Origin of the sequence: Bradyrhizobium diazoefficiens, from assembly GCF_016616235.1 — a bacterium.
GTDB classification, from domain to species: domain Bacteria; phylum Pseudomonadota; class Alphaproteobacteria; order Rhizobiales; family Xanthobacteraceae; genus Bradyrhizobium; species Bradyrhizobium diazoefficiens_H.
Genome location: NZ_CP067100.1, coordinates 5696345 through 5811687, shown reverse-complemented (window position 1 = coordinate 5811687; position 115343 = coordinate 5696345). Strand labels below are relative to the sequence as shown.

Annotated in this window: 98 protein-coding genes and 3 pseudogenes (1 of these 101 cut by a window edge); 63 read left to right on the top strand and 38 right to left on the bottom strand. The window is 64.7% G+C overall.

The window, feature by feature from the left end; translation table 11 throughout:
• On the bottom strand, positions 1–501 hold the beginning of the coding sequence (locus JJB99_RS27580) for a urate hydroxylase PuuD (protein WP_200495407.1). 714 nt of this gene lie to the left of the window's left edge; 501 of the gene's 1215 nt are visible here — the first part of the coding sequence; its start codon is at positions 499–501; the stop codon falls past the left edge of the window.
• Positions 502–730: 229 nt separating this feature from the next.
• Between JJB99_RS27580 and JJB99_RS27575 the strand changes: the two genes are divergently transcribed.
• On the top strand, positions 731–2071 hold the full coding sequence (locus JJB99_RS27575; protein ID WP_200495406.1) for a PQQ-dependent sugar dehydrogenase: 1341 nt from the start codon (positions 731–733) through the stop codon (positions 2069–2071).
• A 56-nt stretch (positions 2072–2127) separates the two neighbouring features.
• On the opposite strand, the gene JJB99_RS27570 is transcribed toward JJB99_RS27575, so the two are convergent.
• The gene (locus JJB99_RS27570) at positions 2128–2928 is read right to left on the bottom strand and encodes an SDR family NAD(P)-dependent oxidoreductase (RefSeq protein ID WP_200495405.1); all 801 of its coding nucleotides are present in this window, start codon (positions 2926–2928) and stop codon (positions 2128–2130) included.
• A gap of 250 nt (positions 2929–3178) precedes the next feature.
• Between JJB99_RS27570 and JJB99_RS27565 the strand changes: the two genes are divergently transcribed.
• Genes JJB99_RS27565 through cyoD form a run of 4 tightly spaced genes read left to right on the top strand, consistent with a single transcriptional unit; the run spans position 3179 to position 7026 of the window.
• Positions 3179–4012 carry a cytochrome ubiquinol oxidase subunit II gene (locus JJB99_RS27565; RefSeq protein WP_200495404.1) on the top strand — a complete coding sequence of 278 codons (834 nt, stop codon included), beginning with the start codon at positions 3179–3181 and terminating at the stop codon, positions 4010–4012.
• A complete protein-coding gene (gene cyoB / locus JJB99_RS27560; protein WP_200500323.1) occupies positions 4002–6002 on the top strand; it encodes a cytochrome o ubiquinol oxidase subunit I in 2001 nt (666 codons plus the stop codon). The genes JJB99_RS27565 and cyoB overlap by 11 nt, the downstream gene beginning before the upstream one ends.
• Positions 6002–6643 carry a cytochrome (ubi)quinol oxidase subunit III gene (locus JJB99_RS27555; protein WP_200495403.1) on the top strand — a complete coding sequence of 214 codons (642 nt, stop codon included), beginning with the start codon at positions 6002–6004 and terminating at the stop codon, positions 6641–6643. Before cyoB ends, JJB99_RS27555 begins: the two co-directional genes overlap by 1 nt.
• Positions 6640–7026 carry a cytochrome o ubiquinol oxidase subunit IV gene (cyoD, locus tag JJB99_RS27550; protein ID WP_200495402.1) on the top strand — a complete coding sequence of 129 codons (387 nt, stop codon included), beginning with the start codon at positions 6640–6642 and terminating at the stop codon, positions 7024–7026. The genes JJB99_RS27555 and cyoD overlap by 4 nt, the downstream gene beginning before the upstream one ends.
• 255 nt (positions 7027–7281) lie before the next feature.
• Here the strand turns inward: cyoD and JJB99_RS27545 are convergent, their stop codons facing one another.
• Positions 7282–8070 (bottom strand): thermonuclease family protein, encoded by a 789-nt coding sequence (locus JJB99_RS27545; RefSeq protein ID WP_200495401.1) that lies wholly within the window; start codon positions 8068–8070, stop codon positions 7282–7284.
• Positions 8071–8270: 200 nt separating this feature from the next.
• On the opposite strand from JJB99_RS27545, the pseudogene JJB99_RS27540 reads away from it, so the two are divergent.
• The 4 genes and pseudogenes from JJB99_RS27540 to JJB99_RS27525 all read left to right on the top strand — a co-directional run bounded on the left by JJB99_RS27540 (position 8271) and on the right by JJB99_RS27525 (position 13405).
• Positions 8271–9868: pseudogene (locus JJB99_RS27540) on the top strand (GMC family oxidoreductase).
• Between the two features lie 198 nt (positions 9869–10066).
• Entirely contained in the window at positions 10067–10516 is a 450-nt protein-coding gene (locus tag JJB99_RS27535) for a hypothetical protein (RefSeq protein ID WP_200495400.1), read from the top strand.
• Positions 10517–10607: 91 nt separating this feature from the next.
• Positions 10608–11627: a S1C family serine protease gene (locus JJB99_RS27530; RefSeq protein ID WP_200495399.1), complete on the top strand. Its 1020-nt coding sequence runs from the start codon at positions 10608–10610 to the stop codon at positions 11625–11627.
• 55 nt (positions 11628–11682) lie between these two features.
• Positions 11683–13405, top strand: a pseudogene (locus JJB99_RS27525) (FAD-dependent oxidoreductase).
• Between the two features lie 139 nt (positions 13406–13544).
• Here the strand turns inward: JJB99_RS27525 and JJB99_RS27520 are convergent.
• Positions 13545–17021 (bottom strand): indolepyruvate ferredoxin oxidoreductase family protein, encoded by a 3477-nt coding sequence (locus JJB99_RS27520; RefSeq protein WP_200495398.1) that lies wholly within the window; start codon positions 17019–17021, stop codon positions 13545–13547.
• A gap of 164 nt (positions 17022–17185) precedes the next feature.
• Between JJB99_RS27520 and JJB99_RS27515 the strand changes: the two genes are divergently transcribed.
• Both JJB99_RS27515 and JJB99_RS27510 read left to right on the top strand, forming a co-directional pair.
• On the top strand, positions 17186–18139 hold the full coding sequence (locus JJB99_RS27515) for a hypothetical protein (protein WP_200495397.1): 954 nt from the start codon (positions 17186–17188) through the stop codon (positions 18137–18139).
• 319 nt (positions 18140–18458) lie between these two features.
• A complete protein-coding gene (locus JJB99_RS27510; RefSeq protein WP_200495396.1) occupies positions 18459–19157 on the top strand; it encodes a cysteine hydrolase family protein in 699 nt (232 codons plus the stop codon).
• Positions 19158–19188: 31 nt separating this feature from the next.
• On the opposite strand, the gene soxA is transcribed toward JJB99_RS27510, so the two are convergent.
• The 7 genes from soxA to JJB99_RS27475 all read right to left on the bottom strand — a co-directional run bounded on the left by soxA (position 19189) and on the right by JJB99_RS27475 (position 25367).
• The gene (soxA, locus tag JJB99_RS27505) at positions 19189–19968 is read right to left on the bottom strand and encodes a sulfur oxidation c-type cytochrome SoxA (RefSeq protein WP_200495395.1); all 780 of its coding nucleotides are present in this window, start codon (positions 19966–19968) and stop codon (positions 19189–19191) included.
• Positions 19965–20282, bottom strand: a complete 318-nt coding sequence (soxZ, locus tag JJB99_RS27500) for a thiosulfate oxidation carrier complex protein SoxZ (protein ID WP_200495394.1) — start codon at positions 20280–20282, stop codon at positions 19965–19967. The genes soxA and soxZ overlap by 4 nt, the downstream gene beginning before the upstream one ends.
• Positions 20282–20749, bottom strand: a complete 468-nt coding sequence (locus tag JJB99_RS27495) for a SoxY-related AACIE arm protein (protein WP_200495393.1) — start codon at positions 20747–20749, stop codon at positions 20282–20284. The genes soxZ and JJB99_RS27495 overlap by 1 nt, the downstream gene beginning before the upstream one ends.
• A 4-nt stretch (positions 20750–20753) precedes the next feature.
• Positions 20754–21170 (bottom strand): sulfur oxidation c-type cytochrome SoxX, encoded by a 417-nt coding sequence (soxX, locus tag JJB99_RS27490; protein WP_246775002.1) that lies wholly within the window; start codon positions 21168–21170, stop codon positions 20754–20756.
• A 220-nt stretch (positions 21171–21390) separates the two neighbouring features.
• Positions 21391–22662, bottom strand: coding sequence for an FCSD flavin-binding domain-containing protein (locus JJB99_RS27485; RefSeq protein ID WP_200495392.1), 1272 nt, complete (start codon positions 22660–22662; stop codon positions 21391–21393).
• A 57-nt stretch (positions 22663–22719) separates the two neighbouring features.
• Positions 22720–24906, bottom strand: a complete 2187-nt coding sequence (locus JJB99_RS27480) for a xanthine dehydrogenase family protein molybdopterin-binding subunit (protein WP_200495391.1) — start codon at positions 24904–24906, stop codon at positions 22720–22722.
• A gap of 11 nt (positions 24907–24917) precedes the next feature.
• The gene (locus tag JJB99_RS27475; RefSeq protein WP_200495390.1) at positions 24918–25367 is read right to left on the bottom strand and encodes a (2Fe-2S)-binding protein; all 450 of its coding nucleotides are present in this window, start codon (positions 25365–25367) and stop codon (positions 24918–24920) included.
• 302 nt (positions 25368–25669) lie between these two features.
• Here JJB99_RS27475 and JJB99_RS27470 point away from each other — a divergent pair, with 302 nt between their 5' ends.
• Complete coding sequence (locus tag JJB99_RS27470; RefSeq protein ID WP_200495389.1) at positions 25670–27289, top strand: B12-binding domain-containing radical SAM protein; 1620 nt, start codon at positions 25670–25672, stop codon at positions 27287–27289.
• Positions 27290–27294: 5 nt separating this feature from the next.
• On the opposite strand, the gene JJB99_RS27465 is transcribed toward JJB99_RS27470, so the two are convergent.
• Positions 27295–28683, bottom strand: a complete 1389-nt coding sequence (locus JJB99_RS27465; protein WP_200495388.1) for an MFS transporter — start codon at positions 28681–28683, stop codon at positions 27295–27297.
• 170 nt (positions 28684–28853) lie between these two features.
• Here JJB99_RS27465 and JJB99_RS27460 point away from each other — a divergent pair, with 170 nt between their 5' ends.
• The 4 genes from JJB99_RS27460 (at position 28854) to JJB99_RS27445 (ending at position 31446) form a co-directional block, all read left to right on the top strand.
• The gene (locus JJB99_RS27460; RefSeq protein ID WP_200495387.1) at positions 28854–29915 is read left to right on the top strand and encodes an isocitrate/isopropylmalate dehydrogenase family protein; all 1062 of its coding nucleotides are present in this window, start codon (positions 28854–28856) and stop codon (positions 29913–29915) included.
• Between the two features lie 414 nt (positions 29916–30329).
• Positions 30330–30488 carry a hypothetical protein gene (locus JJB99_RS27455; protein ID WP_200495386.1) on the top strand — a complete coding sequence of 53 codons (159 nt, stop codon included), beginning with the start codon at positions 30330–30332 and terminating at the stop codon, positions 30486–30488.
• 426 nt (positions 30489–30914) lie between these two features.
• Positions 30915–31085, top strand: a complete 171-nt coding sequence (locus JJB99_RS27450; protein WP_200495385.1) for a hypothetical protein — start codon at positions 30915–30917, stop codon at positions 31083–31085.
• Between the two features lie 163 nt (positions 31086–31248).
• On the top strand, positions 31249–31446 hold the full coding sequence (locus JJB99_RS27445; RefSeq protein WP_200495384.1) for a hypothetical protein: 198 nt from the start codon (positions 31249–31251) through the stop codon (positions 31444–31446).
• Between the two features lie 821 nt (positions 31447–32267).
• On the opposite strand, the gene JJB99_RS27440 is transcribed toward JJB99_RS27445, so the two are convergent.
• Positions 32268–33011: an SDR family NAD(P)-dependent oxidoreductase gene (locus JJB99_RS27440; protein ID WP_200500321.1), complete on the bottom strand. Its 744-nt coding sequence runs from the start codon at positions 33009–33011 to the stop codon at positions 32268–32270.
• Between the two features lie 156 nt (positions 33012–33167).
• Between JJB99_RS27440 and JJB99_RS27435 the strand changes: the two genes are divergently transcribed.
• The 4 genes and pseudogenes from JJB99_RS27435 to JJB99_RS36805 all read left to right on the top strand — a co-directional run bounded on the left by JJB99_RS27435 (position 33168) and on the right by JJB99_RS36805 (position 37281).
• Positions 33168–33938: a methyltransferase domain-containing protein gene (locus JJB99_RS27435; RefSeq protein ID WP_200495383.1), complete on the top strand. Its 771-nt coding sequence runs from the start codon at positions 33168–33170 to the stop codon at positions 33936–33938.
• Positions 33939–34152: 214 nt separating this feature from the next.
• Positions 34153–35154, top strand: coding sequence for a DctP family TRAP transporter solute-binding subunit (locus JJB99_RS27430; protein WP_200495382.1), 1002 nt, complete (start codon positions 34153–34155; stop codon positions 35152–35154).
• A 234-nt stretch (positions 35155–35388) separates the two neighbouring features.
• Positions 35389–35715, top strand: a pseudogene (locus JJB99_RS36810) (TRAP transporter small permease); the annotation flags it as partial.
• Positions 35716–35997: 282 nt separating this feature from the next.
• A complete protein-coding gene (locus JJB99_RS36805) occupies positions 35998–37281 on the top strand; it encodes a TRAP transporter large permease (RefSeq protein ID WP_349629028.1) in 1284 nt (427 codons plus the stop codon).
• Between the two features lie 174 nt (positions 37282–37455).
• Here JJB99_RS36805 and JJB99_RS27420 read toward each other — a convergent pair whose 3' ends face one another.
• Entirely contained in the window at positions 37456–38526 is a 1071-nt protein-coding gene (locus JJB99_RS27420; RefSeq protein WP_200495380.1) for a glycosyltransferase family 4 protein, read from the bottom strand.
• Positions 38527–38804: 278 nt separating this feature from the next.
• Between JJB99_RS27420 and JJB99_RS27415 the strand changes: the two genes are divergently transcribed.
• The 5 genes from JJB99_RS27415 (at position 38805) to JJB99_RS27395 (ending at position 45843) form a co-directional block, all read left to right on the top strand.
• A complete protein-coding gene (locus JJB99_RS27415; protein ID WP_200495379.1) occupies positions 38805–40568 on the top strand; it encodes an ABC transporter ATP-binding protein in 1764 nt (587 codons plus the stop codon).
• A 58-nt stretch (positions 40569–40626) separates the two neighbouring features.
• Positions 40627–42831 (top strand): amylo-alpha-1,6-glucosidase, encoded by a 2205-nt coding sequence (locus JJB99_RS27410; RefSeq protein WP_200495378.1) that lies wholly within the window; start codon positions 40627–40629, stop codon positions 42829–42831.
• Positions 42832–42848: 17 nt separating this feature from the next.
• Positions 42849–43385, top strand: coding sequence for a PRC-barrel domain-containing protein (locus tag JJB99_RS27405; RefSeq protein WP_200495377.1), 537 nt, complete (start codon positions 42849–42851; stop codon positions 43383–43385).
• A 23-nt stretch (positions 43386–43408) separates the two neighbouring features.
• Positions 43409–44719 (top strand): MFS transporter, encoded by a 1311-nt coding sequence (locus JJB99_RS27400; protein WP_200495376.1) that lies wholly within the window; start codon positions 43409–43411, stop codon positions 44717–44719.
• Between the two features lie 173 nt (positions 44720–44892).
• Entirely contained in the window at positions 44893–45843 is a 951-nt protein-coding gene (locus JJB99_RS27395; protein WP_200495375.1) for an oxygenase MpaB family protein, read from the top strand.
• 273 nt (positions 45844–46116) lie between these two features.
• On the opposite strand, the gene glgA is transcribed toward JJB99_RS27395, so the two are convergent.
• Positions 46117–47505, bottom strand: coding sequence for a glycogen synthase GlgA (gene glgA / locus JJB99_RS27390; protein ID WP_246775001.1), 1389 nt, complete (start codon positions 47503–47505; stop codon positions 46117–46119).
• A 229-nt stretch (positions 47506–47734) separates the two neighbouring features.
• Between glgA and JJB99_RS27385 the strand changes: the two genes are divergently transcribed.
• From JJB99_RS27385 to JJB99_RS27375, 3 genes are all read left to right on the top strand, one after another.
• On the top strand, positions 47735–48931 hold the full coding sequence (locus JJB99_RS27385) for a CaiB/BaiF CoA transferase family protein (RefSeq protein WP_200495373.1): 1197 nt from the start codon (positions 47735–47737) through the stop codon (positions 48929–48931).
• A gap of 150 nt (positions 48932–49081) precedes the next feature.
• Entirely contained in the window at positions 49082–50149 is a 1068-nt protein-coding gene (locus JJB99_RS27380) for an alcohol dehydrogenase (protein WP_200495372.1), read from the top strand.
• Positions 50150–50285: 136 nt separating this feature from the next.
• Positions 50286–51365 (top strand): isocitrate/isopropylmalate dehydrogenase family protein, encoded by a 1080-nt coding sequence (locus JJB99_RS27375; RefSeq protein WP_200495371.1) that lies wholly within the window; start codon positions 50286–50288, stop codon positions 51363–51365.
• A 111-nt stretch (positions 51366–51476) separates the two neighbouring features.
• Here the strand turns inward: JJB99_RS27375 and JJB99_RS27370 are convergent, their stop codons facing one another.
• Complete coding sequence (locus tag JJB99_RS27370; RefSeq protein WP_200500460.1) at positions 51477–51806, bottom strand: hypothetical protein; 330 nt, start codon at positions 51804–51806, stop codon at positions 51477–51479.
• Positions 51807–52263: 457 nt separating this feature from the next.
• On the opposite strand from JJB99_RS27370, the gene JJB99_RS27365 reads away from it, so the two are divergent.
• Positions 52264–52560 (top strand): hypothetical protein, encoded by a 297-nt coding sequence (locus tag JJB99_RS27365; RefSeq protein WP_200495370.1) that lies wholly within the window; start codon positions 52264–52266, stop codon positions 52558–52560.
• Between the two features lie 113 nt (positions 52561–52673).
• Positions 52674–52952: a DUF1488 domain-containing protein gene (locus JJB99_RS27360; protein ID WP_200495369.1), complete on the top strand. Its 279-nt coding sequence runs from the start codon at positions 52674–52676 to the stop codon at positions 52950–52952.
• 71 nt (positions 52953–53023) lie between these two features.
• On the opposite strand, the gene rpsU is transcribed toward JJB99_RS27360, so the two are convergent.
• The 6 genes from rpsU to JJB99_RS27330 form a co-directional block, all read right to left on the bottom strand.
• Positions 53024–53302, bottom strand: a complete 279-nt coding sequence (gene rpsU / locus JJB99_RS27355) for a 30S ribosomal protein S21 (RefSeq protein ID WP_200495368.1) — start codon at positions 53300–53302, stop codon at positions 53024–53026.
• A gap of 313 nt (positions 53303–53615) precedes the next feature.
• Positions 53616–53894 (bottom strand): hypothetical protein, encoded by a 279-nt coding sequence (locus JJB99_RS27350; protein WP_200495367.1) that lies wholly within the window; start codon positions 53892–53894, stop codon positions 53616–53618.
• Positions 53895–53999: 105 nt separating this feature from the next.
• Complete coding sequence (locus JJB99_RS27345; RefSeq protein ID WP_200495366.1) at positions 54000–54815, bottom strand: enoyl-CoA hydratase; 816 nt, start codon at positions 54813–54815, stop codon at positions 54000–54002.
• Between the two features lie 108 nt (positions 54816–54923).
• Positions 54924–56270, bottom strand: a complete 1347-nt coding sequence (locus JJB99_RS27340) for a L,D-transpeptidase family protein (protein WP_200495365.1) — start codon at positions 56268–56270, stop codon at positions 54924–54926.
• 378 nt (positions 56271–56648) lie between these two features.
• The gene (locus JJB99_RS27335; protein WP_020608151.1) at positions 56649–57020 is read right to left on the bottom strand and encodes a helix-turn-helix domain-containing protein; all 372 of its coding nucleotides are present in this window, start codon (positions 57018–57020) and stop codon (positions 56649–56651) included.
• Positions 57021–57049: 29 nt separating this feature from the next.
• A complete protein-coding gene (locus JJB99_RS27330) occupies positions 57050–58099 on the bottom strand; it encodes a LysR family transcriptional regulator (RefSeq protein WP_200495364.1) in 1050 nt (349 codons plus the stop codon).
• A gap of 483 nt (positions 58100–58582) precedes the next feature.
• Between JJB99_RS27330 and JJB99_RS27325 the strand changes: the two genes are divergently transcribed.
• Together JJB99_RS27325 and JJB99_RS27320 are read left to right on the top strand one after the other, a co-directional pair.
• Positions 58583–58849 (top strand): hypothetical protein, encoded by a 267-nt coding sequence (locus tag JJB99_RS27325; RefSeq protein WP_200500320.1) that lies wholly within the window; start codon positions 58583–58585, stop codon positions 58847–58849.
• 204 nt (positions 58850–59053) lie between these two features.
• Complete coding sequence (locus JJB99_RS27320; protein ID WP_200495363.1) at positions 59054–59785, top strand: cytochrome c biogenesis CcdA family protein; 732 nt, start codon at positions 59054–59056, stop codon at positions 59783–59785.
• A gap of 155 nt (positions 59786–59940) precedes the next feature.
• Here the strand turns inward: JJB99_RS27320 and JJB99_RS27315 are convergent, their stop codons facing one another.
• From JJB99_RS27315 to JJB99_RS27300, 4 genes are all read right to left on the bottom strand, one after another.
• On the bottom strand, positions 59941–60381 hold the full coding sequence (locus tag JJB99_RS27315) for a bleomycin resistance protein (RefSeq protein ID WP_349628979.1): 441 nt from the start codon (positions 60379–60381) through the stop codon (positions 59941–59943).
• Positions 60382–60613: 232 nt separating this feature from the next.
• Positions 60614–61747, bottom strand: a complete 1134-nt coding sequence (locus JJB99_RS27310; protein WP_200495362.1) for a mandelate racemase/muconate lactonizing enzyme family protein — start codon at positions 61745–61747, stop codon at positions 60614–60616.
• Positions 61748–61762: 15 nt separating this feature from the next.
• Positions 61763–63217 (bottom strand): sensor histidine kinase, encoded by a 1455-nt coding sequence (locus tag JJB99_RS27305; RefSeq protein ID WP_200495361.1) that lies wholly within the window; start codon positions 63215–63217, stop codon positions 61763–61765.
• Positions 63218–63564: 347 nt separating this feature from the next.
• Complete coding sequence (locus JJB99_RS27300; RefSeq protein WP_200495360.1) at positions 63565–63909, bottom strand: DUF1236 domain-containing protein; 345 nt, start codon at positions 63907–63909, stop codon at positions 63565–63567.
• 137 nt (positions 63910–64046) lie between these two features.
• Between JJB99_RS27300 and JJB99_RS27295 the strand changes: the two genes are divergently transcribed.
• A complete protein-coding gene (locus tag JJB99_RS27295; protein WP_200495359.1) occupies positions 64047–64280 on the top strand; it encodes a hypothetical protein in 234 nt (77 codons plus the stop codon).
• 156 nt (positions 64281–64436) lie between these two features.
• Here JJB99_RS27295 and JJB99_RS27290 read toward each other — a convergent pair whose 3' ends face one another.
• Positions 64437–65711: a serine hydrolase domain-containing protein gene (locus JJB99_RS27290; protein ID WP_200495358.1), complete on the bottom strand. Its 1275-nt coding sequence runs from the start codon at positions 65709–65711 to the stop codon at positions 64437–64439.
• A 162-nt stretch (positions 65712–65873) separates the two neighbouring features.
• On the opposite strand from JJB99_RS27290, the gene JJB99_RS27285 reads away from it, so the two are divergent.
• Positions 65874–66791, top strand: coding sequence for an intradiol ring-cleavage dioxygenase (locus tag JJB99_RS27285; RefSeq protein ID WP_200495357.1), 918 nt, complete (start codon positions 65874–65876; stop codon positions 66789–66791).
• A 28-nt stretch (positions 66792–66819) separates the two neighbouring features.
• On the opposite strand, the gene JJB99_RS27280 is transcribed toward JJB99_RS27285, so the two are convergent.
• Complete coding sequence (locus tag JJB99_RS27280; RefSeq protein WP_200495356.1) at positions 66820–67713, bottom strand: LysR family transcriptional regulator; 894 nt, start codon at positions 67711–67713, stop codon at positions 66820–66822.
• Positions 67714–67816: 103 nt separating this feature from the next.
• Between JJB99_RS27280 and JJB99_RS27275 the strand changes: the two genes are divergently transcribed.
• Together JJB99_RS27275 and JJB99_RS27270 are read left to right on the top strand one after the other, a co-directional pair.
• Complete coding sequence (locus JJB99_RS27275) at positions 67817–68686, top strand: SDR family oxidoreductase (protein WP_200495355.1); 870 nt, start codon at positions 67817–67819, stop codon at positions 68684–68686.
• Positions 68687–68721: 35 nt separating this feature from the next.
• Positions 68722–69378, top strand: coding sequence for an NAD(P)-dependent oxidoreductase (locus JJB99_RS27270; RefSeq protein ID WP_200495354.1), 657 nt, complete (start codon positions 68722–68724; stop codon positions 69376–69378).
• A gap of 27 nt (positions 69379–69405) precedes the next feature.
• On the opposite strand, the gene JJB99_RS27265 is transcribed toward JJB99_RS27270, so the two are convergent.
• Both JJB99_RS27265 and JJB99_RS27260 read right to left on the bottom strand, forming a co-directional pair.
• Complete coding sequence (locus tag JJB99_RS27265; protein ID WP_200495353.1) at positions 69406–71142, bottom strand: bifunctional protein-serine/threonine kinase/phosphatase; 1737 nt, start codon at positions 71140–71142, stop codon at positions 69406–69408.
• A gap of 61 nt (positions 71143–71203) precedes the next feature.
• Positions 71204–72043: a formate/nitrite transporter family protein gene (locus JJB99_RS27260; protein ID WP_200495352.1), complete on the bottom strand. Its 840-nt coding sequence runs from the start codon at positions 72041–72043 to the stop codon at positions 71204–71206.
• A gap of 680 nt (positions 72044–72723) precedes the next feature.
• Here JJB99_RS27260 and JJB99_RS27255 point away from each other — a divergent pair.
• From JJB99_RS27255 to JJB99_RS27220, 8 genes are all read left to right on the top strand, one after another.
• Positions 72724–74106, top strand: coding sequence for an MFS transporter (locus JJB99_RS27255; protein ID WP_200495351.1), 1383 nt, complete (start codon positions 72724–72726; stop codon positions 74104–74106).
• Between the two features lie 73 nt (positions 74107–74179).
• Positions 74180–75397: an NAD(P)/FAD-dependent oxidoreductase gene (locus JJB99_RS27250; protein WP_200495350.1), complete on the top strand. Its 1218-nt coding sequence runs from the start codon at positions 74180–74182 to the stop codon at positions 75395–75397.
• A gap of 1 nt (position 75398) precedes the next feature.
• A complete protein-coding gene (locus JJB99_RS27245) occupies positions 75399–78101 on the top strand; it encodes a nitrate reductase (RefSeq protein ID WP_200495349.1) in 2703 nt (900 codons plus the stop codon).
• 176 nt (positions 78102–78277) lie between these two features.
• Positions 78278–80185, top strand: a complete 1908-nt coding sequence (locus JJB99_RS27240; protein WP_200495348.1) for a methyl-accepting chemotaxis protein — start codon at positions 78278–78280, stop codon at positions 80183–80185.
• Between the two features lie 270 nt (positions 80186–80455).
• Positions 80456–81352 carry an SMP-30/gluconolactonase/LRE family protein gene (locus tag JJB99_RS27235; RefSeq protein WP_200500318.1) on the top strand — a complete coding sequence of 299 codons (897 nt, stop codon included), beginning with the start codon at positions 80456–80458 and terminating at the stop codon, positions 81350–81352.
• A 188-nt stretch (positions 81353–81540) separates the two neighbouring features.
• Positions 81541–82380: an aldo/keto reductase gene (locus JJB99_RS27230; protein ID WP_200495347.1), complete on the top strand. Its 840-nt coding sequence runs from the start codon at positions 81541–81543 to the stop codon at positions 82378–82380.
• Positions 82381–82567: 187 nt separating this feature from the next.
• Positions 82568–83512 (top strand): DMT family transporter, encoded by a 945-nt coding sequence (locus tag JJB99_RS27225; RefSeq protein ID WP_200500317.1) that lies wholly within the window; start codon positions 82568–82570, stop codon positions 83510–83512.
• Positions 83513–83572: 60 nt separating this feature from the next.
• Entirely contained in the window at positions 83573–84652 is a 1080-nt protein-coding gene (locus JJB99_RS27220; RefSeq protein WP_200495346.1) for a zinc-binding dehydrogenase, read from the top strand.
• A gap of 3 nt (positions 84653–84655) precedes the next feature.
• Here JJB99_RS27220 and JJB99_RS27215 read toward each other — a convergent pair whose 3' ends face one another.
• Positions 84656–85117: an Lrp/AsnC family transcriptional regulator gene (locus tag JJB99_RS27215; protein ID WP_027528875.1), complete on the bottom strand. Its 462-nt coding sequence runs from the start codon at positions 85115–85117 to the stop codon at positions 84656–84658.
• 134 nt (positions 85118–85251) lie between these two features.
• On the opposite strand from JJB99_RS27215, the gene JJB99_RS27210 reads away from it, so the two are divergent.
• The gene (locus JJB99_RS27210; protein ID WP_200495345.1) at positions 85252–87615 is read left to right on the top strand and encodes a transketolase; all 2364 of its coding nucleotides are present in this window, start codon (positions 85252–85254) and stop codon (positions 87613–87615) included.
• 342 nt (positions 87616–87957) lie between these two features.
• Complete coding sequence (locus JJB99_RS27205; RefSeq protein ID WP_200495344.1) at positions 87958–89388, top strand: aldehyde dehydrogenase family protein; 1431 nt, start codon at positions 87958–87960, stop codon at positions 89386–89388.
• 177 nt (positions 89389–89565) lie between these two features.
• On the opposite strand, the gene JJB99_RS27200 is transcribed toward JJB99_RS27205, so the two are convergent.
• The gene (locus JJB99_RS27200) at positions 89566–90543 is read right to left on the bottom strand and encodes an SMP-30/gluconolactonase/LRE family protein (RefSeq protein ID WP_200495343.1); all 978 of its coding nucleotides are present in this window, start codon (positions 90541–90543) and stop codon (positions 89566–89568) included.
• A gap of 90 nt (positions 90544–90633) precedes the next feature.
• Here JJB99_RS27200 and JJB99_RS27195 point away from each other — a divergent pair, with 90 nt between their 5' ends.
• The gene (locus tag JJB99_RS27195; RefSeq protein ID WP_246775000.1) at positions 90634–91455 is read left to right on the top strand and encodes an NAD-dependent epimerase/dehydratase family protein; all 822 of its coding nucleotides are present in this window, start codon (positions 90634–90636) and stop codon (positions 91453–91455) included.
• Positions 91456–91933: 478 nt separating this feature from the next.
• Here the strand turns inward: JJB99_RS27195 and JJB99_RS27190 are convergent, their stop codons facing one another.
• Together JJB99_RS27190 and JJB99_RS27185 are read right to left on the bottom strand one after the other, a co-directional pair.
• Positions 91934–93265, bottom strand: coding sequence for a M48 family metalloprotease (locus JJB99_RS27190; RefSeq protein WP_200495342.1), 1332 nt, complete (start codon positions 93263–93265; stop codon positions 91934–91936).
• A gap of 116 nt (positions 93266–93381) precedes the next feature.
• On the bottom strand, positions 93382–94026 hold the full coding sequence (locus JJB99_RS27185; RefSeq protein WP_246774999.1) for a LemA family protein: 645 nt from the start codon (positions 94024–94026) through the stop codon (positions 93382–93384).
• An 86-nt stretch (positions 94027–94112) separates the two neighbouring features.
• Between JJB99_RS27185 and JJB99_RS27180 the strand changes: the two genes are divergently transcribed.
• Together JJB99_RS27180 and JJB99_RS27175 are read left to right on the top strand one after the other, a co-directional pair.
• Positions 94113–94784, top strand: coding sequence for a PspA/IM30 family protein (locus tag JJB99_RS27180; RefSeq protein ID WP_200495341.1), 672 nt, complete (start codon positions 94113–94115; stop codon positions 94782–94784).
• Positions 94784–95068, top strand: a complete 285-nt coding sequence (locus JJB99_RS27175) for a hypothetical protein (protein ID WP_200495340.1) — start codon at positions 94784–94786, stop codon at positions 95066–95068. The genes JJB99_RS27180 and JJB99_RS27175 overlap by 1 nt, the downstream gene beginning before the upstream one ends.
• Positions 95069–95082: 14 nt before the next feature.
• Here JJB99_RS27175 and JJB99_RS27170 read toward each other — a convergent pair whose 3' ends face one another.
• Positions 95083–95769 carry a GntR family transcriptional regulator gene (locus JJB99_RS27170; protein WP_200495339.1) on the bottom strand — a complete coding sequence of 229 codons (687 nt, stop codon included), beginning with the start codon at positions 95767–95769 and terminating at the stop codon, positions 95083–95085.
• A gap of 165 nt (positions 95770–95934) precedes the next feature.
• Between JJB99_RS27170 and JJB99_RS27165 the strand changes: the two genes are divergently transcribed.
• From JJB99_RS27165 to JJB99_RS27150, 4 genes are all read left to right on the top strand, one after another.
• Positions 95935–97647 carry an IlvD/Edd family dehydratase gene (locus JJB99_RS27165; RefSeq protein ID WP_200495338.1) on the top strand — a complete coding sequence of 571 codons (1713 nt, stop codon included), beginning with the start codon at positions 95935–95937 and terminating at the stop codon, positions 97645–97647.
• A 57-nt stretch (positions 97648–97704) separates the two neighbouring features.
• The gene (locus tag JJB99_RS27160; RefSeq protein WP_200495337.1) at positions 97705–98700 is read left to right on the top strand and encodes a TRAP transporter substrate-binding protein; all 996 of its coding nucleotides are present in this window, start codon (positions 97705–97707) and stop codon (positions 98698–98700) included.
• 286 nt (positions 98701–98986) lie between these two features.
• Positions 98987–99565, top strand: coding sequence for a TRAP transporter small permease (locus tag JJB99_RS27155; protein WP_200495336.1), 579 nt, complete (start codon positions 98987–98989; stop codon positions 99563–99565).
• Complete coding sequence (locus JJB99_RS27150; RefSeq protein WP_200495335.1) at positions 99562–100902, top strand: TRAP transporter large permease; 1341 nt, start codon at positions 99562–99564, stop codon at positions 100900–100902. The genes JJB99_RS27155 and JJB99_RS27150 overlap by 4 nt, the downstream gene beginning before the upstream one ends.
• A 15-nt stretch (positions 100903–100917) precedes the next feature.
• Here JJB99_RS27150 and JJB99_RS27145 read toward each other — a convergent pair whose 3' ends face one another.
• Complete coding sequence (locus tag JJB99_RS27145) at positions 100918–101712, bottom strand: enoyl-CoA hydratase/isomerase family protein (RefSeq protein ID WP_200495334.1); 795 nt, start codon at positions 101710–101712, stop codon at positions 100918–100920.
• A 241-nt stretch (positions 101713–101953) separates the two neighbouring features.
• Between JJB99_RS27145 and JJB99_RS27140 the strand changes: the two genes are divergently transcribed.
• Positions 101954–103171, top strand: a complete 1218-nt coding sequence (locus JJB99_RS27140; RefSeq protein ID WP_200495333.1) for an NAD(P)/FAD-dependent oxidoreductase — start codon at positions 101954–101956, stop codon at positions 103169–103171.
• Positions 103172–103179: 8 nt separating this feature from the next.
• Here JJB99_RS27140 and JJB99_RS27135 read toward each other — a convergent pair whose 3' ends face one another.
• Both JJB99_RS27135 and JJB99_RS27130 read right to left on the bottom strand, forming a co-directional pair.
• Positions 103180–104088 (bottom strand): ribokinase, encoded by a 909-nt coding sequence (locus tag JJB99_RS27135; RefSeq protein WP_200495332.1) that lies wholly within the window; start codon positions 104086–104088, stop codon positions 103180–103182.
• A 6-nt stretch (positions 104089–104094) separates the two neighbouring features.
• Positions 104095–104988 (bottom strand): sugar kinase, encoded by an 894-nt coding sequence (locus tag JJB99_RS27130; RefSeq protein ID WP_200495331.1) that lies wholly within the window; start codon positions 104986–104988, stop codon positions 104095–104097.
• Positions 104989–105195: 207 nt separating this feature from the next.
• Here JJB99_RS27130 and JJB99_RS27125 point away from each other — a divergent pair, with 207 nt between their 5' ends.
• From JJB99_RS27125 to JJB99_RS27085, 9 genes are all read left to right on the top strand, one after another.
• Positions 105196–106044 carry a VOC family protein gene (locus tag JJB99_RS27125; protein ID WP_200495330.1) on the top strand — a complete coding sequence of 283 codons (849 nt, stop codon included), beginning with the start codon at positions 105196–105198 and terminating at the stop codon, positions 106042–106044.
• Positions 106045–106283: 239 nt separating this feature from the next.
• Positions 106284–106991, top strand: a complete 708-nt coding sequence (locus JJB99_RS27120; protein WP_200495329.1) for a TetR/AcrR family transcriptional regulator — start codon at positions 106284–106286, stop codon at positions 106989–106991.
• A 274-nt stretch (positions 106992–107265) separates the two neighbouring features.
• The gene (locus JJB99_RS27115; RefSeq protein ID WP_200495328.1) at positions 107266–108075 is read left to right on the top strand and encodes an ABC transporter permease; all 810 of its coding nucleotides are present in this window, start codon (positions 107266–107268) and stop codon (positions 108073–108075) included.
• Between the two features lie 56 nt (positions 108076–108131).
• Positions 108132–109124 carry an ABC transporter substrate-binding protein gene (locus JJB99_RS27110; RefSeq protein ID WP_200495327.1) on the top strand — a complete coding sequence of 331 codons (993 nt, stop codon included), beginning with the start codon at positions 108132–108134 and terminating at the stop codon, positions 109122–109124.
• A 149-nt stretch (positions 109125–109273) separates the two neighbouring features.
• Positions 109274–110119, top strand: coding sequence for an ABC transporter ATP-binding protein (locus JJB99_RS27105; RefSeq protein ID WP_200495326.1), 846 nt, complete (start codon positions 109274–109276; stop codon positions 110117–110119).
• 241 nt (positions 110120–110360) lie between these two features.
• On the top strand, positions 110361–111758 hold the full coding sequence (locus tag JJB99_RS27100; protein ID WP_200495325.1) for a hypothetical protein: 1398 nt from the start codon (positions 110361–110363) through the stop codon (positions 111756–111758).
• A complete protein-coding gene (locus tag JJB99_RS27095; protein ID WP_200495323.1) occupies positions 111755–112906 on the top strand; it encodes a Gfo/Idh/MocA family protein in 1152 nt (383 codons plus the stop codon). Before JJB99_RS27100 ends, JJB99_RS27095 begins: the two co-directional genes overlap by 4 nt.
• A 136-nt stretch (positions 112907–113042) precedes the next feature.
• Positions 113043–114233, top strand: coding sequence for a dihydrodipicolinate synthase family protein (locus tag JJB99_RS27090; RefSeq protein ID WP_200495321.1), 1191 nt, complete (start codon positions 113043–113045; stop codon positions 114231–114233).
• Positions 114233–115096, top strand: coding sequence for a sugar phosphate isomerase/epimerase family protein (locus tag JJB99_RS27085; protein WP_200495319.1), 864 nt, complete (start codon positions 114233–114235; stop codon positions 115094–115096). The genes JJB99_RS27090 and JJB99_RS27085 overlap by 1 nt, the downstream gene beginning before the upstream one ends.
• Positions 115097–115343 lie beyond the last annotated feature (247 nt).

The following is a 115343-nucleotide window of genomic DNA, read 5'->3' as shown; positions in this document are numbered from 1 at the left end:
CAGGAACAGATAGCCGCCGATGGCGAAGGGCAGCTCGCGCTGCGCCAGCCCGGTGCGGCACGCGGCTTCGTAAAGCAGCCACGCCAGGGCAAGGCTACAGAAGCTGAACAGACCGGCCTGGAATGGCGTCAGGTCGAGGATCGACTTGTCGACCAGGAACAGGTCGGCTTCGAGATAATACACCACCACCATGAGCGCGAAGCCGGACAGCCAGGTGGTGTAGGCCTCCCATTTGAACCAGGTCAGCTCGTCCGGCATCTGGTGAGGGGCCACCAGATATTTCATGATCCGGTAGAAGCCGCCGCCGTGGACTTGCCAGGCCTCGCCCTGCACGCCGTCAGGCAGGTCGCCCGTCAGGTTGCTCGTCAGGTTGCTCTTGGGCCTGAGGCTGAGGTCGAGCGCGATGAAATAGAAGGAGCTGCCGATCCAGGCGATCGCTGCCACCACATGCAGCCAGCGGAGCAGCAGGCTCGCCCATTCCGATATGATGGATCCCCACATGATCATCCCATCAATTGCAACACCGGTGCCGCAGCTTTGATGACCGCACCAGCGGCCCCGCCCCTACAATGTGTCGCACCGATCACTTGCATTTTCCAGTATGATGGATCCGGCCTGATGCACATCGTGCGGGCATGAGCTGACGTCGGATGCGGCAGGCGTTTTTCCCGAACGTATGCGGGTCCATCAGCGTTGACGTTTGAGACGCGCAGGCCGGGAGGAAGGCGACGTGAACAGCAGGATATGGTCCGCGGCGGTGGCTGCGGGGGTGATGGTTGCGGCAACGACCGGCGCGCTGGGCGAGCCGGTGCTCCAGGGCAAGGACGCCTACGGCGATTGGCAGGCTGACAAGCCCGGCACGGTCAGGTTGATCCGGCCGCAGGGTCTGGTTCGGCCCGGCGCGACGCGGTCGGTGGCGAGCTCCGCGCGCGTGGTCCCGCGCCCGCAGGAGGCCGCGCTCCAGGTGCCGCCGGGCTTCAAGATCGAGCTGTTCGCGGAAGGTCTGCGCGCACCGCGCATCGTCAGGGTTGCACCGAACGGCGACGTCTTCGTCGCGGAGACGCGGGCCGGCACCATCCGCGTGCTGCGCGCCGGCGACGATGGCAAGGTTGCGACCAACGAGGTGTTTGCGAGCGGCCTCCGGCAGCCGTTCGGTATCGCCTTCTTTCCGAACGGCGACAATCCGCAATGGGTCTACGTCGCCAACACCGACAGTGTGGTCCGCTTTCCCTATCAATCCGGTGATCTCAAGGCGCGCGGCAAAGCGGAGACGATCGTGGCGAGCCTGCCGCATGACGGCGGCCATTCCACCCGCGATATCGTCTTTACGCCCGACAACAAGCGCATGCTGGTCTCGGTCGGCTCGCTCAGCAACGTCGCTGAAGGCATGGGCACGCCGCCTGGCGGATTGGAGGTGTGGGCGAAGACGCAGCCGCTTGGCGCGGCGTGGGCCAGCGAGCTCGAGCGCGCCGCCGTGCTCGCCTTCAACCCTGATGGCAAGGATCGGAAGATCTACGCCACCGGCATCCGCAACTGCGTCGGCCTTGCGATCCAGCCGCAGACTGGCTTGCCCTGGTGCTCGACCAACGAGCGCGATGGTCTCGGCGATGATCTCGCGCCGGACTACGTGACCAGCGTGAAGGAGGGCGCGTTCTATGGCTGGCCCTGGTTCTATATCGGCGGCAACGAGGATCCGCGCCACGCCGGCGCGCGGCCGGACCTCAAGGACAAGGTGACCGTGCCCGATGTGCTGATCCAGCCGCACTCGGCCTCGCTCGGCATGACCTTCTACCAGGGAACGCAGTTTCCGCCGGAGTATCAGGGCAACGCCTTCGCCGCCGAGCACGGCTCCTGGAATCGGTCGAAGCGCACCGGCTATAAGGTGATCCGTATCCGGATCAAGGACGGCAGGCCGACGGGCGAGTACGAGGATTTCATCACGGGGTTCGTGGTGAGCGACAGGGAGGTGTGGGGACGGCCGGTTGGCGTTGCGGTGGCCAAGGATGGATCGCTGCTGGTGTCGGAGGATGGCAACGGCACGATCTGGCGGGTGACAAGCGCGCCGCGGTGACGCTTCACCCTCCCCCTCCAGGCCCCCTCCAGGGGAGGGTAAGCACCGCGCTCGCCTCACCCCCGTCTCACGCTCGCCCCGCCATCCACCGGCAGCGTCACGCCGGTGATGAAATTCGCTTCATCCGACGCCAGGAACAGCGCAGCGTTCGCGACGTCCCATCCCGTTCCCATCTTCCTGCGCAGCGGCACCTTGCTGTCGCGCTCGGCTTCGACCTCGGCGCGGGTCTTGTGCCATTCGCGGGCGCGGGTGTCGACGGCCATCGGCGTGTTCATCAGGCCGGGCAGGATGACGTTGGCGCGGATGCCGTATTCGGCGTTCTGATAGGCGAGCTGTTCGGTGAAGGCGATCATCGCCGACTTCGTCGCTTTATAGGCGACGTAAGGATAGGTCGTGATCGCAGCCATCGAGGAGATATTGATGATGGCGCCGCTGTTCTGCGCGCGCATGATCGGGATCACTTCCTTCGCGGCCAGAATGCAACTCTTGAGATTGATGGCGACGACGCGGTCGAACGCCTCCTCGGTGATTTGAAGCAACTCGGCATCGCCGCCGGAGAGACTGACGCCGACATTGTTGTGCAGCACGTCGATGCGGCCCCAGCGCGATTGTGTGTCCGCAACCATCGCCTTGATGTCGGCAGCTTTGGTCACGTCGGCCTTGAAGGAAGCGGCGGTGCCGTGCGCCGCGGCGATCAGGTCCACGGTCTCCTGCGCCGATTCCAGATGATGGTCGACGCACAACACCTTCGCGCCCTCACGCGCGAAGGTCAGCGCGGTGGCGCGGCCATTGCCCATGCCTTCGCCGGGACTCTGGCCGGCGCCGACGACGATCGCAACCTTGTCCTTCAAGCGCATCTCGGCTCACTCCCTGGATCGGACCATCTCGTCATTTTCGTGCAGATTAGCAATCGCCTCTCTCGGAGAGAAGAGCATGCTCCTGCGTTCATGTCATTGACATCACACGGAATTGCATGTTGAGCCCGATCCGTTGTGCATGGCTGGCCCTTGCGGTTCAGGAACCGTTTTCGGGCGACCGCGTTTGCTGCCGGAGCCTTTCCCGCGCTAGGCTCTGTCTTGGGGCTTCCCAACCGCCAGTGGCTTGCCGATGAATCTGCTCGATCCACAAGGGCCCGTGGCTGCGGCCAACAGCACCATTTTGGTCGATTCGGTCTTCATCATGCTCGCCATCGTGGTGCCGACCATTATCGCGATCCTGGCGTTCGCCTTCTGGTTTCGCGCATCGAATCCGCGCGCCCGTTACCAGCCTGGCTTCGTCTATTCCGGCCGCGTCGAAATGGTGGTGTGGTCGATCCCGGCGCTTACCGTCATCCTGCTCGGCGGCGTTGCCTGGATCGGCTCGCATCAGCTGGATCCCGCCGCGCCCGTGCCGGGGACCGGAAGTCCTGTGAGAATCCAGGCCGTCTCGCTCGACTGGAAATGGCTGTTCATCTATCCGGACCAGCGCATCGCCACGGTCAACACGCTGACGGTGCCGGCCGGCGCGGAGCTGAATTTCCAGCTGACATCGTCGAGCGTGATGAACGTGTTCTTCATCCCGCAGCTCGGCAGCATGATCTACACCATGAACGGCATGGTGACGAAGCTGAACCTGCGCGCCGACAATGAGGGCAAGTTGCAAGGCCTGTCGGCCCATTTCTCCGGCGACGGCTTTCCCGACATGATGTTCGACGTCAACGTGATCTCGCCGCTCGCCTTTCCGGAGTGGGTCGCGAACACCGCGAAGACGGATGCCGTGCTGAACGAGGAGAGCTACAAGAAGCTGATGCAGCAAGGCATCGAGACGGGCAGGCCGGTCTACCGGCTCGACGATCCCCGCCTGTTCGACCTGATCGCGACCCAGCACATCCCGCCGGGGCCGGGACCGGAGCTCGCATCCGAGGCCGGCCGGTCGCACAGTGGAGGCCATGATGCTCGGTAAGCTCGACTGGTCGGCGATCCCGTTCGACCAGCCCATTCCGCTCATCGCCGGAGGGGTGGTGCTGGTCGGCATCCTCGCCGTGCTGGGCTGGGTCGTGGTCAAGGGACACCTGCCCTATCTCTGGAGCGAATGGATCACCAGCGTCGACCACAAGCGCATCGGCGTGATGTACATCCTGCTGGCGTCGGTGATGCTGCTGCGCGGCGGCAGCGACGCCATCATGATGCGGATTCAGCAGGCGATCGCCTATCAGTCGCAGGGCTACCTTCCGCCCGAGCACTACAACCAGATTTTTTCGGCTCACGGCACCATCATGATCTTCTTCGTGGCGATGCCGTTCGTGATCGGGCTGATGAACCTGGTCGTGCCGCTCCAGCTCGGCGTGCGCGATGTCGCGTTCCCGACGCTCAATTCGGTCGGCTTCTGGCTGACGGCGACCGGCGCGCTGCTGGTCAACCTCTCGCTCGTGATCGGCGAGTTCGCGCGCACCGGCTGGCTCGCCTTTCCGCCGCTGTCGGGACTGTCCTATTCGCCGGGCGTCGGCGTCGACTACTATGCCTGGTCGCTCCAGATCTCCGGCGTCGGCACGCTGGTGGCCGGCATCAATCTCGTCACGACGGTGCTGAAGCTGCGCACGAAGGGTATGAACTATTTGCGCATGCCGATGTTTTGCTGGACTACGCTCGCCTCGAACCTCCTGATCGTCGCGGCGTTCCCGATCCTCACCGCCACGCTCGCGATGCTGCTGCTCGACCGCTATCTCGGCTTCCACTTTTTCACCAACGAGGCCGGCGGCAATGTCATGATGTTCATGAATCTGATCTGGGCCTGGGGGCATCCGGAGGTCTACATCCTGGTACTGCCGGCGTTCGGCATCTTCTCCGAAGTGGTGTCGACCTTCTCGGGCAAGGCGCTGTTCGGCTATCGCTCCATGGTGCTCGCCACCATGGCGATCTGCGTCGTCTCCTTCATGGTCTGGCTGCACCATTTCTTCACGATGGGCGCTGGCCCCGACGTCAACGCCATTTTCGGCATCGCCAGCATGATCATCGCGATACCGACAGGCGTGAAGATCTACAATTGGCTGTTCACGATGTATGGCGGCCGCATCCGTTTCGCGACGCCGATGCTGTGGGCGGTCGGCTTCATGGTCACCTTCATCATCGGCGGCCTCACCGGCGTTCTGGTCGCGGTGCCGCCGGCGGATTTCATGCTCCACAACAGCATGTTCCTGGTGGCGCATTTCCACAACGTCATCATCGGCGGCGTGCTGTTCGGCGCCTTCGCCGGTTTCGAATACTGGTTTCCGAAGGCGTTCGGCTTTCGTCTCGACGAGCGCTGGGGCAAGCTGGCGTTCTGGTTCACCTTCGTCGGATTTTACGTCACCTTCATGCCGCTCTATATCGCGGGCATGCTCGGCATGACGCGGCGCCTGCAGCACTATGATGTCGCGGCGTGGCGGCCGTGGATGCTCGTGGCAGCTCTCGGAATGGCCGTTCTGTCGGTTGGCGTGATCTGTCAGATCGTGCAACTCGTCGTCAGCATCCGCAACCGGGATGCGTTGCGTGACCGCACCGGCGATCCCTGGGACGGACGCTCGCTGGAATGGGCGACCTCGTCGCCGCCGCCCGTGTTCAATTTCGCGTTCAATCCGGACGTGCGCGGGGAGGATGCCTATTGGGACATGAAAGCCCGCGCCCAGCAGCAATCGCTCGAACATGACGTGCCCGAGTATCAGGATATCGAGATGCCCCGGAACTCGCCGACCGGCTTCGTCTGCGCCTTCTTCGCCACCATCATGGGCTTTGCGCTAATCTGGCACATCTGGTGGATGGTGATCCTTGGCGGCATCGGGGCATTCGCGACCTTCGTCGTGTTCGCCTGGCGCGACCACGACGAATACGTCATTCCGGCCGCCGAGGTCGCCCGCATCGACCGCATCAATCTCGAGGAGCGGCGCAGCCTCGTCAGCATGGCGGGAACAGTCTGATGTCGATGACCGCAACCGTAGGCCGCGCGCATGCCGATCCTCATCACATCGGCGTCGTCATCGAGCATTCGGGCCCGGCGCCGAAGCGCATCGTGACCGCCTACGGCTTCTGGATCTTCCTGCTCTCCGACATCGTGATGTTCTCCTGCTTCTTTGCCGCCTACGCGGTGCTGGTCGACCAGACCGCCGGAGGGCCGAAGGGCTCGGAGATCTTCGAGCAGCGAAACGTCGCGATCGAGACGGTCTGCCTGCTGCTGTCGAGCTTCACCTGCGGTATGGCGAGCATTGCCGCGGACGTACGCAACCGGTTCTGGTTCTATCTCGGCATGGCCGTAACCTGCGTGCTCGGGCTGATCTTCCTCGCCATCGAATTCCGCGAATTCGCCGATCTCGTCGCGCGCGGTTATGGTCCGTCGCGTAGCGCGTTCCTGACCGCGTTCTTCTCGCTGGTCGGTTGCCACGGCCTGCATGTCTCCGCCGGCATCTTGTGGCTGCTCACCATGATGGCCCAAGTCTTCGCAAAGGGCTTTCGCGCCGACATATTGCGGCGGATGATGTGCTTTGCGCTGTTCTGGCACGCGCTCGACATCATCTGGGTCGCGGTGTTCTCCGTCGTCTACTTGCTTGGGAGTGGCGTATGAGCGATCAGACGCATGTCCATGCCGAACATGACCTCGCCCCGGGCGAGGAGGAGCAACACAGTGTCGGCGAACGGATCCTCGGCTATGTCGTCGGTCTCGGCCTCGCCCTGCTGCTCACGGCAACCTCGTTCTTCATTGCCGGGACGGATCTGGTCTGGCAGCCCTCGATCCCCGTCGCACTGATCGTGCTCGCGATCGCACAGATGGGCGTGCATCTGGTGTTCTTCCTGCACATCACCACGGGACCTGACAACACCAACAACGTGCTGGCGCTCGCCTTCGGATTGCTGGTCGTGTTCCTGGTGGTCGGCGGAACCGTCTGGATCATGGGGCATCTCAACCAGAACATGCCGCCGATGGATCAGATCATGATGCGCCAGTAGCGCGGGCGATGGTTTCCACGCCTCCGCCAATTTGCCTTCAGCGCTGCACAAAAAAGAAGAGCCGCTTGTTGTGACAAGCGGCCCAAGTCTAGGGAGGAAACGCCCGAGCAAAGACAATCCGGTGAGGATCATCTGCCAAGGAAGCGCTCGCGCAAGGCGCGTGCGCACGTTTATAAGTGCCGCAACTCTCGATAGAGTTCAATTCCGGATCAATACTGTCTCGGTCTACCACTCACGGCTGCGTGAACCACTTGTTCACTTTGGCCGGCGGCAATTATAGGCCTTGCGGAAGCCGGCCGCTTGGGCGTCGTCCTCTGAGCAGAACCAGCGGTCGGGCTTGGTTGTCGCCGGGTAGCTCGGGCAGCCCCGCAGATGATAGATGCCGATATTGCCAGTGACGCGTGCGCGCACGGCAAGCTTGCCCTTGATGCTGCAGCTCGGCGGCATCGTCAAATCCTCGGGAAACAGCGCGGCGCGGATTTCCTTGTCGCGGTCCGGGCGACAGGCGGCGCCCAGCAGCGCACCGTCCTTTTTCCCGGTGCGGAATTCTTGCGGTGCAACAAAGCAGCCTTTCCAGATCCCGGCCGAGGCGGCCCTGGCCTCGGCTGCCGCCGGCTTGACGTTCGCCTTGATCGGTTCTTGCGCAATGGCAAAGCCGAGCTTGAGCAGTTGCTCGTTCAGGCTGGTCTTGTCGCCCTCCGCGGTGCAGATCGCACGGTGGCGCTTGCCAAAGCGCTTTTCGGGCCCGACGTCGTCACAGCGCACGGGGCGCTTATTGATCAGCTTGGTTAGCTGCTCGCGGGCCTCGACGCCGCAGGTCCAGGGATCAGCGTGGTCGTCGATGCAGACCTGGTCCAGTTCGGGCGCGTCGACGCCGTCGAGCCGATAGGTCACGTCGCCGAGCTGGATGGAATTGCCGTCCCGGACCGTCGCGGCCGCAGTCAGCGCGCCGGCCGGTCCGGCAGTGACCAGAAATCCGGACAGCGCGAAAAACGAAACGAGCGCAAAAGTGCGGGCAACGGCAAAGAAATTTCGGAAGGACATACGGTCTCGCTATCGATTGCTCTGGCGCCTCGTTCCTAGCATCCGGACGGTGCGATACCAATGGTCTGCGCTCGGCGAAGTGCGACATTCCGGCCGCACGCCTTTACTCGGCCGTCGCTCTGATCCTATCGTTTGCGCAGCCTTCCGGACTGCGAAGGCCGAATCGCCCGGGAAGCGGCGAAGGGGAGGAAAGGGTTGCGATGAAAGACCCCGTGGACGTCCTGATCATCGGTGCCGGCGCATCGGGCGCAGCGGTGGCGTGGTCGCTGGCCGAGACCAAGATGCACATCCTCTGCCTGGAGCAGGGCGGCTGGATGAACCCGGCGGAATATCCCAGCACGGGCCGCGACTGGGAGGCCAAGTTCTACGGCGAGTGGTCGTCGAGCCCCAACGTCCGCGGCCGGCCCGAGGACTATCCGATCAACGACGACAATTCGCCCATCAAGGTCGTCAACTACAACGCAGTCGGCGGCTCGACGGTGATGTACACCGCGCACTGGCCGCGGCTGCATCCCTCCGATTTCAAGGTGAAGACGCTCGATGGCGTCGCCGACGACTGGCCGATCGATTACAACGCCCTGACGCCGTTCTTTGAGGAGAACGACCGCATGATGGGGACGTCAGGCCTGTCAGGCGATCCACGCTCGCCGCTGACGCATCCGCCGATGCCGCAGCAGCCGCTCGGCCTGTCCGGCGCGATCATCGGCAAGGCCATGAACAAGCTCGGCTGGCACTGGTGGCCGTCGGACACGACGGTCGCGACCATGGACTATGAGGGCCGGGCGCGCTGCATCAATCTCGGCCATTGCACCCCGGCCTGCGCGCAAGGCGCAAAATCCTCGACCGACATCACCTATTGGCCGCATGCGATCCGCGCCGGCGTCGAGCTGCGTACTCATTGCCGGGTGCGCGAGATCACCACCGACGAGAGCGGCATGGCCTCGGGCGTGGTCTATTACGACAAGGATGGCGTCGAGCAGTTCCAGCCCGCGCATGTCGTCATCATCGCCTGCAACGGGGTCGGCACGCCGCGGCTGCTGCTGAACTCGGCATCGGGCCGCTTCCCGAACGGCCTCGCCAATTCGTCCGGCCTCGTCGGCAAGAATCTGATGTTCCATCCCTATGCGCAGATCTACGGTTATGTGAAGGAGCCGACCGACTCTAACCGTGCGCCGCCGACCTGTCTGTGGAGCAAGGAGTGGTACGACACCGACCTCTCGCGCGGCTTCGTGCGCGCTATGGCGTCCAGTTCGTGCGCGGCGCCGGGCCGGTGTTCGAGGCCGTCGTCAGCGAGCAGAAGGGCATTCTGCCGTGGGGCGAGGATCATCACCGCGTCTTCCGCAAGCTCAACGGCCATCGCCTGGGCTTCTCCGCGATCTGCGAGGACCTGCCGGAGGAGCACAACCAGGTCACGCTCGATCCTGTCATGAAGGACAGCCACGGCATCCCCGCGCCGAAGATCGACTACACCATCAGCGAGAACAGCCGGAAGATGATGGACCATGCGCTCGCGCGCGGCCGCGAGTTTCTCGAGACGGCGGGAGCGACCGACATCTGCGTCAACTCGCCGATCCCCTGGGGCGGCTGGCATCTGCTCGGCACCGCGCGGATGGGCACCGACCCTGAACGCTCCGTGGTCAATGAATGGGGGCGCACACATGACGTGAAGAACCTGTTCATCGTCGACGGCAGCATCTTCGTCACGTCGGGCGGCGTGAACCCGACCTCCACCATCCAGGCCCTCGCGCTCTACATCGCCGACCAGATGAAGCAGCGCCTCGCGAATCTGTTCGACTGAGAATGATGCAGAGCAAAAGGACCTCTGCGTTCGGTGCACCTCTCCCGCTTGCGGGAGAGGTCGGCGCAACGCGCAAGGTGAGGGCTCTCTCCTCTGGGGAAATCCCTTTGTGGAAGGACCCTCTCCCCAATCCTCCCCCGCGAGCGGGGGAGCGAGGGCACCGTCACCTTGGCCGCAATGTTTCGACAAGAGGAAGTCATGCCTGATCAATTCTCCCTCTCGCCACGGCAGCGCGACGACCTCCGCACAATTGCTGCGATGATCATTCCCGCCAGCGATGAATACAACATGCCCGGCGCCGACGATCCCGCGATCCAGGCCGATATGCTGGCGACGCTGGGACGTGACACCAAATTGGTCGCGGCGGCGCTGGACCATCTGGCACGGCTGGCCGGCACGCCGCTGGCGGACCTCGAGCCCGCTGCGCGCGATGCGGTAGCGCAGGAGTTTCGAAGCTCCGGCGGCCCGCCGGCCGCCACGCTCGTTCGCGTCGTCCTGCAATGCTACTACCGCGACGACCGCGTGCTGCGCTCGCTCGGGCTCGAGCTGCGCGCGCCGTTCCCCAAGGGCCATGTCCTCCCGGACGGCGATTGGTCGCTGCTCGATCCGGTCAAGGCGAGAGGCGGGACGCTGCGGCGTGCGCCCTAGCCATCTGGGCAGTCCAGCCCTGCATCCCAGACGGATCCCTTGCGCCGGCAGGAGCAGACCACCATCTGTGTGAGCCTCAAGGACTCTTGCCATGCTGGATTTCACTTCAGATATCGTCGATGACGTCGCGTCATCGCGAACGCAGCCGGCTGTCCCGGTCGATGACCGGGCGCTGCTCGACGCTTATTCCAATGCCGTGATCGACGTCACCGGCCGCGTCGGACCTGCGGTCGTGCGCGTCGAGACCGGGCCGAAGCTGCCGAACGGCCGCGAGCGCGGCGGCCTCGGCTCCGGCATCGTGATCTCGCCGGATGGGCTCGTGCTCACCAACAGCCATGTGGTCGGCGCGGCCAGGGAGATCCGGCTGCGCGATGTCGAAGGCCATGTCGGCGACGCCCGGGTGCTCGGCGTCGATCCCGACACGGATCTGGCGCTGCTGCGCGCCAATGGCGCGCGCGATCTGCCTTATGCGGCGCTCGGCAATTCCAAAACCTTGCGGCGCGGCCAGCTCGTGATCGCGATCGGCAATCCGCTAGGCTTCGAATCGACCGTCACGGCCGGCGTGGTCTCGGCGCTCGGACGCTCGATCCGCTCGGTCAGCGGCCGGACCATCGAGGACGTGATCCAGACCGATGCCGCGCTCAACCCCGGCAATTCCGGCGGGCCGCTGGTGTCGTCGAATGCCGAGGTGATCGGCATCAACACCGCCATCATCAATGGTGCGCAAGGCATCTGCTTTGCTGTCGCCAGCAACACCGCGCAATTCGTGCTGTCAGAGATCATCCGTCACGGCTATGTCCGCCGCGCCTATATCGGCGTTGCCGGGCAGACCGCGCCGGTGCCGCGGCGGCACGCGGTGCTGGCCGGCGTCGAGAACAACATGGGCGCGCTGCTGATGCAGATCGAGCCGGATGGACCTGCGGCGAAGGCGGGCCTGTTGCCCGGCGACGTCGTGATCAGGCTCGACGGCGTCGATATCAACGGCGTCGATGATCTGATCCGGGTGCTCGACCGCGACCGGATCGGCCGGCGCCTCGCCATGGACGTGCTGCGGCTCGGCCGCCTGCGGGCGATCGATATCGACCCGATCGAGCGCAAGCCCACCCGCTAGCTGCGGGACGGCGGGCGGGGTATGACGGTGTCATGCCTCATCAGGACCTTGCCGCATGATGCCGGCGCACGAGACCTACGACGTCATTGTCATCGGCGCCGGTGCCGGTGGCATGACAGCAGCAGCCGTCGCCGCAGCCGAAGGCCTGCGCGTGCTGGTGATCGAGAAGACCGGCTTCGTCGGCGGCACCACGGCGTGGTCCGGCGGCATGGTCTGGATTCCCGCCAATGCCAAGATGAAAGAGGCCGGGCTCTCCGACACCATCACGGATGCCGCCCGCTATCTGTCGAGCACGGTGCCCGAGCCTGCCAATGCCGGTCTGCGCGCCGCCTTCCTTGCCCGAGGGCCGGAGGCGATCGCCTGGCTCGAAGCCAACACTGAACTGCGGCTCCAGCCGGTGAAGGTCTATCCGGACTATTATCCGGAGCGGCTGGGCGCGACATCAGGCGGGCGTGTGCTGGAGCCGGTCGCGTTCGATGCCACGCGGCTGGGCAGAAGCTTTGCGCGATTGCGGCCGCCGCTACCGGAGTTCACGCTGTTCGGCGGGATGATGGTCAATCGCCTCGACATCCCGCATCTGCGACGGGTCGGAAAGTCGCTGCGTTCGACCCTGCGCGCGGCCCGCCTGGTTTCCCAATACGCCTTGCAGCGGCTGCGCAGCCCGCGCGGCACGACGCTGCATCTCGGCAATGCGCTCGCGGCGCGGCTCTATGCCTCGCTGCTGGCGCGGCAGGCCGAAATCCTGTTCAGCGCTCACGTCGAGGATTTATCGATGCAAGGCGAACGGGTCGCGGGCGTCGTCCTCCGCCACGGCGCCCGCAACCGCGAGATCTCCGCGCGCCGTGGCGTGGTGCTGGCAACGGGCGGCTTCTCGCATGACGCGGCTTTGCGCAAACGCTTCTTTCCACCGGCCGCAGGATTTGTCTCGGCGACCAATGCATCGAGCACGGGCGACGGGCTTCGGCTCGCCGCCACGGCCGGTGCCGCACTCAACACGGAGGCGACGAGCCCGGCCTATTGGGTGCCGGCCTCGCTGTTCCGCCGCGCCGACGGTAGCCGCGGTATCTTCCCGCATACGGTGACCGACCGCGCCAAGCCCGGCGTGATCGCAGTCAACGCCGCCGGCCGTCGCTTCGTCAACGAGGCGCTGTCCTACCACGAGTTCGTGCTTGCGATGCTGCGATGCCCATGGCGAGCCGGACCGGCCATTCTACTTGATCTGCGATCGCGCGTTCTTATGGGCTTACGGCCTCGGCCGCATCAAGCCGTTCACGCGCAGTGTCCGGCGCTATGTGGCGAGCGGCGAGTTGATCGAGGCTCCCGATATCGCGCAGTTGGCGGCAAAGCTCGGCATCAAACCTTCGGTGCTTTCGGCGACGATTGCGAGCTACAACGAAGGCGCGAAGGAGGGCCGCGATCCCGAATTCGGCCGCGGCAGCACCATCTACCAGCGGCACCTCGGCGACGCCGCCCACAAGCCCAACCCGTGCGTTGCGCCAATCCTCCACGCGCCGTTCCTTGCGATGCGCATCTATCCGGCAGATCTCGGCACCGCGATCGGCCTGAAGGTCGATGCCCAGGCCCGCGTGCTGCGCGACGACGGCACGCCGATCGCGGGCCTCTATGCCTGCGGCAACGACATGGGCTCGATCATGAACGGCAATTATCCGGGGCCGGGGATCACACTGGGGCCGGCGCTGACATTCGGCTACATCGCAGGACGGCATCTGGCGGAGGGGACGGTGGCAGGGGCGAGCGCCGCGACTACGTCAGTCTAGCCATCGCCATCGCCGTCATGCCCCCGGCTTGACCGGGGCACCCAGACTCCGCGGCTTCTCGGCTCAATCACACCCGTCTCGGCGTACTGGATCGCCCGGTCAAGCCGGGCGATGACACCGAGTGTGGTGGCGGATTGCCTTACTCCGCCGCCGCCGCAAAGCGGCTGTTCTCGAGCTCGGCCTCCAGCCGCGCCTTCTCGGCGGCCGCCAGCTTGACGTTGGCCCCCTTGACGTGGCCGAAGCCTCGGATCGTTTCCGGCACGCGCGCAAGCCTCACCAGCAGCGGAATCTGCTCCGCCGTCAGCCCGGTCATCCGCTGATCGATCATGTCAAGGTAATCCGCGACCAGCTTCCGCTCGGTCCGGCGCTCCTCGGTGCGGCCGAACGGATCGAACGCGCCGCCGCGCAGGAACTTCAGCTTGGCGAGCACGCGGAAGGCGTGGATCATCCAGCCGCCGAACTCCTGCTTCTGAAGCCGTCCCGTCGTCTTGTCTCGCTTCGCGAAGATCGGCGGTGCCAGGTGATACTTCAGCGTGAAGTCGCCGTCGAACTTCTCGGACACTTTCTTTGCAAAGCTGCCGTCGGTGTAGAGCCGCGCGACCTCGTATTCGTCCTTGTAGGACATCAGCTTGAACAGATTTTTCGCCGCCGCCTCGGTCAGCTCAGTGGATGCAGGTGAGGCGGCGGCTTCCGCCTTGCGCACCTTGGCAACGGCCGCGAGATAGCGGTCCGCATAGGCCTGGTCTTGATAACTGGTCAGAAACTCCGCCCGGGTCGCGATGACGTCGTCGAGCGACTTTGTCGACGCCGACGCCCGGCTCTTGAACTGGAGCACGCTGCGCACCCGCGACATGTCGTGGGCGGCGAGGCGGCCCCAGGTGAAGGCGAGCTTGTTCATCTCGATTGCGGCGCCGTTGATCTCGATGGCGCGGAGCAGCGCCTCCAGCGATAGCGGGATCGCGCCTTTCTGGAACGCGAAGCCGAGCATGAAGGGATTGGTCGCGATGCTGTCGCCCATCAGCGCGGCGGCCATGCCGGTGGCGTCGATGATGTCGAGGTTCTTGTCGCCGACGGCGTCACGCAGCACGGTCTGCATCGTGCCCATCTCGAAATCGAGATCCGGATTCTGCACGAAGCTTGCGGTCGGCTGCAGGTCGGCGTTGACATAGGCCTTGGTCACGCCACGCTCGGCGCGGCTGAGCGCGGTGGGGCCGGCCGAGACGATCATGTCGCAGCCGAGGATGACGTCGGCGCCGCCGGTGGTGATGCGGACGGCAGAAATATCCTCCGGCTTCGGCGCGATGCGGACGTGGCTCATCACCGCGCCATTCTTCTGCGACAGGCCGGTGAAATCCAGCGCCGAGCAGCCGCGGCCGTCGACGTGGGCGGCCATGCCGAGCAGGGCGCCGATGGTGATCACGCCGGTGCCGCCGATACCGGTGACGAGAATGTTGTAGGGGCCATCCAGCTCACGCGCCGGCGGCAGCGGCAGGTCGGCGAACAATTGGCCGGAATCCACCGCCGAGGTCTTCATGCGCTTGAGGGTGCCGCCATGCACGGTGACGAAGCTCGGGCAAAACCCCTCGACGCAGGAAAAGTCCTTGTTGCAGTTCGACTGGTCGATCTGGCGCTTGCGGCCGAACTCGGTCTCCAGCGGCTGCACCGAGACGCAGTTGGAAGCCTGCGAGCAATCGCCGCAGCCTTCGCAGACCAGATCGTTGATGAAGGCGCGCTTGGCGGGATCGGGATAGAGCCCGCGCTTGCGGCGGCGGCGCTTTTCCGCGGCGCAGGTCTGGTCGTAGATCACGACGGTGAGGCCCGTGATGTCGCGCAGCTCGCGCTGCACGGCATCGAGCTCGCGGCGGTGATGGATAGTGGCGCCTTGCGGGAAGTAGTTGCTTTCAGGATATTTGCTGGGATCGTCGGAGACGATCGCAAGCCGCTTGACGCCCTCGGCCCAGACCTGATGCGCGATCTGCGCGACGTTGAAGGCGCCTTCAGCCGGCTGGCCGCCAGTCATCGCGACGGCGTCGTTGTAGAGGATCTTGTAGGTGATATTGATGCCCGCCGCCGAAGCGGCGCGCAACGCCAGCAAGCCTGAATGCGTGTAGGTGCCGTCGCCGAGATTCTGGAAGATGTGCTTCTCGGTGGTGAAGGGCGACTGGCCAATCCAGTTCACGCCCTCGGCACCCATATGCGAGATCAGATCGGTGCGGCGTGTCGGCATGCTCAGGGCCATGCCGTGGCAGCCGATGCCGGCCATGGCGCGGCTGCCTTCCGGCACGCGCGTCGAGGAATTGTGTGGGCAGCCCGAGCAGAAGAACGGCGTGCGCGCGAGCTTGATCGGCGCGCTGGTGGTGACGGGATTGTCGAAAGCCTCGAGCCGGGCGAGGCGCTGCTCCAGCACCGGGCTGTGGTGCCCGAGCTTGCGCAAGCGCGCCACCAGCGCGCCCGCGACGATGGTCGGCGTCAGCTCGCCCTCGCTCGGCAGCAGCGGCGCGCCGCGCTCGTCGCGCTTGCCCGTGACGGTCGGGCGCCTCGACGCATCGATGTTGTAGAGGATGCGCATCAGCTGGTCTTCGATGAAGCCGCGCTTCTCCTCGACCACCAGCACGTCCTGAAGGCCTTCGGCGAAACGCCTGGCGCCGCTTTCCTCCAGCGGCCAGGTCAGCGCGACCTTGTAGATGCGAAGGCCGAGGTCCTGTGCGTCCTTGTCGGTGATCCCCAAATCGGCGAGCGCCTGCCGCAGATCGAGATAGGCCTTGCCGGTCGCGACGATGCCGAGTCGTGCCGGCTTGGAATCGAGCACGATGCGATCGAGCTGGTTGGCGCGGGCAAAAGCCTGCACCGCCGCCATCTTCGGGCCGAACAGGCGCTTCTCCGCCTCCAGCGGCGGATCGGGCCAGCGGATGTTGAGGCCGCCGGGCGGCATCTCGAAATCGTCGGGCAGCCTGATCTGGATACGCTCGGGATCGCTGTCAATCGAGGCCGAACTCTCGACGGTCTCGCTGATCGCCTTGAAGCCGACCCAGCAGCCGGAGAAGCGCGACAGCGCGAAGCCGTAGAGGCCGAGATCGAGGTAATCCTGGAGCGTCGCTGGATTGATCACAGGGATCAGCGCGGCCGCGAACACCTGCTCGCTCTGGTGCGCCAGCGTCGAGGATTGGCAGCCATGGTCGTCGCCTGCGAGCGCCAGCACGCCGCCATTGAGCGAAGTGCCGGCCGCGTTGGCGTGCTTGAGCGCGTCGACGGAGCGGTCGACGCCAGGGCCCTTGCCATACCAGATGCCGAACACGCCATCGACCTTGGCGCCGGGAAACAGGCCGACCTGCTGGCTGCCCCAGACTGCGGTCGCCGCGAGATCCTCATTCAGGCCGGGAACGAAGGCGATGTCGTGCTGCTGGAGGTGCGCCTTCGCGCGCCACAGCGCGTGGTCGTACATGCCGAGCGGGGAACCGCGATAGCCGGAGATGAAGCCGCCGGTGTTGAGACCCTGGAGCCGGTCGCGTTCGCGCTGCAACATGGGCAGGCGGACCAGCGCCTGCGTGCCGGACAAGAAGATCCGTTTCGATTCGAGCCGGTATTTGTCATCCAGCTCGACCTGCATCAGCGTCATTTCGGGGGGTCCTCGTGTCTCGTTCGGCGTGGGGTTTGCGCTGCGGGAGGGGTTGCGGCGGCGCGACGCGAATTGTGACAGTCAAAAGCATGGGGCCGCGAAGTCAATATCGCTGGCCGCATCCGTGGCGCTCCTGCTAGTCATGGCTTCCAGTGGAGAGCACCATGGCTGCGAACGCATTCGATACCGAGATCATCGAGACGGCCGAAGCCCTGATCGGCCCGTGGCGCCAGCCGCGCCAGATGCTGCAGGCGCAAACTTACGACGCACATGCGTCGATCCATGACGACGCCACCGCGCAGAAGCTCGGCTTCAAGGGCGGCACCATCGAGGGTCCGACCCATTTCAGCCAGTTCGCACCGCTCGGCGAACGGCTGTGGGGACACGCCTGGTTCGAGACCGGCTGCATCTCCGCGCACTATCGCAGCGTCGGCTACGAGGGCGAGGAGGTGCAGGCGATCCTGTCGAAGCCGCTGCCCGGCACGAGCCAGTGCCAGCTCCGGATGGTGAAGCGCGACGGCACCGAGGTGCTACGCGGCACAGCCTCGGTCGGTGAGCCACACGCCGAGACTGCGCTGGAGAAACGTCTTACGGAGCTCAAGCCGCTTACCGATCCCGTGATCCTGCGCGATGTGAGGGTGGCGCAGACCAGCAAGCGGCAGGCGGTGCGGATGGCGTTTGATCAGAACATGGGCGACCTCTATCCGTTCTCCCTCAGACAGAAGCTCGCCGTCATCACCGAGAATTCGCCTTACTACGCGACCGCCGAGAATCCGTGGCGCAGGCCCGTCATTCCGATGGAGATGCTGAGCGTACTGTTCCAGTACCGCTCCAAGGAGGATCCGCTGCCGGCCAAGGGCCCGGCGGTCGGCCTGTTCGCCGACCAGGAGATCAGGCTGGTGAAGGGCCCGCTCTTCGTCGACGGAGCGTACGACGTCGAGCGCGAGGTGGTCGCGCTCTCCAGCAGCCGCCGCACCGAGAGTGCCTGGGTGAAGACGCGGGTGTTCGACCGAGCAGGCACGATGGTTGCGACGATGTTGCTCAACATGGCGACGCTGAAGGATTCATATGCGCCGTATGAGGAGGAGTATCGGCGGCTGTATGGGGCGGGGCAGTAGTTTCTGCTGTCATTCCGGGTGCCGCGAAGCGCCGAGCCCGGAATCCATTTCGCCTCATGTGTTGCAGCCCGATGGATTCCGGGCTCGCGCTACGCGCGCCCCGGAATGACGGCGGAGAGTGCGTCGTGCCCCGCCCATCCTTTAAGCAAATGCACGTCGCAAGCCGTCGCGCAGCCAATCAGCAGGCGCCGACCTCCGGCGTAACCTTCTGAGCGCACAACGAATTCCCTCGCATCCCACGCCTCTCCGCAATTGTACACAATGGCACGGCGCTTGCAGAACTCCTGACAAAGAGAGTTCTCGCGGGAGCCCCTGAGTTATGTTGAACTCGACCAAGCCGACACTGGGCGTCATCAGCGCCGAGCCCGAGCCGATCACGCTCGACTGGATCTCGACCGCGCTTCTCATCATCGACATGCAGCGCGATTTTCTCGAGCCCGGCGGCTTCGGCGAGACGCTCGGCAATGACGTCAGCCAGCTCGCGCGCGCGGTGAAGCCGATCGGTGCCGTGCTGCAAGCCGCGCGCGCCGCCGGCATGCTGGTGATCCATACCCGCGAAGGACATCTGCCCGATCTCTCCGATGCGCCGCCTGCCAAAATCGAGCGCGGCGCGCCGACCCTTCGCATCGGCGATCCCGGCCCGATGGGGCGCATTCTCATTCGCGGCGAGGCCGGCCACGATATCATTCCCGAGCTCTATCCGCTCGACGGCGAGGTTGTGATCGACAAGCCCGGCAAGGGCGCGTTCTACGCCACCGAGCTGACCGACGTGCTGGAGAAATACGGCATCGAGAACTTGCTGGTGTGCGGCGTCACCACAGAAGTGTGCGTCAACACCACGGTGCGCGAGGCCAATGACCGCGGCTATCGCTGCGTCGTCATCTCGGACGGCTGCGCATCCTACTTCCCCGAGTTTCACGAGATGGGCCTGAAGATGATCAAGGCCCAGGGCGGCATCTTCGGCTGGGTCGCTAGCTCAGCCGCAGTTCTGGCGGCGATGAACGCACTGGACGGTTAGGGAGGCCGAGCGATGCCCCGGCCGCTTTCGTTCAGGGCCGTACGGCCGGCGTCTCCATCGGCAAACCGCGTGCCCGCGACATCAGATAGAGTTCGAGTGCGACCAGCTCGGGCGAGCCGTAATCATAGGCCTGGGCGCGAACGCCGGTCATGCAGCTGCGCAAGCGGCGCTCCAGCGATCCCAGCGTCTGCCATTCCAGACGGTAGAGCGGATAGCCGGTCGGCTGTCCTTGCGTGACCGGCGATCCTGCGAGGCGCTTGTCGAAATTGTCGTCGTGGCAATTGGTGCAGGCGAGGTTGAGCTGGCCCTCGCGCTGCATGAAGAGGTCGCGTCCTTGTTGGACAAACGGCTTGACTTGCGGATCATCACCGGCCGTGATCGGAACGCCGCGCGACTGGTGCGCGACGAAGGCCGACAGCGCCAGGAGGTCGCGGCTCTCGTAAGGCAGCGCCGTCGCCTGCTGATGATTGATGCGGCAGAGGTTGATGCGCTGGTCGAGCGTGACCGGGCGCGCCAGGGCCTTGTCGAAGGCGGGGTAGCGCGCCGCGACGCCTTTCATGCTGCTGCGCGCATCGCCGTGGCAATCGGCGCAGGCCTTGTCGACGCTGCCGGTCTTCTTGCTCCACAGCGCCTCGCCGTCGAGCACGAACAGCATGCCGGGATTGGACGTGTCGTCATCCTGCATGGCGCGGGTATCAGGACCCATGAAGGTATAGCCGGAGCGGCGCGCATCGGGCGGGATTTCACCGGCGAGCAGGGCAGGGACCGTGGCGAGCAGTATCGCCGCCGCTATCGCGCGCCAAAAGTTCATTCGACCGTGATCGATGCCGAGGCGGTGGATGCGTATCCGTTGTCGCCGATCCATTCGAACTCGAACTTGCCGCTATCCTTGGCGACCGTGAAGAAGGAGAGGTATGGATTGGCCGCGATCGCCTGAAACAGGTCGGCGCGAAAGATTTCGGTGCCGTTGTAGCGGCAGGTGAAGCTCGTGATGATGTCGCGCGGCACCAGCGCGCCGTCGGCGGTGTGGCGGAAGCCGGTCTCCATGATGTGCGAGGTCAGCGTGCGGATCTCGATGATGTCGCCGCGTCTGGCCTTCGAGGGAACGTTGATGAGGGCAGCCATCAGTTCATCTCCTCGGTGCAGGCGGCCAGCGTCACGACGACGTCGGCGGCAGCCTGCCAGAACGTGTCATCGGACAGGCGCGCGATCGCGACAACTTTCTGGGTGTCGGCGAGGCGGATCCTCGTCGAGACCTGGGCGCGGCCCGACGAGGGGTTGAGATAGAAATTGCCGATATTCGGCTGCGGGTTCTTCTCGTTGAAGACGTGGATGCTTTTGACGTAATCGTTGGCGGTCAGCGGGCTTGCCACGCTCACCGTCATCGGCACCGTGTTACCGTTCTCGACCAGCGGCGGGATGTCGAGCTTGACCTTGCCGGTGCGCACGGGGGCTTCGCCGACGACATTGCGGATCGCGGCGCTGAGCATCGCCGGCGTTGCCTCGAGCGGCTGCAGCGTGACGATCGGAATCGCCCCGGCGGCTGTCGCGCCTCCGGCAAGGCTCAGGAATTGTCGTCGCGTCGTTGGCATGAACCTAGTCCCGAAGCGTTGCAAGAAAGGCCACGATGTCCTCGATCTCCGCAGCCGACAGGATCGGCTTGCCGGCGAAATTGCGTCCGACTCGCACGAGCCCGTCATTGCGAAAATAGGACGGCATGATGGTGTCCGGGTTGAAGCGGGCCGCATCGACCAGTCGAAGCCGCAACTGGCTCGCCGTCCAGCGGTTCCCGGCACCGGTGAGGTCAGGCGCGAGGTCGCCCTGGAACCGCGTCTCCGGGAAGGGGCCGGAATGGCAGAGGATGCAGGTCGTCGTGCGCGCCAGCACCAGCGCGCGGCCGCGTGCGACATCGCCGGGAGCGCCAGTGAGTGATTGCGGAATGCCGTCGCCAACAATTTTGTAGGGCACGAGCTCATCGGCGCGCGCAGCGCCGGCGAAGACTAGCCTCGCCACGATGAGCGCCGCGATTGCAGGTGTCGCGAGCGATGACCGAAGCTGCCGCGCACTCCTCTTACCTCTCCCGCTTGCGGGAGAGGTCGCCGCGTAGCGGCGGGTGAGGGTTCTTTCCTCTTGGGGATTCTTGTGAGCGGAGACACCCTCTCCCCAACCCTCCCCCGCAGGCGGGGGAGGGGGCGCACCTCGGTCGTGGCGAGAGGCTCGCTCCATCATTGCTCTAGCCAAAGGTGCCCGCCGTGATGGTTTGAAACCAGCGCTCCGCCTCTGCTGCCTCGCGGGCACGCAGCTCGCGCGGAGCATCGACCGGACTGGTTGCGCTGCCCTCGACCTCGGCGAAGATGTCGCCCCTTGGCTCATAGTTGCCGGCGAGCGAAAAACCGTAACCGGGTGCGACGGTATTGTAGCAGACACCCGTCAGCCGCAGCGGTTCCGGCGCGCGGTCTGCGAGCAGGGCGACGATCGCGCTGGCGCAGGCCCTGCCCTGCGCGCTCGCGGCGGAGGCCGATTTGGGGATGCCGCCGCCGAGGCAGGCGTCGCCGATGACATGGATGTTCTTGGCGAGTTTTGACTCGAAGGTGACAGGATCGATCGGGCACCAGCCGGTCGCATCCGCCGCGCCCGCGATCTCGGCAATGCGCCCGGCGCGCTGTGGTGGGATGACATTGGCGACATCGGGCGTGTAGTTGCCGAACTCGGTGATGATAGTTCTCGTCGCGGGATCGACCGAGGTGACGCGGCCGCCTTGCGACAGCGCGATACGCTCGATCATGTCGCCGTATAGTTCCTTCCATGCCATCTCGAACAGCCGCTGCTGCGAAAAATTGTCCTTGGCGTCGAGGACCAGGATCTTCGAGCGCGGCTTCTTCGTCTTCAGGTAGTGCGCGATCAGGCTGGCACGCTCGTAAGGCGCCGGTGGGCAGCGCGAGGGATTGGCCGGAATTGCGATGGCGACGGTGCCGCCGTCTTCCATCGCCTCCAATTGCCGGCGAAGCAGCAGCGTCTGCGCGCCGGCCTTCCAGGCGTGCGGCATCTTTTCCGATGCGGAATCATCATAGCCGGGCAGGGCTTCGAAATGGAAATCGATGCCGGGGGAGAGCACGAGGCGGTCGTAGGGCAGCGCAACGCCATCGGCTGTCATGACCCGGCGCTGTTGCGGCTCGATCGTGGTTACGGCATGGCCGATCACAGTGAGGCCGTCGGCGGTGAGCGCGTCGTAGCCGAACTGCTGCGCCTCGATATCGCGCAGGCCCGCGATCACCTCGTTGCTGAGGGGGCAGGAGGTGAAGACCGCATTGGGCTCGATCAGGATGACTTGCAAGTTGCCCTGCGCGCGCTTCAGCGCGCGGGCGCAGGCCGCGCCGCCGAAACCGCCGCCGACCACGACGATGCGGCCCGCCGATTGCGCGCGCAGGATCGAAGGGACGGCGAACGATGTGGCCGCGGCAGTGATGCCGAGGACGGCATTCCGCCGCGTCACCGGCGCATTCATGATTCTTGTCCGGAAAAATGCTGCGGCGGCCATCGTAGCAGCCGCAGCATGTTGCTTTTAAGCAAAGGTGATGTTCTGGTCGCGCAGCGGGAACGAGCGGATCCGCTTGCCTGTTGCCGCGAAGTACGCATTAAGCACCGCCGGCGCCGCGACGCCGATGGTCGGCTCGCCGACACCGCCCCAGAATCCGCCGCTCGGCACCATCACCGATTCCACCTTCGGCATCTCGTTGATGCGCATCGAATTGTAGGTATCGAAGTTGGTTTGCTCGATCTTGCCGTCCTTGACGGTGCAGCCGCCGTAGAACAGCGCGGAGAGGCCATAGACGAAGGAGCCTGCGATCTGCCGCTCGACCTGCGCCGGATTGACGATGTAGCCGGGATCGGTGGAGGCGACGATACGATGCAGCTTGATCTTGTTGCCGTCGGTCACCGAGATCTCGGCGGCGCCTGCGACGTAGCTGCCATAGCCCATGACTTGCGCAATGCCGCGATAGACGCCCTGCGGCGCCGGCGTGGTCCAGCCGATCTTCTCGGCGACCGCATTGAGGACCGCCAGATGCTTGGGGTGATTGCCCATCAGCTTGCGGCGGAATTCGAGCGGGTCCTCGCCTGCGGCCTGGGCCAGCTCGTCCATGAAGCATTCCATGTAGATCGCATTGTGATTGACGTTGACGCCGCGCCAGAAGCCCGGCGGAACGTGCGGATTGCGCATCGCATGCTCGATCAACAGGTTCGGCACGGAGTAGCCGAACGCGGCCTCGCCGGATTGGGCGACGCCCTGGAATGCGGCGGGGTCCATGCCGTTCTGCAGCGCTTCGGGGCGCAGCGAGAACAGGATCGACTGGCCGGACAGGCGGTAGTGTAGCGCGATCAAGTTGTTGTTTGCGTCGAACGCGCCGGTCATCTTGCACTGGGTGATCGGGTGATACCGCCCGTGCGCCATGTCCTCTTCGCGCGACCACAGCAGCTTGATTGGCGTGCCCGGCATCTGCTTGGCGATCATGACGGCTTGGCGGACATAGTCGGTCTGGCCGCGGCGGCCAAAGCCGCCGCCGAGCATCACCTTGTGCACGTCGCACTTCTCCGCCGGCAGGCCGGAGGCCTCCAGCACGGCTGCGAACGCGGCTTCGCCGTTCTGCGTGCCGCACCAGACCTCGCATTTGTCCGCCGTGTAGAGCGCTGTCGCGTTCATCGGCTCCATGGTGGCGTGGTTCTGGTAGGGATAGCTGTAGACGGCTTCGATCTTCTTCGCCGCGCCGGCGATCGCTGCCTTGGCATCGCCGTTCTTGTTGCCGACATAGGCGGGCTGCGAATCGTCAAGGCCCTCGGCCAGCCACTTCGCAATCGACTCGCTGGAGACCTTGGCATTGTCGCCCTCGTCCCAGACGATCGGCAGTGCGTCCAGCGCGCTCCTGGCGTGCCACCAGGTATCAGCCACGACCGCCACGGCGCTATCGCCGACTTTGACGACCTTCTTGACGCCTTTCATGTCGGCGATCTTGGCGTCGTCATAGCTCTTCAGCTTGCCGCCGAACACCGCGCAGTCCTTGATCGCGGCGTTCAGCATGCCCGGCAGCTTGAGGTCGATGCCATAGACCATCGCGCCGGTGGTCTTGTCGGCGGTGTCGAGCCGCTTCACGCCCTTGCCGATAACCTTCCAGTCCTTCGGATCCTTCAGCTTGACCTCGGTCGGCGGCGTCAGCTTCGCCGCAGCTTCGGCGACCTTGCCGTAAGTCGTGGTCTTACCCGACGGCGCATGGGTGATGACGCCATTGGCGACGGTGCATTCGGAGGCCGGCACTTTCCACTCATTGGCGGCGGCCTCGATCAGCATCACGCGCGCGGTCGCGCCGCCCTTGCGGACATAGTCCTGCGAGGAGCGGATGCCGCGGCTGCCGCCGGTCGAGAAATCGCCCCAGACGCGCTTGCGGGCGACGCTCTGGCCGGGGGTCGGATATTCGGTCGTGACCTTGGTCCAGTCGCATTCGAGCTCCTCGGCGACGAGCTGGGCGAGGCCGGTCAGCGAACCCTGGCCCATCTCGGAGCGGGCGATGCGGATCACGACGGTATCGTCGGGCCTGACCACGACCCAGGCGTTGATCTCGGGCGAGCCGTCGGCCGCGCGCACCACGGCGGGGCCGCCGAAGGGAATGTCAAGGCCGATTGCAAGGCCGGCGCCGACCGCGGCGGTGCCGATGACGAAGGCGCGGCGGTTCATGCTGGGAGAGACGTGCTTGTTCATGTGCCGGCTCCTTACGCGCTTGCGATCGTGTGGATCGCCTCGCGCACCTGCTGGAAGGTGCCGCAGCGGCAGATATTGGTGATGGCCTCGTCGATGTCGGCGTCGGTCGGCTTCGGCTTCTCGTTCAGAAGCGCCGCCACCGCCATGATCATGCCGCTCTGGCAATAGCCGCATTGCGGAACGTCCTGGGCGATCCAGGCTTCCTGCACCTTGTGCAGCGTGGCGCCGGAGGCGAGCCCCTCGATCGTGGTGATCTTCTTGCCCTCGGCCTCGGCGACCGAAATCCCGCAGGAGCGGATGGCGATGCCGTCCATGTGAACCGTGCAGGCGCCGCATTGTGCAATGCCGCAGCCGTATTTGGTGCCGGTCAGCCCGGCATTCTCGCGGATCGCCCAGAGCAGCGGCGTATCGGGCTCGACATCGAGCGTGAAGCTCTTTCCGTTGATTGTTAGGTTTGCCATCGCAAGTCCCCTGATTGGCCCAATCCACCGATTGGACTCAGGGGCGCAATCTGTCCGGCAAATTGGAACTGTTCAAATCAACAGTCTGAGGGTAGGCGGCGAAGATTGTAGCGATCGAGGCAAGTTTTTGGATCGGGCGGTGTTGCGACCGGTCCGGACGTTGCGGTCAACGGGCGCGCCACTCCCTGGGCGCCGCCATGCGGCTTCGCGCGACGGTCCCGGCGGGCGACAGTTTGTCCCAATTGCTGGGATGCAAGACGACGAAGCTTTGCTACACTGCACCCGAGGTCAAAAGGAGTTCCATGAACGTGCTGAGTCCCTGCAACGTGCTGATGCTCTACCCGCTGTTCTCGGCAGAGTCCTTCTGGAGCTTTGGCGAATCCTGCAAAGTGTTGGGCGTCAAGCGCCCTGCCGCCCCTTTGGGCCTGATCACCGTTGCGGCCATGCTGCCCGAGAACTGGACGGTTCGGCTGATCGATTGCAACACGGCGCCGCTCAGCGACGACGATCTCGCCTGGGCCGACGTCGTCTTCACCGGCGGAATGCTGCCGCAGCAGGCTGACACGCTGCGCCTGATCGAGCTCTGCCGCGCAGCAGGCAAGCCGGTGGTCGTCGGGGGACCCGATCCCACCTCAAGCCCCCATATCTATGAGCGAGCCGACTTCCGGGTGCTCGGCGAGGCCGAGAGCGTGATCGAGGAATTCATCGCGGCCTGGGACAGCGGCGCACGCTCCGGCGTCTTCACGGCGCCGAAATTCCAGGCCGACGTCACCAAAACGCCGGTGCCGCGTTTCGACCTGCTCAAGTTCGAGGACTATCTCTATCTCGGCGTGCAGTATTCCCGCGGATGCCCGTTCACCTGCGAGTTTTGCGACATCATCGAGCTTTACGGGCGCGTGCCGCGGACCAAGACGAACGAGCAGATCCTGCTCGAGCTCGATACGCTCTACGGGATGGGCTATCGTGGCCATCTCGACTTCGTCGACGACAATTTCATCGGCAACAAGAAGTCGCTGCGGCTGTTCCTGCCACAGCTCGCCGAATGGCAGCGCGCCCACGGCTATCCATTCGAGTTCTCCACCGAAGCCTCGGTCAATCTCGCCGACGATCCGGAGCTCTTGGAGCTGATGGGCGCGGCCAATTTCTTCGGCATCTTCGTTGGCATCGAAAGCCCGGATCCGGCGACGCTGGTCGCGATGCGGAAGAAGCAGAACACGCGGCGCAACATCGCCGAGAGCATCCACAAGATCTACGCTGCCGGCATTCTGGTGACCGCCGGCTTCATCGTCGGGTTCGACAACGAGAAGGTCTCGATGGCCGAGGCCATGATCGACTTCATCGAGGAGGCGGCGATCCCCGTCAGCATGGTCGGGCTGCTCTATGCCCTGCCGAACACGCAGCTGACGCGCCGCCTGGAGCGCGAAGGCCGCCTCCACCCCGGCCACGATGTGGCGCCGACCATCGGCGCTGATCAGTGCACGGCCGGGATCAACTTCGATCCGGTGCGCCCGCTCCGCGACATCCTGATGGACTACAAGCGGGTGCTGGAGCGGATCTACAGTCCGGCGGCCTATGCGGGACGCATTGACCGCCTGATGACGCTGCTCGACCGCTCGCGCCAGCGCCACGAGCTCGCGGAAGGCGACATCCGCGCAAAAATCGGCGCGATGGAGACCGTGCACAAGGTGGTCACCGCGCTCCCCGAGGCGCGCGGGCCGCTGTGGCAGACCTTCATGAACTGCGCCAAGCGTGACACCTCGTCGGCGCGGATCGCGGTGCAGATGATCGCGGCCTATGCGCATCTCGGGCCGTTCTCGCGCAAGGTGATCGAGGCGATCGACGCGCGCCTCGCCGCGCTCGACGACGAACAGGCCATCCCGGCGCCGGCCGTCGAGGTCGCGGCGGCGCGGCACTTGGCTTAAGCGGCTTACTTCACTGCTAGCCGCAGGAAGCTCATCACACTGCCGAGCGCGGCAAAGCCGGCACCGAGCGCCAGCGCAACCGTCGCGCCGTTGTGTCCGGCCATGACGAAGCAAGCCGCGGCGAGCGCGGCGCCTGTCGTCTGGCCCGTCAGGCGCGCGGTGGCGACGATGCCCGAGGCGCTGCCGCTGCGGTGGGGTGGGGCGCTTCCCATCAACGCCTTCATGTTCGGCGCCTGGAAGAAGCCGAACCCCATGCCGCAGATCATGATCCGCCAGACGATGTCGGGGATGCTTGGGCTCGCCGGCAACAGCGCGAGCAGCGCCATGCCGATGCCCAGCATCACGAGCCCGACGCCGCCCAACAGACCGACCGGATGGCGGTCGGAGAGACGTCCTGCGATCGGCGCCATGATGCCGACCACCAGCGGCCACGGCGTCATGAAAAAGCCGGTCTCGACCTGCGAGCGGCCGAGCACGTCCTCGAAATAGAACGGCAGCGAGACGAAGGCGAGGCCCTGCACGGCGAAGGAGCAGACGGCCGTCGCCGCCGACAGTGCGAACATCGGCCGGCTGAACAGGTCGATCGGCAGCATCGGCGCGGGATGGTCGGCGTGGCGGCGGGTCAGGATGAACCCGAGCGCGATAGCCGCGATCAGCTCCACGCCCACGACAACCGGCGATAGATTGTGCGCGGCGCTGCCGATGCCCGTGATGAAAAGACCGAGGCAGGCGGCGGCGAGGAGGGCGCCGAGAAAGTCGAAGCCGTGGTCGGCGCGCGGCGTCTTCGGCAGCATCGCAAAGCCGATGCCGGTCGCAACCAGGCCGAACGGGATGTTGACGGCGAACAGCCACGGCCACGGGCCGACCGCGAGTATGGCGGAGGCGATCGACGGTCCGAACGTGAAGGCGGTCGCGACCACCAGCGCGTTGTGACCGAAGCCGCGGCCCTGCATCCGGCCGGGATAGACGAAGCGCACCAGCGCCGTGTTGACGCTCATGATGCCGCTGGCTCCCAAACCTTGTAGCGTGCGCGCGACCAGGAGACTGTCGAGCGACCACGCCACCGCGCAGAACAGCGAGGCGAGCGTGAACAGGATCAGGCCGCCGAGATAGATGCGCTGGTGACCGACGATCTCGCCGAGCGCCCCGAGCGGCAGCAGGGTTGCGACCAGCGCGATCTGGTAGACGTTGACCACCCAGACCGACTGCTCCGGCGTAACGTGCAGATCGGCCGCAATGGCGGGCAGCGCGATGTTCGCGATCGCGGTGTCGAGCGAGGCCATCGCCAGCGCGGTGAAGATCGCAGCGATCGCCCAGCGCCGCTGCGTGACCGGCAAGCCGTCGGCAATGGAATGATCTGGCTCGCGCGCGGCGGCAGGTAACGTGATTGTCATTGCGTTCGCGCGCTGCTCCGGCGGCGTGGCCATGGGGACTTTGGCATGTACTACGGCAAAGGCCGCTGCCACAGGTGTATGCATGCATGCTGTGTATGCGCGAAGGTGAGGCGATGCGGCCGCGCGCCGGCGTATGATCGCGTCACGACCGCAATTTCAGGGGGCCGCCCATGCACATCGTCGTTCTGCCCGGTGACGGCATCGGACCGGAGATCACGACCGCGACATCGGGTGTGCTGCGCGCGGCCTCCGAGCGCTTCCAGCTCGATCTGCGGCTGGAGGAGCACGCGGTCGGCCATGCGAGCCTGAAGCTATCAGGCACGACCGTGCGTCCCGAGCTGCTCGATATCGTGCGCGCCGCCGACGGCCTGATCCTCGGCCCGACCGCGACCTTCGACTTCAAGGACGAGGCGCGCGGCGAGATCAATCCGTCCAGGCATTTTCGCAAGAGCCTCGACCTCTACGCCAATGTCAGGCCCGCGCGAACCTATGAGGGGCGGCGCGGCCGGTGTGGGGATTTCGACATCGTCGTGGTGCGCGAGAACACCGAGGGGTTTTACGCCGACCGCAACATGGAAGCGGGCAATGGCGAGATGCTGGTCACGCCTGACGTCGTGATCTCGCTGCGACGGATCACGCGGGCATGTTGCGAGCGCATCGCGCACGCCGCCTGCCGGCTGGCGATGAAACGGCGCAAGCATCTCACCATCGTGCACAAGGCCAATGTGCTCAAGATCGGCGACGGCATGTTCCTCGACATCTGCCGCGCGGCGGCGAAGACCTATCCCGGCCTCTCGGTCGACGACATTCTCGTCGACGCGATGATGGCGCATGTCGTGCGCAACCCCGATCGCTTCGACGTCATCGTCGCCACCAACATGTTCGGCGACATCCTGTCCGATCTCACCGCAGAGCTGTCAGGCAGCCTCGGCCTTGGCGGCTCGCTCAATGTCGGCGACCGCTACGCCATGGCGCAGGCCGCGCACGGCTCGGCGCCTGATATCGCGGGGCAGGACGTCGCCAATCCGGTCTCGCTGATCCTGTCGGCGGCGCTGCTGCTCGCCTGGCACGGCGAGAGGAGCGGCGCGGTCCGTTATGAGGAGGCGGCGCGTGCGATCGAGGGAGCGGTGGCGAAAGCGATCGGCGAAGGCAGGGCGACGCGCGATGTCGGCGGCAGGCTCGGCACGATCGCGGCGGGGGCGGCGATCGCGGAGATCCTGCAGGCGGAGTGAGCTGCGGCTGCGCTTTTTTTTGAGGCTCAAAACAAAAAGTCGAAACAACCCCATGCACAGTAGAAAGGCCCTTGATCGACAAGGGATTTTCGAGTCGCGCCGCGACACCTTGCGTGACCGCCATCACGTTGACGCGTCGGGCAAAACACTGGCAGGATGCGATGCTGGCAACGGTGGCGTTCAGTGGTCCAACGAGGGCGATGGACGAGCCCCGTGCGGCTCTGCCTCCGTAACGCTCCGCCCCTAAAGGTCCTGCCGAAGGCCGTGCAGGCGTCTGCGCGTCAGAGACGATATCGACCGGGATGTCCGGCGGAATTTGGTTGATCCTCTGTAATCTGCATCACACGCAACCGCACCGCGAGACGTTAGATGAAGTCAGGCCTCGCCTTCGCGCGGCCTACTTCGGAGCTGGCGATGATGGCTGCACTGGCACAAGCGATATTCCGTGCGACGCGAACGAAGGTCGATGTCGAAACTCTCAAGCTGCTCGTCATCTTCTCTGGCGCAGGCCTGCTGCTGTCGATCGTGGTCGCGATGATCTGTGGAGAGGCACTGCACGCCGCCTTGATTTGAATCGGACGAGAGCGCTGCTGCTCCGGACGCGAGAACATCGGAGACCGGAAGACGTCGAGCGCTTTGCCGACGGGCTGCGGCGCGCAGGGCTGCCGGACTAGCACTAAGCGGCTTTGCGCCAGACTGTGGTCCATCCTTCGAGACGCCTGCCTGCGGCAGGCCCTCAGGACGAGGTCGCGCTCTGCGGCGAGATACCAGGCTCTCATGGTGAGGAGCCCGCCAATGCGAGTGTCTCGAACCATGCAGGCCCGGCTCATCTGGCACCCTCCCGCGGTCACATGCGATAGTCCTGCGCCCGACGCGACCTCGGCGGTATTGCGCAAGCGGCCGCGGTGCCGTCTTAAGGTTGACTGGTGAGGTTAATATCGTCGTCCGTTTGTCGATCCGCATCGAGCTCGCTATTCCTGTCATCCATCAGGGACGAACATGCTCGATAGAACCGTCACGCAGCAAGCGCCTGTCAGCGTTCATCGCCGGCGAACCAGCGACGTTCTGGTCGCGGTTGCGTTCTTTGGCGCGATAGGCAGCGCGATGATGGCCTGGATCGCCGCGATCGCCTGGCTCAGCTGGCGTTTCCTCGACTGGATGTTGCCTTGACAAGAGCCTGGGATCACCATGAACGATTTTGAAGGCCTGTCCGACCATTTCACCTTCCGTCGCATGATCGCCGCTTCTCCCCCCTTGTCGCCTCTTGGCGGATTGTCGTTCGCTCGCTAGGATCGCCGATATTTGATCCCAAGCTATTTTTCGGATTTTCGAGATGAGCACGCGCTATTTCGAGTTCACCACGAATGCCAAAGGCATGATCATCCTTCCCGGACTTTCCCCGGACGAAACCTTCGAGCTGGAGCAGCTGCTCCATCAGAATGACGATCTTCGAAGCGTACCGGATCGGGTCAGGCTCGATGCGCTGTGCGAAAAACACTGCCGCGCCGCAAAGAGCAGCGTCGCCGGCTGAAGGGATACTTTGCCAGCGGATGTAAGCGCCCGAGGGGCCGGCGCGGCGCTGCGCGCCGTTTCGGAACCTTCCCATTCCAAAGTGGATTGTCCCAGAAACCAGGAGACGATCCATGACGTGCAAACCTTTCATTGTCGCATTCGCTTGTTTTGCGCTGACCTCTGCCGCGCTTGCCCAGGGAGGTGGCGGCGGAGCGGGGGGCGGCGCAGGTGGCGCTTCAGGCAGCGGGTCCGCTGCATCGAGCTCGAGCGGAAGTTCAGGGGCGGCCGGAACGTCCAGCGCAGGAACGCCCGCTGGAACGAACGGCAACACAGCGGCTGCGACCAACCCGAGCAATGCTCCGTTCCAGAATCCGATCGGGCAGGGCACGGCACCCGCAGCTTCGAACGGCAACCAAAGCAACGGCCAGACGTCGACCTCGACGCAGCCGCCGCAATCTCCTGCAAGGACGACGACGCAATCGTCGACGGCCGGCACCGTCTCCGCCGAGCAACGCGCGGCGACACAGGGGTCGAACACCGCTGCCCCTGACAGCGGTGCGGGTGCTGGTGCCGTCGGAGCACCCGGCGTTGGCGTTGGTCACGCGGCGAATGGTCAGCCGATCGGGACGACGGGCTCGGGACCAGGCTCGCCCGAACAACCCATCGGATCGGAGAAGCGGTGAGCAATCACGTCGGCGACAATTCAGCAACTCCGCTGCGGCGGTCAGGGCCATCGCGCGGGCGGCGATCGGCCATATCGCGGCCGCGCCGCCGATAGCGGAGAGCATGATCTTTTCGGAAAACCCCTTCGCACTTCTCCGGATCATGCTTTAGTGCGCGCTAAAACTGATACCTCCGCAAGCCTCCATCCACCGGGATCACCGTCCCCGTGATGTAGCGCGCCACCGGCGAGGCCAAAAACACCGCGAGTGCCGCGAGGTCCTCCGGCTCGCCCCAATAGCCGACCGGAATCTCTTCCTCGGCAAAGCGCTCGCGATAATCCGGCGGATAGTTGCGGCGGATCTGCTCGCTCATGATGCGGCCGGGCGGGATGCAGTTGATGGTGATGCCGTGCTCGCCGATCTCGCGCGACAGGCCCTTGGCCCAGGCGTGCACGGCGGCCTTGGCGGCGAACGCGGCGTTGAGGCCTTCCGGCTCGGACTTGCCGGTGATGTTGACGATGCGGCCCCATTTGCGTTCGATCATCTGTGGCAAGAGCGCATGCGCGATGCGGCGGTAGCTGGTGAAGTTGAGCGCGATCGCCTCGTCCCATTTGCTGTCAGGCGCATCGACCGGCAGCGGGCGGCTGCCGCCGGCATTGTTGATGAGGATGTCGACATGCCCGAGCTCGTTCAAGGCGAACGCCGCGATCTTCTCCGCCGCGTCCTTGGCCATCACGTCCTGCTCGAACGGGGTGATCAGGCCGCCGCCAACTTCCTTCACCAGCTCGGCGAGCAGCTCGGTCCGCCGCGCCACGCCGACGACGCGCACGCCTTCGGCGGCCAGGCCCTTTGCGATGGCGCGGCCGATGCCGATGCTCGCTCCTGTCACGACTGCGGTTTTCGATTTGAGGCCGAGGTCCATGGTCACACGCTCTCTTGCTTGCTTCTTGTTCGCTGGCTGTTCGTCAGCCGTTCGTTTCCTGCCTGTCCCAAGGTGCGGCGATTTGCCCGACCGGGACGAGCAGTGGTAACCAAGAGCCACCGCGAAGGAAATACGAAAAAGAAAAGGCGACTGACGATGGTCTGGGATCCGCAGCAATATCTGAAATTCTCCGGCCACCGGCTCCGGCCCGCGGTCGACCTGTTGATGCGAATTCCGGATCTCGGCCCGCGCACGGTCGCCGATCTCGGTGCTGGCGCCGGTAACGTGACAAAACTGATCAGGGAGCGCTGGCCGGGGGCGGCCGTGACCGCAGTCGAGGGCTCGGCCGAGATGGTTGCCGCGGGCCGCAAGGCGGCGCCTGACGTGGAATGGTCACATGAGGACCTCGGCCATTGGCGTCCCGCCAAGCAATATGATGTCGTCTATTCCAATGCCGCACTGCACTGGCTGCCTAATCATGCGGCCCTCTTTCCGTCACTCATGGAGAAGGTTGCCCCTGGCGGCATCCTTGCGGTGCAGATGCCGCGCAACTTCCTGGCGCCGTCGCACGTCTTGATTGGCGAGACCGCGCTCAACGGGCCCTGGCGCTCCAAGGTCGAGCATCTCGTCACGCCACCGCCGGTCGAAGGCCCGGCCTTCTATCATGACTTGCTGGTACCGCTATCAGAGACCATCGATATCTGGGAGACCGAATATCTCCAGGTGCTCGAGGGCGAGAACCCGGTGAAAGAGTGGACCAAGGGGACCTGGCTGACGCGCTATCTCGATGTGTTGGAAGGCAATGAGGCGGTCGCTTTTGAAGCGGCCTATGGCGAGCGGGTCGCAAAGGCCTATCCGAAGAATGAAGCGGGGCAGACGCTGTTTCCGTTTCGGCGCCTGTTTATGGTGGCCCAGCGCAAGGGATAATGGCGCTTCGGCGATGCGACATAAGCGCTCGCACCCGCAAGGGGAGCGGGCGCCGGGTTGCGCTTAAGACCGTTGTCAAGATAGCTTCCCTGCGGCATAGCTTCGCCGCGGCAAATTGGGCTTAGGTCTAGTTGTTCCGGGTACGGATTGCTGCCACTACTGAAACCGTAAAACCAAAAAGAACCCGGTTTCCAAGGTTGTTGGGGAGGACTTTATGCGCAAACTGCTTCTTGCGGTCGCGGCGGCCGCGCTTGCTTTGGCTCCGGCTGTTGCCCAGGCCCAGAGCCCGATCGTCATCAAATTCAGCCACGTCGTCGCCAACGACACGCCGAAGGGGAAGGGCGCGCTGAAGTTCAAGGAACTTGCCGAGAAGTACACCGACGGCAAGGTCAAGATCGAAGTCTATCCGAACTCCTCACTGTACAAGGACAAGGAGGAGATCGAGGCGCTCCAGCTCGGCTCGGTGCAGATGCTGGCGCCCTCGACCGCGAAATTCGCGCCGCTCGGAATCAAGGAATTCGAGGCGCTTGACCTGCCCTGGCTGTTCAAGGACGAGCAGACCTATTCCAACGCGATGAAGGGCACGCTCGGCAAATGGCTGTTCCAGAAGCTGGAGGCCAAGGGCATCACCGGGCTCGCTTATTGGGACAACGGCTTCCATATGGTGTCGTCGAATCGTCCGCTGATGAAGCCGGAGGATTTCAAGGGCCTGAAATTCCGCATTTCCGGATCGAAGATCGCCGATCAGTATTTTCGTCTGATGGGCTCGATCCCGCAGATCATGGCGTTCTCGGAGGTCTACCAGGCGCTGCAGACCGGCGTGGTCGACGGCTGCGAGAACACCGCCTCCAACTACCTGACGCAGAAGTTCTACGAGGTGCAGAAGGACATCACCGTGTCCTATCACGCGCATCTGCAATATGCCGTCATCGTCAACTCGAAGTTCTGGTCCGGCCTGCCGCCGGACATCCGTACCCAGCTCGAAAAGGCCATGGCGGATGCGACCGACTACACCAACCAGATCGCGCACCAGGAGAACGAGGACGCGCTGGCCGAGATCAAGAAGACGGGCAAGACCACGCTGCATTATCTGAGCGACGCCGATCGCAAGGCGTGGCAGGAAGCCATGCAGCCCACTTACAAATGGGCGAAGGGCCGCGTCGGGCAGGAGGTGCTCGATCTCGTCGCCAAGGAACTCGACGTCAAGATGAACTGACGCGTTTTCCGGAAAAGCAATACGAACGGTCGGGAGTGAGGGCTCCCGACCGTTTCGCATCGATAGGGGGACTCTGATTTGCTTCGCGTGCTCAACCAGGCGCTCAACCATCTCGAAGAATGGTTGATCGCGGCGCTCATTGCGGCTGCAACGGGCCTGATCTTCATCGCGGTGGTGCACCGCTACGGCGCCGGGGAATCGATCAATCTGTCGCGATGGGCGGCCGCGCACGGGATGACCTGGCTGGCGTCGCTGTCGATGGCGGTGTTCACCTTCCTGTCCGAGCTCGACCTGTCCTGGGCGCAGGAGCTCTGCATCTACATGTTCATCTGGATGGCGAAGTTCGGCGCGGCCTATGGCGTGCGCACCGGCATCCATGTCGGCGTCGATCTCCTCGTCAACCGCCTGCCCGAATATTCGCGCAAGCAGGTGATCCTGTTCGCGCTGCTGTGCGGTGCGCTGTTCACCGGCATGATCGCCACCTTCGGCGCCTCCTTTGTCGGCGAGATGTTCAAGACCGGGCAGCAGTCCAACGACCTGGAAGCGCCGATGTGGTTCGTCTACCTGGCGATCCCGCTCGGCTCCGGCCTGATGTGCTTCCGCTTCCTCCAGGTCGCCTGGCTCTATTTCTGGACGGGCGAGCTGCCGCATCACGACGAGACCCATGTCGAGGGTGTCGAGACCGACATCTCGCCGGCGCTGCATCCGCAGCCCGCCGGCGCCGCAACCCGCGCTGCCGCGCGTAAAGTCTCGCCGCTCGGCGTCATCCTGATCATGGCGCCGGTCCTGATCTTCGCGCTCTGCCTCGGCGAGAAGACCGGCTTCATCCTGCTGCCGCACTGGATGCGCGCCGCGACCGTGTTCGCGCTGCTGATCGCGCTGATGCTGACCGGCATCCCGGTCTCCATCGCGCTCGGCCTCACCGTGATGACGTTCCTGTTCACGCTCACCACGGTGCCGATCGAAGCGGTCTCGATGAAGCTGTTCACGGGCATCGAGGGCTTCGAGATCATGGCGATCCCGTTCTTCATCCTCGCCGGCAACTTCCTGACACATGGCGGCGTCGCGCGCCGCATGATCAACTTCGCGACCTCGCTGATCGGCCACTGGCATGGCGGCCTTGGGCTCGCCGGCATCGTCGCCTGCGCCATGTTCGCGCTGGTCTGCGGCTCGAGCGTCGCCACCGTCGCCGCGATCGGCGCCATCGTGCTGCCCGAGATGGTCCGGCACGGCTATCCGATGCGCTTCGGCGCCGGCATCATCACGGTTGCCGGCTCGCTCGGCATCCTGATGCTGCCGTCGATCCCGAAGATCGTTTACGCGGTCTCCACCAACACCTCGATCGGCGCGCTGTTCGTCGCGGGCCTGCTCCCCGGCATCCTGCTGACGACGATGCTCTGCATCGTCACCTGGTGGCTGGCGCGGAGCCGCGACTATCCGCGGCTGCAGAAGGCGAGCTGGGGCGAGACCGTCCACGCGTTCCGTGAGAGCGTCTGGGGCCTGTTGCTCGTCGTCATCATCATCGGCGGCATCTACAGTGGCCTGTTCACCGCGACCGAGGCCGCCGCGATGGCGGCGGTCTACTCGTTCTTCATCGCGGTGTTCGTCTACAAGGCCATCGGCATGCAGGACGTGCCGCGCGTGCTGCTGCGCGCCGCCAACACCAGCGCGATGCTGCTCTACATCGTCACCAATGCGGTGCTGTTCTCCTTCGTGCTCTCCAACGAGAACCTGCCGGCGACGCTCGCGGACTGGATCGCGGCGCAGAATCTCGGCTGGATCGGTTTCCTGGCGGTCGTCAACGTGCTGCTCCTGCTCGCCGGCAACTTCATGGAGCCGAACTCGATCATCCTGATCATGGCGCCGATCCTGGCGCCGGCGGCCAAGAAGCTCGGCATCGACCTCGTCCATTTCGGCATCGTCATGGACGTCAACATGGAGGTCGGCCTCTGCCATCCGCCTGTCGGCTTGAACCTCTACGTCGCATCGATGATAGCGCGCATGCGCATCACTGACCTCGCGGTCGCGGTGATGCCATGGCTGATCACCATGCTCGGCTTCCTGGTCATCGTGACGTATTGGCCCGATTTGACGCTGTGGCTGCCGCGGGTGCTGGGGATGCTCTAGCGCCATCCCCGTTCCGATGGAATCGGAACGGGGCTCTAGATTCTTGTTTTGACGCGTGTTCTTGACGCGAACCGGTGTCCACTTCGCTCGAAAAACGCTCTAGCGCCGCATGGACGATGCACCCTCTCCCACAAAAAGGGGAGAGGGCACTTCTGCTGGCCTCGCCCAGCAGCTCTATTCCGCGCTGCTCACCAGCTTGATCCGCGGCGCCTGGGCCTCGGTCAGTGCGCGATAGGCCGCGAGATAGTCCAGCGCCATCCGCCGCGCGGTGAAGCGCGTCTCGAACTGCTTGCGGATCGCGCTGCGGTCGAGCTGCGGCAGGCGGTTGACGACGCCGGCGGCGCTGAGGACGTCCTCGACCACGAAGCCGGTGAGGCCCTCGTCGATGATCTCCGGCACCGAGCCGCGGTTGAAGGCGACGACCGGCGTGCCGCAGGCCATGGCTTCGATCATGACGAGGCCGAACGGCTCCGGCCAGTCGATCGGCAGCAGCAGGCCGAGCGCGCCGCTGAGGAAGTCCGATTTTTCGTGATCACTGATCTCGCCGATGAAATCCACCAGCGGATTGTTCACGATCATCGGCCGGATCAGCTCGTCATAATAGTCCTGGTCGGCGCGATCGACCTTGGCCGCGATCTTCAGCGGGATGCCGCAATGGGTCGCGATCTTGATGGCGCGGTCGACGCCCTTCTCGGGCGCGATGCGGCCGAGCACGGCGAGATATTCTTGGCGAGCCGGCTTAGGCGTCAGCAGATTCTCCGGCAGGCCATGGTGGATCGTCGCAACCCAGTTCGCCTGCGGCACGGGCCGCCGCTGCGCGTTCGAGATCGAGATCACCGGCATCTTGGAGAAGGTGTCGAACACCGGCTGGTGCTCCGGCAGGTCGAGCCGGCCGTGCAGTGTGGTCAGGAACGGTGTCGGCTGCCGGTAGAACAGCGACCACGGATAGTAATCGAGATGGAAGTGGAGGAAGTCGAACTCCTCGTCGTCACATTTCTGCCGCACGCGCTCCAGCAGCACCATGTGCAGCGCGTTGGGATCGCGCACGGAACCGTCGAGGCGCAGCGCCCGCGGCCATAATGCATCGAGCTTCGCCGACGTCTGGGAGTCGCCGCTGGCAAACAATGTGACGTCGTGTCCAAGGGCAACCAGCTCTTCCGTCAACCAGTGCACCACCCGCTCGGTGCCGCCATACAGCTTGGGTGGAACAGCCTCCGTCAACGGAGCTACCTGCGCGATGCGCATCTCACCTTCTCCTCTGCGATCATGAACGTTGAAAACCCCCAGCGCCTGCGGCACCGGCAATGCCAGCCAAGGGAACGTTCCCGCAATTGCGAAGTTCCTCTCAACAAACGTTACTTATTGGACACATCTCGCACCTGTCTCGATGCTGCCATCTCGCCTTCGCAGATCGTCCGCATCCGCATGTCGTGATGAGCTTGCCCGGGAACCGAGGCGAGCAGGTCGATGTTCAGTCGATCAGTCACGAAACTGGAAAATCATCACGCGGGGTCGATAGCCACATGGATCAGCTTTCTGGGTACGCGCGCAGGCCATTTGCCTTTGTTCTGCGCTATCTCCGGCGTCGTCTCGCCTCGCATCTCGTGATCCTGACTGCCGTCGTCGCCGCCGTTGCCTGTTCAGTGGGCACGCAGTACGGCGTCAAATCCCTCGTCGACAGCCTGTCGGCGGGAACGTCGCATGGCGGCAGCGTATGGCTGGCATTCATTCTGCTCATGACGCTAATCGCCGCGGACAATTTCCTGTGGCGGATCGCGAGCTGGACCGCGAGCTTCACCTTCGTCCGTGTCACAGGCGATTTGCGCCGCGACATCTTTCGTCATCTCACCGGGCACGCGCCGAGTTACTTCTCGGACCGCATGCCGGGTATGCTGACGAGCCGCATCACCGCGACCTCGAACGCGGTGTTCACGGTCGAGAACATGTTCGTCTGGAATGTGCTGCCGCCGTGCATTGCCACAATTGCGGCAATCCTGCTGATCGGAACCGTCAGTCCCTATATGGCGCTTGGCCTGATCGTGGTCGCGGGCGGCATGGTGATCGCGATGTTCCGTCTGGCCGCGGCGGGCAAGCCGCTGCATGACGACTTCGCGGACAAGGCCGCAGTGGTCGACGGCGAGATGATCGACGTCATCAGCAACATGCCGCTGGTGCGCGCCTTCTGCGGCATCGGGCACGAGCATGAGCGGTTCGACGCCACGGTCAACCGCGAGCTCACCGCACGCGGGCGCAGCCTGCGCTATCTGGAGAAGCTGCGGCTCACCCATGCCGGCGTGACCGTCGTGCTGACCATAGCGCTGATGGCGTGGGCGATCACGCTCTGGCAGCAGGGCGAGGCGACAACCGGCGACGTCGTGCTGGTCTGCACCCTCGGTCTGTCCATCCTCAACGCCACGCGCGATCTCGCAGTGGCGCTGGTCGATGTCACTCAGCACGTCGCACGGCTGACCGAGGCGATCGCGACGCTGCTCGTGCCGCATGAGCTGCGCGATCACCCCGAGGCGGAGCCGCTGGTGAAGAGCGGTGCTGCGATCGCGTTCAACAACGTCACCTTCGGCTATCCCGGCGGCGAGAAGATCTTCGAGCGGTTCAGCCTGCGGCTTCAGCCCGGCCAGCGCGTCGGCCTGGTCGGCCAGTCCGGGGGCGGCAAGTCGACTTTGTTCACGCTGCTTCAGCGCTTCTACGACGTCGACGAGGGCAGCATTACCATCGACGGCCAGGATATCTCCAAGGTGACGCAGCTGAGCCTGCGCGAGGCCATCTCGGTGGTGCCGCAGGACATTTCCCTGTTCCACCGCTCCATCCGCGAGAACATCCGCTATGGCCGCCCGAACGCGACCGATGACGAGGTGCTGCGCGCTGCGATCGCAGCGCGCTGCGATTTTATCGACAGCCTGCCTGACGGTCTCGACACCATGGTCGGCGACCGCGGTGTCAAGATGTCTGGTGGCCAGCGCCAGCGCATCGCGATCGCGCGCGCCTTCCTCAAGGACGCGCCGATCCTGCTGCTGGACGAGGCCACCGCCGCGCTCGACAGCGAATCCGAGGAGGCGATCCGCGAGGCGCTGGCGCGCCTGATGCGCGGGCGCACCGTGATCGCAATCGCGCACCGGCTCGCGACGCTGCGCAATTTCGACCGCGTGGTCGTGCTCAGGAACGGCAAGATCATCGAGGACGGCGCGCCCGACCGCCTGATGCAGGGCCACGGTCCGTACCGTGAGCTGGTGACGCGGGAGATGAGCCGGCTCGCGAAGTTCGCCGCGTAAACCCAACAGTCGCGTTTGCGTTGGTTGCGTTCCGAAACAAGGCGCAGGGGAGCAGCTCATGGCAGCCGAAGCCGTCACCCAGATCATTTCCGTATCGCAGACGGTGGAGGCCGTCGCGGAGCAGACCTTCTACATTCCGATGACGGGGCCCGCTGCGCGTCCGCGGCGGTCCCTCAAGCACGACGACACCTTCATCGTGCTCGACAGCCATGGCGACATCGGCGCCTCGGCCGGCGGGCCGGACGGCCTGTTTCACTACGACACGCGCTATCTGGCGCGGCTGGAGCTCGTGCTCGACGATCTCCAGCCGCTGCTGCTCGGCTCGAATCTGCGTGACGACAATTCGGCGCTGACCGTCGATCTCACCAACCCCGACATCTATCGCCAGGGCCGCCTCGTCTTCCAGAAGGACCTGCTGCACATCGTGCGCACGATCTTTCTCTGGCGCGGCACCGCATACCAGCGCATCGGCGTGCAGAACCATGGCGAGCAGCGCGCCAGCTTCGAGCTGACGCTGTTGTTCGACAACGACTTTGCCGATTTGTTCGAGGTCCGCGGCGAGCGGCGCCCGCGCCGCGGCACCGGCACGAGCAAGCTGCTCGGGCCGACCGACGTGCTGTTCGAATATCGCGGCCTCGACGAGGCCGAGCGCAGGACGGGATTGCATTTCGACCCGCGCCCGACGCGGCTGTCGGTGAACGCCGCGACCTGGCAGCTCGAGCTCGATCCGCATGAATCGAAATCGCTGTTCGTGGCGGTGTCCTGCAACCGGCCGGTCGCCGAGAAGCCGGCGCGTTTCTTCAGGGGCCTTTTGGCCCATCGCCGCGAGATGCGGCAATCGACGATGGGCGCTGCCAGCATCGAAACCTCAAACAACATCTTCAACGAGGTGCTGTGCCAGGCCATGGCCGACCTCAACATGCTGATGACGGAGACGCCGCAGGGGCGCTACCCCTATGCCGGCATTCCCTGGTACTCGACGACGTTCGGCCGCGACGGGCTGATCACCGCGCTCCAGATGCTGTGGGTCGACCCGCGTATCGCCAAGGGCGTGCTGCGGCGCCTTGCGCATTTCCAGGCCAAGGCGGTCGATCCGCTCGCCGACGCCGCGCCCGGAAAGATCCTGCACGAAATGCGCGGCGGCGAGATGGCGGCGCTGGGCGAGGTGCCGTTCTCGCAATATTACGGCAGCGTCGATTCCACCGCACTGTTCATCCTGCTCGCCGGAAGCTATTTCGAGCGTACCGGTGACGAGGCCACGCTGATCGAGCTCTGGCCCGCGATCGAGGCGGGGCTGGCCTGGATCGACGGTCCCGGCGATCCCGACCAGGATGGTTTCGTCGAATACCAGCGCGCGACGGAGAAGGGGCTGGCCAACCAGGGCTGGAAGGATTCCTACGACGCGATCTTTCATGCCGACGGCCAGCTTGCGGAAGGCAATATCGCGCTTGCCGAAGTCCAGGGCTATGTCTACGCCGCCAAGCAGCTCGCCGCGCGTTGCGCGCTGCGGCTCGGCAAGCCGGACCGGATGCGCAAGCTCGAGGCCGAAGCCAAGGCGCTGGCCGAGCGCTTCGAGCAGGCGTTCTGGTGCGAGGAGCTCGGCACCTATGCGCTCGCGCTCGACGGCAACAAGCGGCCCTGCAAGGTGCGGACCTCGAATGCCGGGCAGGTGCTGTTCAGCGGCATGATCCGCGAGGATCGCGCCCGCCTCGTTGCCGCCGATCTGATGCGGCCGCATTTCTTCTCGGGCTGGGGCATCCGCACCGTCGCGCGCGGCGAGGTGCGCTACAACCCGATGTCCTATCACGACGGCTCGATCTGGCCGCACGACAATGCGTTGATCGCGCTTGGGCTCGCGCGCTACGGCCTCAAGCATTCGGTGGCGCATGTGTTCAAGGGTCTGTTCGATGCTGCGACCTATATGGATTTGCGCCGGCTGCCCGAGCTGTTCTGCGGCTTCCGCCGCGAGAAGCGGCGCGGCCCGACGCTCTATCCGGTCGCCTGCGCGCCGCAGGCCTGGGCGAGCGCGACGCCGTTCACGCTGCTGGAGGCGGCGCTCGGCATCGAATTCGATGTTGCGCGCGGCGAGATCCGGCTGCGCAATCCGCATCTGCCGGCGTTTCTGAACGAGGTGATCCTGCGCGATCTGCGCCTTGGCGAGTCCAGTGTGGATCTGCGCGTCAGCCGCCACGGCCACGATGTCGCGCTGGAGGTTTTGCGCACGCGCGGCCGGATCCAGGTCTCGATCGTGCTGGCGCACTAGGCGCGCGAGGAGGGTACATGCGTACGATCGGAGCGTTGGTCCTGAGCATGGCGGTCGTCGCGGGCCTGACGGTCGCGGTCTCGCGCGCCGCGGAGGAGCAGCCCGCGGCGGCCCCGACGACGTCCCCGAGCGAAGCGAATGCGCCGGCCACCGCTCAGCCGCCGGCCACCACTGTGCCTGTAACGCCGAAGGACGCCGCGCCGCCGCCCTCGGTGACCATCATCGGTGCGAGCGACGCACACGGCGTGCTCGGCCGCGACGTGCGCAGCGCCGCCGACGAGGACATGGGCCGCATCGTCGACGTCATCGTCGACCGCACCGGCCACGTGCGCGCCGCCGTGATCGATTTCGGCGGCTTCCTCGGCGTCGGCAGCCGCAAGATCGTGGTGGACTGGAATGCGCTTCGTTTCGGCAAGATCACCAACAAGAAGGACAGCATCACGCTGGAGCTGACCAAGGCGCAGGTCGCCGCCGCGCCGGAATACAAGGAAGACACGCCGATGGTCGTGCTCGGCGCCTCCGGCAGTCTTCAACCGCTGCAAGCGGTCCAGTGAGACGCGGGGAGGGCTGACCGCCTGTGCTCTTGTCGAGGAAGCCGAACCATGCGGACCGCGGCGGCCACGTTGAACGGCACGACGTCGCCGCGCTGCCGCTTGCGGTCATTCCGGCGCCGTCGCGCCAGAGCCTACGCGGCCTCGACTGGTTCATCTTCTTTCTCGCCGACGTGCAGACCGGATTTGGTCCGTTCATCGCGGTTTATCTCACGACGCAGAAATGGACCCAGGTCGAGATCGGCCTCGTGCTGTCGATCGGCGGCATCGTCGCCCTGATCGGGCAGATGCCGGGCGGCGCCATCATCGATGCCGCGAAATCCGAGCGCCTGGTCGCAGCGCTTGCGATTGCGACCATCGGCTGCTGCGCGCTCGCCTACGCCGCGATGCCGATTTTCGCCGTGGTGGTGACCGCGGCGACGCTGCACGCCGCGGCGAGCTGCGTGCTGGGCCCTGCGATTGCGGCCATCAGCCTCGGCCTCGTCGGCCCGCTCGCGATTGGAGAGCGGCTCGGCCGCAACGCGCGGTTTGCCTCGCTCGGCAACGGCGTCGCCGCCGCGGTGATGGGCACGGCCGGTTACCTGTTGTCGAGCCGCTCGGTGTTCCTGGTCACCTTCCTCTTGGCGATTCCGACCCTGATTGCGCTGTCGCGCATTCGCGAGGAGGAGGTCGACATCGCGCGCTGTCACGGCGAGATGCCGCGCGAGGCGCCGGTTCCCGGCGACACGAATATCTGGCACCTGATCCGGCAGAAGCCGCTCATCGTGTTTGCGCTGAGCGTGTTGCTGCTGCAATTGGCGAACGCCGCGATGATGCCGCTGATGGCGAGCGCGGTGACGGCGCGGTCGAGCCAGTGGGCGACGGTGCTCGTCGCCTTCTGCATTGTCGTGCCGCAGGCGATCGTGGCGCTGCTGTCGCCGACGGTCGGGCGCAAGGCGCAACTCTGGGGCCGCCGGCCGCTGCTGCTGATCGGGTTCGGCGCGCTGACGATTCGCGGCCTGTTGTTCGCGACCGTGCGCGATCCGTATCTCCTGGTCGCGGTGCAGGTGTTCGACGGCATCACGGCCGCCGTGTTCGCGGTGATGATCCCGCTGATCGTTGCCGACGTCGCTTTCGGCAGCGGGCACTTCAACCTGGCGCAAGGAATCGTCGGCACCGCGACCGGCATCGGCGCATCGCTGAGCACCGCGCTCGGCGGCTATGTCAGCGACAAGTTCGGCAATGCCACCGCCTTCATCGGGCTGTCCGGCATCGCAGCGACGGGGCTCCTGCTGATCCTGCTGGTGATGCCGGAAACCAGGCGAACCGGCATCGCGGCAAAAGAGCTGGCCGGCTGAACGAATTCAGCCGGCCAAGGCGGCGGGAGGAAGAGGAAATCAGGCATCGAGATGGTGCAGGCGCAATCTTTCCTGCAAGCGGGAGAGGTTCGGCCGGCGGCGCAATCGCCGATCATCGAATTGCCACAGGCCTTGCGGATCGTCGGCCTTAATCCGCGTCGAAAGGTCCGGCATTGGTATCCGAGAACGATCTGGAATTGGCCCTCGAGCAAGTCCGCACTGAGGCGGCGGGACCGGTTGCCGGCGTATTCGGCCCTGACACGGTGACCTGGCGGATCGACCGCGAAGCCGCCGTCTTCCTCGGCGCCGGCCGCGCGCTGCTGCTTCAACTGGCGCATCCCTGGGTCGCGGCCGCCATCGCCGAGCACTCGACGACCTTTGTCGATCCGATCGGCCGCTTCCACCGCACCTTCGACGTCGTCTTCGCCATGGTGTTCGGCTCGCTGGATCGGGCGCTGCTGTCGGCCCGGCAGCTGCATCGGCGCCACACCATGATCGTCGGCAAGATGCCTGAGACCGTCGGCCCGTTCGCGGCCGGCTCGCGTTATTGCGCCAACGACATCCCGTCACTGCGCTGGGTTCACGCCACGCTTGTCGAGTCCGCGCTGATGGCGCACGACCTCGTTCTGCCGCCGCTCTCGATAGAGGAGCGCGAGCGCTACTGGGCCGAGAGCCGGACCTTTGGCGCGCTGTTCGGACTGACGGGCGATGATCTGCCCGCCGATTGGTCCGGCTTCGCAGCCTACAACGCCGCGATGGCCCAGTCGGAGACGCTGACCGTCAGTCCGGCGGCGCAGGAGATCGCCGCGCAGATTCTTGGCGGTGCGCGGCCGTGGTTGCGGCCGCCGCGCTGGTATCGGGCGCTCACGGCCAAGATGCTGCCGGAGCGCCTGCGCGCCGGCTTCGCGCTTTCGCTCGATGAACGGGACGTCAGGTCTGCCGACACCGCGCTGCGATGGATCCGGCGCGTCTATCCGAGATTGCCGGACAGGCTGCGCTATGCCAGCCCCTACCAGGAAGCGCAGGCACGGTTGCGGGGCGAGGCTCAGCCCGACTGGATGACACGGTGTCTCAACCGCGCCTGGATCGGCCGGTCGCAGATGAATCAGCGCGGGAAGGGGTGAGAGCCAAAATCTCGTGTCCCGGACAAGCTGCAATGCGCAAGCATTGCGGCGCAGAGCCGGGACCCAGAGGAGAGGCCCCGCAATCCGAAGCGAGATGGTCCCCGGCTCAGCAGCGCACCGTCGAAGAGACGCTGCGCTGCGTCCGGGGCACGAGAGGGGAATGAGCCGGACACTCTCTCCACATCGCCGTTGCGAGCCACCGGGTCCGCGCAGAGATAGTGTTGAGAGATGCGCCGCAATGACGGAGGATGTGGAAACGACTTGGCCGCTTCCTCACGCCGACGCCAGCTTCCGATACAGCGCGCTGTAACTTCCCGCCGAGATGCTCCAGGAGAACGAGCGGCCCATGGCGCTGCGGCGCATGGTGTCGAGCTGGTCGTGGGCCATGAAGGCCTCGAAGGCGCGGCGGACGCCGCCCAAGAAGGATTCGTGTGAGGGTCTCGAGAACAGGAAGCCGGTCTCGCCGTCGGTGATGGTTTCGGCAAGGCCGCCGGTCTGGTGGCCGATCGGCAGCGAGCCGAAGCGCTGGGCGTACATCTGGCTGAGGCCGCAGGGCTCGAAGCGCGACGGCATCAATGTGAAATCACTGCCGGCGAAGATGCGGCGCGCCTGGGCGTCGTTGAAGCCGATGGTGACACCGATGGCGTCGGGCCGGCGGCGATGCGCGTTGATCAGCGCCTGCTCCAGCGCGGGCTCGCCGGAGCCCGTGACCACGATCTGCCCGCCGGCATCGACGATCTGGTCGGCGGCCGACAGCACGAGGTCGATGCCCTTCTGGTGCACGAGGCGGGCCACGATCGCGAACATCGGTCCGCGCGAGACCGCGAGACCAAACTGCTTGCGCACGTAATCCGCATTGGCTTTCTTGCCGGCCCAGTCGCCGGCGCCGAACTGCTGGGCGAGCTGGGCGCAATAGCGCGGGTCCCAGCTCTCGTCGATGCCGTTGAGGATGCCGGTGAGCTCGGCAGCGTCCGAGCGGACGCGAAGCAGGCCTTCGAGACCGCAGCCGAATTCCTCGGTCGTGATCTCGCGGGCATAGGTGCCGCTGACAGTGGTGAGATGCGAGGCGTAGACGAGGCCGGCCTTGAGGAAGGAGAGCTGGTCGTAGAACTCGACGCCGTCGATGTGGAAGGAGCTTTCGGGGACCCCGATCCGCCGCAGCGACTCCTTCGGGAAGAGGCCCTGATAGGCGAGATTGTGGATGGTCAGGATCGACGGCAGCTTGGCGCCGCGCCAGGCGAGATAGGCCGGCACGAGCGAGGCCTGCCAGTCGTTGGCGTGGATCAGGTCTGCTGCCCAATCCTTGTCCAGATTGCCCATGGCCAGCTCAGCGGCGGCCGAGGCGAAGCGCGCAAAGCGGATGTCATTGTCCGGCCAGTCGCGCCCGGTTTCGTCGCCATAGGGATTACCGGGCCGGTCGTAGAGTTGCGAGCACAACAGCACATAGACCGGCACGCCGTCCTTGGTCGCGGCCCGGCCGAGCGAGCAGGCCGGCATCTCGGCGAACGCCGGACAGCGGCCAACGACCTGAATATGCGTGAGTTGTTCGATGATGTCGCGGTAGCCGGGCAGCATGACCCGGATATCGGCGAAGGGGCGGAGTGCTCGGGGGAGGGCGGCGGAAACGGCTCCAAGCCCGCCGACGCGGACAAAGTCGTCCATCTCTGTCGTGACGAACAAGACCCTCAAGAACGATTGCCCTCTTCCGATCCCGTTTGCTGCTATGCAAGAACGGGTCCAGTTGCCCCTGGAATTCTCAAGCCCCCCGCGAATGCGCCGGTTCGGTAAAGACTTTCCTACTCAGCCGCCGCCCTCTAGGGTCGACGCACCAACAACAAAGAACATTGATTGTTCCTAGACGATCCAAGGACAGGGCGAGGACGCGGCAGGCATGCAGCTAGCAGATAAGCATGAGGGGACGACGACAAAGGCCTTTGCCGGCCTCAGAGTGCTGGATTTTTCGACCACCATCGCCGGTCCCCATTGCGCGCGGATGCTCGCCGACATGGGGGCGGAGGTCATCAAGATCGAGACCGACGGCGGCGAGACGATGCGGACCCGGCCGCCGCTGCGCAAGGGCTGCAGCACCGTGTTCGGCCAGCTCAATGTCGGCAAGAAGAGCGTCGTGCTCGACCTCAAGTCGGAGGACGGCAAGGAGGCGGTCCGCCGGCTGGCCGCGACCGCGGACGTCCTGGTTGAGAATTTTCGCCCCGGCGTGATGCGCCGGCTGCGGCTCGACTACGACAGGATGCGCGTGCTCAACCCGAAGCTGATCTATTGCTCGATCTCGGGCTACGGCCAGAGCGGGCCGTCGGCCGAGCTGCCGGCCTATGCGCCGGTGATCCATGCGGCCTCCGGCTACGACATGGCGCATCTCGCCTACCAGCCCGGCCGCAATCGCCCGGACTATTGCGGCATCTATCATGCCGACGTCATCACCGGCACTTACGGCTTCGGCGCGATCGCCTCTGCGCTCTATCAGCGCACCGTCAGCGGGCAGGGCCAGCACATCGACGTCTCCATGTTGGAATCGATGCTGACGCTGACCTTGACCGAGTTGCAGAGTGCGCAATTCGCGGTGAAGCCGCCGCCGCGACCGATGTTCGGGCCGACCGAGACTGCGAACGGCTATGTCATGATCACCATCGCTAGCGAGAAGACGTTTCAGGAATTAATGGGGGTGATCGGCCGCCCGGAATGGATCGTCGATGCCCGCTTCGCCACCTATGGCGCGCGTCGCGACAATTGGGCGGACCTGATGGACGGGGTCGAAGCCTGGTCGCGGCAGCTTTCGACCGCGGCATGTCTCGCCGCGCTTGGCGCGGCCGGCGTGCCGGCTTCGGCCTACCGCACCGTGGCCGAAGCGCTGGCCGATCCGCAGCTCGCGCACCGGCAGGCGCTCTCTGCTGTCGAGGACGAAGGCGGCTCGTTCCAGGTGCTCAATCTGCCGTTCCGGATGTCGGGCGCCGACACCGCGCCGGGCAGGACGATGGCCGCGCTCGGTCAGCACACGCGCGAATTGCGCGAAGCGATCGGCCTCGCCGACGACGCGCCAATTCCGTCGGGCAAAACCGCCGTGCGAGGCTGACGAACCGCATCGTGTGGCAGGCAATCCGGGTTTGCATGTGGCCGGCTTGCTACGATCCACCGGGGTCGACTAAGACGGCTGGCACGTTTGTCTCGCCCGGCCGGGCATGGCATGCTGGCGCGACAACAAGAAGCATGCGGGAGGACGCCGATGAAGAGTTACAAGGTCGCCGATTTCAAGGCGCCGCTGCAGGAGTTCGACGAGGCCACGCCGCAGCCGCCGGGCACGCAGGTGCTGATCAAGGTGAAGGCCGCCGGCGTCTGCCACAGCGACCTCCACATCTGGGAAGGCGGCTACGATCTCGGCCACGGCCGCAAGCCGCTGTCGCTGAAGGACCGCGGCATCAATTTGCCGCTGACCATGGGCCACGAGACCGTCGGCGAGGTCCTCGCGTTCGGTCCTGATGTGAAGCCGACCGATCAGGGCGATCTCAAGCTTGGCGACGTTGGCCTGGTCTATCCCTGGATCGGCTGCGGCAAATGCGCGACCTGCCTTGGCGGTGACGAGAACATGTGCCTGACGCCGCGCTCGCTCGGCGTCTATTGCGACGGCGGCTATTCCGACCACATGCTGGTGCCGCATCCGCGCTACCTGCTCAATCTGAGGGGACTCGATCCCGCGACCACCGCGCCTTATGCCTGTTCGGGCGTCACCACCTACAGCGCGCTGAAGAAGGTCGAGCAGCATTTTGACACGCCGATCGTGATGTTCGGCGCCGGCGGCCTCGGCCTGATGGCGCTGTCGCTGCTCAAGGCGATGGGCGGCAAGGGCGCGATCATGGTCGACATCGACGCCAGGAAGCGCGAGGCCGCGGAGCAGGCCGGCGCGCTTGCGACCGTCGATCCCAAGGCAGCCGATGCGCTGGAGCAGCTCGCGAAGAAAGCGGGCGGGCCGATCGGCGCCGTGATCGACCTCGTCGGCAATGCCGCGACGACCCAGCTCGGCTTCGATTGCCTCACCAAGGGCGGCAAGCTCGTCATCGTCGGCCTGTTCGGCGGCGGCGCGACCTGGGCGCTGCCGCTGATTCCGATCAAGGCGGTGACGATCCAGGGCAGCTATGTCGGAAATTTGCGCGAGACGCAGGAGCTGCTCGATCTCGTGCGCACCAGGAAGGTGCCGCCGATCCCGGTGACGACGGCACCGCTCGCCAAGGCCAACGACGCGCTGCTGCAATTGCAGCAGGGCGCGGTGGTCGGCCGCACGGTGCTGATGCCGTAACCGAACGCGCTCTCCGCCGTCATTGCGAGGAGCTCTTGCGACGAAGCAATCCAGAATGTATCCGCAGATGCAGTTCTGGATTGCTTCGCTTCGCTCGCAATGACGATTTGGCTTGTTCCCTTCCTTGAGATCCCCCATGTCCGCAAACAACACCTTCCACGTCGCCGTGCTTGCCGGCGACGGTATCGGCCCTGAGGTCATGGCGCCGGCCATCGAGGTGCTGCGCAAAATCGAACAGAAATCGGACTTGCGCTTCCGCTTCACCGAGGCGCCGGCTGGCGCCAACCATTATCTCGCGACTGGCAAATCGATGTCCGACTCCACCATCAAGCTGTGCGAGGAGGCTGACGCGATCCTGCTCGGGGCCTGCGGCCTGCCGTCAGTGCGCTACCCTGATAATACCGAGATCGCGCCGCAGATCGAGCTGCGCTTCATCTTCGACCTCTATGCCGGCGTCCGTCCGGCGCGGCTCATTCCGGGCGTGCCGAGCCCGATCGTCGGCGCCGATGCGCGCGGCATCGATCTCGTGGTCATCAGGGAATCCACCGAAGGCCTGTTCGCCTCGATGGGCAAGGGCATCGTCACCCATGAGGATGCGCGCGAAACCCTGGTGATCACGCGCAAGACCTCCGAGCGCCTGTTCGAGTTCTCGTTCCGTCTCGCCGAGCGGCGCAAGGCGCGTGGCAAGCCGGGGTCGCTTGCCTGCGTCGACAAGGCGAACGTGTTCAAGGCGTTTGCGTTCTTCCGCCGGATCTTTGACGAGGCCGCCAGGCGGCATCCGGACGTGAAGATCGATCACCTCTATGTCGACGCCTGTTCGGCCATGCTGGTCAAGCGTCCCTGGGATTTCGACGTGATGGTGATGGAGAACATGTTCGGCGACATCGTCTCGGACATCACCGCCAGCCTGATCGGCGGCCTCGGCATGGCGCCGTCGGCGGACATCGGCGACAAATACGCGGTGTTCCAGCCCTGCCATGGCACCGCCCCCGATATCATGGGGCAGGGCAAGGCCAATCCCACCGGCATGATCCTGTCCGCGGCGATGATGCTGGATTGGCTCGCAGACAAGCACGGCATCGAGAGCGCGGCGGAAGCCGGCGAGACGATCGAGCGCGCGGTCGATCGGATCTACGCCGGCGGCATCAAGCCGATGGAGTTCGGCGGCAGCAACGGCACGGCCGACATTACGAAAGCGGTGCTTGCGGCGCTGTAGGTCACGCGCGCATCATCGCTGGCGAAGCCCGTGACGGGATGCCGACGGCGAGATCCAACGACGGCCGTTGTGCTGCACGCCGGACCTCGCAAGAGCTGCGTCGATGCGCTTCTATTTCTTCTTCGCAGGCCCGAAGTCCGGCTGCCAGGCGGCGTCTTTGCGGCTCGGAGCCGCAGCGATCACCTTGGTCTTTTCCTTCTTCGGTTTCTTGGTCTCTCGATTGCCGCGTTGCTGTCCCTTGGCCATGGCGTCCGTCTCCTGTTGCGGGGCGAGTTCGTTCAGTTCGTCCGATTGCAGCACGCGTCCGCGCGGTGTGCAGACGCGCACGTCCATGCAGCCCTCGCGCAGCAGTTTTCGCGCCAGGCGCAGCGCGCCAATCGCGGTGCCGCGGCCGAGATTGGCGCTGCCATACTCATTTGTTCCCGTGACCAAATAGGGCACGCGCGTTGCCCTAGCCATTGAAGATGGCCGCGGCACACACCAGAAGCAGAAGGAATAGCGGAACGATCACCGGCGGGACGATCCATTCCGAGGCGCGAAAGCGCGACATCGAACGCTCCTGCAGCTCTGTCGGCGGGAGCGCACGTGACCCTCAGTCACCGGTCGATGCCGTTGGAAGTGCGGTGATGCGACGACCGTACGCCTGTGGCCGGCCGATAGCGAGCCCTAAAACGCCGCAAGCGCTCGGCCGTGGCGTCAGCGCCTGCAGCATGGTGACGAAAGTACTGGCTATCGTCGTGCAATGGGCGCATGGTCGGCGTCGCCGGTCGGTTGGGCCCCCTCTTGCGAAAGGCGTGCATGACCATCCGTTTTCGGCAAGAAACTCTCGCGTTCAAGCATCCGGTCCCCGTCCGCGGCGATCTCGCAAAGGCACTGGTTGCGGTCCGGAGCGCCGCCCATGACTGACCGGCCGGTCGATCTCGACAAGCACCGCGGCATGGCCGCGCAGAAGGCGACCGATCTCCGTCGCGCGTTGGCTGACGTTGAAGCGCAGGTCAGGGAGTTGCGCGAGCGAGAGGCCGATCTGGAGAACCGCATGATGACGGTGCCCGCCGCGTCATGGCCGGAGGCAGCGGTGAAGGCCCGCCATTTGCTCAACCTCTACGTCGCGAGCCTGCCGGGCGAGGATACGCGGCATCGTGCGCTCGTGGCGGCGCTGTTCGACGATTTCGCCAGGCTTGCAGGAGAAGGCTGAGGCCGGTCCGGCCGCACGCCTCTTCGTCACGCGCGATGCACGCGGCGTCCGGGCAGCCGATGGCGCAGAGTGATGGATCGACGGGTGATCACGTCAACACAAGGGAGTATGCCATGACGCTCACGAGCGGTCGCTACATCGGCCACGAATACGATCGGATGATCGTTCTGTTCTCGATGCAGGATGGCGCCAGGGAGATCGCATGCGCGATCTCGACCTCCGCGATGGACTATCTTGAACGTGGTCCGCAGGCGAGGCCCGAGCAGCGCGAAGCCCAGTTCACTCGGCTTCGCGACCGCATCGAGGCCCGCGCCGCGAGCAAATATCGCGCGACGGAGTTCGAAGGCACCCCGCCAGGAATCGTGCTGCGGAGCATCGATTTCAGAACGTAGGGATCCATCCGCGACGAGGAACCGCGAGATCGTGCCGCTCGCCCGGGATTCTGACGCAGAGGTTCTGCTGACTACGGACGTGCGTTGCCGGCGAGCTGCGGCAAAGGCGCCTTGCGCTCCGGAAGCTTCTTTTTCGGCGGCGCCGGAAGCAGTCCTTCCCTGATCGCCTGTTTCCGGGCGAGCTTGCGGGCCCGGCGGATGGCCTCGGACTTTTCGCGGGTCTTCCGCTCCGAGGGCTTCTCGTAGGAGCGTCGCTGCTTCATTTCCCGGAAGACGCCCTCGCGCTGCATCTTCTTCTTCAGCACGCGCAGCGCCTGATCGACATTGTTGTCGCGGACGAGTACCTGCAATTGGATCTCCTTGGCTGGGCTGCGAAATGCGACAAATCCTGCATGGCAGCCAGCTGCGCAGGAGCTTCATTGCAATTGTGAGGTTGATAGCGACGGCGATCTTCAGCGCCGGCCTCGAACAAGCGAGCTATTTGTCGCAAGCGATACAGTTCGGTGACAACGACGTCACCACTCCCGGGCAGCCGTGTCAATCCATAAAGCTTTCCTCGCAGGCCAACGGGCCTGCGAGGGGGGCGTTTCGCCTCGAAGGAGGTCTGACTGCGCCTTGGTCGAGCGCGCGCGAGAAAAAGGGGCCCGCGGGCCCCTTCCTAGTTTACCAACGGCGCCAGTAGTGATGACGCCAGCCCCACGGGCGTGGCCCGTAGAAGCGGCGCGGGCCGTAAAAGCCGTATGCGCCGTAAAAGTTCGGACGCCACCAGCAGCGGCCCCAGGGGTTACATACCCAGCGCACCTGATCGACGTCGGCCGCCGGGCCCTTTGCAATCTGGTCCGCCTGCGGAATGCCGTTCGGCATTGCCGCAAAGGCCGGTCCTGAAGCGAGCGCCACACCACCTATCGCAGCCAGACCAAGAACAGCAAATTTGAGTTTCATCGCAATCTCCCTCGTTGGTGGCGAGAGAACTTTCGACAGATCAACTGGTTGCTATGGTGGTTCGGCGGCGCGAGGAATTTAATCTTCCTGAATAGAGGTTCAGCTTCACTTTCCCTGGAACTGCGGCTGACGCTTCTCCATGAAGGCCTGACGGCCCTCCCGAAAATCTGCCGAGTCCATGCAAGCGTTGCCGATCGCCTTGATCGTGCCCATGTCGCGCTGGCTTTCATCCTTCAGCACCTGCGCGATGGTGATCTTCGCGGCCTTGATCGCGAGCGGGGCGTTGTGCGCGATCGTCTCGGCCATCGCCATGGTCTCGCCCCAGAGCTGATCGTCCGGGAATAGGCGCTCAACGAGCCCGATGCGCAGCGCCTCGGCGGAATCGATCCGCATGCCGGTATACATGAGAAGCCGCGCCCAGGACGGGCCGACCAGCGAGACCAGATGCTTCAAGCCGTCATAGCCATAGGCGATGCCGAGCTTTGCGGCGGGAATGCCGAACTGGCTGTCATGCGCGGCGATGCGGATGTCGGCGAGCATCGCGACCTGCATGCCGCCGCCGAGGCAAAAGCCCTGGATGCAGGCGATGGTCGGCTTGGGATAGTCGGCGAGCAGCGCGCGCTGGGCGGCGCTGCGTTTCGCATATGCCTCGGACGCAGCGGCGTTGTGCCGGACCTTCTCGAACTGGCTGATGTCGGCGCCCGATACGAACGCCTTGCCGCCGGCGCCGCGCAGGATGACGACGCGGACCGCATCGTCGTCGCGCAAGGCGATCAGCGCCTCGCCAAATCCCTCCCACATCTCCAGCGACATCGCATTGCGCTTGCCGGGATTGTTGAAGGTGACGACGCCGACGCCGCCGGCCGTGTGCTTGAGGATCCTGCCGTCGGCATAGGAGGTTTCATTGGAGAGGTCGGGCATCGCGCGCTCGCTTGTCTTAGGCCAGGTCCAATGTGCGGCCCGGCGAAGGCCCCGGTCAACCGCGGCGAGGAAGTCGGCTTTGCATCCGCCCGTAGCGCGATTGCATGCCTACTGCGCCATATGCGCGGTAAGCGGATGGCTGCCGGCGTTGCTGAAGAACGCCGCCTCTTCGGCGGTCGCCTCCAGCAGCTGCTCGTCCTGGTTATAGACGTCGTTGCGGAACTGGACGGTCTGGTCCCTGGTCATCCACGCCGTGAGATAGACCCAGGCCACCGGCACCTTCTTCGCCATGGCGATGTCGAGATGCTGGCCGCTGGCGATCTCTGCATCGATCGCGGCGCGACTCCATTTCGGCTGGTCCTTGAGCAGCCAGGCGGCGAGGTCGCGCACATTGTCGACGCGCGAGCAGCCGTGGGAATCGAAACGGTAGTCGTCGCTGAACAGATTGCGCTGGTTGGTGTCGTGCATGTAGACCGAATAGGCGTTCGGCATGTCGATCTTGACTGCGCCGAGTGCGTTGAAGGTGCCGTTCTGCTGGCGCACGGTGAAGTTCGGCGTGTGCGTGCCCGACCAGTCGACCGAATGCGGATCGATCGGATTGTCGTGGGCGTCGAGCACCTCCATGTGCATGCGCGCCAGATAGGTCGGATCTTTGCGCATATGCGCGGATATCTCGGTCTTGGCGATAGACGACGGCACCGTCCAGGTCGGGTTGAGGACGACACTAGTGATCTGCGCCGTCAGCGTCGGCGAGGGCTTTTCGGTCTTGCCGACGATGATGCGATAGCGCCGCACGACGACATCGTTCTCGACGGCCTCGGCAAAGGCGGCGGGGATGTTGACCACGACATAGCGCTGGCCGAAGCCGAAATTCATGTTCTCGAGCCGCTGCAGCGAAGCCTCCAGCTGCCGGATGCGCTTCTGGACCGGAACGTTCATCGCCGCCACCGTGCGCGGCGTCATCAGGCCGGTCGGCGCGAGGCCGTGACGGGCCTGGAAGCGTCTCACGGCATCCGCGAGATCCTGGTCGAACGCGCCGGTCGCCTTCTCGGCGGCGAGATCGCCGGAGACGATCAGCCGCTTGCGCAGGAGCTCGTCGTGGGCGCCCTGGACACCGGACGCGAATTTGGCGTCGGCCGGGATCATCGGCCAGCCGCCGCGTACTGCAAGGTCGGAATAGCTCAGGGCCGCGTCCTTGATCCTTTGCGCGCTGCCTTCGTCATAGGTCGGCTCGTGGGTCATCGCGAGTGCCGCGGCCGAACGGCTCTCCGGCGTCGAGGCGGCCATGGTGGCCACCCTCGGCGCGGCCGCATGAGCCGGGTTCGCCGCCGCCGGCACCGTGCCTGCCGTCGCCGGCTTAGGACCGGCCTGTCCAATGGTCTCCGCCTGCGCCAGCGCGGAGGCGCTCGTGAGCACACCGACGGCAATGATCATCATCGCATGGCGTTTCGACATCTGTCCCATCTTCCCCATGAGAACGAGGCCCGCAGGGCCCTCGCATTGGCAATTCCGGCTGCCGCGCTGCGCGCGCCGATTCGCAAAACTCGGCGAAAAATTACGGCACCAATGTTGAGGTCCCATTAAGTACGGCAGGCGAAAGCCTCGCGCTTCCGCTGCGGAGGCTCTCGATTGGGTCGCAGCACGGGCGGGATGGGTTCGCGAAATTCGCGGCGGATGGCCGCCAAGCGGACAAGAAAAAAGGGCGGCCAAGCCGCCCTGAGAAAGGCCGCGCGCAGGCGCGCGCCCCAATCTGATTCAGTCGGTCTCATTCAATCCGGCCGCGCCCCCGCGACGCGGCGGATTGAAGATCGGCCGTAGCGGCCAGACCCGATCTCAGCTTTCGTTCGCTGCGATCGATTCCATCAGCGAGACGAGCTGACGCTGGACCGTCTGGTCCTTGATCTTGCTGTAGGCGCGCAGCAGCCGGAGGCTGAAGGCGCTGTCGAGGAAGAGCAGGCTCTCCACTTCGCGGGCCTTGTTGTCGCCGTCATAGAAGAAGGTCACGGGCACGTCGAGGGCGGAGGCGATCTGCTGAAGCCGAGCTGCGCCGACGCGATTGACGCCCTTCTCGTATTTCTGGACCTGCTGGAAGCTGACGCCGAGCTTTTCGCCCAGCTCGGCCTGCGAGATCTTCATCTCGACGCGCCGCAGACGGATCCGTTTACCAAGCTCAATGTCCGGCTTGCCGGCACTGCGCTGCTTCATTCTCTTCGCCGCTGCTTTCATCTCTGTTTTCACCTTTGTTCTTCGGTTGAAAATCCCCCGAAGAGCTGGGTCAGGGGTTCGCCCATATACGAGTCCTTGAATTCATGCGGATGCACGAACTCTTCCTTAAACCACGGGAAGCGAGCCGGATTGAAAGCCTCGATCAGCCAGTCAATCATGTGCCGCACGCGTGGGATCCGGCCGCTACCGGGATGGTAGGACAACCAGATATCCAGCGGTCGGTTCAACTCGACCTCCAGTGGAATCAACTTCCCGCCAAGCGCAATGGCGTAGCTTGGGAATACGCCGATTCCGGCGCCATTCGCGACCGCCCAGTAGTTGGCGCTTGAGACGTTGGTTTTCATGACCAGGAGGTCACGCTCCGGAACGCCCGGGAAGAAGCTCTCGAAAGTTTCCTTGGCCGCGAGCTGGTCGGCGAATTGCAGCACCAGGCGGTGCTTGATCAATTCCAGGGCCGAGCGCGGCGTGCCGTATTTCTCAAGGTATTTTTCCGAAGCCCAGAACATCAGATGCATGCAGCCGAGCCGCACCAGCTTGACGTCGAGCGCGGAGGGACGCGACAAATGGATGGCGACGTCGGCCTCGTGGCGGGAGACGTCGGCCGAGCGCATTGCACAGTGCAGGTCGACCAGGATGTTCGGATAGGCTTGCTGGAATTCGACCAGCCGGGGCGCGAGCCAGAACGTGCCCAATCCCTCGGTGACGGCGACGCGCACCTCGCCGGACAGGACGTTGGCGGTCGAATCGCTGGTGCGCAACACGTCGAACGCCGCCGCCTCCATGCGTTCCACGGCGGAGACCACCATCGCGCCTTCGTCGGTGAGATGCGTGCCATGGACGTCGCGGGTGAACAGGGTGGTGCCGGTCTGGCGCTCGAAATCATCGATGCGGCGGCGGACGGCGTTGATGGACAAGGACAGGCGTTCTGCCGCCGAGCGGAAACTGCCGCATCGGACGACTTCCAGGAAGATGCGGGCCGCGTCCCAATCGGAGAGGCCGCTGAGATTTGTCTTTGAGCGTTCTTCCAACGGAACGCCCCTTTCCGCCAAGGAGTGCATACAAGTCCCTTCGGGTTGCTAAACTGGCAGAATCTGGCGCAAACCACAACTATGACGGGTTGGGGACCGGCGAGTTTTGAACGCCATCCTTACTATCTGGGCGAGTGGTATTGGGGTGCAGCCGAGGGCTGGGACAAAGGCTGGAATCGGGCAGACCATCGCCCGAATAGGGGTATAGCGTGAGTTCCGTTGCGAGCCGGGAAATGGCTGCGGGATTGTCGGCGTTGTCCGCAATAGCTGTGCTTGCGCGCAAGCAGGCACCGCCGTTCGGGATGGATCGATCACAGCGTGCCGCGCGTTTGCTCCCGGGCCGCCGCGGCAATGGCGGAGCGGCGCTGATCGCCGGAACCGCGGTTTCAACTCAGAAACAGATTGAAATCATCTTCGGAGGCGCAGCGGCCTCATGCTATCTTCGGCAACCCATGGGGGCCGAAGGGTTGGTTGCCAACACGTCTCGCAGGCCGAATTAACGGAAGAACGCCGGTGTCGCATTCAGACGAACAGTTGCAGTCGGTGCTGGAGACCCTTGAGGAGTGCCGCAAGGTCCTCAACGAGATCAACAGCCGTGAGTCGGCCGAACTGCTGTCCATCGTCATCCTCGACGTGCGGATGAAGCTCAAAGGAATTGACAGCGCCGATCTCAAGGCGCTGTGCGACGAAATGCTGCGGAACGCCGAGAGCGAACCGCAGCCTCCTTCCAAGCAGACGCAGGACCAGCCCCGGCGTCCGCTGCTCCGCGTGGTGAAGTAGCCGCGCCGCCGAATCTCGCTTTTTGGCGAGATTTGCGCGCGTCCCGATGCCGCATCTGTGATCGCAGATGGCGTCGGCGGGAGCCCTGGTTTGATCGCGCCTCTGTTGCGGATTCGTAGCTATCGGCTACACCAGAGCCGTTCGGCTCCGGCGCGCGCATCCCCCGCGCGTGGCCAAAGAGCCTGAGATGGCCCCGACTGCATCATGCAACATGTTTCGATCCCGGCGGCGCTGATTGCCGGCCTCGTCAGCTTCCTCTCCCCTTGCGTACTGCCCCTGGTCCCGCCCTATCTGATCTATCTGACGGGCGCCACAATCGAGCATGTCGAGAGCGACGAGCCGGTCTCGGCCTCCAAGCGCGCGATCATGATGGCGGCGCTGCTGTTCGTGCTCGGCTTCTCCACCGTGTTCGTGGCGCTCGGCGCCAGCGCCTCGCTGATCGGTGGCTTGATCCGCGCCTGGTCGGCGGAGCTCTCGATCGTCGCCGGCATCGTCATCATCGTCATGGGCCTGCACTTCCTCGGGCTGACGCGGATCGGCCTGTTGATGCGCGAGGGACGCTTGACCGCGCCCAAGCCCGTCGGGCCTTGGGGTGCCTATGTCATGGGCCTCGCCTTCGCCTTCGGCTGGACGCCCTGCATCGGCCCGATCCTCGCCGCGATCCTCTCGATCGCCGCGGCCGAAGCGACGGTGACGAAGGGCGCGGGCCTGCTCGCGGTCTACTCCGCCGGCCTTGGCATTCCCTTCCTGATCGCCGCGCTGATGATCGAGCAGTTCTCAAAACTGTTCGCACGCATGAAGGGCCAGCTCGTCAATGTCGAGCGCGCCATGGGCGTGCTGATGGTGATCACCGGCATCGGTTTTCTCACCGGTGCGGTCTCCAATGTGAGCATCTGGCTGCTGGAGACGTTCCCGGCGTTGCAGACGATCGGGTAGGTCGCGCGGCTCGTATTGGCGGCTTTCAGGACTAATGCGGAAGTGCGTTTGTTCGGTCGCCATCTTCGGCCTTTGACCCATTGCCGATGCCCCATGAAGCCCATTGAGGCAAGCCCGGCGAACTCCGCCGGGACGGGAAGAGACCGATACCCCGATCAACGAGCCCTGGCCCCCAGATCCTGCGCAAAGCGGATAAGATAGCCATCTGGATCTTGCACCAGGAACTGCCTGTTGCCGCGCTCCTCACCAGCGATCCGATACCATGCGTCGTGACATTCTCTAAAGAGAGCCCAGTTGTGCCGGTTCAATGCGTCGAGAAGGGGCGACACGGAGTCGACGAATACTTGAAAATTAATGCCGCGCCCCAATGGCCGCTCCAAAGCCCCGGTTTCCCAATTACCATTTCTTTGGTTCAGCATGACCTGCGCCCCTTGTAGCTCGATGTACATGAAGAGATTCTCAGGTCGTTGATAGGCAATCTGGAAACCGAGAATATCGCACCAAAAAGTCTTGCTGTGTGCAAGATCATATACGTCGAGCTCGGGTACGAGCCGAGCAAAGCCACCGATTGGTAACCTGTCCGCCATTACTCCCATGATAGGCTAGTCCTCCGGGCTCAGTTCAATGGCGCCTATGAGAGACCAGCCCCATGTCTCCACCTCATAGGTGACTTCGACATCTAGGTGCAAACCAAGTGTGACTAGGTGCAAACAGTACGGGGACCTATTGCGGCAACTTCCGGTTCTGGCCAAGGCCGACGCGCAGTCATGTCAGGATCAACATCACGTTGCGAGAGCAAAGCAGACGCGACGATTTTTGAGTGCACGCCTAATTGACCGCGAAACGCGACAGCGCCTCGCGGTCGATCTCGATGCCGAGCCCCGCACCGTCGGGCACCCGCACGACGCCGTTCGCGTGCTCGATCGGCTCTTTCAGGATCGCCTGCCGGATCGGATGTTCGGTGCAGTCGAGTTCGAGCAGAGGCTCGAGCGGGGCCAGCGAGGTCGGCGTGTGCGAGGGCAGCACGGCGAGAAGCTGGAGCGAGGCCGCGATCGCAATTCCGGTGCCCCACACATGCGGATTGTAGCGGATGCCGAAGGCTTCGCTCATGTCGGCGATCTTCTTGCATTCGGTGAGGCCGCCGGCGGCGCAGGTGTCGGGCTGGGCGATGTCGAGCGCATGGGAGGCGAACAGCTCGCGGAAGCCGAAGCGGGTGAACTCGCACTCGCCGCCGGCGATCGGGATCGTCAGCGACGACTTCACCGCACGATAGCCCGCGACGTCCTCTGGCGGCACCGGCTCCTCGAACCATCCGATGTCGTAAGGCTCGATCATGCGGCCGAGCCGGATCGCGGCGACCGCGTCATAGGCGTGGTTCGCATCGACCATCAGCGCGACGTCGCCGCTGATCGCCTCGCGCACCGCGCGCGTCACCGCGGCATCCTCCGCGATGCCGAAGCCGACCTTCAGCTTCACCGCGCGAAACCCTGCCGCGGCATAGGCGGCGGCTTCCTTCGGCAGATATTTTAGCGGATCGCCCGACTTGCGCCGGTAGAGTCCGGTCGCATAGGCCTGCACCTCCTTGCGCGCCGCGCCTCCGAGAAGCACATAGGCGGGCACGCCAAAGTGCTTTCCCTTGATGTCCCAGAGCGCGATGTCGATGCCGCTCAGGCCCTGGATCACGACGCCCTTCTGGCCGTGATCACGCAGCCGCGCATAGATGGCCTGCCACAGCACGTCGGTGCGCAGCGGGTCCTCGCCGATCAGCCAGGGCGCGACGCTCGCGACCACCGCCGCCGTCATCCGCGCCGGCCCGTAGCATTCGCCCCAGCCGGTCAGCCCTGAATCGGTCTCGATCTCGACCAGCATCGCGGTGCGGGTGTCGTACCAGGCCCGGGAATAGGCGAAGGGCTGCGAGAGCTTTGCCTGAAGGATATGGGTGCGGACAGCTGTGATCTTCATTACCGATATCCCCGTTCACCGCGCCTCGTCCAGCGCGCAAGTCACCGTGCAGACGACGCCGTGCGGCAGGAAGTCGACGGTGGCCTCGCCGCCGAGCTGGTCGCGCGCGCTGCGCTCGATCAGGCGCGAGCCGAAGCCGCGCCGCACCGGCGCCGTCACCGGCGGTCCGCCGATCTCGGTCCAGATCAGCCGCAGCCGCGCCTTCGCATCGACGATGACCTCCCAGTCCAGCGTCACCCGGCCGGTCTCATTGGAGAGCGCACCGTATTTCGCGGCATTGGTGGCGATCTCGTGCACGATCATCGACAGCACCACGGCCAGCCGCGGCGACAGCGGCACGGCGGGACCGGCCATGCGGATGCGGTCGGGATTGCTCAGCAGGAACGGCTTGAGCGCGCGGGCGATCACGTCGCGCAGCTCCGAGCCCGCCCATTTCTCCTGGCTCAGCAGATTATGCGCTTCGGCGAGCGCGCCGAGCCGTCCCTCGAACTTGGCGCGCTCGTCGCGGCTGGCGCTGCGGAAGGTCTGCACCGCGATCGCCTGCATCAGGGCCAGCGTGTTCTTGACGCGATGGTTGAGCTCGTCGATCAGGAGATCGTGCAGCATCTCGCCGCGCGCAATCGTGGTCGCCATTCTGACCGCAAAAGTGAGGCCGATCAGCAGCAATATGCCACCGATCAGGCTGGTGACCGCGATGTTGCGCCAGAGCGGGGCGATCAGCGAGCGCTCGGTGACGCCGGCGGCGACGGTCCAGCCGGTCAGGCGGGATCGCGTATAGGCCGAGGCCAGCGCAACGCCGTCGAGCGAGACGCTCGACAGCACCGCCTCGGGCGCCTCGAACATCGCATGGTAGAGCGAGGGCGAAGCCTGCTTGCCGAACGTCTCGTTCGGATTGGGGACACGCGCGAATACCATGCCCTTGCTGTCCAGCAGCGACACCGTCCATTGCGCGTCGGGACGCTGCCGCTCGACCAGATGCTGGAAGAAGCCGATCGGCGGGCTGAAGGAGAGCGCGTAGACGACCTGGCCGTCGCGCAGCACGGGGATTTCGACCGTGACGATCGGGTGCTTCTTGGTCGATCCGGTGAACAGATCGGAGAATTGCGGTGACTTGCTCGTGAAGACCCGCTCGACGATCTCCCGGTTGTTGCGCGGCGGCAGGCTCGCCGTGTCGGTCGTGAGCGTCGAGAACAGCTGGTGCCCGGAGCGGTCGGCCAGCAGCAGGACGCTGTCCTCGCCATACTGGTTGATGAACCCGGCGGCGAGGCGGCGGAAGTCATCGAAATCGCCGCTGCGCAAGGAGTCGCTCAGCGCGAGCACCTGCAGGCCGCCCGTCATCCGCTGCACCTCGGAGTCGAGCACGAGGCGCATGCTCCGCACCGTCTCGAGCACGCGGCGCATGGCGTCGCTGCGGTCCTGGCGGTAGTTGGAGTAGGCGAGGCCGACCGCGAAGACAATCAGCGGCAACATTGTTCCCGTGACCAAAAGGGCGAGCCGGACCGGCAGGGAGAGCTTTGACAAACGCGGGCGTCCCGTTCCAGCGCAGGCGGCGCCGGATTATGGTTTTGAAAGAACCATAGGGGCGGGACTTGCGCTGCGCCACGATTTTCGCATCGCGTGGGCAGTCCCGAAAAGGGATTTTGCAGCGCAGTCCAGCAGGCCTGCGCGTCAGCTCATGCTGATTGCGGTCAGGAGTAGACACATGGCGTAGACGGCCGCCAAGCTGAGTCCGGCGATCCGGGCCTCTTGATGCGATCTCATGTGATCAACTCCGGCCAGAGCGGCCGCCGTCGCGGCGGCCGCTCGTCCATCATGCCTCAGTCGATTTCCTGGACGACCGTGCGCGAGCTGGGATCCACCAGCATCACGCGATCGCCGGAGTAGACGTAGCGATACTTGGTCAGCGACGGACCCCAGTCCGCCGGAACGGCCTCGAGCTCGACATCGCTCGGAACCGTCGCGCCGACCACGATCTTCTCCTTCGTCGTTACGGGGCGGATGCGATGCTCGGTGACGTAGGATTTGATCTTGGTGCGGTATTGCGGCTCGATCTGCACCGCGGCGCCGTGACTGGTTCCGGTGGTGGTCACAACGGTGGATTGCGCGAACGCGCCGGTCGAGATCAGAACCACTGCTGTGGATAGCAGGAACAGCTTCTTCATCTTGTTCTCCTCATCGGGAATAGGCACCGCAACAACATCCCGCCGTGCACAGTGTTCCCAGCCGGAGGAACAATTTGCCTCTTTTTCCCGTTTGCAAATCGGCCGGGCCGAATGCCCGGTGCATGGAGGAGGAGAAAATGAAACTGAGAATTGCGACCGCAGCGTTGATGGTAGCTGCAATGTCCCTGCCGGCGTTCGCGGCCGACGAGTTCTATGTCGTCCAGGACGTCAAGACCAAGAAGTGCACCGTCGTCGACAAGAAGCCGACGGACGCGTCCATGACCGTCGTCAGCCCGTCGGGCACGATCTACAAATCGCGCACCGAAGCCGAAAGCGGCATGAAGACCGTCAAGGTCTGCACGTCAAACTGAGGAGGATGACAAATGCCAGTTCTAATTCTGTGGGCCGTGCCCGCCGTGCTGGTGATCGGCGGCGGCATCTATCTGATTGGCCATTTTCACTGAACGAAAAAGCAGCGGGGCTTCGCGATCGCTCGCGGAGCCCCGCTGCCCGACACGTGCGCGATCTCAGAGGTTGCTCTGGGTGATCGCGGCATAGACCATGCTGCGCAGCTCGCGCCGGATCGGATAGGCGCTCGACGGCAGCACCTGCGTCATGAAGATCGCGATCAGCTCCTCGGCCGGATCGATCCAGAACGAGGTCGTTGCCGCGCCGCCCCAATTGTATTCGCCGGGGCTGCCGGCGATTAGCGTCTCCGCCGGGCGCATGGTCACGGCGAAGCCGAGGCCAAAGCCGATGCCGTTATAGGCGGCTTCGGAGAACAGCGAGCGCGACACCTCCGGAAGCGAACGTCCGCCGGGAATGTGATTGCTCGTCATCAGCGCCAGCGTCTTCGGGCCGATTAGCCTGACGCCGCCGAGCTCGCCGCCATTGAGCAGCGCACGGCAGAAGGTGAGATAGTCGGCTACCGTCGAGCACAGCCCGCCGCCGCCGGAGATGAAGGAGGGCGGGGTGAGAAACGAGCTCGTCGTCGGGTCGTCCTGGAGCGTCAGGCCCTCGCGGCGCTGGCCGGCATGGAAGGTCATGCCGCCGCCGGGATCGGCCGAGTAGCAGGCGGCGAAACGGTGCGCCTTGGACGCCGGGACATGGAAGTCGGTGTCGGTCATGCCGAGCGGATCGAGGATGCGTGCTTTAAGGAACTGCTCGAACGGAACGCCCGAGATCTTGCCAACGAGGTAGCCGAGCACGTCGGTCGAGACCGAGTAGTTCCAGGCTTCGCCCGGCGAGAACTCGAGCGGGATCTTTGCCAGGCCCTCGATCATGGTCTGGAGCGTGCCTGACTTCTCGACCTCGCCGATCTTCTCGCCGCGATAGGCGGCATCGACATTGGAGCGCTGCTGGAAGCCGTAAGTCAGTCCGGAGGTGTGACGCAAGAGGTCGACGATCAGCATCGGCCGGGTCGGCGGCCGGGTCAGGAACGCGGGCGCGGTGCCGGCGACGAACACGCCGAGATCCTTCCATTCCGGAATGTACTTTGCGACAGGCTCGTCGATCGCGACGAGGCCCTGCTCGACCAGCATCATGAAGGCGACGCTGGTGAGCGGCTTGGTCATGGAATAGATGCGGTAGATGGTGTCGTCCTTGACCGGCACCTTGCGCTCGACATCGGCAAGGCCCTGGACCGAGCTGTGCGCGACCTTGCCGCGGCGGTAGACCAGAAGATGCGCGCCCGGGAAGCGGCCGGGGTCGATGTAGCGGCTCTTCAGGTGTGCATCGACACGGTCGAGCGCGGCCTTGGACATGCCGACGGATTCGGGCGAGGCGGGGGTGGGGGCGAGCATCAGTTCCTCCGGGCAGTTTTGTTAGCGTTGATAGCCGAAGTGGTGGTCCCTTTCCAAGCTGGTTGCGCTTAACGCCAGCCCGCTCACTGGTGTAGGCTGCACCTTGGAACGCCTCCAGAGAGCCCGTCAGGGGCCAACGAGAAAGCGCAGGGCAAACCCATCATGACCCAATTCAACGAGACCGAACTCACCGAAGCCGTCGTCCGGAGCTTTGACCAGACACCGAATCCGCGCGCAAAATTCCTGCTCCAGGAATTGGTGAAGTCGCTGCACGATTACGTGAGCAGGACCGGTCTCACCTTCGAGGAATGGGAATACGCCATCGACTTCCTGACCCGCACGGGGCAGAAATGCACCGACACCCGCCAGGAGTTCATCCTGCTGTCCGACGTACTCGGCGTCTCCATGCTGGTCGACGCGGTCAACCACAGGGACCGCGACGGCGCCACCCAGACCACGGTGCTCGGCCCGTTCTATGTCGGCGAGCACAAGGTGACGGCGCACGGCACCGACATCTCGCCGAACAACCAGACCGGCGAACGGATGTTCGTGCAGAGCCGCGTCACCGACCTGCAGGGCAAGCCGCTCGCGAATGTCCCTGTCGACGTCTGGCACGCCGACGACGACGGCTTTTACGATTCACAGAAGCCGAACTATGACGAGGTCGGCGCCTCGGCGCGGGCGCGCTTCATCACCGATGATGACGGCCGCTTCTTCTTCCGCACCATTTTGCCGTGCAGCTATCCGATCCCGACCGATGGTCCGGTTGGCGAGATGATCGTGCAGACCAGGCGCCATCCGATGCGCCCGGCGCATGTGCATTTCCTGGTGAACGCCAAGGGCTATGAGCCGCTGATCACCCACGTCTTCATGGACGGCGACAAATATCTGGATTCCGACGTGGTGTTCGGGGTCAAGGACGACCTCGTCGCCAAGGTCGAGCCGCGCAACGATGCGACGATGCCCGACGGCACCAAGGCAAACGGGCAGTGGCACCTGATGACTTACGAATTCCACCTCAAGCCCGGCGGCGGCATGGCGCCGAAACCGCTCGGCGTGAAGGCGGCGGAGCCGGCGTGACGAAAGGCCGACCAGCGCGCGTCGCCTCTCAGCTCCCGATAAAGGCCGCCAGCTCGTCAGGCGTCCCCATGGGGAAGGCCTCCTTCATATAGTCGAGGAAGGCAGATACGCGCGCGCTCAAAAACCGGCGAGATGGATAGAGTGTCCACAACGCGATCTCTGGTCCGTCGATGTCGCCCCAATGCACTAGCGTGCCGGCGGCGAGGTCGTGACTGACCAGGGACACCGGGAGCCGTCCGGCGCCGACGCCCGCCCGGACCGCATCGCGGACCATGATGAGCGATGACAGGCGAAGGACCGGATCAACCGCGATGTGCGCTCTTCCGCTTGGCCCTGTCACTTCCCAGGTTGTTATCTGGTCGCCCGCTCCGCGCATGACAGCCGGCACAGCGAGATTGTCCCTCGGTCGTTTCAGCTCGGGGCTCGCCACCGCCACCAGCCGATCGCGCAGAAAGATTCGTCCGACAAGGCTTTCGTCCGGATCGGGATTAACCCGGATCACCAGGTCGTAGCCTTCCTCCACCATGTCGACGGCGCGATCTTCCGTCGTGACCTCTAGCCGGACCTGCGGACATTTGAGCGCGAAGCCGGCCGCGAGCTTGCCCATCGCGGTCTGCGAGAACAGCAGCGGCGCGCTGATCCGCAGCCTGCCGTGCGGCCTGTCCCCGCCCGAAGCAATTGCTGCTGCCGTCTCATCGAGCTCGGTGAGCAAGGACGCCGTCCGCTCGTAAAGGGCGCGTCCTTCCTGGGTGAGTTTCAGGGCGCGCGCGCCACGCTCGAACAGCCGCAGGTCGAGCGCGGCCTCGAGCTCGGCGACCCTTCGGGACAGGGTGGCTTTCGGGCGCCCAGCGGCCCGCGCAGCCCGACCGAACCCGCCGTGCCGGGCGACGAGATTGAAATCGGCGAGTGCGAGCAGGTCCATGGTTCCACCAGCGAGACGGTCTGTCTAGATATATCGTCTATCGGTCCAAATGTGGATCACTATTTTGCCGGGTGTCTTCTGACCCCAACCCGGAGTGATTCCCATGACCATTCTCGTTACCGGCGCCACCGGCACCATCGGCCGCCAAGTTGTCGAACAGCTCGTCAAGCGCGGCGCTGCGGTGCGCGCTCTCGTCCGCGATCCCGCCAAGGCAAACCTTCCGGCTGATGTCACCGTCGTGCAGGGCGACCTGCTCGACATCGACGCGCTCCGCGGCGCTTTTCGTGGAGTCTCCACCCTGTTCCTGCTTAACGCAGTGGTCACAGACGAATTCACGCAGGCGCTGATCGCGCTCAATCTGGCCCGCGAGGCGGGCGTCGAGCGGGTCGTCTACCTCTCGGTGATCCACAGTGACCGCTACGTGAACGTGCCGCATTTCGCGGGTAAATTCGGCGTCGAGCGGATGATCGAGCAGATGGGCTTCAACGCCACCATCCTGCGTCCCGCCTACTTCATGAACAACGATCTCACGGTCAAGGACGTGGTGACCGGCTACGGCGTCTACCCCATGCCGATCGGCAGCAAGGGCCTCGCCATGATCGACGCGCGCGACATCGGCGAGGTCGCCGCCATCGAGCTCGTCCGCCGCGAGCGATCCGCAACGTCGCTTCCGGTCGAGCGCATCAACCTCGTCGGTCCCGACACGCTGACCGGCGCGAAAGCCGCTGCGGTCTGGTCGGAGGTGCTCGGTCGCACGATCACCTATCCCGGCGACGATACCGCCGGCTTCGAGAAGAACCTCAGGCAATTTATGCCGAGCTGGATGGCCTTCGACATGCGGCTGATGAGCGAGCGTTTCCTCACCGAAGGAATGATCCCGGAGGCGGGCGACGTCGCGCGTCTGACCGCGCTCTTGGGCCGTCCGCTGCGCACCTATCGCGACTTCGTTTCCGAGATCGCGGCTTCGGCCTGATCACAATCCGCAATCCAACAAGAGGGAATTCCGTCATGACTCATTCGACTGCCCCTGATCCGCCGAAGCTCCTGGTCCTTGGCGCGACCGGAGCCACCGGTCGCCTGATCGTCAGCCAGGCCGCCGCGCGAGGCCACGACGTCACCGTGCTCGTGCGGTCCGCCGAAAAGGCGGGCGATCTGAAGGGCGCGAACCTCGTCATCGGTGATGCCCGCGACGAGTCCGCCCTGCGCGAGGCGCTCAAAGGCCGGGATGCCGTGGTCAGCGCACTCGGCACGCCGGCCAGTCCGTTCCGCGAGGTGACGCTGCTCTCGACCGGGACGCGCGCGCTTGTGAACGCGATGAAAGCGGAGGAGGTCTCGCGTCTGATCTGCATCACAGGCATCGGCGCCGGCGACAGTGCCAGCCATGGCGGGTTTGTTTTCGATAAGCTGATCTTCCCGCTGCTTTTGCGCAAAGTGTATGCCGACAAGAACCGGCAGGAGGCGATCGTCAGAGACAGCGGACTCGATTGGATTCTCGTTCGGCCTTCCATTCTGAACAACAAGCCCGGCAGCGGCGCCGTCAGGGCGCTCACCGATCTGTCCGGCTTCCATGGCGGATCCATATCGCGGGAAGACGTTGCGAGATTTGTCCTGGATCAGGTGCGCGCCGATGCGTGGCTGCATCGCTCTCCGCTAATCACGTGGTGATCGCCGGGGCCTGTGCGACGCTCCCGATCAGCGCGCGTGCAGCAATGCCAGCAGCACGACGACGGCGCAGGCGAGCGCCGCCGAGGTCAGTTTCCAGAACATCAGCGGGCTGCGCTCCAAGAGGGGCGTGATCCGCGTGTCGAGATAGGCCGGATTGGGCGTGCGCAGCTCGAAGACGAATTCGGACAGGTCCTCGTGGCGCTTGTAGGGATCAGGATGCAGCGCGCGGCGCAGCGCGCCGTCGATCCAGGCGGGCACGTTGCGGTCGTCGTCGGCCGGGCGATATTTGAGCCGCCGTACGTCCGCCTTGCGCCGGATCCTGGCGACCTGGGTGCCGTAGGGGAGCTTGCCGGTCAGCATCTGGTAGCAGATCACGGCCAGCGAAAACATGTCGGAGCGCGGCGAGCCGCCTTGCCCGAGAAAATATTCCGGCGCGGTGTACTGCACCGTTCCCAGGATGTCGTCGGTCTCATCCGGCGGCGCGGCCTCGGCGACGCCGGCGACCCTGGCCGAACCGAAGTCGATGATCTTCGCGGTGCCGGTCTTGTCGATCAGGATGTTGTCCGGCCTGAGATCCTGATGCAGCATCTCCATGCGGTGGAAGGCGCGCAGGCCCGCCGCGATCTGCTCGATCAGGCCACGCACGGTTTCGAGATCGGGGCGTGGATTGTCGGTCATCCACTGCTTCAGGGTCTGCCCTTCGACGAATTCGGTGGCGACGTAGAGATAGCCGCGCCGCCGCGACTGTGACAGCGGTTTGAGCACGTGCGGGCTGTCGATCCGGCGCGCGATCCATTCCTCCATCAGGAAGCGCTTCAGGTAAGCAGCGTTGTCGCGCAGGTCGATCGACGGCAGTTTGAGCGCGACCGGCTGCTCGGTTTCGGTGTCGACGGCGAGATAGATGTGACTGCGGCTGCTGCCGTGGATTTCCCGGATGATCCTGTAGCCGTCGAAGATCGCGCGCGGCTCCGGCAGCGGCGGAAGCGGCAGTTCCGAGCTCTGGTTGAAGATGCCTGAGGGCTCGCGCTGCGGCACCGCGTCGATGCGGAGAATCTGGACGGTGATGTTGTCGTCGCTGCCGCGCCGGTAGGCCTCCTCGACGATCGCCTTCGCCGCCCCGTCGAGCTCGGCTGCATGCTCGTTGATGGCGCTCGTGACGAAACGAGCATCGACGAATTCGTAGGCGCCGTCGGTTGCCAGCAGGAAGGTGTCACCGGCCTGGACCTCGACGGCCTGGTAGTCGATTTCGAGCTGCGGATTAATGCCGAGCGCGCGGCCGAGATAGGTCTGCTCCGAGGACACGATGATGCGGTGATCGTCGGTCAGCTGCTCGAGCGCCTTGCCGGCGACGCGGTAGACGCGGCAGTCGCCGACGTGGAAGATGTGAGCGGTTGTCGCCTTGATGACCATGGCGCTCAGCGTGCAGACATAGCCCTTGTCGCGGTCATAGGCATATTGGCTCTTGCGCGTCTGTGCGTGCAGCCAGGAATTGGTGGCGTCCAGCACGCGGCGGGCGGACGTCTTCACCGTCCAGGATTGCGACGTGCAGTAATAGTCCATCAGGAAGCTCTTGACCGCCGACTCGCTGGCGATCTGGCTCACCGTGCTGCTGGAGATGCCGTCGGCGAGGACGGCCGCGATGCCCTTCAAGCTGAGCAGCGGCTCGTCCGGAATCAGGATGCCGTGAAAATCCTGGTTGACGGGCTTGCGGCCCTTGTCTGAGTGCTGGCCGACCGAGATATGGAGTCCGCGGGACATCGTCATCACCGAGGCAAAGGGAGCTTCACCCTGACCGGGCGAGGCTCCCTTGTTGAGGTGCGTGAGATCAGGCCGCAACGCGGGGCGGCGTGGCCTTGCCGGCCTGGCGCTTCGGCTTGGTCATGACGTGCGTGGCGTAGAGCGTCATCCCGGTGAAGGCGAGGCCGCCGACGAGGTTGCCGAGCACGGTCGGGATCTCGTTCCAGATCAGATAGTCCAGGATCGAGAATTTTGCGTGCAGCATCAGGCCCGACGGGAACAGGAACATGTTCACGACCGAATGCTCGAACACCATGTAGAAGAACAGCATGATGGGCATCCACATCGCGATGACCTTGCCGGGGACCGAGGTCGAGACCATGGCGCCGACGACCCCGGTCGAGACCATCCAGTTGCAGAGCATGCCGCGCATGAACAGCGTTGCCATGCCGGCGGCGCCATGCGCGGCATAGCCGAGCGTTCGGCCTTCACCGATGTTGCCGATGGCGGCGCCGACCTTGTCGGGCTCTTGCGTGAAACCGAACGTCGTGACGAAGGCCATCATGAAGGCGACGGTGATGGCGCCAGCGAAGTTGCCGACGAAGACCAGGCCCCAGTTGCGCAGGACGCCGCCAAGCGTGACGCCGGGACGCTTGTCGATCAAGGCGAGCGGCGAGAGCACGAACACGCCGGTGAGCAGATCGAAGCCGAGCAGGTACAACATGATGAAGCCGACGGGAAACAGCATCGCGCCGATCAGCGGCTGGCCCGTGTTGACGTTGATCGTGATGGCGAACCATGCGCCGAGCGTGAGGATCGCGCCGGCCATGTAGGCGCGGATGATGGTATCCCGGGTGGACATGAAGATCTTGGACTCGCCCGCATCCACCATCTTGGTGACGAATTCCGAAGGCGCGAGATACGACATCAATTGTTCCTTTTGCTCATGTGAACGATCGACGCGGCCCGTACTGGACCGGCGCCTCTGTCAGACCAGTGAGCGACGCGCCCGATGGTCGGGAGCGCGTGCCAGAGCAAGGACATCGATATGGCAAGGGATAGCGTCACGATGACCGCGCCTCGGCGGACCAGCGAACAGGCTTCGCTATCCCAGTGACCCTCGGTGGCTCAACGCTCCGGCTCACTGTCAGTCATCGTTGACCAGGCATCATGAAGCAATCGACGTGCCAGACGGCGGGCAGGGCGACGCGGTCCGGAATTTTGCTTGTTGGACAGGAGATGGGCCCCTTCGTGCAGGCCTGATCGACCTTGGGCCGATCGCGCGATGGCGAAAAAACGGGCGCATGCCCAAGCCTTGTGCGCCGCACAATCAACGGGCGAATCGCTATTCAAGAAATGAGCGTCCCGCAAATTTTTGATGCAATTGTAGGCGTGATCAATATTTCATCATTCATCGCAAGCCTTTGAAAATGATGATTTTTATCGCGCCTCGCGATTTGGCACAGGGCTTGAATTAGGGGTTCTGACGCCAGCGACGCCGTCAATCATTCAAATCGTGACACCGCCGAAACGGGGGCTTCCCCGACCGTGCATCTTTGCGTCCGCAACCCGTCGGTGTCGCGCCTCCTAACGAAAGGGACTTTTCCAATGAAGGAAGACAATCCGACCTGGATTTCAGACTGGCGCCCCGAAGATGAGGCGTTCTGGAATGCGACGGGTAAGACCATCGCGCGACGCAACCTGATCTGGTCGATCCTGGCCGAGCATATCGGCTTCTCGGTGTGGCTGATCTGGAGCATCGTCACCACCAAGCTGCCGCAGGCAGGTTTTCACTACACCACCGACCAGCTGTTCCAGCTTGTCGCGGTGCCGGGCCTGATCGGCGCACTAATGCGCTTTCCCTATACATTTGCGGTGACGACCTTCGGCGGCCGCAACTGGACCATTTTCAGCGCGGCGGTGCTGTTCATCCCGACGCTGTCGCTGGCCTATTTCGTTGGCCAGCCCGATACGCCGTTCTGGCTGATGCTGCTGGTCGCCTCGACCGCCGGCCTCGGCGGCGGCAATTTCGCCTCCAGCATGACCAACATCTCCTTCTTCTTCCCCGACCGGATGAAGGGATGGGCGCTCGGCCTCAATGCCGCCGGCGGAAATATCGGCGTCTCCAGCGTGCAGCTCCTGACCCCGATCCTGATGACGCTCGCGGTCATCAACCTGTTCCAGGCCAGCCCCGTCGACGGCATCTTCCTCCAGAACGCAGGCCTGATGTGGGTGCTGCCGATCGCAATCGCGGTGTTCGGCGCGGTGTTCTTCATGAATAACCTCACCTCGGCGAAATCGTCGGTGAAGAACCAGCTCGCGATCGTCAAGCGCAAGCACACCTGGATCATGGCTTATCTCTATATCGGCACGTTCGGATCCTTCATCGGCTATTCCGCCGCGTTTCCGCTGCTGATCAAGACGCAGTTTCCGCAAGTCACGATTGCGATCGCGTTCCTCGGGCCTCTCGTTGGTTCGCTGTCGCGCCCGTTCGGCGGCTGGCTTGCCGACAGGATCGGCGGCTCGGTCATCACCTTCTGGAATTTCATCGTGATGGCGGGCGCCACGGTCGGCGTGCTCTATTTCGTCGGGCAAAAGGACTTCATCGGCTTCCTGTCGATGTTCCTGATCCTGTTCGTCACCACCGGCATCGGCAACGGTTCGACCTACCGGATGATCCCCTCGATCTTCCGCGAGCAGAACCTGTTCAAGGTGCGCGGCAAGGGCGATGCGGCGCGCGCCGGCGCTTTGAAGACGGCGAGCATCGAGAGCGGCGCGGCGGTCGGATTCATCGGCGCGGTCGGCGCCGTCGGCGGCTATCTGATCCCGAGCGGTTTCGGCAAGTCGATCGCGATGACCGGCGGACCGTCGCTCGCGCTGGCGATCTATCTCGCCTTTTATGCCTCCTGTCTTGGCTTGACCTGGTGGTTCTATCTGCGTCGCAGCCCACAGAGTGAAGGCGCTTCAAGCCTCGCCGAAGCAAGGGTGTGACACCTGGTATGAATCCGCTTCTCTCCGTACGCGGGGGGAAGCCTCACCGCAGGCTATGGAATAGGGAACGTCCATGAGTGAACCGCTGGTCATCGTCGGTAACGGTATGGCGGCCGCGCGTCTGGTCGACGAGCTCGCCAAGACCGCGCTCGGCCGCTACGCCGTTGCCGTGATCGGCGAGGAGCCGCGGCTCGCTTATAATCGCGTGCTGCTCTCCTCCGTGCTCGCCGGCGAGACCGGCTCGCACGAGATCGAGCTCCGCCCGGCCGACTGGTGGCGCGATCGCGGCGTCACGGTCCGCTACGGCTATCGTGTCACCGAGATCGACACCGGCCGCCGCGAGCTCAAGATCGAAGGCGAGGAGAGCATGGAATATTCCAAGCTCGTGCTCGCCACCGGATCGACGCCGCTGCGGCTGAATGTGCCAGGCGCTGATCTCGCCGGTGTGCACACGTTTCGCGACAGCCGCGACGTCGACTTGCTGCTGACGCTGGCGGCTGCAAAGAAGCGCGTTGTCGTGGTCGGCGGCGGTCTGCTCGGTCTCGAAGCAGCGTATGGCCTTGCCAAGGCCGGCGCGCCGGTGACGCTGCTGCATCTCATGGACCGGCTGATGGAGCGCCAGCTCGACGGCCCGGCCGCCGACCTGCTCAAGACGCTGGTCGAGCGCAAGGGCATCCGCATCCTGCTCAATGCATCCACGGCCCGCATCCACGGCGATGGCCATGTCGAGGCGGTCGAGCTTGCCGACGGCAGCCGCATCGAGGCCGATGCCGTGATCTTCGCAGCCGGCATCAGGCCCAACGTCGCGCTGGCGAGGGACGCCGGCATCGCCGTCAATCGCGGCATCGTCGTCAACGACGAGATGCAGACGGCTTCGCCCGACATCTACGCGCTCGGCGAATGCGCCGAGCATCGCGGCACCTGCTACGGTCTGGTCGAGCCGGCCTACGAGCAGGCGCGCGTGCTGGCGCGGCATCTCGCCGGCCGTCCAGCCGCCTATCAGGGCAGCGTGGTCTCGACCAATCTGAAGGTGTCCGGCGTCAGCGTGTTCTCGGCCGGCGACTTCATGGGCGCCGACGGCAGCGAGACGCTCGTGCTGTCAGATTTCAGGCGCGGCACCTACAAGAAGCTCGTCATCACTGAGGGCCGGCTCACCGGCGCGGTGCTGATCGGCGATACCGTCGATGCGCTCTGGTATCTCGAGCTGATCCGCAATCACGAGAAGGTCGCCGCGTTCCGCGCCGACATGATGTTCGGCCGCACGCTTGCGCGCCCCTCCAAGGCAGCCTGACATGACGGCGATCGATCCGGCGCTGCGCGCCACCCGGACGACCTGTCCCTATTGCGGCGTCGGCTGCGGCGTGCTGGCGACACCCGATGGCAAGGGCGGCGCGGCGATCGCAGGCGACCCCGATCATCCCGCCAATTTCGGCCGGCTGTGCTCGAAGGGCTCCGCGCTCGGCGAGACCGTCGGGCTGGAAAGCCGGTTGCTCTACCCGATGATCCGCTGCAAGGGCGTGCTGGAGCGCGTCGCCTGGAGCGATGCGCTCGACCATGTCGCCCACCGCATGCAGCACATCGTGGCGCGCGACGGCGCTGATGCGGTCGCGTTCTATTTGTCCGGCCAGCTCCTCACCGAGGACTATTACGTCGCCAACAAGCTGATGAAGGGCTTTGTCGGCACCGCCAATGTCGACACCAATTCGCGGCTCTGCATGTCGTCCTCGGTCGCCGGCCATCGCCGCGCCTTCGGCGCCGACACCGTGCCCGGCTGCTACGAAGATCTCGAGCAGGCCGATCTGCTGGTATTGGTCGGCTCGAACGCGGCCTGGTGCCACCCCGTGCTGTTCCAGCGCATGCTGAAGAACCGGCAGGAGCGCGGCGCGCGCATGATCGTGATCGACCCGCGCCGCACCGACACTGCTGATGACGTCGACCTGTTCCTGGGCCTCAAGCCCGGCACCGACACCGCGCTGTTCTCCGGCCTGTTCGTTCATCTCGCCGACAACGGCGCGCTGGACCAGGATTACATCGCGCAGAACACGTCCGGCTTCGACGAGGCGCTGGCACGCGCGCGTAACATCGCCGGCAATATCATCGCGACCGCACTGGCCACGGGGCTCTCCGAGCAGGATGTTGCGGCCTTCTTCAAGATGTTCCGCGACACGCCGCGTGTCGTCACGCTCTATTCGCAGGGCGTCAACCAGTCGGCGCAGGGCACTGACAAGGTCAACGCCATCCTGAACTGCCATCTCGCCACGGGGCGTATCGGCAAGCCGGGCGCCTCGCCGTTCTCACTCACCGGCCAGCCCAACGCGATGGGCGGCCGCGAGGTCGGCGGGCTCGCCAATATGCTCGCCGCGCACATGAGCTTCACGCCGCCGGACATCGACCGTGTCAGGCGGTTCTGGAACGCGCCGCGCATCGCCACCCGTGAGGGGTTGAAGGCGGTGCAGCTGTTCGAAGCCATCGAGCGCGGCGAGGTCAAGGCGCTGTGGGTGATGGGCACGAACCCAGCAGTATCGCTGCCCGATGCGGATGTCGTGCGCGAGGCGCTGAAGAAGCTCGAGCTGTTCGTCCTGTCCGAGAACGTGCTCTCCAATGACACGGTCGAGGCCGGCCCGCACGTGCTGCTGCCCGCGCTGGCATGGGGTGAGAAGTCGGGCACCGTGACCAATTCCGAACGCCGGATCTCGCGCCAGCGCGCGTTCCTGCCCGCGCCGGGCGAGGCGCGGCCGGATTGGTGGATTCTCAGCGAGACCGCAAAGCGCCTCGGCTTCGGCGACAGCTTCAATTACAAATCCGCCGCCGACATCTTTCGCGAGCACGCGGCGCTCTCGGCGTTCGAGAACAATGGCAGCCGTGATTTCGACATTGGCGCGCTCGCCGCGCTGTCGGATGAGACCTTCGACGCGTTGAAGCCGGTGCAGTGGCCGGTGCGCGAAGATGGCGCGTCCAGCGAACGTTTCTTCGCGCAGGGCGGCTTCTTCACCAATGACGGCAAGGGCCGCTTCGTCGCACCCGAGGTGCCGGCGCTGCGCAGCGAGACCGGCGCCTCTCGCCCCCTCAGGCTCAACACCGGACGCATCCGCGACCAGTGGCACACCATGACGCGCACCGGCCTCAGCCAGCGGCTCGGCGCGCATCTGCCCGAGCCGTTCGTGGAGGTTCATCCCGACGACGCCGGCAAATACGGCATCGCCCATGATGGCTATGCCCGCATCACCACCGATTACGGCCAGTGCATCCTTAAAATGGTCGTCAGCGAGCACCAGCAGCGCGGCGCGCTGTTCGCGCCGATCCACTGGAGCGCGATGAACGCCTCGCACGGCCGCGTCGGCGCGCTGGTCGCACCGTTCACCGATCCGTTCTCGGGCCAGCCGGAGTCCAAGGCGACGCCCGCTGCGATCGCGCCTTACGAATACGTCTTCCGCGGCTTTGCACTGTCGCGAAAGCAGCTCGGCTTGCCGCCAGGCCTGTTGTGGACCCGCGTCACGGTCATCGGCGGCTTCGGCTATCTCTTCGCCGACAACGCCGATCTGTCGCGCTGGCCGGCCTGGCTCGATGGCGTCGCCGGCGCGGATGTCGCCGAGTACCGCGATTTGGGCGGCGGCGTGTACCGCGCCGCGTCGTTTGCAGGCGACCGCATCGAGACCTGTCTGTTCGTCGGTCCCGCCCATGACGCCGGCGATTGGGAGGTGGTGAAGAGCCTGTTCGTCGCCGACCACGTCACCGACGAGCAGCGACGCATGCTGCTGTCGGGCAAGTCCAGCGAGGGTGCGGGCTCGACCGGCCCGATCGTCTGCGCCTGCTTCGGCGTCGGCCGTGGCACCATCTGCGACACCATCGCTGGCGGCGCCCGCACCGCCGCCGAGATCGGTGCCAAGCTCCAGGCCGGCACCAATTGCGGCTCGTGCATCCCCGAGTTGAAGCGGTTGATTGCGACGACCGAGGCGGTGCCGAAGCAAGCGAGGCTCGCGGGCGCGGCGGGGTAGGCCGCCGGCGTGCCGACCCCGGAGTTGCGGGAATATTAAGCAATTCCGGCCAGAATGAATCAATTTTGCGAATTGATAATTCTTGGGGCTGGGAACACATGTTGAGCAGACTTCGGTCGGCGCGCCGTTTTCAATTGCACGGGTTTCACCTTGGCCTACGCACGCAGGTGCTATTGTTGGGCGCGACTGGCGTCCTTATGGTGGGCGTGATCTATCTCGCCGGACGGCAGATCGAGGACCGGAGCCGCGCTGTCGCTGATCGCTTCACGCAGCTCGAATCCCAGACGGCACGCCTGTCCGAGAGCCTGCTGCAGGGGCGCGAGATCGCCACCGGCTTCCTGCAGAAGCCAACCGAGAAGAAGGTCGCCGCGCATGAGGAAACCCTGCGTGCTGCGACCTCCCATCTGACCGCCGTCGAGGACATCGCCGGCGCTCTTCCCGACGGCGATCCGCTGCGCCAGGCGCTGTCGTTCCGTCCGGTGATCAGCAGCTATGCCACCCGCTTCTCCAACGTCGTCGCAGCGCAGAAGCTCGTCGGCTTCAACGAGAATGACGGGCTCCAGGACAAATTGCGCGCGGCGGTGCACTCGGTCGAGAGCAAGCTTAGGACGTTCGACCAGCCGAGGCTTTCCGTCCTGATGCTGATGATGCGGCGGCATGAAAAGGACTTCATGCTGCGTGGCGACGAGAAATACGGAGACGAGCTGACCAAGCGGGTCGGAGAATTCCTTATCGAGCTTGCCAAAGCCGACCTGCCTGATGACGCCAAGGCGGAAATCAAGAAGCTGATCGACAGCTACAAGACCAGCTTCCTCACCTTCATGGCGGGCCAGAGCACGCTGGCCGAGGAGGCCGAGGATCTGGCGCAGATCTATGACCGGCTGCGCCCCAATCTCGAAGCTGTCAGGAACGCGGCCGGCAAGCGCCTCGATGCCGTCAGGGACGAGCTTCTGGTCGTGCAGCGCTACGTGGTGTGGTCCATCGGCATCACTGTCGTCATCATGATCGCAGTCGCGTTCTGGTTCGGACGCAGGCTCACGGCGCCGCTGACCCGCATGGTGCAGGCCATGGAGCATCTGGCGAGCGGCGACCTCGACCGTCCGATCGAGCAGATCGACCGCCGCGACGAGATCGGTAAGATCTCGGCCTCGCTCTCCGTGTTCCACCACAAGCTGCTCGAGAACCGGCAATTGACCGACGCCCGCGAGCAGGCCAAGCACGATGCGGAGGCTCAGCGCAAGCAGGCCATGCTCGAGATCGCCGACCGTTTCGAGGCGGCGGTCGGCAGCATCGTGAATGCCGTCACCGCGGCTTCCTCGGAGATCGAACTCGCCGCTGACGGATTGACCCGCACGGCGGAGGGGACGAACGCATTGTCGGCGAACGTTGCCGCAGCTTCAGGGCAGTCCTCGGCGAGCGTTCAGACGGCGGCGGCCGCGTGCGATGAAATGGTCTCGTCCGTCGGCGACGTCGGCCGGCGGGTCACGCAATCGCATCAGGTTGCGCTTGCTGCGGTCGAGCAGGCGAACCGGACCAATCTCCAGATCGAAGCGCTCTCGCAGACCGCCGACCGGATCGGCGAGGTCGTCCGGATGATCTCGGAGGTGGCCGGGCAGACCAATCTGCTGGCGCTCAACGCCACGATCGAGGCGGCGCGGGCCGGCGAGGCCGGCAGAGGCTTTGCCGTCGTCGCCTCCGAAGTCAAGGCGCTCGCCAGTCAGACTGCGAAGGCGACGGATGAGATCAGTCGTCAGGTCGCACAGATCCAGTCCGCCACGAAGCAATCGGTCGACGCCATCAAGGAGATCGGCGGCACGATCGAATCCATGGCGGAGATCGCATCGTCGATCGCGAGCTCGGTCGAGGTGCAAGGCGTCGCCGCGCAGGAGATCGCGCGCAACGTCCAGCAGGCAGCGCTAGGCGCGTCCGAAGTATCGACCAGCGTCGACGATGTCCGGCGCGGCGCATCGGAAACGGGGGCCGCCGCCGGCCAGGTCCATGGCGCGGCGCTCGCGCTGCTCGACGAAAGCAAGCGCCTGGGCAGCGAGGTCGAGCAGTTCCTGGCCACCGTCCGCGCGGCTTGAGGCGGACTACGGGCTATAAGTCTCGTGCCCCGGACGCTGCGCAGCACGAAGTGGTGCGCTGCAGAGCCGGGGCCCATCTAACAGCCGAGTGTTCGGTCTTGTGGTCCCGGCTCTGCGCAGCAACGCTGACGCGTTGCAGCGCGTCCGGGACACGAGAGTCGCGCGAGCCGGCACCGCTCCGAACGCAGCCATGCTCGTTGGCCAATCGACGCGCACGCGATTGTGCCTTATGTTGCCGCGCTCTCTCTCTAAACAATACCAACAACCATGATGTACCTGGAAACGCCGCCGCGCCTGATCGAGACAAAGATCTTCTCCGCCATGCCCGACAAATTCCGCCGCAAGGGCGTGCGGACCGATTGGGCCGATGCCAACCGGCCGGGCGTGCCGACCGACAGCTTCATCGAAGGGCCGTCGTTCGACCGTGACGGCCATCTCTACATCGTCGACATTCCCTTCGGCCGTATCTTCCGCATCGCGCCTGATGGCGAATGGTCGCTCGCGATCGAGTATGAGGGCTGGCCGAACGGCCTGAAGATCGCGGCGGACGGCCGCATCCTGATTGCCGATTACATGCACGGCATCATGGAGCTCGATACCAAGGCTGGCCGCATCAAGCCTGTTCTCACCGCACGCAATTCGGAATCGTTCCGCGGTTGCAACGATCTGCATCTCGCCTCCAACGGCGACATCTATTTTACCGATCAGGGCCAGACCGGCCTGCATGACGCAAGCGGCCGCGTTTATCGCCTGGCGTCAAATGGCCGGCTCGATTGCCTTGTTGACACCGGCATCAGCCCGAACGGGCTGGTGCTCGACCCCAGCGAGACCGTGCTGTTCGTCGCCATGACACGCGACAATGCGGTGTGGCGGCTGCCGTTCATGAAGGACGGCAGCGTGTCCAAGGTCGGCCGCTTCTGCTCGCTGTTCGGCACCAGCGGTCCTGACGGCATGACCATGGATGCCAGGGGGCGTCTGTTCGTCGGCCACGCCTCGCTCGGCCATGTTTTCGTGTTCGCGCCGAACGGTGAGCTGCTCGCGCGAATCAAGTCTTGCGCGGGACCGAACTGCACCAATGTCGCGATCGGTGGCGCGAACAAGGATCGGCTCTATATCACGGAGTCGGCGACCGGCAGCGTGCTGGTCGCGGATATAAGTGAACTGTAGCGGTTCTTCGCCTCTCCCCGCTTGCGGGGAGGGGCCGGAATTTGCGCAGCAAATTCCGGGTGAGGGGGACTCTCCGCGAGTCCAGCTGTCAGCGAGGTTGCGGACGCAGCCCCTCACCCCAACCCTCTCCCCGTAAGAACGGGGAGACGAGGCAGCGGAGTTCGGGGCAAACACATCGGCAGGACAACATGACCACAAAACCCTTCAGTAGAACCGGCGCCAGCGTCTCCGTCATCGGGCAGGGCACCTGGTATCTCGACCACGGCGACCGTACGCGCGCGATCGCAGCGCTTCAGCGCGGGCTCGATCTCGGCATGACCCATATCGACACCGCCGAGATGTATGGCGATGCCGAGCTCGTCATCGCCGATGCGATCGCGGGTCGCCGCGACGACGTGTTCCTCGTGTCAAAAGTGCTGCCGAGCAACGCCTCGCGCCGCGGCACCGTCACCGCCTGCGAGCGCTCGTTGAAGCGGCTGAAGACCGATCGCCTCGACTGCTATCTTCTGCATTGGCGCGGGTCCTATCCGCTGGAAGACACCGTTGCCGCGTTCGAGGAACTGGTGAAGGCGGGCAAGATCAAATCCTGGGGCGTCTCCAATTTCGACGCCGACGATCTCGACGACATTCTCGACGTCGCCGGCGAAGGCAGCATTGCCTGCAATCAGGTGCTCTATCACCTCAAGCAGCGCGCGATCGAGCATGCGGTGATCCCGTGGTGCGAGCAGCATGGCCTCGCAGTCGTCGCCTATTCGCCGTTCGGCCACGACGATTTTCCGGACGCGCGCAGCAAGGGCGGTGCGGTGCTGGCGCGGATCGCGGAAGCGCGTCGTGCGACGCCGCGTCAGGTCGCGCTGAGCTTCCTCACCCGTGCGACTACGGTGTTCGCGATCCCTAAGGCGTCGTCGGCGGAACATGCCGGCGAAAATGCGGCCGCCGGCGATCTCGCGCTGACGAAAGAGGAGATTTCCGCGCTCGATGCGGCGTTTCCGCGCGGTCCGAAGCCGCGTAGCCTGCCCATGCTGTAACGCACAAACGTCTATTATTAATGGAGCATTGACGCGCGCGGACGTGAGCGCATATCGGCATCCTGTTTTCGGAAGTTGCGAGCGCGGCGCATTTGTCGTTTTTTACGAGTGTTCTCGATTCGCATTTTCCCGGGTTCCGACAGTGACACCGCCGCCCGCCGCAGCCGCAAGGCTCGACAGTATTCCCATGCCTGCCATGCCGGAGAAGAAGCAGCAGGCTCGCCGCGCGCCTGCGCGCGTCGATCATCCCTTCAAGGGCATCGCGCTGGTGCTGCTGTCGACGGTGTTTCTCGGCTGCTCCGACGTTACCGCGAAATATCTGTCGTCGAGCCTGCCCTCGATCGAGATCACCTGGATCCGCTTCGTCACCTTCGCGCTGATGTTCACGCCGGTGATGCTGCCGGGCTCGCCGCTGCATGCGATGCACACCGAGCGGCTCGGCCTGCAATTGATGCGCGGCGCGGCGCTGCTCGGCTCCTCGCTGTTCTTCATCTCCGGCCTGCGCTTCCTTCCGATCGCGGAAGCCTCCGCCACCGGGTTCGTCTCGCCGTTGTTTGTCACCGCGCTCTCGATCATCTTCCTGAGCGAAAAGGTCGGCATGCGCCGCTGGATCGCCACCGCGATCGGCCTGATCGGCGTGATGATCATCCTGCGTCCGGGCTCGAACGCGTTTCACGCCGCCGCGTTCTTCCCGATCGTCTCGGCATTCTGCTGGGCCGCCGCGCTGATCCTGACGCGGATGATGAGCGGGCGCGAAGCCGTACTCACCACTATGGCCTATTCCGCGCTCACCGGCGTTGCGATCCTCAGCCTGATGGTGCCGTTCGTCTGGGTGACACCGAGCTGGACGGGAATCGGGCTCGGCATCGTGATCGGCGTTGCCTCCACCGTCGGCCAGTGGATCATCGTGCTGGCTTATCGCTACGGCGATGCCTCGGTGCTGGCGCCGTTCTCCTACACCCAGCTGCTCTGGGTCAGCATTTTGGGCTTCTTCCTGTTCGGCGAGGTCCCTGACGTCTGGACCGTCACCGGTGCGGCCTTCATCGTTGCCAGCGGTCTGTACATCGCCCATCGCGAGCGCATCCGCCGCGCCCAGCTGCTGGTGCTGGAAGAGCGTTCTCCGAACCCCTGACGCAAGTCGGCAGCTTCCGCTTCGTGGTATCAACGGCTCCAGCAACAGGGGAGGAGCCGGATGCGCGCTGCCATTTTCAGAAACGGCGAGATTGTCGCTGGCCAGATGGCCGAGCCGAAGCCGGGCAACGGCCAGGTGCTGGTCAGGACGCTCGCCTGCGGCATCTGCGGCTCCGACCTGCATGCGCGCCAGCACGCTCCCCACATGGCGGAGATGGCAAGGAAGACCGGGCGCACGCCGATGGATCTGTCGCGCGACGTCGTGTTCGGTCACGAATTCTGTTGCGAGATCGTCGACTACGGCCCCGGCACTGAACGCAAGCTCAAACCGGGGACGCATGTCTGTTCGCTGCCCGCGCTGCTGATGCCGGAGGGCATCAAGGGCATTGGCTATTCCAACGACTTTGTCGGCGGCTATGCGGAGCAGATGATTTTGAGCGAGCCGCTGCTGCTCGAAGTGCCCAATGGTCTCGCGCCGGAACATGCCGCGCTGACCGAGCCGCTCGCGGTGGGCGTGCATGCTGTCGCAAAGGCCAATATCCAGGGCGGTGAGGTGCCGCTCGTGATCGGCTGCGGCCCGGTCGGGCTCGCGGTGATCGCGGCGCTGAAGCTCAAAGGCTTGCATCCGATCGTCGCTGCGGACTATTCGCCGGCGCGGCGCGCGCTTGCCGGAAAGTTTGGTGCCGATATCGTCGTCGATCCCAGGGTCTCGCAGCCCTATGCGACCTGGGCCGAGCACGCGCAGATGTCGGAGGCTGAGAAGGCCGCGCGCCCGCCGCTCCAGGCGATGCTCCCCGCGCTGAAGCCCGCCATCATCTTCGAATGCGTCGGCGTGCCCGGCCTGCTCCAGCAGGTGTTCGAGGGCGCCCCGCGCGATGCGCGCATCGTCGTGGTCGGCGTCTGCATGGAGAGCGACGGATACGAGCCTATGCTCGGCATCGTGAAGGAGCTCAACGTTCAGTACGTGCTCGGCTATACGCCGGACGAGTTTGCGGCCTCGCTGCGCCTGATCGCGGAGGGACAGGTCGATGCAGCCGCGATGATGACGGCGGCAGTGGGCATCGATGGGGTAGCAAAGGCGTTTGCCGATCTCGCCAACCCTGAAACCCACACCAAGATCATCGTGCAGCCGTGGAGATGAGGCCTACACCGGCAGCGCGATCGAATACTTCACCTGGCTCAGGGCAAAGCTCGACTCGATCGAGGCGATGCCGTCGAGCCGGGTCAGCTTGGTCTTGAGAAAGGTTTCGTAGGAAGCGAGGTCCGCCGCGACGACGCGCAACAGATAGTCGCGGTTGCCGGTCATCAGATAGCACTCCAGCACCTCGTCCCATTTCGAGATGGCGCGGGCGAAGCGGTTGAGGTCCTCCTCCTTCTGCCGTGCCAGCTTGATCGAGATGAAGACGCTGACATGCAGACCGAGCGCCTTCTGGTCCACGGTGGCGATGTAGCGGCTGATGACGCCGCGCTCTTCCAGCAGCTTGACCCGGCGGTGGCAGGGCGAGACCGAGAGCCCGACCTTGTCGGCGAGCTCCTGCATGGTCAGCCGGCTGTCGGTCTGGAGAGAGCTGAGGATTTTGCGGTCAATGGCGTCGAGCTCGGGCATTGGGATGGAGCCTGGTCTGGGAGGGGTCGGTTGGGAAAATATCCCAATATCGGCGGATCTGGCGCGAAAAATTGAGAAGTTTGGCGCCAAGCGCAGGCGTATCATGAGGAACTGATTTTCCGGGAGCATTGCCCATGCCCGTTGATTCCACGCGTCTCGACATGTTGACAGCCCTGAGCCGCAAGGCGCTGTGGCTGTCGTCGTGGACCATCCATCACGCCAACCACATCCGCCCCAACGCGGACGGCCTCAAGGTCGGCGGCCATCAGGCCTCGTCCGCCTCGCTGGCGACTATCATGTCGGCGCTGTATTTTAGCGTGCTGAGACCTGAGGATCGCGTCGCGGTGAAGCCGCATGCGAGCCCGGTGTTCCACGCCATCCAGTATCTGTTCGGCCGGCAGAGTCGCGACAAGCTGGAGAACTTTCGCGGCTTCAAGGGCGCGCAGTCCTATCCCTCGCGCACCAAGGACGTCGACGACGTCGATTTCTCGACCGGCTCCGTTGGCCTCGGCGTCGCGCAGACGCTGTTCGCCTCGCTGGTGCAGGACTACGTCAAGGCGCATGGCTGGATGAAGGACCGGCGTGAAGGGCGGATGATTGCCCTCGTCGGCGATGCCGAGATGGATGAGGGCAACATTTTCGAAGCGCTCGCCGAGGGCTGGAAGCACGGGCTGCGCAACACCTGGTGGGTGGTCGACTACAACAGGCAGTCGCTCGACGCCGTCGTCCGTGAAGGGCTCTGGGAAAAGTTCGAGACCATGTTCCGCAATTTCGGCTGGGACGTGGTGATCGTGAAATACGGCCGGCTGATGCGCGAGGCCTTTGCCGAACCCGGCGGCGAGGCGCTGAAAGAGTGGATCGACAATTGCCCGAACGCGCTCTACGCCGCGCTGTGCTTCCAGGGCGGCGCCGCCTTCAGAAAACATCTGCATGACGAGATCGGCGACCAGGGGCCGATCACCAAGCTGATCGATCGCCGCAGCGACGAGGAACTGCTCGCACTGATGTCAAACCTCGGCGGCCACGACATGGCCAGCATGCTCGAGGCGTTCGAATCCATCGATCACGATCGCCCGGTCTGCTTCATCGCCTACACCATCAAGGGCGTCGGCCTGCCGTTCCAGGGTCACAAGGACAATCATGCCGGCCTAATGACCGTCGCGCAGATGGAGAAATATCGCGAGAGCCAGAACATCCGCCCGGGCCACGAATGGGACAAGTACGAAGGCCTGACGCAAAGCGCTGCAGAACTCGACGCATTCCTCGCGCGCGTGCCGTTCAATCAGGACGGCCGCCGGTTCACCGCGCCCGTCGTCGAGGTGCCGCAGCAGCTCGCATTCAAGCCGTCGGCGCAGATGTCGACCCAACAAGGTTTCGGTCTCGTGCTGAACGAGATCGCGCGCAGCGACAGCGAACTCGCAAAACGCATCGTCACGACCTCGCCCGACGTCACCGTCTCGACCAATCTCGGCCCCTGGGTGAACCGCCGCGGCCTGTTCGCGCGTGCCGAGAAGGCGGACCTATTCCGCAGCGAGAAAATTCCCTCGACTTACAACTGGGACGCCTCGCCCAAGGGACAGCACCTCGAGCTCGGCATCGCCGAGATGAACCTGTTCATCATGCTCTCGGCACTCGGCCTGTCGCACCAGATCAACGGCGAGCGGCTGCTGCCGGTCGGCACGCTCTACGATCCCTTTATCGAGCGCGGTCTCGATGCACTGAACTATGCCTGCTACCAGGATGCGCGCTTCATGGTGGCGGCGACACCGTCCGGCATCTCGCTCGCGCCGGAAGGCGGCGCGCACCAGTCGATCGCAACGCCGCTGATCGGCATGGCGCAGGACGGGCTCGCCTCGTTCGAGCCGGCCTTCGTCGACGAGCTCGCCGTGATCATGGGTTGGGGATTCCAGCACATGCAGCGCGAGCCGGGCGAGGGCGGTTCGGTTTACTTAAGACTCTCGACGCGCAGCATCGAGCAGGCGCAGCGCATCGTGACACCGGACCTGCAGCAGGGCATCACCGACGGCGCCTATTGGCTGCGCAAGCCGGGCCCGAATGCCGAAGTCGTGATCGCCTATACCGGCGCGATTGCGCCGGAAGCGATCGAGGCGACCGGCTTCATCGGCGAGAGCCGCCGCGACATCGGCCTGCTCGCGATCACCTCGGCTGACCGCTTGCATGCGGGCTGGACCGCCGCGCGAAAATTGCGGCGCGACCGGCGCGGCGTGCAGCACCTCAGCCACATCGAAAAGCTGCTGGCGCCGCTGCCGCGCGACTGCGGCATCGTGACCGTGATCGACGGCCATCCGTCTGCGCTCGGCTGGCTCGGCAGCGTCCGCGGCCATCGCGTCGAGGCGCTCGGCGTCGAGCAGTTCGGCCAGACCGGCAGCATCGCCGACCTCTACCGCCACTACGGCATCGATGCGAATGCGATCATCGATGCGGCCGAAAGCCTCACCACGGGCGCGCCGGTGCTGCATCGGAAGATGGCGGTGTAGGGGAGACAACCGGGGCCATTGGGCCCCGGCTCTGCAGCGCATCACTGAACCGGACGATGCTTCGCATCGCCGGGGAAGTGCTGCGCTGTGTCCGGGGCACGAAAGTGGTTGCACTCGTTCTAATCTCGTGTCCCGGACAAGGCGCGACATGAAATGTCGCGGTGCAGAGCCGGGACCTAGGTTCTTGCGATTGATGGCCGCTTGCCTCACTTCAAAACGCGTCGCATATTCCGCGCGTCCGCCGCAACGCTGGCCCCGCATATGGCGGGTTCAATTGCTGGCGCTTTCGTGCAAGGATGTCTGCCGAAACGCCCCCTCCAAGCCCCCAAGAAGAGGTCACAGATGGTCAATCGCATGCAATTCTACATCGACGGCGCCTGGGTCGATCCCGCCGTCAAGAAGTCCACCGCCGTGGTCAATCCCGCGACGGAAGAGACGATGTACGAGGTTGCGCTGGGCTCCAAGGCCGACGTCGACAAGGCGGTCGCCGCCGCCAAGCGCGCCTTTGCAACCTTCTCCCAAACCAGCCGTGACGAGCGCGTCGCGCTGCTGTCGAAGATCATCGAGATCTACAAGGGCCGCCTCAAGGAGATCGGCGCCGCGGTCTCCGACGAGATGGGCGCGCCGTTGCCGATGGCGGAGAAGCTCCAGGCCGGCGCCGGCCTCGGCCATCTCATGACCACGCTCGACGTGCTCAAGAACTATCATTTCGAGGAGCCGGTCGGCACCGCCATGGTGCTGCGCGAGCCGATCGGCGTGGTTGGCATGATCACGCCCTGGAACTGGCCGCTGAACCAGATCGCTTGCAAGGTTGCGCCCGCGCTTGCCGCCGGCTGCACCATGATCCTGAAGCCCAGCGAGTTCACCCCGACCTCGGCTTTGATTTTTGCGGAGATCCTCCACGAGGCCGGCGTGCCGAAAGGCGTGTTCAACCTTGTCAACGGCCTCGGGCCCGAGGTCGGCGCCGCCATGAGCGAGCACCCTGATATCGACATGATCTCCTTCACCGGCTCGACCCGCGCCGGCATCGACGTCGCCAAGCGCGCAGCGCCGACGGTGAAGCGCGTCAGCCAGGAGCTCGGCGGCAAGTCGCCGAACGTCATCCTCGAAGGCGCCGACCTGCAGAAGGCGGTGACCGGCGGCGTGATGCACATGTTCAACAACTCCGGCCAGTCCTGTAACGCGCCCTCGCGCATGATCGTGCCGCTCTCGAAGATGAAGGAGGTCGCCGCGATCGCGAAGGCGGTCGCCGACAAGACCAAAGCCGGCGATCCCCGCGCTGAAGGCACCACGATCGGCCCCGTCGTCAACCGCGGCCAGTGGGACAAGATCCAGGGCCTGATCAAGAAAGGCATCGACGAGGGCGCAACCCTCGTCGCCGGCGGCCCGGGCCTGCCTGAAGGCGTCAACAAGGGCTTCTATGTCCGCCCGACCATCTTCGCCGACGTCACCCCCGATATGACGATCGCCCGCGAAGAGATCTTCGGACCGGTGCTGACCATCATCGGCGCCAAGGACGAAGCCGACGCCGTGCAGATCGCCAACGACACGCCTTACGGACTCGCCGGTTATGTCTATGGCCCGTCGGTCGAGGACGCCAAGCGCGTCGGCCGCCAGATCCGCGCCGGCAACGTCAACCTCCAGGGCGTGCCGAACGACCGCACCGCGCCGTTCGGCGGCTACAAGCAATCCGGCAACGGCCGCGAATGGGGCAAGTTCGGCCTGGAGGAATATCTCGAGGCGAAGGCCGTCGCCGGCTACAACGCGGCGTAAGTTTTAGCCGCCGAATGAACAGAACGCCGGAGCGGGCAACCGCTCCGGCGTTTTTGTTTCGTCATTCCGGGGCCTCGCGCAGCGACGAGCCCGGAATCCATTCGTCTACGGACCGCGTCGCGCGATGGATTCCGGGCTCGCGCCGAAGAGGCGCGCCCCGGAATGACGGCCGAGAGCCTATCCCCCCACCGCACCCTGCGTGTTGACATACAGCGCGTAGATCGACTGGCTCGCGGCCATGAACAGGCGGTTGCGCTTGAGGCCGCCGAAGCAGAGATTGGCACATCGTTCAGGCAATGCGATACGCCCGATCATGACGCCGTCGGGCGCGAACACCACGACGCCGTCGAGCTCGGGATCGCCCATGCCCCAGCCGCACCAGAGATTGCCATCGATGTCGCAGCGCATGCCGTCGGGCGTGCCCGGGCCGGCATCGATGTGGACGCGCTTGTTGGAAATCGTGGTGCCATCAGCCGAAACGTCATAGGCGAGGATCTTGCGGTACGGCACGCCGCGCGATTCCACGACGTAGAGGATCGTCTCGTCCGGCGAGAAGCACAGCCCGTTCGGGCCGAGCACGCCTTCGGCGACAACGGTCGCCTTGCCGGTCGCGGGGTCGAGCCGGTAGACGTTCGGCTCGATCTCGCTCTCGGCCTTATAGCCCTCGTAATTGCCGAGCAGGCCGAAGGTCGGATCGGTGAACCAGATCGAGCCGTCGGACTTCACCACGATGTCGTTCGGCGAGTTCAGCCGTTTGCCGCCAAATGAATCCATCAGCACGGTGATGCTGCCGTCATATTCGGTGCGCACCACACGGCGCCCGCCGTGCTCGCAGGTGACGAGCCGGCCCTGGCGGTCGCGCGTGTTGCCGTTGGCGAAATTCGAGGGCTTGCGGAACACCGAGAGCGCGCCGGTCTCCTCCTCCCATTTGATGATGCGCTGGTTCGGGATGTCGCTGCACAGGAGGTAGCGCCCGTCGCCGAACCAGACCGGGCCCTCGGCCCAGCGCAGGCCGGTCGCAATCCGCTCCACCGCGGATAGTTTCAGCCAGTATTTCTCGAAGCGGGGATCGAGCGCACGGATCGCCGGATCGGGATAATAGGTCGCCGGCCGCCAGCCTGGCCGCTCCTGGATGTGGGACGATGCCTCATTCATGTCAGTTCTCTCGTTTCGTTCCCTCTGGACAATCCAGCTATCATTAGAGACACGTGACGGCAAATCGGTCACCAAAAAACGAGGGATCACATGCGTATCTTGATGACGGGAGCTTCGGGCGGAATCGGCACGAGCCTGCGAAGACTGTTGCCGCCGATCTATCCGGATCTCCTGCTCTCCGACATCAAGCCGCCCGCTGATCTCGGCGCGAACGAGAAGTTCAAGGCGGCGGACCTTGCCGATCTCGCGCAATGCGAGGCGATCTGCGAGGGCATCGACGGCATCATCCATTTTGGCGGCTACTCGGTCGAAGGCACCTGGGATCAGATCCTTCAGGCCAACATTATCGGCGGCTACAATTTGTTCGAAGCGGCGTACCGCCGGGGCGTCAAGCGCGTGGTGTTCGCCTCCTCGAACCATGCCGTCGGCTTCTATCCGCGCCACCACAAGATCGGCACCGACGTCACCCCGCGTCCCGACGGGCGCTACGGCGTCAGCAAGGTGTTCGGCGAGGCGGTCGGTGCGCTCTACGCCGACAAGCACGGGATGAGGGTGACCTGCCTGCGCATCGGCAATTTCGGCGACATGCCACTCGACCAGCGCCGGCTTGCGATCTGGCTCAAGCCCGACGACCTCGTGCAGCTCTGCCGCATCGGGCTTGAACATCCCGACATCCATTTCGAAATCTTCTACGGCGCCTCCCTGAACGAGCGCGCCTGGTGGGACAACCATCGCGCATACGAATTCGGCTATCGCCCCACGGGACGCGCCGAGGATTTCCGCGAGCACGCGATGGCCGAGCAGGCCAAGCTCAAGCCCGATCCGATCGGCGACTATTTTCAGGGCGGCGCGTTCTGCAGCAACGAATTCGATGGCGATGCGAGCCGGATTGTTGACTGGAGCAAGCGCTAGCCGCGCGACTCGGTGGCGCCTATCCGGCCGCCGGTGAGGTCCGCTATGATGAAGGTCAATGCGGCCGGCGAGATCGTCCCGGGCCTGACGCGCAAGGGCTGATCAACCGGTCTTGCCTGCTTGACCGCGGCGCGCCGTGCACGAAATGAAGTCGAACGGCGTTCTCGCGAGGAGCTCGAGCTCGGCCGGCTCCAGAGCGGATAGCGATGGCACAAAGTCTGGATCGGCCAGACGTGCGCGCAGGAGGGCAATGGTGGCCCGGTGCTCCGGGGCTTCGTTGGCCTTGGCCTCGACTTCAAGGCCGGGGATCGCCGAAGAAGCGATGAATGACGCTGCCCAGAAGCTTGCGCGCTGAGCCTCAGATACCTGGCGAGCGATACCGTCTCGCCGGCCTTCGGCACGTCCGTGACCTTGTAGAGCCCGCTGTGGCCAACCGAATAGTAATCGGTCTGAAAGCAGCCCGTGCGCTGGACCTCTGTCAGTTGGGCTTCCGGCTCTGGATATGGGTGAAGGTTGACGCCCGGCCGGGGGCCATGATCCCGAGGATGTTGGACTCGCCACGATGAGCGGCCAGCAGTTTGTCCATCGTCGTATCGCAGTCGACCGGGTTTGTCCCCAGACCTGCGGCCCGGCCATAGCCTTGCATCATGCAGCGCAAGCCCTCGCCGCCCATCGCGAAGAACGTCCGCAGCGGCGCCGGATCGAGCGCCCGGGCGAGCGCCGCTGGGCTGGTGAGGTCGGCGCTATGGAACCACAGAAACAGGCCGATCGCGGCAACGGCTCCTAAGGTCTCCTCCCACGTCAGACCGAGCCTGTTGAGGTCGCTCTCAAACGTGGCGGGCGCAAGCGCGCCCCGAAATCCGTTTCGCGCATCGCGGATCGCGGGCGGGCGGAGGCCAAGGCCATTTGCGGAACGGAGTTCAATTGGCCGCGTGTCCCGCCGCGCGGGCGCGATCAGTGCCATCGACCCCGTGACGGAAACGATCGCGGCCACGCGCTCGGCGATCGTGGGATGGGTGGCAAGTGCTCCCTGATGCGGTCCATCGATCATCATGGCGTCCTGGCCGGCGGCAAGCCCCGGGATGGCGCTGCGCCCCTCGATACGCTGCAATGCCGACACCAGCGCGGACGGGTTCTGGGTCAGTCGGACCGCTTCAGCATCGGCGATGAACTCGCGCGCCGAAGCGATCAACAGGCGCACGAGATGAGTGCCATCGAGCGCGAGGCGGCGCAGGAACGCGACGACGAGGACCAGCACCACCATCATCGGCATCGCGATCGCCACGATCGGCATCGCGACGGCCTGCTGGATCTTGTTCACCCGCTTCGTGTCGCGCCGCGGCTGGAGGAACCTGAGCGTATCGAGGCAGATGTTGGTTGCCGCAATCAGCCGGATGTCGCCGTTGACCACATGGACGATCTCGTGCGCGGCCACGGCCGCGAGCTCGTCATCGTCCAGGGCGTCGATCAGGCCGCGCGTGAAGACCAGGACGGCGTCCTTGCGCCGGATGCCGCAGGCAAATGCGTTGAGCGCGGAGCTGTCGACGACGCCGACATAGGGCGTCGGCAGGCCGGCCGCGATCGCCAGCGGCTCGACGATGCGGCAGAGGCGCGGCTCGTCGAGATCGTCAACGAAGCGAAAATTCGTTCGTCGGCGCACCGTGCGGACGTGCCAGGCCATCTGCACGGCAAACAACAGGGCGCCGGCGATGGTAATGATGGGCACCCAGCGGACCAGATATCCAATCCAGCCGTATAACGGCGCGTGCTCGGGATCGACCATCGCAAGGGGCACCAGCAGCGCCAGCATGGCGAGCAGGTGAAATGCCAGAACGAAGCCCGCAAATAGCGCGAGCGAGCGCGTATCATTGTTACGGACGTGGCCGTAGAGCCCGTTCACCCGCATGGCGAGGTCCTCGTCTTCGATCAGAATTTGACTGCGAGGGGTTCGTCGATCAGAACGCGTTCGATGCCGAGATCGTATGGCTTGCGCGCGCCCATCCTGAACACGCGGCCGATATAGCTTCCGGGAAACTGCCGCAGCGTCGTCGCATATTCCTCGACGGCCAGATTGTAGAAGCGCCGCGAAGCGGTGATGCGATTTTCCGCATCGATGAGTTCGCGCCTGAGCTCGGAAAAATGGCCGGACGCCTTGAGTTCGGGATAGCGCTCCGCCATTCCGATCAATGCGTTGATGTTTTGAGTCAAATCTTTCTCGGCGCTGAGCCGCAGCTCGGGGGTGGCGGCTTGCAGCGCCGCGGTGCGCGCCTGGGTGATGCCCAGGAGAATGTCGTTCTCATGCTCAACGAAACCGCGCACCGTCTCCACCAGCGGCGGAATCAGGTTGTGACGGTGCTTCAGATGGACGTCGATGTCGCCAAACGCGGTGTCGCAGCGCTGGTCGAGCGCGACGAGACGATTGTGCGTCGCGTAGGCGACATAGGAAGGCACGGCAATGAACAGCAGCAGCGTCGCTAGGCAAACAATGACCAATGACAATAACATGACACACTCTCTCCCTGGGGTGCCTTGCCTCCAGGGTACCGCGTGCCGGTTGCGGAATCCTTGCAAACAGCTGCTAAAGTTGTCGTTTGGAATAACACTACCTTAAATGAATTCTGCGCCTACTCCGTGCAGATTTCACAAAGGGGTTCTTCATGGCTGAATCGATTTTCGCGCGTGTGTCCCGTCTGCTCTCGGCAAAAGTCGAGGACACTGTTGATCGGATGGAAAAGGCCGGCAGCGATGCCGTCATGCGCGAGGCAATCCGCGAGGCGGATCGTGCAATCGACGAGGTGAAGGCGGAGCATGAAGCCACGATGGCGCGCCGGCTGCAGGCTGCGCGTCAGCAGAAGATGCTCGCCGAGCGCGCCGAGGAGTTGACCGCCAAAGCCAAATTCGCCGTGGACCAGCAGCGCGATGATCTCGCCGAGGCCGCGCTGAGCCGCCAGATCGACTTCGAGGATCAGGCGAAGAAGCTGGACGCCGTTCAGGAGCAGACGCACGAGCTGGAGAAGCGTCTGGAAGACAGCCTCACCGCGCTTCAGGCGCGCAAGCGCCAGATGGAGGATACGCTCCAGGCCTTCACGATGTCGCAGCAGCAGGCGGCGTTTGGCGGCCACGGCCCGGCGCAGCCGAGCCGCTCGGCGGAGAAGAAGGTGGACGCAGCCGAAAAGGCGTTCGATCGCGCAATGACCGGAGCCGGCGGCGTTGGCTTCACGCGCACCGACGCCTCCACGATCAACCGCGTTGCAGAGATCGACGGCATGCAGAAGAGCGCCAGCGTGGCCGAGCGGCTTGCCGCGCTGAAAGCCGGGCAGGCTGCCTGATGATCCGCAAACCGGCCGCAACATGGGGCCAGCCGGACGACGATCGAGTCGTCCGGACCGTCCGCACGGCGTCCGCGGCCGCCGAGACCAGCTACAGCCTGGCACAACGCGGCGGCACGGCCATCGTCGGATTGATCTTGTACGGCTCTGCGGCGCTCTGGGGCTTTGCCGCGATTGTGTCGGGCCTTGCGGGCAGCCTTCCGAGTTTTATCGGTATTGGTGCGATGGCTGCTTTCGCGTTCTGGGGCGGTCGCAAGGCCTTTGCAAAGGCGCGCGCGGGTTAGACCGGAAGCCGGCGCTAGGGTTTCGTTTGCTCGCCGGCGATCCTCGCCAGATAATCCTCCTTGCTGAACTGCATGTGATCCACACACAGCTGCGCCAACGCCCAGCTGTCGCGGCCCTTCAGCAGTTCGATCATCAATTCATGCTGACGCCGCGATTGCGCCAGCCCCTCGCGGTCGGCGAGATTCTTCGCGCGCATCGGCAGCGTCAGGTTCATGTAGTGCTCGAGTGAGCGCACCAGATAGGGATTGCCGCAAGCCGAGAACAGCGCGAGGTGGAAGGCGTCGTTGGCCTCGTGGAGGCCGCGTAAGTCCTGCACCTCGGCTCTCGCACAATATCGCCGTTGCAGCGCAGTCAGCTCGTCGATCAGGGTTTGCGGCGCGGGCAGGGGGATCATCAGCGCGGCCTGCCGGGTCAGCATTTCCCGGACCTCGTAGATCTGCCGGACCTCCTCGGCCGAGTAGAACCGCACGGTGGCGCCGACATTCTTCTCGCGGCGAACGATGCCGCGGCGCTCGGCATCCACCAGCGCTTGCCGCACAAAGTGCCTGGAGGTGCCGTAGCGCGACATCAGCGCGTCTTCGGTGAGGCGCGCGCCCGGCGGCAGGCGGCCGAAGATGATGTCCTCCTCCAGCCGCGCAACGACGTCGTCCGGATCGTCGCGCCGGACCGGCATGCTGTCTGCGGTGCGAATGTCGGACATGCCCTCAGTCTCGGCCTCTCGCCTTGTGGAGCAGGGAAGGGCGGGATTGTCAATAATTTGCATCACGTGCGGCGCCGTACGCCGGAAACCGCGACAATATGGACCAATCTTATTGACAATCGAGGGGCAGCCTGTACCACAATGGCAGCGTTAAGGAGTGGCATGATGACGAGTGGTTTGCGCAAGGGTCTGACCAGCTACGGCGATGCCGGCTTCTCGCTGTTCCTGCGCAAGGCGTTCATCAAGGCCATGGGCTATTCCGACGACGCGCTGGAGCGCCCGATCGTCGGCATCACCAATACCTATAGCGACTACAATCCCTGCCACGGCAACGTCCCCCAAATCATCGAGGCCGCGAAGCGCGGCGTGATGCTGTCGGGCGCGATGCCGTTCGTGTTCCCGACCATCTCGATCGCCGAAAGCTTTGCGCATCCGACCTCGATGTATCTGCGCAATCTGATGGCGATGGACACCGAGGAGATGATCCGGGCCCAGCCGATGGATGCGGTGATCGTGATCGGCGGCTGCGACAAGACGCTTCCCGCGCAGGTGATGGCTGCGATCAGCGCCGATTTGCCGACCGTGGTCATCCCCGTCGGTCCTATGGTGGTCGGCCATCACAAGGGCGAGGTGCTGGGCGCCTGCACCGATTGCCGCCGCCTCTGGGGCAAGTACCGCGCCGGCGAGATGGACGATGCCGAGATCGAAGCGGTGAACGGTCGTCTCGCACCGTCGGTGGGCACCTGCATGGTGATGGGCACAGCTTCGACCATGGCCTGCGTGATCGAAGCCATGGGCCTGTCGCTGCCGATGAGCGCGACGATCCCGGCGCCGCATGCCGAGCGTTTCCGTCTGGCTGAAGCGAGCGGCCGGGTTGCCGCCGGGATGGCCAAGACCAAGGGGCCAAAGCCGAGCGAGCTCCTCACCCCGGCCTCCTTCAGGAATGCGCAGGTCGTGCTGCAGGCGATCGGCGGCTCGACCAATGGCCTCATTCACCTGACCGCGATGGCGCATCGCTCACCGCACCGGCTCGATCTCGAAGAGTTCGATCAGATCGGCCGCAAGGTGCCGGTGCTGATCGACCTCAAACCGTCGGGCGAGCACTACATGGAGCATTTCCATCACGCCGGCGGCGTACCAAAACTGCTGGCGCAGCTCGGCGATCTCATCGATCTCGATGCAAAGACGATCGCGGGCCAGACGCTGCGCGATGTCGTCGCCAATGCGGAGGACGTGCCCGGACAGGACGCGATCCGCTCGCGCGACAATCCGATCAAGACGGAAGGCGGTCTTGCCGTCTTGCGCGGCAACCTCGCGCCGCGCGGTGCCGTCATCAAGCAATCGGCGGCAAGCCCGAAACTGTTGCAGCATACGGGCCGCGCGGTGGTGTTCGAATCCGTCGAGGACATGACGTTGCGGGTCGATGATCCCGAACTCGACGTGAACGCCGATGACGTCTTGGTGCTGCGCAATGCCGGCCCCAAGGGCGCGCCCGGCATGCCCGAGGCGGGCTATCTGCCGATCCCGAAGAAGCTCGCACGCGGCGGCACCAAGGACATGGTGCGCATTTCCGACGCGCGCATGAGCGGCACCGCGTTCGGCACCATCGTGCTGCACATCACGCCCGAAGCCGCCGTCGGCGGGCCGCTGGCGCTGGTGAGGAACGGCGACATGATCAGCCTCGACGTGGCCAGGCGCAGCATCGAGCTGCTGGTCGATGCCGCCGAGCTCGAGCGGCGGCGCGCCGCCTTGAAGCCGGCGGCTGCGCCCGAGGGGACCAAGCGAGGTTACGCCTGGCTATTCGACAAGACCATCCTGCAGGCCGATGAGGGCTGCGATTTCGACTTCATGCAGAGGACTGGACCAAAGACGGATTAACTAACCGAACGCGCGCCCAGACCGCACAAGCGGCGGGCGATAAAACAGGGGGAAACGATGATTGCACGATCCATGTGTGGGCTCGCGGCTGTCGCCGCCATGCTTTTCGTCACCGGGGCCGGGGCGCAGGAGGTGAAGCATTATCGCTTCGCCTATGACCAGCCGCGCAACACCGGCTATTCCATCGCGGGTGACCTGTTTGCCGACAAGCTCAAGGAATTGAGCAAGGGCACCATGATCATCGACCAGTATCCCGGCGCACAGCTCGGCCAGGAGCCGCAGGTGCTGCAGCTCGTGAAGGCGGGCGACGTTGAATTCTCCATCGTCTCGTCGGCCAATACCGCGACAATCTCGCCGCAGGCCGGCGTGATGTCGCTGCACTATTTGTTCCGCGACGAGAACCACGTGATCAAGGGGCTGGCCGACCCCCGCGTGTTCGAGGCCCTCAAGATCATGATCGACGAGACCACGCAGGGTCTGCATCTCATCGGCACGGGCTCGCAGGGCGTACGCCACATGTACTCCAAGAAGGAGATCCACAATGTGGCTGATATCAAGGGGCTGAAGGTCCGCGTGCAGGCGACCGCGACCGAGGACACCATGTTCCCCGCCTATGGCGCCCAAACCGTGCACATGCCGTTCGGCAGCGTCTACACCTCTTTGCAAACCGGCGTGGTCGACGTCGCCGAGAACAGCATCAACGTCTACCTCGTCAACAAGCACTACGAGGTCGCGCCGGTCCTCAATATCACGGAGCATGAGGCCAACAACGCGCTGGTGTTCGTCTCCGACAAGCTCTGGCAGAGCCTGTCGGCCGAGCAGAAAGGCTGGGTGCAGACCGCGGCCAACGAGATCAGCACCAAGGAGCCGCAGAAGGCGTTCGAGCTGGAACGCACCGCGGCGGAGAAGCTGAAGAAGATGGGCGTCAAGGTCGTCGACAACGTCGACAAGAAGAGTTTTACGACGATCGCCGATCCCTATCTCGACAAGCTCGCCAAGGAGCTCGGCCCGCATGCCGAGAAGATCAAGGATCTGATCCGGTCGATCAATTAGGGCGCCGATACCCACGCTGGGCGGCGTCATCCGATGATGAAGTTTCGCTCGCTGGAGCGCCCGGGTTCCTCTCCCCAGCAGGGAGAGGTCGGATTGCTCCCGGCGATGCGGAGCATCGTCCGGTGCAATCCGGGTGAGGGGCCGCGGCACTCGTGAGACCAGAACCCCTCACTTGGATCGCATCTTTCGATGCGATCCAATCTCCCTGCGGGAGAGGTGGACCATCGACCGGCGTCGATTGCGCCGAAAATTCGTTCCGCCTAAGCGCTGACGACGAGGACGTTGAATGGCCATCGCCGACAAACTGCTTGTCCAACGCCAGCGCCACCTGAAATGGCGCTGGCTCGACTGGCTCGAGCTGGCGCTGATGGTCCTCTGCGGCGTGCTCTGCTTCGGCTTCTCGCTGTCGGTGACCGCCGACATCGTGACGCGCACCATCGGCCATCCCTGGCTGTGGCTCCAGGAGGTGACCTCGACGCTGTTCATTTACGCGATCTTCATCGGCACCGCCGCGGCGACCCGGCGCAACGACCACCTCTATCTCACCGCGATCTCCGAAGCGATGCACGGCACGCCGCGGCTGATCGTGGAAGTCATCATCCGCCTCATCGTGCTCGGCGTCGCCTTCTGCCTGATCTGGTACGGCTATGAGAATTATCTCCGCGGCTTCGGCAGCTTCCGTCTGCCCTCGGGGACGCCGATCGCCTCGCTCTATGCGATCATCCCGCTCTCGGGCGTGCTGATCGGCCTGTTCACGATCGAGCAGCTGGTCAACGGCCTGCGCAATGGTTTTGACCATCCTGAGCCCCCCGAGGAAGATGGGGCCGCCGTCGTCACCGAGGCCCAGACGAGGGCGCAGCCGTGAGCGCACCTGTCGTCCTGGCGTTGATGTCGATCTGCTTCCTGTCGTTCGGCTATCTCGGCGTGCCCGTGCCGTTCTCGCTGATGGCCGGCGTTTTCATCGGGGCGATCCTGTCGGATGTCTCGCTGGCCGCGATCATCCAGAAGATCTTTGACGGCGTCGATTCCGAGGCGCTGCTGGCGATCCCGTTCTTCCTGCTGGTCGGCGAGCTCATGAGCTCGGCCAATGTGGTGGTGCGGATCGCGAATCTGTCGGTGTCGCTGGTCGGGCATATCAGGGGCGGGCTATCGCAGGTCGTGGTCGTTTTCAGCATGTTCTTCTCGGAAATGTCGGGCTCGACCACCGCCGACGTCGCGGTGATGAGCCGCGCACTCGGCGGCCCGATGAGGCGCGAGGGCTATGAGCCCGCTTTCATCGCTGCCATCATCGCGTCGGCCTCGACCATCGCCGCGCTGGTGCCGCCCAGCATCACCGCCGTTGTCTACGGCGCGGTCGGCAACGTCTCGATCGCCGGGCTGTTCATGGCGGGTGTCGTGCCCGGCTTGATGATCGGGTTCGGGCTGATGATCTACTGCTATTTCTTCGGCCCCTCCGGCCTGCGCAAGCCGCGCGCGCCGCTGCGGCAGGTGGTGTTCGCGGCGGGCGATGCGGCGCTGCCGCTGATGATTCCGGTCATCCTGCTCGGCGGCATCCTCACCGGCTGGTTCACGCCGACCGAGGCCGGCGTCGTCGCCGTGGTCTGGATCGTGTTGGTCGTGATCCCCGCGCTCAACCGCGGGCACATCAGGAAGATCCCGTATGATTTCTGCCTCGCCGGGCTGATCTTCTCGCTGCCGCTGATCACCATCGGCGCCGCCAATGCGTTCGGCTGGATGCTCGCCTATTTGCGCGGCGCGAACTACATCGCCGAGATGATCACCTCGATCGCCGGCAACGATCCGCATTTGATCATGCTCTTGATGGTGCTGCTGTTCACGGTGGTGGGCGATTTCATCGAGCCGGTGCCGACCATCATCATCTTCATGCCGCTGGTGAATGCGCTCACCGAGGCCGGCGAGATCAATGGTGTGCACATGGGCGTGGTGCTGATCGCGACGCTCGCCTTCGGCCTGATCACGCCGCCTTACGGACTCGTGCTGCTGATGGCGTCGAAATTCGTCGGCATAAGTTTCGCTAAAGCGCTACGCGCCGCATTGCCGATCTACCTCGTGTTCTTCGCCACCATCGCGTTCGCGATCTACTTCCCAAGCGTCGTGCTGTGGCTGCCGCGCCACGTGCTTCCCGAGTCGGTCGGCTGCTTCAAGTCGCCGGCGGGGACGGGCTATATCTGTCCGCAGTGAACCTGCTTGTGAGCGCTACTTGGCCTTGCTCGTGAACTTCTTCACGGCAACACGAAACTCCTCCGTGTTCATCGCCATGATGATCTTGTGCTCCTCGGCGTCGAGCTGCTGTTTCACCGGCGTGGTGGCGGCCTGATGCACCAGCTGCTTGGTGCCAGCGATCGCCGCCGGCGGGTTCTGCGCCAATCGCTCGGCGAGGGTCCGCGTCGCCGTCTTCAGCTCCGCAGCGGGAACGGCCCTGGCGACGAGCCCCCATTCATAGGCCTGCTGCGCGGTAAAATTGTCCTCGGACAGGAAAATCTGCAGCGCGCGCCGGGCGCCGACCGTGCCGACGACGCCGACTGTGGAGCCGCCGTCCGGCGACACGCCGATCTTGGCATAGGCCGGCGTGAATTTGGCGTCCTCGGCGGCGATGCAGAGGTCGGTGACGAAGGCGAGGCCCATGCCGGCGCCGGCAGCCGAGCCGTGCACGCTCGACAGCGAGATCTTCGGCATGCGCCGGATGATCTCGATGAAGGCATGATAGTGCTTCAGGAGCTCGCCGACCACCGGCGTCACCGTGCCCGCTTCGGCGGCGGCGCCGATCGTCTGGAGATCGCCTCCGGCCGAGAAGGCGCGGCCTTCGCCCTCGATCACCACGACGCGGATGGCGTCGTCGGCTTCGATAGCGGCCGCGAGCTGTTCGAGCTTTTGCGCGATTGCAAGGTTGATCGAATTGAACGCGGCGGGGCGGTTCAGCGTGATGGTCGCGATCGGGCCGTCGATCCGCAGCAGCGCGGGATCGTCGGGTTGGGAGACGGGAGCTGGCATCTGGAATATCTCCGGCAGGAGGTTCGTTGCTGCAACTAAATCGCAGAAGGGCAGGGGTGACAATCCCCGCGTACGGCCCTTGCGAAAGCCGGAATGATCGGCTCAAATGGGGCCGCCTTCGTTTAGGGACGGACACGAGCGCCGGCTCCTCTTGGGCGAGCAAGCCAAAATCAGGCGCAAGCCAGAATCAGAGAGGAGACGACATGGGTGACGCTCGTGTCTCCAGATGTGGGCTGTTCCAATGAGCGGTCCAGTGATCATCATTGGTGCCGGCCATGGCGGCTATCAGGTCGCGGCATCGCTGCGCCAGGCGGGCTTTGCCGAGCGCATCTGCCTGATCAACGACGAGGCGCATCTGCCCTATCAGCGGCCGCCGCTGTCGAAGGCCTACATCAAGGGTTCGGCCGGGCCGGAGAGCCTGATGTTCCGCCCCGAAAAATTCTATCACGACCAGATTATCGAGCTGATCGCCGGCCGCGCCGTGTCGATCGACCGCGCGGGGCGCAAGGTGCTGCTCGCATCGGGCGAGACGCTGTCTTACGGTCATCTCGTGCTGGCGACCGGCGCGCGCAACCGGCTGCTTGATTTGCCGAATGCGAATCTGCCCGACGTGAAATATCTGCGCATGCTCGACGACAGCGAGGCGCTGCGCCAGATCATGCCATCGAAGACGCGCGTCGTGGTGATCGGCGCCGGCTTCATCGGCCTCGAGTTCGCGGCCACCGCGCGCATCAAGGGGCTCGAGGTCGACGTGCTCGAGCTCGCCCCGCGTGTGATGGCGCGGGCGGTGACGGCGGAGGTCTCGGAGTATTTTCAGGAACGCCATCGCGAAGCCGGCGTTCGCATTCATCTCGGTGTGCAGGCCACCAGCATCGAAGCGGAAGGCGGCAAGGTCACCGGCGTTTCCTTGAGCGACGGCCGGCATCTGCCGGCCGACCTCGTCGTGGTCGGCGTCGGCGTGCTGCCGAACATCGAGCTTGCGGCCGAGGCGGGGCTGCCGGTCGCCGCCGGCATCATCGTCGACGAATATCTTTCGACGGCTGATCCCAATATTTCCGCGATCGGCGACTGCGCGCTGTTCGCAAGTCCGCGCTTCGGCGGATCGTGGCGGCTGGAGTCGGTGCAGAACGCCACCGATCACGCCCGCTGCGTGGCGGCGCGGCTCACCGGCGACAAGAAGGCCTATGACAGCCATCCCTGGTTCTGGAGCGATCAGGGCGACGACAAGCTCCAGATCGCAGGGCTGACCACCGGCTACGATCGCGTCGTCCTGCGCGGCGATCCCGCCAAGAAGGCGTTCTCGGCGTTCTGCTACAAGGGCGACAAGCTGCTCGGGATCGAATCGGTCAATCGCGCCGGCGATCACATGTTCGGCCGCAGATTGCAGGCCATGGACCGCTCGATCACGCCGGAGCAGGCCGCGGACGAGAGCTTTGATCTGAAGAGCGCGCTGGCGTGAGTGCTTAGCTACAACACCGCGGCCACCTCCGCCGCCGTCGGCATCGACGGCCCGGCGCCCATGCGCTGCACGCTGATCGAGGCGGCGACGTTGGCGAAGGCGAGGGCGGCGCGCAAAGCGATGCCGTCGGCCAGCTGCGCCGCGAGCGCGCCGACAAAACAATCGCCGGCGCCTGTGGTATCGACAGCGTTCACCGCGCGGCCGGGTACCGCAATCTCCTCGCTGGCAGCGAGCGCGAGCACGCCGCGCTTGCCAAGCGTGACGCAGATGGTCTGGTCGGCGCGCGCCTGAAGGTTTCGCGCGACCTCGATGATCCGCGCCGCTTCGTCACTGTCGGACAGCTCCACGCCGGCGAGAAAGCCGAGCTCGGTCTCGTTCAGCACGAGAACGTCGACCAGCGCCAGCAACTCGCCCGGCATCTTCTGCGCCGGTGCCGGGTTGAGCACAGTCACGGCGTCAGCCTCGCGCGCCCGATGAAAGAATGCGACAATGCTCGGCAGCGGAATCTCGAACTGGCTGACGGCGACGTCGCCCTTCAGCAGCGGCACGACCGCGACGTCATCCGCGCTGACCAGCGCATTGCTGCCGGGAATGACGACGATGGTGTTGTCGGCCTCCGCCACCGTGATGATGGCGGTGCCGGTGTGGACGTCGGCCGTCTTCTGGAGATAGCCGAGATCGATGCCCTGCGCACGGAGGAACGTCCTCAACTCGGCCCCGAACGAATCCTGTCCCAGCCGGCCGATCAGCGTCGTCCCCGCGCCGAGCCGTGCCGCCGCCACAGCCTGGTTCGCGCCCTTGCCGCCCGGAAAATACAGCACCTGCTTGCCCGCGACGGTTTCGCCGACTTTGGGATGGCGATCGGCGGTCGCCACCACATCCATGTTGATGCTGCCTGCAACGAAGACGCGCCCCATGTGAATCTAGACCCTGACCTCGAACTCGTGCCGGACCTTGGCGATGTCCACCAGCGTCGGCAAGCCGGCCTCGTTGCCGAGGCGCTGGATCTTGAAGGCCGAGGCGGCCCGGGCAAAGTCAAAGTGCTCGCGCCAGCTTTTGCCGGGATGGGCGAGGTAGGAATAGACATAGGCGCCGTGGAACACGTCGCCGGCGCCGTTGGTGTCGATCACGCGCTCGCGCGGGATCGGCATCGCCGGCATCACCTGGACCGTCCCCGTTTCGTCATACCAGAACAGGCCCTTCTCGCCCATGGTGACGCCGCCGATCTTGCAGCCGCGGCTCTTGAGATAGTCGAGCATCTTCTCCGGCGTCAAATCCATCTGCTCGCACAGGCGCTCGGCGACGATGGCAACATCGATGAATTCCAAGAGCTCATGCGTGTTGGTGCGCAGCCCGCCGCCGTCGAGTGAGGTCAGGATGCCGGCCTCGCGGCAGACCTTTGCGTAGTGGATCGCCGCATCCGGCTGATGGCCGTCGACATGCAGCGCGCGGCAGCCGCCGAGATTGAGCATCGGAAAGGGGTGGATGTGCTCGTCGTCGCGGCAGCGCACGATGGCACGCTTGCCGTCCTTGGGCATGATGAAGGACAGCGAGGACTGGTTCACCTTTCGCCCGTGCAGCGAGATCGCGTATTTCGCGCACATGTCCTGGAACATGCGCCCCAGCCAGTCATTGGCCGCGGTCGCGATCAGGTCGGGCACGATGCCGAGCTTGGCGCAGCAGAACGCCGCCGTCACCGCATTGCCGCCGAAGGACACCGCGTAGTCCGAAGCCACGTGCTTCTCGTCGCCGGTCGGCATGTGGTCCGTGATGAAGACGACGTCGATATAGGTCTGTCCGATGAAGAGAGCCTGCATTGCTTGTCCGTGATGCGCTTGGTGGTCCCGTCCGGCGCGCTTACTCTAGCATCGGTTCCGCGCCTGGGACGCTGAAATTATTCGCAAAACCGCCCCGAAGCGCTTGAGGTCGGCATCATGCCGGAATACGACCATGTCAGGCCCATGCCAAGCCCGGACAAATGCCGCTTTTCGGCCCATGGTTCCGGGTCGATCGAAGGGGAATACATGATCACCGGCCTCGATCACGTCGTCGCGCTGGTCAGGGATATCGGTGCGGCCAGGGCGGCCTATCAGATGCTGCTGGGGCGCGCGCCGGCCTGGCAGAATTCCGGCGAGGGCGCCGACCGGGTGCTGTTCACCCTCGACAACATGACCATCGAATTGATGGCGCCGAGCGGCTTCACCGCGACCGCCGACCGCATGCGCGCGCTGCTCGAAGACCATGAAGGCGTGCTCGCCAGCCTGTGCTTTCGTGTCGCAGACATGAGCAAGATGCACCGGCGCCTGGAGCGGGTGGCCTTGACGCCTGATCCCGTCGCCGAGGTCGAAAGCGGCGACGAGGCGTCAGGCGCCGTCCTGCACTGGAAGCGCACCCGCGCCGCCACCGAGTTCACGCGCGGCGTGCGCATGTTCTTCCTTGAACTCGCCGAGGAGCGGCCGAAGTCGGTCGCGACCGATGTCGCCCCGATCGACGCACTCGACCATGTCGTGATCACCACCGAGGATTCCGATCGCGCCGCCGCGCTCTATGGCGCGCGGCTCGGGCTTGATCTCGCGCTCGACCGCTCGCACCAGGATTGGGGCCAGCTGATGTTCTTCCGGTGCGGCGATCTCATCGTCGAGGTGGTGCGCCGTCCCGTGGCGGGCGGCGACCTCGCGCATGACCGTCTCTGGGGCCTGAGCTGGCGGGTCGCCGACATCGACGCCACCCGTGCCCGCCTGCTCGCCGCGGGCCTCGACGTCAGCGAAGTCCGCAGCGGCCGCAAGCCGGGCACGAAGGTGATGACGGTGCGCAGCGGCACCTGCGGCATCCAAACCGTGCTGCTGGAGCGCTCGCCGAAGCCGGTGGAGTGAAGCCGTCTTCCGACCCACTCTCGTGTCCCGGACGCGCTGCAACGCTCTTGCGTTGCTGCGCAGAGCCGGGACCCAGAAGACGGCAACCTCTCTTTTGGATAATGGGCCCCGGCTCTGCAGCGCACCGCACTGGACGATGCTCCGCATCGCCAGGAGCGCTGCGTCCGGGGCACGAGATCGTTCTCAAACGCCCGCGCGCATGTTACACGCCTCATGTGACCACCCAGCGAGCACCCGGTTTGGCAAAGGCAAAGCGAACTCCGAAATGGCAGCGCGATCCCGAAGGGATGCGGCTGCGCATTCTCGAAGCCGCCAAGCAGGAGTTTTCCGCCCACGGGCTGGCTGGCGCGCGCGTCGACCGCATCGCGGCGAAAGCCGGCGCCAACAAGCGCATGCTCTACTACCACGTCGGCAACAAGGACGAGCTCTATCTCGCCGTGCTCGAAGGCGCCTATGACAAGATCCGCAGCGAGGAGCGCGGGCTCGATCTCGAGCATCTCGATCCGCCCGAAGCGATCCGCCGCCTGATCGAGTTCACCTGGAATTACTTCCTGCGCAATCCCGAATTCCTGTCGCTGCTCCAGACCGAGAACCTCGCGCGCGCCAAACACCTTAAGAAATCGACCAAGGTCAAATCGATGCACTCGCCCTTCGTCGAGATGATCCGCACCGTGGTGCGGCGCGGCGTCGAGAGCGGCGACTTCCAGGTCGCGGTCGATCCGGTCCAGCTCTACATCTCGATCGCGGCGCTCAGCTTCTTCTATCTCTCCAACTCGGCGACGCTCAGCGTCATCTTCGGCCGCGACCTGCTCGCCAAGGACGCCAAGGACGAGCGCCTCGCGCACATGGCCGGCCTCGTCCTCGCCGCGCTGACGGGACGGTCGGCAGCGTTGTTCGAGACTGCGAAGGCACCGAAGTCGCGCGCGGCCGTAGCGCAGACGGTGTAGCGTTCATTGGTCGTTGTCGACCGCTGTTTCCAAACTTTCCGCAGTCATTGCCCGCGAAGGCGGGCAATCCAGTATTCCAGAGACGCCGGTCGGTACGGAGAAGCCGCGGCGTACTGGATTCCCCGCCTTCGCGGGGAATGACACCGTGGGTGGGCGATCGCTCATACCCCGACTCGCAGGAACCCGCCGCAAAACGTCACAGGGAAAGCTCTGGACAGTATTTATCCAACGGGTTAATTTCTCCCCGAACGAACAAGAAGTCCGGGAGTGAGACGTGGCTGAATTGAAGCCGCAGAGTGCGCTGTCCAAAATGCTGAACGCGGCCTGGGTGCGGCCGCTATTGTTCCTGGTGTTCATCGTGGTCGCCTGGGATCTCTCGATCCGGCTGTTCAAGATCCCGGCTTACCAGATCCCGGCGCCGGCCGACGTGGTAGCGGTGCTGCGCAGCGACTGGCCGGAACTGCTGCGCCAGTCCTGGCCCACCACTTACGCGACCATATGGGGCTTCGTGCTCTCGGCGCTGTTCGGCATTCCCGTCGCGATGCTGATCGCGGGATCGAAGACGGTGGAGAGCTATGTCTATCCGCTGCTGGTGTTCTCGCAGTCCGTGCCGAAGATCGCGATCGCGCCGCTGTTCGTGGTCTGGTTCGGTTTCGGCATCCTCCCGAAGGTGATCTCGGCCTTCTTGCTCGGCTTCTTCCCGGTGGTCGTCTCCGCGGTGCAGGGCTTCAAGTCGGTCGACCCTGATATGGTCGATCTCGCCCGCGCCATGCAGGGCAGCCGCTTCCAGGTGTTTTGCGCGGTGAACCTGCCGCATGCGCTGCCGGCGATCTTCTCCGGCCTCAAGGTCTCGGTGACGCTGGCCGTGGTCGGCGCCGTCGTCGGCGAGTTCGTCGGCTCCAATTCCGGCATCGGCTATGTCATGCAGCGCTCGATCGGCACGTTCGACCTGCCAACCATGTTCGCAGCGCTCGTGATCCTGGCGCTGCTCGGCGTGATCCTGTTCTGGATCGTCGACCGGATCGAGAAGCTGGTCATTCCCTGGCATGTCAGCCAGCGCGAGGACGTGATTTTCGCATCTTAAGTGAAGCAAACAACGGCCACCAACGGCCGAAACAACAAAGACAAGGGAGAGTGACGATGAAGCAGTGGATTGGGGCTGCAGCGGCAGCGCTGATGGTGTTTGCGGCCATGCCGGCGCAGGCAGCCGACAAGGTCGTGCTGATGCTGAACTGGTACGTCTATGGCGAGCACGCGCCGTTCTATTACGGCAAGGCCAAGGGCATCTATGCCGCCGAAGGCATCGACCTCGAGATCCAGGAAGGCCGCGGCTCGGCTGCGACCACGCAGGCCGTCGCCGCCAAGACCGCCGATTTCGGCTATGTCGACGTTCCCACCATGATGCGCGCCGCGATCAAGGGCGCGCCCGTGATCGCGACCGGCGTGCTGCTGCAGACCTCACCGATGTCCGCCATGGGCTTCGTCGACAAGAACATCAGGAAGCCCGAGGACATCAAGGGCAAGACGGTCGCGATCACGCCGGCCGATTCCATGACCCAGATCTGGCCGCTGTTCCTGAAGAAGACCGGTCTGAAGGAGAGCGATTTTCACACCGTCGCCGGCGACGGCCAGACCAAGCTCAATGCCGTCATCAACGGCCAGGCTGATCTCTTGCTCGGCTATGTCATGGACCAGTCCATGAAGATCAAGGACGCCACCGGCAAGGACGTCTATCCGATCAAGTTCGCCGACTACGGCATCAACATGGTTTCCTCGGGCATCATCGCCAACTCCGACTACGTGAAGGCCAATGCCGACCTCGTCCGCCGCTTCATGTCGGCGACGACAAAGGCGGTCGAAGCCGCCGAGAAGGAGCCGAAGGCGGCGGCGCAGTCGATCCTCGATGCCAACCCGAAGGGCGGCAAGATCGACACGCTGACGCAGGGCTTTGAGCTGACCATTCCGCTCTACCGGACCGCGGAGACCAAGAGCAAGCGGCCGTTCCAGGTCACCGACCAGAACATGACGGACTCCGTCAATCTGATGGTCGAATATGGCGGACTCGACGCCAAGGCCAAGGAGAACCCGAAGGCCTTCTACACCAACGACTACCTGCCGAAGAGCGGCTCGTGAACCACACATATCCCCTGTCGCCCCTGCGAAAGCAGGGACCCATCACTACCGGCCTTGATGGTTACGGAAGGTCTCTACCCGCGTGCCCGAACGCATCGGCACGGCGTATGGGTCCCTGCGTTCGCAGGGACGACGAGTAGAGGGCTGCGATGAACCCTGCGACCAAACCAATCGATGTCCAGCCGGCCGCGCATCTGAGGCTGGTGAGTGACCGGGCTGCCGGCGATACGTCGGGCATCAAGCTGTCAGGCGTGTCGAAGACCTATCGGACGCGCGACGGCGACGTGCCGTCGCTGCGGCCGCTCGATTTCCACATCAATGACGGCGAGTTCTTCGTCGTGGTCGGCCCATCGGGCTGCGGCAAGTCCACGCTGCTCAAGCTGATCTCGGGATTGCTGCCGCCGACATCGGGCGAGATCCTGGTCGAAGGCGAGAAGGTGACGACGCCGCACGGCAATGTCGGCATCGTTTTCCAAAACGCGCTGCTGCTGCCGTGGCGCAATATCCTCAACAACGTGATGCTGCCGATCGACATGAAGCGGCTGCCGCGGCAGCAATATCTCGAGCGTGCCAAGGCGCTGTTGAAGCTGGTCGGGCTCGAAGGGTTCGAGAAGAAGCTGCCCTGGCAACTTTCCGGCGGCATGCAGCAGCGCGCCTCGATCTGCCGCGCCCTGGTGCACGACCCCAAAATCATGCTGATGGACGAGCCGTTCGGCGCGCTCGATGCGCTGACGCGCGAGCGCATGAATGTCGAGCTGATGCGGATCCAGCGCGAGACCAGGAAGACGGTGCTGCTGATCACGCATTCGATTCCGGAAGCCGTGTTCCTCGCGGACCGCGTGCTGGTCATGACCGAGCGCCCCGGTGCGGTCGCCGCGATCTACGACGTGCCGCTGCCGCGTCCGCGCTCGCTCGACGTGATGGCCGACCCGGTGTTTACGGAACTCGTGCAGCGCATCCGCAAGCATTTCTTCTCGCAGGGTGCATTGGATTAGTGTTGATGAGAGTCACCTCTGGCAACCGCACGGACAGTGCGCTCCCTCCCCCGCTTGCGGGGGAGGGCTGGGGAGAGGGTGCCTCCACTTGCGAGACCCCCCAACAGGAGAGAACCCTCACCCGGCACGGGACGATGCTTCGCATCGCCCGGAACGTGCCGACCTCTCCCGCAAGCGGGAGAGGTGAGTCGCCCGCGGCCACACCGGTCCCATCAAGTGTACCTCGTTTCGTTGCAAGATCATGTCCCCGCGCCTGAAGCTGCGAGACATCGCCTTCTTCGAACGTCCCGTGCATTTCGCACGGCCGTTCCGCTTCGGCGCAATCACCATCAACGCGACGCCGCAGCTGTTCGTGCGCGTCGAGATCGAGGTCGAGGGCAAGGGCACCGCGGTCGGCGCCAGCGCCGAGCTGCTGGTGCCAAAATGGTTCGACAAGCGGCCGGAGCTGTCGCCGGTGCAGACGATCGACGGCTTGCGCCGCTCGCTGGAGATCGCGCGCGGACTTTATCTGGCGCGGACCGGATTTTTGACGGCGTTCGATCTGCATGCCTCCTGCATCGGCGCGCAGGTTGCGACCTGTGCGACAAAGAACATTCCGGCGCTTGCTGCGGCCTATGGTCCGGCCGAGATCGACAAGGCTATCCTCGATGCGCTGCTGCGCGGCGTTGCGGCCAGCTTCTTCGACGGGATGGCCGGCAACATCGCCGGCATCGACGCGCGGCTTTCGCCTGATCTGAAGGACGCGGACATCACCGCTTTTCTCAGCGGCCGCAAGCCGCTGCCGCGCGTCGCCATCAGGCATACCGTGGGCCTCGACGATACCGTCGAAGGCAAGGGCGGTGTTGCCGATACACGCGAGAATGCCGGTGCGAACTATTTCAAGCTGAAACTGTCGGGCGATCCCGCGTCCGATGCGTCACGGCTGGCCCGCATCGGCAAGGAGCTCGATACGCTGGGGCGCCAGTACAAGGTGACGCTCGACGCGAACGAGCAATACGCCGATCTGGCCGCACTGCAGGAGCTGATGGACCGGCTCGATCGCGATTCCGCCCTGCGCACGATCGCCTCGCGCCTGCTCTATGTCGAGCAGCCGATGCCGCGCGATATCACCAGGCAATCGCCGCTCGGCTCGCTGGCCGCGCGCGGCTTCATCATCGATGAGGCCGACGAGTCCTACGACGCTTTCCCCGCGGCGCGGGCGCTGGGCTATCGCGGTATTTCCTCGAAATCGTGCAAGGGGCTCTACAAGTCCATCGTCAACGCGACGCGCGCTGCGAAATGGAGCGCGGGCGGCGAGAAGTTCTTCGTCACCGGCGAGGACCTGACCTGCCAGGCGGGTCTCGGCGTGCAGCAGGATCTCGCGCTCGGCGCCTTCATCGGCGTCATCCATGCCGAGCGCAACGGCCACCATTATGTCGACGGTTTCGGCGACACGCCCGCCGGGGAAGCTCAGGCCTTCGCCGCCGCGCATCCCGATCTCTATACCGATGCCGGGCAGGGCGTCCGTCTTAGCATTCACGACGGCGATCTCCTGACGGGATCGCTTCACACAGGGGGCTTTGCGACGTCGGTCCATCCGGACTGGTCGGCGCTCCGCCCGCTCGAACAGCCAACATCACTTCAGGAGCAGTTGACATGACCACCCAACGCCTCGGCCTCATCATGAACGGCGTCACCGGCCGCATGGGGCTCAACCAGCATCTGATCCGCTCGATCGTCGCGATCCGCGACCAGGGTGGCGTCCGCCTGAACAACGGCGACCGCATCATGCCCGATCCGATCCTGGTCGGCCGCAGCGCCGACAAGGTCGAGGCGCTCGCGAAGCGCTACAACATCACGCGCTGGACCACCGATCTCGACGCAGCGCTCGCCGACCAGAACGACACCATGTTCTTCGACGCCGCCACAACGCAGGCGCGGCCGGGCCTTCTGACCCAGGCTATCAATGCCGGCAAGCACGTCTATTGCGAGAAGCCGATCGCGACCAGCTTTGAAGAGGCGCTGGAGGTCGTCAAGCTCGCCAACGCCAAGGGCGTCAAGCACGGCACGGTGCAGGACAAGCTGTTCCTGCCCGGCCTGAAGAAGATCGCCTTCCTGCGCGATTCCGGCTTCTTTGGCCGCATCCTCTCGGTGCGCGGCGAGTTCGGCTATTGGGTGTTCGAAGGCGGCTGGCAGGAAGCGCAGCGGCCGTCCTGGAATTACCGCGAAGAGGACGGCGGCGGCATCATTCTGGACATGGTCTGCCACTGGCGCTACGTGCTCGACAACCTGTTCGGCAACGTCCAGAGCGTGGTCTGCATCGGCAACACCGACATCCCCGAGCGTTTTGACGAGCAGGGCAAGAAGTACAAGGCGACCGCGGACGACTCGGCTTACGCAACGTTCCAGCTCGAAGGTGGCGTCATCGCCCACATCAACATGTCCTGGGTGACGCGCGTCTATCGCGACGACCTCGTCACTTTCCAGGTCGACGGCACGCTCGGCTCGGCGGTCGCGGGCCTCACCGACTGCATGATCCAGGCGCGGCAGGCAACGCCTCGTCCGGTGTGGAATCCTGACGAGAAGCGGCTGCACGACTTCTACGGCGACTGGCAGAAGATGCCCGACAACGTCAGCTACGATAACGGCTTCAAGGAGCAGTGGGAGATGTTCATCCGCCACGTCTACGAGGATGCGCCCTACAAGTTCACGCTGCTCGAAGGCGCAAAGGGCGTGCAGCTCGCCGAATGCGCGCTGAAGAGCTGGAAGGAGCGGCGCTGGATCGACGTCGCCCCGATCAAGGCCTGAAGTTGATTGGATAAGCCCTGATGTTTGCCAAGCCGTCATTGCGAGGAGCGAAGCAACGAAGCAATCCAGACCGTTGCCGCGGAGGCATTCTGGATTGCTTCGCTTCGCTCGCAATGACGGGGAGAGGTTCGAAATCATGAACAAACCCGTCCAGCCCATATCGTCATTGTCGCTGAAGCTGCCGAAGGCCGACCGCTCGATCGAGACCTATCGGCTCGCGGCCTCGCGCTCGTTCCCCGCAAAGCTCGAGGGGCCGCTGAACCGCATCGCGTTCTCTGCGGTCCATACGGTCGCCGATCCCTTCGCGGACAACGATCCCTGGTTGTCGGTGGCCGTCGACTGGGACAAGACCATCGCCTTCCGCGAGCACGTCTGGGACCTCGGCCTCGGCGTTGCCGAAGCGATGGACACCGCGCAGCGCGGCATGGGGCTGGACTGGCCGACTTCGCTGGAGCTGATCAAGCGTTCGGTGTCGGCCGCCAAGCGCCGCAATGCGCTGGTGTTCTCCGGTGCGGGCACCGACCATCTCGCGGTGGAAGACGCCAGGAGCCTCGACGATGTGATCCGCGCTTACGAGGAGCAGATCTCGGCAGTCGAGAAGGTCGGCGGCCGCATCATCCTGATGGCCTCGCGCGCACTCGCAAAGCTCGGCCGCAACGCGGACGATTACGCCAAGGTCTATGACCGCGTGCTGTCGGGGGTAGCGCAGCCCGTGATCATCCACTGGCTCGGCGATATGTTCGATCCGGCGCTGGCGGGCTATTGGGGCAGCAGAGATCTCGACCAGGCGATGGACACGGCTGTCGCGATCATCAACGGCAACGCCGCCAAGGTCGACGGCGTGAAAGTCTCGCTGCTCGACAAGCAGCGCGAGATCGACATGCGCCGCCGCCTCGACAAGCGCATCAAGATGTATACCGGCGACGATTTCAACTATGCCGAACTGATCGCCGGCGACGGCGAAGGCTTTTCGCACGCGCTGCTCGGCATCTTCGATGCGATTGCGCCGGCGGCGTCCTACGCGCTGTCGCGGCTCGCGGCAGGCGATGAGGCCGGCTTCCACGACGTGCTCGGGCCGACGGTGCCGCTGTCGCGTCACATCTTCAAGGCGCCGACACGTTTCTACAAGACCGGCGTGGTGTTCATGGCCTATCTCAATGGTCACCAGGATCATTTCACCATGGTCGGCGGCCAGGAGAGCACGCGCTCCACGCTGCATCTGGCCGAGCTGTTCCGTCTGGCCGATCAGGCCGGCTTGCTCGCCAATCCTGAACTCGCGACGCAGCGGATGAAGACCGTGCTCGCCACCCACGGTATCGAATCCTGATGCGCGATTTTTCGTCCGACCATCGCTGGCTGTCGCTGAACACGGCGACCGTCCGCAAGCAGGGTGATCTTGTTCAGATCGTTGATGCCTGCGCCAGACACGACATCCGCGCCATCGATCCCTGGCGCGACCAGGTTGCGGCCGTCGGGCTCGATCGCGCCGCGCGCGCCGTGCGCGACGCCGGTCTCGATCTGTCAGGCTATTGCCGCGGCGGCATGTTCACCTCTGATACCTTGCGCCGGGGCGAGGTGCGTGACGACAATCGGCGCTGCGTGGACGAAGCCAAGACGCTGGGCGCGCCCTGCATCGTCCTCGTCGTCGGCGGCCTGCCGCAATATTCGCGGCCGGGCAGCGAGCCTTCGAAGGACATCGTGGCCGCGCGCGGGCAGGTCGAGGAAGCCCTTGCCGATATGCTCGACTACGCCAGACAGGCAAATTTGCCGCTGGCGATCGAGCCGCTGCATCCGGCTTACGCGGCCGACCGCGCCTGCGTGAACACCACAAAGCAGGCGCTCGACATCTGCGACCGGCTCGACCCCGGCCGCAGCGGCATGCTGGGCGTCGCGCTCGACGTCTATCACATCTGGTGGGACCCGGAGCTGATGGGCCAGATCGCCCGCGCCGGCAAGGACCGCCTGCTTGCCTTCCATGTCTGCGACTGGCTGGTGCCGACCAGGGACATCCTCAACGATCGCGGCATGATGGGCGATGGCGTCATCGACATCAAATCGGTGCGCGAAGCGGTTGAGGCGCAGGGCTTTGCCAGTTATTCGGAGATCGAAATCTTCTCGAATGACTGGTGGGGCAAGCCGATAGATGAGGTGCTACGTACCTGCATCGCGCGGCACAAGACGGTGGTGTAGAGAGTGCGGCCCGACGGCCTTTGCGACCTGTTGCAGCGTGTTGAAGCGCCCCTTCTGCTCGCTGGTCGGCGTGGCGTAGACCTCCTCCAGGGCGGTCGACCGGCCGGGCGCCGTCAGCATGGGAGCTGACTGAAAAGTCAAACGATTGCGCTATCATCGATTTTCACCGTCAAACACCGGGCTATCGCTCACCAATTCAATCTGCAAAGCTGTGACAACACAAAAGCGCTTGCAGGCAAGCAAGCGC

Coding starts and splice junctions, on each gene's coding strand:
- JJB99_RS27570 (WP_200495405.1), bottom strand. CDS start 2,928: ATGCGCTTGAAGGACAAGGTTGCGATCGTCGTCGGCGCCGGCCAGAGT.
- JJB99_RS27565 (WP_200495404.1), top strand. CDS start 3,179: ATGAATCTGCTCGATCCACAAGGGCCCGTGGCTGCGGCCAACAGCACC.
- cyoB (WP_200500323.1), top strand. CDS start 4,002: ATGCTCGGTAAGCTCGACTGGTCGGCGATCCCGTTCGACCAGCCCATT.
- JJB99_RS27555 (WP_200495403.1), top strand. CDS start 6,002: ATGTCGATGACCGCAACCGTAGGCCGCGCGCATGCCGATCCTCATCAC.
- cyoD (WP_200495402.1), top strand. CDS start 6,640: ATGAGCGATCAGACGCATGTCCATGCCGAACATGACCTCGCCCCGGGC.
- JJB99_RS27545 (WP_200495401.1), bottom strand. CDS start 8,070: ATGTCCTTCCGAAATTTCTTTGCCGTTGCCCGCACTTTTGCGCTCGTT.
- JJB99_RS27535 (WP_200495400.1), top strand. CDS start 10,067: ATGCCTGATCAATTCTCCCTCTCGCCACGGCAGCGCGACGACCTCCGC.
- JJB99_RS27530 (WP_200495399.1), top strand. CDS start 10,608: ATGCTGGATTTCACTTCAGATATCGTCGATGACGTCGCGTCATCGCGA.
- JJB99_RS27520 (WP_200495398.1), bottom strand. CDS start 17,021: ATGACGCTGATGCAGGTCGAGCTGGATGACAAATACCGGCTCGAATCG.
- JJB99_RS27515 (WP_200495397.1), top strand. CDS start 17,186: ATGGCTGCGAACGCATTCGATACCGAGATCATCGAGACGGCCGAAGCC.
- JJB99_RS27510 (WP_200495396.1), top strand. CDS start 18,459: ATGTTGAACTCGACCAAGCCGACACTGGGCGTCATCAGCGCCGAGCCC.
- soxA (WP_200495395.1), bottom strand. CDS start 19,968: ATGAACTTTTGGCGCGCGATAGCGGCGGCGATACTGCTCGCCACGGTC.
- soxZ (WP_200495394.1), bottom strand. CDS start 20,282: ATGGCTGCCCTCATCAACGTTCCCTCGAAGGCCAGACGCGGCGACATC.
- JJB99_RS27495 (WP_200495393.1), bottom strand. CDS start 20,749: ATGCCAACGACGCGACGACAATTCCTGAGCCTTGCCGGAGGCGCGACA.
- JJB99_RS27485 (WP_200495392.1), bottom strand. CDS start 22,662: ATGAATGCGCCGGTGACGCGGCGGAATGCCGTCCTCGGCATCACTGCC.
- JJB99_RS27480 (WP_200495391.1), bottom strand. CDS start 24,906: ATGAACAAGCACGTCTCTCCCAGCATGAACCGCCGCGCCTTCGTCATC.
- JJB99_RS27475 (WP_200495390.1), bottom strand. CDS start 25,367: ATGGCAAACCTAACAATCAACGGAAAGAGCTTCACGCTCGATGTCGAG.
- JJB99_RS27470 (WP_200495389.1), top strand. CDS start 25,670: ATGAACGTGCTGAGTCCCTGCAACGTGCTGATGCTCTACCCGCTGTTC.
- JJB99_RS27465 (WP_200495388.1), bottom strand. CDS start 28,683: ATGACAATCACGTTACCTGCCGCCGCGCGCGAGCCAGATCATTCCATT.
- JJB99_RS27460 (WP_200495387.1), top strand. CDS start 28,854: ATGCACATCGTCGTTCTGCCCGGTGACGGCATCGGACCGGAGATCACG.
- JJB99_RS27455 (WP_200495386.1), top strand. CDS start 30,330: ATGATGGCTGCACTGGCACAAGCGATATTCCGTGCGACGCGAACGAAG.
- JJB99_RS27450 (WP_200495385.1), top strand. CDS start 30,915: ATGCTCGATAGAACCGTCACGCAGCAAGCGCCTGTCAGCGTTCATCGC.
- JJB99_RS27445 (WP_200495384.1), top strand. CDS start 31,249: ATGAGCACGCGCTATTTCGAGTTCACCACGAATGCCAAAGGCATGATC.
- JJB99_RS27440 (WP_200500321.1), bottom strand. CDS start 33,011: ATGGACCTCGGCCTCAAATCGAAAACCGCAGTCGTGACAGGAGCGAGC.
- JJB99_RS27435 (WP_200495383.1), top strand. CDS start 33,168: ATGGTCTGGGATCCGCAGCAATATCTGAAATTCTCCGGCCACCGGCTC.
- JJB99_RS27430 (WP_200495382.1), top strand. CDS start 34,153: ATGCGCAAACTGCTTCTTGCGGTCGCGGCGGCCGCGCTTGCTTTGGCT.
- JJB99_RS36805 (WP_349629028.1), top strand. CDS start 35,998: ATGCGCGCCGCGACCGTGTTCGCGCTGCTGATCGCGCTGATGCTGACC.
- JJB99_RS27420 (WP_200495380.1), bottom strand. CDS start 38,526: ATGCGCATCGCGCAGGTAGCTCCGTTGACGGAGGCTGTTCCACCCAAG.
- JJB99_RS27415 (WP_200495379.1), top strand. CDS start 38,805: ATGGATCAGCTTTCTGGGTACGCGCGCAGGCCATTTGCCTTTGTTCTG.
- JJB99_RS27410 (WP_200495378.1), top strand. CDS start 40,627: ATGGCAGCCGAAGCCGTCACCCAGATCATTTCCGTATCGCAGACGGTG.
- JJB99_RS27405 (WP_200495377.1), top strand. CDS start 42,849: ATGCGTACGATCGGAGCGTTGGTCCTGAGCATGGCGGTCGTCGCGGGC.
- glgA (WP_246775001.1), bottom strand. CDS start 47,505: ATGGACGACTTTGTCCGCGTCGGCGGGCTTGGAGCCGTTTCCGCCGCC.
- JJB99_RS27385 (WP_200495373.1), top strand. CDS start 47,735: ATGCAGCTAGCAGATAAGCATGAGGGGACGACGACAAAGGCCTTTGCC.
- JJB99_RS27380 (WP_200495372.1), top strand. CDS start 49,082: ATGAAGAGTTACAAGGTCGCCGATTTCAAGGCGCCGCTGCAGGAGTTC.
- JJB99_RS27375 (WP_200495371.1), top strand. CDS start 50,286: ATGTCCGCAAACAACACCTTCCACGTCGCCGTGCTTGCCGGCGACGGT.
- JJB99_RS27365 (WP_200495370.1), top strand. CDS start 52,264: ATGACTGACCGGCCGGTCGATCTCGACAAGCACCGCGGCATGGCCGCG.
- JJB99_RS27360 (WP_200495369.1), top strand. CDS start 52,674: ATGACGCTCACGAGCGGTCGCTACATCGGCCACGAATACGATCGGATG.
- JJB99_RS27350 (WP_200495367.1), bottom strand. CDS start 53,894: ATGAAACTCAAATTTGCTGTTCTTGGTCTGGCTGCGATAGGTGGTGTG.
- JJB99_RS27345 (WP_200495366.1), bottom strand. CDS start 54,815: ATGCCCGACCTCTCCAATGAAACCTCCTATGCCGACGGCAGGATCCTC.
- JJB99_RS27340 (WP_200495365.1), bottom strand. CDS start 56,270: ATGTCGAAACGCCATGCGATGATGATCATTGCCGTCGGTGTGCTCACG.
- JJB99_RS27335 (WP_020608151.1), bottom strand. CDS start 57,020: ATGAAGCAGCGCAGTGCCGGCAAGCCGGACATTGAGCTTGGTAAACGG.
- JJB99_RS27330 (WP_200495364.1), bottom strand. CDS start 58,099: ATGCACTCCTTGGCGGAAAGGGGCGTTCCGTTGGAAGAACGCTCAAAG.
- JJB99_RS27320 (WP_200495363.1), top strand. CDS start 59,054: ATGCAACATGTTTCGATCCCGGCGGCGCTGATTGCCGGCCTCGTCAGC.
- JJB99_RS27315 (WP_349628979.1), bottom strand. CDS start 60,381: ATGGGAGTAATGGCGGACAGGTTACCAATCGGTGGCTTTGCTCGGCTC.
- JJB99_RS27310 (WP_200495362.1), bottom strand. CDS start 61,747: ATGAAGATCACAGCTGTCCGCACCCATATCCTTCAGGCAAAGCTCTCG.
- JJB99_RS27305 (WP_200495361.1), bottom strand. CDS start 63,217: ATGTTGCCGCTGATTGTCTTCGCGGTCGGCCTCGCCTACTCCAACTAC.
- JJB99_RS27300 (WP_200495360.1), bottom strand. CDS start 63,909: ATGAAGAAGCTGTTCCTGCTATCCACAGCAGTGGTTCTGATCTCGACC.
- JJB99_RS27295 (WP_200495359.1), top strand. CDS start 64,047: ATGAAACTGAGAATTGCGACCGCAGCGTTGATGGTAGCTGCAATGTCC.
- JJB99_RS27290 (WP_200495358.1), bottom strand. CDS start 65,711: ATGCTCGCCCCCACCCCCGCCTCGCCCGAATCCGTCGGCATGTCCAAG.
- JJB99_RS27285 (WP_200495357.1), top strand. CDS start 65,874: ATGACCCAATTCAACGAGACCGAACTCACCGAAGCCGTCGTCCGGAGC.
- JJB99_RS27280 (WP_200495356.1), bottom strand. CDS start 67,713: ATGGACCTGCTCGCACTCGCCGATTTCAATCTCGTCGCCCGGCACGGC.
- JJB99_RS27275 (WP_200495355.1), top strand. CDS start 67,817: ATGACCATTCTCGTTACCGGCGCCACCGGCACCATCGGCCGCCAAGTT.
- JJB99_RS27270 (WP_200495354.1), top strand. CDS start 68,722: ATGACTCATTCGACTGCCCCTGATCCGCCGAAGCTCCTGGTCCTTGGC.
- JJB99_RS27265 (WP_200495353.1), bottom strand. CDS start 71,142: ATGACGATGTCCCGCGGACTCCATATCTCGGTCGGCCAGCACTCAGAC.
- JJB99_RS27260 (WP_200495352.1), bottom strand. CDS start 72,043: ATGTCGTATCTCGCGCCTTCGGAATTCGTCACCAAGATGGTGGATGCG.
- JJB99_RS27255 (WP_200495351.1), top strand. CDS start 72,724: ATGAAGGAAGACAATCCGACCTGGATTTCAGACTGGCGCCCCGAAGAT.
- JJB99_RS27250 (WP_200495350.1), top strand. CDS start 74,180: ATGAGTGAACCGCTGGTCATCGTCGGTAACGGTATGGCGGCCGCGCGT.
- JJB99_RS27245 (WP_200495349.1), top strand. CDS start 75,399: ATGACGGCGATCGATCCGGCGCTGCGCGCCACCCGGACGACCTGTCCC.
- JJB99_RS27235 (WP_200500318.1), top strand. CDS start 80,456: ATGTACCTGGAAACGCCGCCGCGCCTGATCGAGACAAAGATCTTCTCC.
- JJB99_RS27230 (WP_200495347.1), top strand. CDS start 81,541: ATGACCACAAAACCCTTCAGTAGAACCGGCGCCAGCGTCTCCGTCATC.
- JJB99_RS27225 (WP_200500317.1), top strand. CDS start 82,568: ATGCCTGCCATGCCGGAGAAGAAGCAGCAGGCTCGCCGCGCGCCTGCG.
- JJB99_RS27220 (WP_200495346.1), top strand. CDS start 83,573: ATGCGCGCTGCCATTTTCAGAAACGGCGAGATTGTCGCTGGCCAGATG.
- JJB99_RS27215 (WP_027528875.1), bottom strand. CDS start 85,117: ATGCCCGAGCTCGACGCCATTGACCGCAAAATCCTCAGCTCTCTCCAG.
- JJB99_RS27210 (WP_200495345.1), top strand. CDS start 85,252: ATGCCCGTTGATTCCACGCGTCTCGACATGTTGACAGCCCTGAGCCGC.
- JJB99_RS27205 (WP_200495344.1), top strand. CDS start 87,958: ATGGTCAATCGCATGCAATTCTACATCGACGGCGCCTGGGTCGATCCC.
- JJB99_RS27200 (WP_200495343.1), bottom strand. CDS start 90,543: ATGAATGAGGCATCGTCCCACATCCAGGAGCGGCCAGGCTGGCGGCCG.
- JJB99_RS27195 (WP_246775000.1), top strand. CDS start 90,634: ATGCGTATCTTGATGACGGGAGCTTCGGGCGGAATCGGCACGAGCCTG.
- JJB99_RS27190 (WP_200495342.1), bottom strand. CDS start 93,265: ATGCTGGCGCTGCTGGTGCCCCTTGCGATGGTCGATCCCGAGCACGCG.
- JJB99_RS27180 (WP_200495341.1), top strand. CDS start 94,113: ATGGCTGAATCGATTTTCGCGCGTGTGTCCCGTCTGCTCTCGGCAAAA.
- JJB99_RS27175 (WP_200495340.1), top strand. CDS start 94,784: ATGATCCGCAAACCGGCCGCAACATGGGGCCAGCCGGACGACGATCGA.
- JJB99_RS27170 (WP_200495339.1), bottom strand. CDS start 95,769: ATGTCCGACATTCGCACCGCAGACAGCATGCCGGTCCGGCGCGACGAT.
- JJB99_RS27165 (WP_200495338.1), top strand. CDS start 95,935: ATGACGAGTGGTTTGCGCAAGGGTCTGACCAGCTACGGCGATGCCGGC.
- JJB99_RS27160 (WP_200495337.1), top strand. CDS start 97,705: ATGATTGCACGATCCATGTGTGGGCTCGCGGCTGTCGCCGCCATGCTT.
- JJB99_RS27155 (WP_200495336.1), top strand. CDS start 98,987: ATGGCCATCGCCGACAAACTGCTTGTCCAACGCCAGCGCCACCTGAAA.
- JJB99_RS27145 (WP_200495334.1), bottom strand. CDS start 101,712: ATGCCAGCTCCCGTCTCCCAACCCGACGATCCCGCGCTGCTGCGGATC.
- JJB99_RS27140 (WP_200495333.1), top strand. CDS start 101,954: ATGAGCGGTCCAGTGATCATCATTGGTGCCGGCCATGGCGGCTATCAG.
- JJB99_RS27135 (WP_200495332.1), bottom strand. CDS start 104,088: ATGGGGCGCGTCTTCGTTGCAGGCAGCATCAACATGGATGTGGTGGCG.
- JJB99_RS27130 (WP_200495331.1), bottom strand. CDS start 104,988: ATGCAGGCTCTCTTCATCGGACAGACCTATATCGACGTCGTCTTCATC.
- JJB99_RS27125 (WP_200495330.1), top strand. CDS start 105,196: ATGATCACCGGCCTCGATCACGTCGTCGCGCTGGTCAGGGATATCGGT.
- JJB99_RS27110 (WP_200495327.1), top strand. CDS start 108,132: ATGAAGCAGTGGATTGGGGCTGCAGCGGCAGCGCTGATGGTGTTTGCG.
- JJB99_RS27105 (WP_200495326.1), top strand. CDS start 109,274: ATGAACCCTGCGACCAAACCAATCGATGTCCAGCCGGCCGCGCATCTG.
- JJB99_RS27100 (WP_200495325.1), top strand. CDS start 110,361: ATGTCCCCGCGCCTGAAGCTGCGAGACATCGCCTTCTTCGAACGTCCC.
- JJB99_RS27095 (WP_200495323.1), top strand. CDS start 111,755: ATGACCACCCAACGCCTCGGCCTCATCATGAACGGCGTCACCGGCCGC.
- JJB99_RS27090 (WP_200495321.1), top strand. CDS start 113,043: ATGAACAAACCCGTCCAGCCCATATCGTCATTGTCGCTGAAGCTGCCG.
- JJB99_RS27085 (WP_200495319.1), top strand. CDS start 114,233: ATGCGCGATTTTTCGTCCGACCATCGCTGGCTGTCGCTGAACACGGCG.